This is a genomic window from Paenibacillus sp. P4_E11, assembly GCF_056401635.1.
Window position 1 is genome coordinate 57,672 of sequence record NZ_JBFUIX010000003.1, and the last position, 115,343, is coordinate 173,014.

Genomic DNA, 115,343 nt, shown 5'->3' on the forward strand with positions numbered 1-115,343 from the left:
GTTCCTTCAAGTTAACAGTCTCACACCCGAAGCTTCTAGCTTGTGCCAATCGCTCTCCATTCAGGTCGCCTACAATGACCACGGCAGCTCCTAGCAATTGAGCAGAGTGAGCGGCAGCTAGTCCGACTGGACCTGCTCCTGCCACATACACCGTAGACCCCGGCTTAACGCCCGCACTTACAGCTCCATGGTAACCAGTAGGGAATATATCGGACAGCATCGTTAGATCACGAATTTTCTCCATCGCTTGGTCTTTATCAGGGAACTTCAACAGCTGGAAGTCCGCATAAGGAACCATCACATATTCCGATTGTCCTCCGACCCATCCACCCATATCCACATAACCGTATGCCGAACCCGGACGGTCCGGATTCACATTCGAGCAAACATTCGTATTCCGTTCCTTGCAGTTACGGCAGCGGCCGCAGGCAATGTTGAATGGAACCGAGACAAGATCGCCCTTCTTGATAAATTCCACATCGCGACCTACTTCAATTACTTCGCCTGTAATCTCATGGCCTAATACGAGACCGCTTGGTGCTGTAGTACGTCCCCGAACCATGTGCTGGTCACTACCGCAAATGTTCGTGGTCACTACTTTCAAGATAACGCCGTGTTCACATTTCCGTCCGACGTTAAGCGGATTAACACCTGGCCCGTCTCGAAGAATCAGATCTGGGTAACTAATGTCTCTTACGTCTACTTCACCTGGTCCCACATACACAACCGCTCGATTTCCTGCCATCGACATGTCTCTCCTTTTAATAGAAAGAATTCTCTTGTCACCCACCAGCCAACATTACAGTAATCGCTTACACTAGTGCTCACAATAACCATAACTTTCCTCACGCCCAACGTCAAGAAAAAGAAGCATTCAAGGACTAGTAAACATACCTATACTCTCTATACCAAAAGGTTGTTACCTGCAAATGGATTGACAACTGCTGAAAGGTGATTTATTCTATAAACAATAATGAACATTTTCACGCATAATCAAACATAACTCTATTAAGACTAACGGAGGTGGCTCATTCTATGCTAGCAGTCGAACGCAAGCTCCGCATTGTAGATTTCGTCAAACAGCGGCAAGTGGCATCCGTGAGTGAGCTCGCCAAGGAGTTTCAAGTACATGAAGCTACTATTCGCCGTGACTTGGCTGAAGCGGAACAGGAAGGCCTGCTGCGCCGGACACATGGCGGGGTTATTCTCGATCAAGGCGCCAATATGGAGCCCTCGTTCTCTGAGCGGGCAAGTGATCAATTCGAGCAGAAAGTGCGCATCGGGAAACAAGCAGCATCCATGATTGAAGACGGCGACCACATTATTCTCGATTCGGGGACGACAACTGTTCATATAGCGCAACAGCTCGTTACACGCACGAATCTGACTGTCGTTACGAACGACATGAATGTGGCGGCAGAACTGCGCGACTCCCCGGGCATTGTAGTGATCGTAACGGGTGGAACACTGTACCACTCCAGCTTCATGCTGAATGGTATGTTCACCGACAAAGTACTTGAATCGTTGCATGTCCAAAAAGCGTTCATCGGCACGCCAGCCATCCATCCGGAGTATGGGCTTACTCATCCCGAGGAGAAGCTGGTGCCTACGAAGAAAGGCATGATCCGGGCTGCTCAAGAAGTGATCGTCGTCGCTGATGATACCAAGATCGGCAAGCGATCACTTCATACCGTTGCCCCTATTGGATCTGTCCATACGTTCATAACCGGTACAGAGGCATCCGCACAGCAAGTAGACGCATTCAAGGAAGCTGGCGTCCGCATCATCTGTGTATAAGGGCTTCACCTTCATGGAGAGGAGGTGATAATGAAATGAGCAACCAAGAAGTGCTAGTTCAAGCTGTCCAGTCGAACGCACTGCGCTTGATTCAGCCAGGTAATGTCCAGGAAGTGGTACTTGAGCATAAGCTCTCAGATGGATTCGTCGTCATTGAACCTTCCCTCGGAAGCATATGCCATGCCGACTTGCGCTACTATACTGGTCAGAGACGTCCTGAGGCATTGGCCCGCAAATTGCCGATGGCCCTCATTCACGAAGGCATCGGTACCGTCGTTGCAAGCGCGGATCCGAGCCTGCGTGCAGAGGACAAGGTCGTCATCGTCCCGAATATACCGGGTTACTTGTTGAGCGGTACCCACTCAGCTGACTGCTGTCCGGCTTGCCGAGGCGAGATTACGGATAATTACTGCTACCATGGTCGTTTCCTTGGCAGCGGATATGACGGAATCGCCCAGAGTCGTCTGGTCATTCCAGCGGCATGCGCCATTCCAGTCCCGTCCGAAGTTCCGGATGAGATCGCAGTACTGGCTGAACTGTGCTCGGTGTCCTGCCAAGCGTTAAGCCGAGTTAAGCACTTGCTCCAGCATGCTGAAACGGCGGTGTTCGGGGATGGACCTGTCGGTTACGTTACAGCTTCCATGCTGCATCATATGTTCGGACTCGAGTCCGATCGACTACGGGTATTCGGTGCAATGTCGGAGAAGCTCGACAAATTCACATTTGCCGAACGGGCCATGGTACAGACATACGATTTCCAAGCGAGCTCTGGCGTAGATATCGCCGTCGAATGTACAGGCGGGAAGTTCTCAGAGAGTGCAGTCAATCAGGCGATCGATCTGCTGAAGCCAGGCGGATATTTGATCCTGATGGGCGTGACGGAAGAACGGGTACCGATTAACACGCGGGACGTTCTGGAGAAAGGAATTACATTGATCGGCAGCAGCCGCAGCTCGGCAGCCGATTTCACGCAAGTGCTGCAGACGATGCGAAGTGTCGATTGCCAGAACACCTTGCGTCAATTGCTATCGGAGCAGACTTGCCATGTTGCCGGCGCAGCCGATTTCACGGAAGCTATGGACAATGCCGCGAGACATCGCGATTGGCAAAAAAAAGTACTGGCGTTTCAATGGCCTGACACCAAAGAAACGAACCCAGTACCCCAAAACAATCCCGACAAAGTGAAGTGAAGCCTTCGAAGCTTATTCCTATCACTTTGCGGGTTGCCCGTATTATAGTATACCGCATAATAGATAACCTGCACACAGACGATGAATTAGAGAGAGTGATCATAGGTGGCTAGTCAACATCGATCGAATCGAGTATTCTGGCAGGCACATCGTGGAGGGGGAGCATATGAGCGCCCCGATAATACGATGGTTGCTAACCGTTACGCTTGGGGGCTCGGAGGCATTCCGGAGGCGGATATTCGCACGACCCAGGATGGCGTCATTGTGTGCCTGCATGATGAAACCCCGGCTAGAACGACTACGGCGCCGGATGAGGTGAAGGATCGTCTTATCTCCGAACTTTCGTTCGAGGAGGCTCAGGCTTGGGATGCTGGCGTGAAATTCCGAGCGGAATTCAGCGGGGAGCGTATCCCCTCCCTCGAAGAAGCGTTCAAGGAATTGCAGGCCAACCGCAGTTACAGCATGTATCTGGATCTGAAGGAAGTCGATTTGGTTCAACTGGGGCAGCTTATTGACCGTTACGAAGTGAACAGCCAAGTCATATTCACGCATAACAAACAGGACAATTGCCGGGAGATGAAACGCATCGCCTCTGGTGTCCGCAGCATGCTGTGGGTTGGAGGCAACGCCCAGGTGATTCAAGATCGTTTTCTCGAGGCTGAACGCTCCGGGTTCGACGGGCTGGATCAAGTTCAACTGCATTTGAATTCGAAGGCCCCAAGCCCCGATTGGATGTACGATCTCGACGAAACGTTCCTAAGGTACGCTTTATCCGCTGCTGAGCATTCAGGTATCGACTTCGAGGTACTTCCCTTTCAATTCGATGAAACGTCCCTGCGGAAGCTGCTCGATCTCGGCATTCGTTGGTACGCTACAGATGAGCCCTTGCGATTCTCACAAATCGTTAAGGCTTGGTCATAGGAAATACCAAACAACCGTCCGGAAAATTACCGGACGGTTCTTGGTGTATGAGTACTGGTTCACTCCAGTTCTCCCTTCACATTCGGGCTCTTGATGCCTTGTTGCTCGCGGTATTCGGAAGGGCTGAGGCCGACATGCTTCAAAAACACTTTCGTAAAATAACGTCGCTGTGGAATGCCGACCGTCTTGCCGATGTGCGTTACACTTTTGTCCGGTTGGAGCAGTAGCGACTTCGCTCGCTCCATCCGCTGGCCTGTAACATATTCCACGAACGTCACTCCGAAATGCTGCTTAAACAGCATGCTAAAATAGCTGTAGCTGATACCGAGACGATCCGCCAATTCTTCTATGCCAAGATTGTCCTCAAGATGCCGCTCTATATAATCCCGTGCCTCCAACATAAACTGCTCGCCTGTGCGCTTGTTCGTCACGACGCGCAGCCCGTCCTCGACGGTGTCCGCAATTAAACGAAGCAGCCCTTTCATCCCAGCCGACTTCTCCAGCTTCCCCCAAACTACCAGCTCCTGCTCGGCGTTGATCATGTCGACCTCGCGCATTTCGCGCAGCAAGTGAACAACGACAAAATGCAACATCTGTTCGGCACGCACGAACGATTGTCCGGATACAAGCAGCAGATGGTCGCTTAGCTCGGCCATGCAGCGCGAGATGTCTTCACGATGGCGTCGTTTCAGTCCCGAGACAATACCCTCGACCGATCTCCATAGACGCTCGCCCGAATCCGCTGCGGCCGTAGACTGTTCCGGCATGACGACGGCGAGGTCCGTATGCGGCGACAAATAAAGGCAGCGCTGCAGCCGCTTATACCCGGCCGCCAGTTCCGACAGCATTGCGTGCTGCGGCAGCACGGCAAAACTCACGGGAAGCTTGACGAATTGCAGCACGTCCAGCTGCATTTTGGCCGCGAGCCGCATCATGCCCGGTGCGTCGCTGTTCAGTCCCACATGCGAGCCTAGGCTTGGAGCCGCTGTGCCATTCATGACACTCGTGACACTCGTGACGCTCGTGACGTTCTCAGCAGCGCCGCCGTTTTCTTCCCGCTCGATCACGATCGCCCATTCACCTTCCCGCGGCCGCAGCACCGCATAACGTAAACCCGTTTCCGCCAGTGCATCGTGCAACACGTTACCGATGGCGAAATTCCACAGCTTGCGCTCGACTTCGCTCCACAGTCGCGACTTGGCCGCATATTCATCGATGTCTGCAAGCATGAGCGAGAATGATACTCGTTCCGCCGACTGCTCACCCCCGTCTAGCAGCTCGCTCACGCCAGATGCGGGCAAATCGAGCAGCACGTCGAGCAGCATTTTTTCGTAAGCGAGGTGAACGACGCGGTTCCATTTTTTCTCATCCATCGCCCGTTTCATGTTGCGCGAACGGATTTCCATGGCCAGCCGTGCAACCGTCCGCTCCAGCTCCTCATAATCGATCGGCTTCAATATGTAGTCGCGTGCACCGTGCTTAATGACAGATCGGGCGTACTCAAAATCCTGGTAGCCGGTGATCATGATCACGTCGCTCGAGATTTCAAGCCGCCGCAGCTCTTCCAGCAGCTTGATGCCGTCCATTAGCGGCATGCGGATGTCACTTAGGATGATGTCCGGCCGATGCCTCTCCGCTTCCTCCAGCGCCTGCTTTCCGTTCCGGGCCAAGGCGACGATTTCGATGTTGTGCTGTTCCCACGGAATGACCAACTGTAAATTGTGCAGCAGATGAATTTCGTCGTCGACCAGAAGCGCCTTCAGCCTCATGTGCCCGCCTCCATCCTTCGTTTCGGAATCGTGCATTTGATAACCGTTCCCTCGCCAGGCGCGCTACAAATGAACAGGCCGTACGCGGCACCGTAACGGATACGGATGCGGTCGGCCACATTACTTACGCCGAGGCCGCCGAATTCGCTATTCACACCACCTCCGTCGCCGCTCCACACGGATTCCTCCACGCTCATAGCTTCTTCGCGGAACGCCTGCCCGTGCTCCCCCCAGGCAATTTCCGAATGATAGTGAAACGCGGCCAACCGTTCAGGTGCGATGCCGACGCCGTTGTCTTCCACGGTTAGCACAATGCCGCCATGTTCCTCGCTCACCGTTATTCGCAACATCCCCCGATAGGCTATGCTCTCGAACCCATGCTGAATCGCATTCTCCACAAGCGGCTGCAACGTGAGCTTCTGTACGGCATAGTCCAACAGCTCCTCTGGCACATCGATCACATAATCGAACAAATCCGCAAATCGGTACTTCTGAATTTCAAGGTAGCTTTTCAAATGCTCGATTTCGTGCTGGATCAGGATTTCTTCCTTCTGTTGGATGCTGATCCTCAGAATACTCCCAAGCCGTACCACCATCTGGCTGACCTTCCGTCCTTCGTTCTGCATCGCCAACGCGTTGATCGATTCCAGCGTGTTGTACAGAAAATGCGGCTTGATCTGCGCCTGAAGCAGCATGAACTCCGCTTTGTTCTTGCGCTCCTGCTCACGCTTCACATCGGTCAGAAGCCGATCCAGCTGTTGGACGAGCCGGTTGAAGCCAGTCGCCAGGAAGCTTGCCTCGTCACGCCCGTGCACATCGACGCGGACGCGAAAATCACCGCGTTCCACGCTGCGCATCGATTGGACGACACGCAGAATGATGCGGATAATGCGATTGACGAACAGCAAGTTGAACAACAAAGCGAAAACGAGGCAGCCTACCATAACGACGGCCACCCAACCCATCAGCACATTCGTCTCCCCGGATAAATAATGCCACGACGCGATCGAAACGACGCTCCACCCATTCAACCCAAGCTTGCCAAGCTCGAGCTTGTACACAGAGACTAGACTCTGCACATTATCGAAGTGCATTTTCCGGCTGACATACGGTTCCTGGCCGAGCGTTAACGGCAAGGGATCGCCGACCAACTCGTCATTCTTGTTGTCGAATACGATCGTACCGCCCGGGTCGACGAGCAGAAACCGGTTCCCCTTGCTCCCGTTCGCGTCATAGGAATGGAACAAGCTGCGCAAATCGTCCATTTGCAGCTGCAGCAGCATCGTGCCTTTCACCGTGAGCGTGTTGAAGTCGCGCACCATACGTAACTGAGTCAGAACCGTACTCCCGCCCGACAACCGTTTGTTCTCATAAGGCCCCAGCCATAGCGGAAACCCGTTCCGCTCATGCGCCTCGCGGTACAGCGGATCCTTGGACAGATCCTCGAACGAGACTCGCTGCTTCCGATCGAGGTCAACGCCGAGCATTCCTCCATCCAGTTGGTAAAAGGAAACCGACTGCAGCGAAGGATACGACAGCAAGATGCTCCGCAAATTTCGTTCCGATTCGTAGACTTCGAGCCTCGAGCTGGAATTTTGCATATCGATAACCGGGGTGCGCATCATGAAGACACTATAAAACGTGTCGGACAACGAGTTGGCTTCTTTGAACACCGACGCGACGTTGCTCCCGATCGCCCGCAGTGTCAGCTCCGTCTGCTCGCCGTACTTGTTGGCAATGACATGCTGCAGCAGCAAATACGATACCGCGCCGAGCGCGATAAGCGGCACAACGATGAACCCGAGAAATGCCGCGAACGTTTTGTTGCGCAATTTCATCGCATTCCCTCCCGGAACGTCTATGCCGAGCCACGCAATCCAGCGATCGGTACTCTAGCCGATAGTTATGATGAATACCCTTAGTATAGCATAGCGACTATTTCCTCGAATCAAAATCTACCATCTCGCCCCGAGACTTTTGCCCCCGCAAACGTGCAGCACTTGTCCGGTAATATAGCCCGCGTCGTCGGAAGCGAAGAAGGCAACTGCATTCGCAACGTCCTCCGGCCGGCCGATAACACCGGGAACAAACTGGCGGCTCAATATTTGCTCTTGCCTTTCTGGGGACATCACGTCGAATACCGTTGACGCAATCGCTCCTGGCGCAATACAGTTAACGGTGACCCCATGCTCGATCAATTCCATCGCGCAAGTCCGCGTTAAGCTGACGACTCCCCCTTTGGCTGCGGAATAGCTCGACTGTCCGATCCCTCCCATCCACATACGGGACGAAATATTGACAATTCGGCCGTACTTTTGCGCAATGAACGATTTGGCGGCAAAATGGGAGCACAGGAAGGTTGATTTCAAGCTTACATCCAGCACTCTATCCCAGTCTTCTTCCGTTGCTTCATTTATTTTGCCGTCCAGCCCGATTCCCGCATTGTTGACTAGGATATCGATGCCGCCGAAATGCGCAAGCATATAATCGAACATACGGCTTACTTCTTCCTTGCGCGACACGTCAGCTTGAAAGCCAACTGCTTCCCCTCCCGAGGATACGATGTCATGTACCGTCCGGTTCACTCTGTCGCCATCGATATCGCATACGAGCACCTTCGCCCCCCATTCGGCGAGCTTGTGCGCGGTCGCTTTGCCGATACCACTCCCCGCTGCCGTGATTAAAGCTGCTCTTCCTGCAACCTTCATAGCCGATTTGCCTCCGTTCGTTCGTTTACTTCTCCGTTCCGAGCGTAATGCCGCGAATAAAGCTTCGTTGGAACAGTAAAAAGAAGATAATGAGCGGTATGGCGGCCAGCGTACCGCCTGCCATCGCCAAACCGTAATTGACGCTCATCTCGCGGTTGACCAAGCCAGACACGCCAAGCGGCAACGTCTTCATGCTGTCGGAGGTAAGCACGATCAACTGCCACATATAATCATTCCAAACGTACATGAACGAGAAGATCGCTAACGCCCCAAGTGCCGGTGAGATTAGCGGGACGACGATTTGCGCGAAAATACGGATTTCTCCTGCACCATCCACCTTGGCCGCATGGATCAACTCGTCGGGAATGTAGCGAACGAACTGTCGAATCAAAAAAACGCCGAACGGATAGGCGATCACTGGCATAATTAGACCCGCGTACGAATCCAGCAGCCCCAGATCGGACACAAGTAAATAAAGCGGCACCAGCGTCACCTGGCGAGGCATCATCATCGTCGCGATGATGACAAAAAACAGCACATTGCGTCCTGGAAATTGTTTCTTCGCATACGCATAACCAGCGAGCGAACAAAACAGAAGTATGAAGAAGACAGATACGACGCCGACGAAAATGCTATTGAACATCCAGCGCATCGCCGGCTGACGGTCCAGCAGCACGCGAAATTGGGTGAAATCGATCGTTTTTGGAAACCAGTCCGGTGGAATTTGCCACAAGGTTATGGCCGGTTTGACCGAACCCGTAACCATCCAATACAAAGGGAATATAAATACGACGGACGCCGCAATTAATATCGCGTAGCGTATCGCAATGGAAGCTTTCATACGGTTCCTCCTATGCATAGGCTCGAAGTTGGTCTGCTCCCGCAATAGCGCATCAAGCTTTCGAACGAATCAGTCTAAGTTGTACGAGAGCAATAATCATAATAATGACGAACAGTACGACGCCTTGCGCGGAGGCTGCCCCGAACTCCGTTGCCGTGAAGGCGGTGCGATAGATCGTATACACGAGCGTTTCCGTGCTGAAGTACGGTCCACCGCGGGTCAGCAGATGAATGACGACGAAAATTTGGAACGTCGCAATCGTCGTCGTCACCGTAACGAACAGTGTTGTGTTGGCGACGAGCGGCAGCGTAATGCGGAGAAACTTGCGGAACGGTCCCGCACCATCGATTTCGGCCGCTTCATACAATTCTTTGGAGATTCCGTCCATCGACGCCAAATATAGAATAATCGGCTGGCCGACCGACCAGGTGACGACCACGATCACGATCGCCAGGAAGGCACCAGATGTGGAACCCAGCCATTCAATAGGCCCGACATGGATCAAGCTGAGCAAATAGTTTAATATCCCGAAGTTCACGTTATACATCCACGCCCATACCATCGTGACGACAACCGGTGTTGCAACGACTGGCAAATAAAAAATAATACGGAACAGCGTCTTGGAAGAGGGTCGCAAATCCTTGATCAAGCCGGCGACCGTAAACGAAATGACAACAATGATCGGGACGATAATCAGCGCGAAGTAAAACGTATGCTTCAGTGAATTCAAGAATACGGAGTCTGCAAACAAAGTCTTGAAGTTGTCCAGCCCGATAAACGTCTCCGCTTGCATATCCGCTTGGAAGAAGCTCAGGCGGAATGTGTTAAATAGCGGGTAAATAAAAAACAAAGCGATCAGAATCAAATTCGGCAAGACGAAAGCATATCCCCATGCCGGCTCCTTCCATCGATGCAGCGACGACTTTACCTTACCGATTGCGGTTACGCCATTTAACTTCGTATTCATGGCCTCACTCCGTCCGCAGCAGTATCGCTTGACGCGCTTGTTTGGCTTGCAGCGCTGCTTCAGCCGTCGCCACCGAATGGTTCGCGGCCGTCCCATCGAACAGCAGCTTCTTGTCCTCATCAATCGGACGACCGCCAATGACATCGCAGAAATACGCCATTTCCCGCTTCATTACCGTTTGCAGGAAGCGCGGCGGCCTGCTCTGCGGATCGCCATAGATGACACCGCCGTCCATCCGTTCGTACAATTGTCGGCGCTCCTCGTCATAAGGCTCACCATACAGTCCGATCGTCTGCGGCGCCTCGCCTGCACTGCGCAGCTCAATGAGGGACTGGCGGAAATCGATTTTGATCGAGCCTTCCGTTCCGTTGATTTTCATATAATGCTCACCCCAGCGGAAACCGGACCCGAACTGCAGTGTGCCGAAACCGCCGTTTTCAAAATGCACAGTAAGGAGCAGCACATCATCTTCGTCTCCGAAGCCAGGCCCACGGTGCGCCAAATTGTCTGCTGCCATATAAACCGCAGCCGCAGGGCCCATGACGGCAAGCGCAAAGTCGAGCTCATGGATGTGATGGAACAGATGACCACCCGACTGCTGCTGATTTTTCTTCCAGCTTACTTCCGCCCGCGGCTCCTCCCAGCCCGTTCGCTCCGAGTGGAGCACAATTGGACGACCGATCCTCCCGTCCTCGATCCACTGCTTGACCTGCTCGATCCCTTGCATGAAGTGCATGATGTGCCCGGCCATAAAGCGTACGCCGCTTTGGCGGCATGCTTCCACCATCTCCCGGCAGTCTTCCGCCGATAGCGCGACGGGCTTTTCGCAAAACACATGTTTCCCGTTCCGCGCCGCCTGCAGCACCGGCTCTTTGTGCAGGTGATTGGGGCTAGTGACGACAATCGCGTCAATATCGCCGCGTTCCGCCAGACTCTCCAGCCGCTCCACCACTTCGCATCCGATTTCCGCGGCGATGGCGGCCGTACTCTTGCCGCTGCCGCCATGGACGGCGATTACACTAGCACCGTCCATCTCATGCAGGATGCGGGCAAATTCGCCGCCGAAGAAACCACAGCCGACGATGCCGAACCTGATCGTTGTTCCGTTCATTGGCATATCCTCCGTAACTCGGATACGCCCTGCTCCAGGAACAGGGCGTATCCGGAACCATTAATTTTTGTTGACTTGGGTGATCATATTGTTCGCCTTTTGCGTAAAGTCGGCTACTGCCTGCTTCGGTGTCTTGCTGCCGGCGAAGGCGGCCTGCAGTTCAGGGAACCAGAGCGGACGCACGCCGGCGTAAGCTTTGGATTTGTAGCCGAGACTTGCCATCGGGATGTTGGCGATTTCCTTCATGATGGTCCGCAAATCAGCATTGTCCGAATCGTACGCGGCATCTTTATGTGCCGGCAAGTAGCCGCCCGCTTTGGACATCGCCTTGATGTTGGCCGGTGCCGACATATACTGCACGAACTTTTTGACAGCCTCCCGCTTGTCTTTGTCGGATTGCTTGAATACGGCAAGACCGATCGCTCCGACATTCGTCAGCTTCATGTCCACTCCCGCTTTATGCGGCGGCTTGATGCCGTATAGATCGATATCCGCTTTGACCGACCCGTCCTTCTTGCCTGCCGCGATAATGTTGTACATGCCGGTACCCCATGGAAACATCGCCAGCTTGCCTTGCTTGAACATTTCAAGTGCGTCGACAGCCTGAGTGGTAGCAGCTCCGGGTGCCGCCGTTCCTTCCTTCATCATATCGATCATCGTTTGGATCCATTCGACCGCTTCCGGGTATTTATCCATGACGATCTCGGTCTGTTCATCGTTCCATTGCTTACCGCCCATGTTGAAATATCGCTGCATCATCATTTCGTCGCCCTGCTCATTCAGAGCATAGAACGCCGTTCCGAACACGCCGCTGCCCGACACTTTCTTAAGTGCATCGCGCATCTCGTCCAGTGTCCATTCCCGATTTTGCGGGATTAAACTTTCCAGCCCTTTGTTTTTGAATATCGTCCGATTCAAGAATACGATTTCCGGATGGTCCCAGAGAGGAAGGCCGTGAATTTTGCCGTTGATCGTTACAGCATCGATCATGCTTTTGTTGAATTGCGACGGGTCGTAAAAATCGTTGATGTCTTCCACTTTTCCGCTGTTCACGTATTTAATCAACCGTTTGCCAAGTGCGTCCATGATAACGTCTGGCTGGTTGTTCCCGGTCAACGCGACCGTAATTGCCTGCTCAATCTCGCTCGCCCCGATCAACTTGTACTTCACCTTGATGCCCGGATTTTTCTCTTCGAACGAGGCAATCATCGCTTTTTCATAATCGCCGTATTCCGGGGATTTGATCCCTTCCACATTAAGAACCAAAGGCGCCCCCCAAAATTCTATCGTGATTTGCTTGTCCGATCCGCTGGGCTTGGCGGAGTTGCTTGGCTTGACCGTACTTGCGGCGTCATTATTCGCCCCACCGCTGCAGCCTGCTATTACAGACGCAACTAGCAAAACGAGCGCTGCCACAATCAGCATTCTCTTTTTCAAAATCGATCCCTCCCTAATGAACTGCTCATGGTTGGTTCCTTGTCCTTGCTCGCTACCTCCTCTTGAATTCCAGTATAAAAGCAAAAGTAGTCAGGTGGCAGGTTCACATTTCGCCAAGCGGGGAGAAAATTCGCTGAATTGTGGGGGAAAAACAAGAAAAGGCAGTTTCTACAGAAGCTCTCTGCAAAAACTGCCTGATCCAAACTCAATCAAAATCGTATCGCTGCTCTTTGAACGGATCGCCGTACATATGGTATCCATTGCGCTCCCAGAATCCAGGCTTATCCTTAGCCATAAACTCCAGACCGCGCAGCCACTTAGCACTCTTCCAGAAGTACAGGTGAGGCACGACCATCCGCATTGGATAGCCGTGTTCCGGCGTCAGCATCTCCCCGTTGTGCTTGATCCCGAAGAAGCTGGTCTCCCTCAGAAAGTCCGCTAGCGGCAAGTTCGTTGACCAACCGTGCTCGGCATGCAGCATGACGTATTGCGCTTCCGGCTTCAGCTTCACACGCTCCATTACGGTCGACACCTTCACGCCTTCCCACGTATTGTCGAGCTTCGACCAAGTGGTCACACAGTGGATATCGTTCTTGAACTCTTCCCGCGGCAACGCCATAAACTCCTTATAGCTGATCGCAACTTCTTCCTCCACAAGGCCGAAGATCCGGAAATCCCATATTCCCATATCCCGATAATAAGGCACATTCCCATAATGCAGCACCGGGAACCCAGGTGTCACGGTCTGTCCTGGCGGTACGCGGCTCGGGTCTACAGCGGGTTTGTCGGATTTGAACAACATAGTAGCAAGCACCTCCTTCATATTACTTTTTCCTACTTTTCACTATTATACCAAACAAGGTTCACCTACCCGAAGCATAATTTCCAATATACGTCCGCTGGGGAAACAGGTAGAATATGATTGTCTGTACATGTTATGGATATATATATGGATACAATCTCTGTTCGGGAGGGATATGTTTGGTCATAAAGGAGCTACTAAATCGCAGGCGCAGCATTTGGCTTACTTGGCTTCTATCTTACATCACGATCCTGCTGCTGCCGATCCTCCTCAGCATCTTTGTATATGTAGCCTCCAACCGGACGCTTGAGAATGAGATTCATCAGGCCAATAATTCGTTGCTCAACCAGGTCAGGGAAGCGATGGACAATCAATTTCAATCGATGGAACGGTTGAATATCGAGCTTACATGGAATGTGGAAGTCCAAGCCATGCTATACTCCAACAAATACTTGGTCAGTCCGAATGACTATGGATATGATCTGTATCAAATCTCCAAGGACATGGGACTCTACAAAACCGCCTATTCCATGGTCGATCATTTCTACATTTACTTAGTAAATTCCAATACGGTACTCATGCCTAGCATGGTTCGCGAAAGCGCTTTCGCTTACAATCTCATGCATCGCGACCCGAATTTCACTTTTGTAGATTGGACTGCCATTATGAACCGGACGGATTACAAAGGGTTCGTACCCTTAATTCGCCTCAACGACAACGGTCAAGCGAACAAAACGGTCGCCTATGTCAGTACTCACCCGGCAATCAACGGAGGACCGGTGGCCACGAATGTAGTCATGATTGATCAGTCCCGCATCCTAGGTTCCATTCAGAATGTGGAGTTGTTCAACAAAGGCCACGTCATGATTCTGAACGACCGGAATGAGCCGCTTATTTCCAACTCGGACCTCAAGCTGCCTTCTTCCTTTCCATATAACCAGATGGCGAATACATCCGGCTTCTTCTACTATGATCAGGACGGGGAACAGTTCGAAGTCTGGTACATGAAGTCGAGCCGCTCCGGATTGCAATACATTTCCATGATCCCGAGCAGCCTCTACTGGGAGAAGGCGGAATACGTCCGTAACCTTACGTTCGTCAGCATCCTGATCAGTCTCGTTGGTGGAGGATTGCTATCTACCTTTTTCCTGCGACGTAACTACAATCCGGTGCGCCGCATGGTGCAGTCCTTATCCGGCAAATCCCAACTGAAGTTCGGTAAAGGGGTCAATGAATTCCGCTTTATCCAGCAAACGATTAACAGTACACTCGTCCAGATGGAACAGCAGCACCAGCTGATGCGATCGCACTTCATTGCCCGCCTCCTGAAAGGCCGGTTGGACAGCCAGATTCCGATTACCGAGTCCCTGACTACTTTCCATATGCATTTCGATTCGGACCAGTTTGCTGTGCTCTTGTTCAATATTGAACCTAGCGGTCTCTTCGATGCGCGTATTAAGGGGATGGAGCCCGAGGAGAAGCGCAAGCTGCTCCAGTTCATCGTGACGAACGTTGTGGAGGAGGTTGCTGGACAGTATAACCGGGGATATGTGGGCGAAGTCAATGAGACCCTGGCTTGTCTGATCAATTTCGTTCAGGAGGATGAAGCGGAGCAGAAAGAGGATTTGGTTCGAATTGCACAAGCGTCCAGACAGTTTCTGTCCGACTCTTATCATCTGCAATTGACCGTCTCAATCAGTGCTGTTCATTCGACCTATGCCGGCATTGCCTATGCGTATTCCGATGCCTTGGATGCACTGGAATATAAGCTCGTGATGGGCAGCAATGAAATATTGGCCTACGAGGACATTCGTAAGCAGTCCAGCGACTCCGGCGTTGGCTACTATTACCCCCTGCAGGTCGAGCAGCAGCTAATCAACTTCGTCAAGACCGGCGATTATGAGAAGGCCAAGCAAACCCTGGATGAGATCATTGCGCACAATTTCCAGCGCCCTACTGTATCCGTCGCTTTCGCCCGCTGCCTGATGCTGAACCTGGTGAGCACTATGATTAAGACGATCAGCGAAATAGGCAACCTGCAGGAAAGCTTCCTTGTGCAAAATCCGAAACGGATCGCGCGACTTACCGCTTGCGAGACGATCCAGGACATGCAAGCTCAATTGTCGGAGCTACTTAAGCAGGTGTGCGAATACACGGCGTCCAAACGCCAGCAAAACATGCAGCATTCACGTAAGCACGCCTTAGACGAACGAATGGTCCGGATGACCGAGTTTATCGAGAATAACTATAATGACCCGAACCTGAACATCTCCACAATCGGCAACGAGTTCGACATGAAGCCGACCTACTTGTCCAAGCTGTTCAAGGATCATACCGGCGAAGGGCTGCTGGATTACATCAACAAGACGAGGATCGAGAGAGCGAAGCAATTAATTGCCGATCGCAGCAAAAATATTAGCGATATTTCCAACTGCGTTGGCTTCAATGATGTGAACGCCTTTATCCGCACGTTCAAGAAGTATGAGGGCATTACGCCGGGCAAATATAAGGATTCGATCGCGGAGTAGGGGCTTGTGTAAAGACTAGGGTAAACGTATCCGTGTCGGGATTCCAAGTAAATAGGGTTCGCCTAAGCTCAGACAACTTGTTTTAAGTTCCTTGATTGAATAAGTGATTTATCGGTATGGAACTTAAAGCCAAAACTCGCGGCGACCCCTATTTTTCCTTTCCATCCTATTCACAGATGCGTTTACCACAGTTCTTTACAAGAGCCTCAAGCCGTGATCGAGAGGGGGCAGTAAGTAGAGTTCGCCAATCCTTGGACATCTTCATCTCGGGCTGCAAGACGATTTTTTCGTCTTACAGCTTCGTTAGCGGCCTAAATTCGTGCTGCAAGACGATTTTTGAGGCTGTCGATTATCTGTGAACAAGAGGAGTGGAAATTGAAAAAGAGGACCCTGGCGAGTTTTGGCTTGAACCTCCATACCGCGAAATCCCTTATACAATCAAGGGAGGTTCAAACAAGATGTTTGAGCATAAGGGTCCTTTTTCACTTGGAACGTCGGTTTTGCTTCAACATGGAATGAATCGACGGCTGTCCGTCAAATCACTGAATTTTCTTTCCGTTCATTCCACTTCAGCAGGACGTGTCTTGTTATTTGCTCTGCTACTTCGGATGGTGGGGTGGAAGTTGTGTCGATCGTGGGCATAGGTGGATTGTATTCAGTCTCTGCGTTGTTTAGGAGCCACTGGGCGAAATCCTCATGGGTTTTAAGCATTTCATCCGTCCACATTGCTTTATCCTCTCGGTTACGAAGGCGATTATTACGAGTACTGTCATCGCAATGTAAGTTAATAAAGCAGAGTTCGCTGAAATTGTTGTAAGTATCACATTTCTTGGCATCCCACGGCATAAATGTACCGCATATAATCGTTCCTCTTCCGGATATCGCAACAGCGTTAGCAAAATGAAGTAATAAGTTATATCTATCCTGATAGTCCAACTTAGAAGCAGTTGTACCAAAATTATCAATATCCGTGCTGAATACATCAAAATCCGGTAATAGAACTCGTAGTTCCTTCATAACCGTTGTTTTTCCTACACCGCTTGCTCCGGTAACAATAAATAAAGGTAATTTTTCCTTCAAGGATTCTCCCCCTCACTGTATATTGCCAGTATGGTATACACAATCAAGTGTTGGAAGGGATAGTTTTTGTAAAGCTATTGTATCGGTCCCTCACAGAACAGCTATTTCAGCGGTTCAGCAGAGAAAATGCAGATACATTTGGCGATTTTGCATATATCCGACTCCGAACTCACGATCGATTTGGATATATTTGCGATTGAGAAAATGTAAGCGTTGTCATAGTATGGAGGCACGGGATCGCAACGACCTAAGATCTCGCTGAACTAGGAAACTATATCCGGGAGGTCATCGAATGAACAAAGGTAAAATGAAACTCTTGACTACTGTATCCGCAATTGTTGCCGTGAACAGCTTATTGGTAGCTTGTTCCTCCTCGAAGCCAGCAGCAGACAACAAGAGTGCCACGCCAATACCTTCTACCGTACCATCAGCATCTGCAGCACCTTCTGCCGCTACAACGTATCCAATGAAGACGACAACGACCGTAACGTTTTGGCAAGAAATTACGGGTAACCTGGTCGGGGTGAAATCCTCGCAGGCGGACGTACCTTTCTATCAGAACTGGTCCAAGGTGACGGGCGTACCGGTCAAGTATATTACCGCGCCTCCGAATCAAGGAAAAGAAACGCTGAACGTGATGCTGGCTTCCGGCGACCTTCCGGACATGATCGACTATAACTTCATAACCTTTCCGGGCGGACCGGAAAAAGCGATCAAAGACGGCTATATCCTGAGGCTAAATGATGTCATCGACAAATATGCGCCGAATCTGAAGAAATACCTTAAAGATAATCCCGAGATCGACAAGATGGTCAAAACCGATAATGGCAGCTACTACTCATTCCCGTTCATTCGCGGAGACGATTCCCTGAAGGTATTCCAGGGCCCAATTATTCGGAAGGACTGGTTGGATGAACTGGGTCTGCAGGTGCCGACGACCATGGACGAGTGGTACACGGTGCTTAAAACCTTCAAGGAGAAGAAAGGCGCTACCGCACCTCTGTCCCTCGTAGGTCTGCCGAGACCATTCAATGAATCCGGCAACGGCGCGTTCGTAGGCGCCTATGGCGTCACTAGGGAATACTATCTGGATGGCGGTACGATTAAGTTCGGGCCTATGCAGCCAGGGTTCAAGGAATACTTGGCCACCTTCCGCAAATGGTATTCCGAAGGGCTGATCGACAAAAACTTGGCTACAGCCGATACGAAGGTACTGGACGCTAACTTCGTGTCCGGCGCCACCGGCGCAACTGTAGGTAATGCGGGCGGCGGGATCGGTCGCTGGCAGCCCCTGATTGAAGCGAAGGATCCGAAAGCCGTATTAGTCGCCGCTCCGTATCCGGTGCTGAAGAAAGGCGATATAGCGAAGTTCGGCCAAAAAGACCATGCCTTCTCACCAGGCGGAATGGTCGCTATCACAGCGAAGTCGAAGAACGTAGAGCTGGCAGCCAAGATGCTGGACTTTGGCTATAGCACGGAAGGCGGCCTGTTCTTCAACTTCGGTACCGAAGGCGTCAGCTACAAGATGGAGAACGGCTATCCGAAATATAGCGATCTGCTGATGAAGAATCCGGATAAGCTGGTTCCGGCTCAAGCTATGGCGCTCCACATCCGCGGCAACAGCGGCGGTCCGTTCGTTCAAGACAAACGCTACATCGAGCAGTACTTGGCCCTTCCTTCACAGCGCGATGCGGTAGCCACTTGGCAGAAGACAGATGTAGCCAAGACGCAGTTGCCTCCGATCACGCCAACACCTGAAGAGAGCACAGAGTACGCCAAGATCATGACCGACATCGACACACTCGTGGATGAAATGACGCTTAAGATCATCTTGGGTACAGAACCCGTCGATTCGTTCGAGAAATACGTGGACAAAATGAAATCGCTCAAGATCGACCGTGCGCTCGAAATCAAGAAAGCCGCTTTGGACCGCTACAACAAACGCTAATCATCCGGGGGGAGGACGTTCATTCCGTCCTCCCTTATTATGATGAGGAGGGATGACATGAGAGAACCCATTACAATCACAAGCACGGCGGCCCCCAAAGTGCGCAGCAACAAATTTTCCGCCAGGCTTCTGCGAGACCTGGTCTTGAATAAATATTTATACGTTATGATGCTTCCCGTTATTGCTTATTATGTCATCTTTCATTACGCACCGATGTATGGGGTTGTCATTGCCTTCAAGGAGTATACCCCGATCAAGGGCGTTTTCGGCAGTGAATGGGTAGGCCTGGCTAATTTCAAGGACTTTTTCGAGTCCTATTACTTCTGGCGTATTCTTAAGAACACGCTAATCATCAGCTTGCTCACATTGATCTTCGAATTCCCGGCGCCCATCATCCTAGCCCTGCTCATCAATGAGGTGCGCAATCGCGTATTCAAGAAAGCCGTACAAACGATAACCTATATGCCATTCTTCATCTCACTTGTCGTCATCGCCGGGATGATCAAGACGTTCACGAATGCCGACGGCGTATTGAATGACTTCTTCGCCTTCTTCGGCTATGACGGTCTACCGATGTTGCAGAAGCCCGAATTGTTCCGTCCTATCTATGTGTTATCCGAAATTTGGCAAAAAATCGGCTGGGAGTCGATTATCTATATCGCCGCACTCATGGCTATCGACCTGGAGCAGTACGAAGCGGCCCGCATCGACGGCGCAAGCCGGTGGAAGCAGATCTGGTACATTACGCTCCCTGGCATTATGCCGACGATCACGATCATGTTCATCCTGCGGATGGGCAATATGCTGAATGTCGGGTTCGAGAAGATCATCCTGCTCTACAACTCCTCCATCTACGATACGGCGGACGTCATCTCCTCGTTCGTGTACCGCAAGGGATTACTAGAGTTCGGCTGGAGCTACAGCACCGCAGTCGGCGTATTTAATTCCATTTTTAATCTGATCTTGCTGATCAGCGCGAACTACATTAGCCGCAAGGTGAATGAGAATAGCTTGTGGTAGAACTCGGCAGGGTACGAAGAGAGGAAGTGTTCCTATGAAGATGCAAATGAGCTTCGGAGAGCGAGTATTCGATACGGTGATTCACATCCTGTTAGCGATTCTTGTTATCGTTACACTCTATCCGCTGATGTACGTGACCTTTGCTTCCGTCAGCGATGCCGGGCAATTGGTGACCCACAAGGGCTTTCTGTACAAATCTCTGGGCTTCAGCCTGGATGCGTATAAAGCCGTGTTCAAGAACCCCGGCATTATGATAGGGTACCGCAACACCTTGTTCATCCTATTCTTCGGCGTGATCGTCAATTTGATGATGACCGCGTTGGGTGCATACGTATTGTCCCGGAAAAACGTCATGCTGAATAAGTTGTTCATCTTCCTGATCGTGTTCACGATGTTCTTCAACGGTGGGCTCATTCCCTTCTACCTCGTCGTGAAGGGCGTAGGGCTAATCGACTCGCTCTGGTCGACCATCCTACCGTTCGCAATTGGTACATTCAACCTGATCATTATGCGGACCGCGTTCCAGGCCGTCCCGGACAGCCTGGAGGAATCGGCCAAGATCGACGGCGCGAATCACTTCACGATCTTGTTCAAGATCGTGATTCCGTTGTCGATGCCGGTCATCGCCGTCATGATCCTGTACTACGCCGTGGACAAGTGGAATGGTTGGTTTTACGCCTCCATCTTCCTGAAGGACAATAATCTGTACCCGCTGCAGCTCATCCTGCGTCAGATCCTGATCTCCAACTCGACGGATGGCATGGCGACCGACGCTTCTGCCGCCGATCGATTCCAGATCGGAGAGACGATCAAGTATGCGACGATCATGGTCGCCACCTTGCCCATTCTGTTCGTGTATCCGTTCGTGCAGAAGTATTTCGTAAAAGGTGTCATGGTTGGAGCATTGAAGGGCTGATGCTACGTCCAGAAAGTCCCCGGTATAGCTGGATATACGCTTTCGCCGAGGATTGCCAGCTGTAGTCCGTCTTGGCGATATTCCTGTGCAGCGCATTCCAGTGCTCGGGCTGCCGGTAGAACGAGACAGCGCGGCGGATCGTATGCAGCAAGTCATGCGCTGAATACGGCGCAAAGCTGAAGCCGATCCCTACACCCGTGTACTCGTTGTACGACTGCACCGTGTCCTTCAAGCCGCCAGTCTCACGTACGATCGGCACCGAGCGGTACCGCAGCGCGATCAACTGCCCGAGACCGCAGGGCTCGAAGCGCGACGGCATGAGGAACAGGTCGCTGCCTGCATAGATTCGTCGCGCCAAGCCGTCGTCGAACCCGATCGTCGCTGACACCTGCTGCGGATAGCGAGCCGCGAACGAGCGGAATAAGCTCTCGTACTGATCTTCACCTGTACCGAGCAGGGCGACCTGGAGGCCGTCCTTCAAGAGAGTCGGCAGCACCTCCTCGATCAGATCCAACCCCTTCTGCTGCACGAATCGGCTGACCATGCCGATAAGCGGCGTGTCCGGGCTTTCCTGCAGATTGAGCTCGCGCTGCAGGAAAGCTTTATTATGCTGTTTCTTGGCGAGCGAATCGCGGAACGGAACGGCGATATGGGCATCTCGCATCGGATCGAAAACATCTGTGTCGATGCCGTTCACGATGCCGATGAGATCGCCTTCACGCATACGAAGCACGCCCTCCAACTGCTCCCCGTATTCTGACGTGCGAATTTCCTGTGCGTACGTTTCGCTTACCGTTGTCAGCTTGTCCGCATACAGCAGCCCCGCCTTCATACAACTCGCCCCGCCGCTGAATTCAAGTCGCTCACTCGTAAACCATTCATCACCGAGACCGAGCAAATCCTTCATCGTCTCCCGTGAGAAGACACCCTGATATTTCAAGTTATGGATCGTGTACACGCTCGTCACCGCTCGTCCGACATCACCGCCGTATCCAAGCTTGAGTAACAATGGGATGAGGCCGGTTTGCCAATCGTGAGCGTGGACAAGTTGAGGGGCGAATCCTGAGCTGGCCAACATCGGCATAAGCTCTGCTACGGCTCGGCTGAAGAAGACGAACCGCTCCGCGTCATCTCCATACCCGTATAGACCGCTCCTCTTGAAGTAAAACTCGTTGTCCACGAAGTAATAGTGGATACCGTCCACCTCAAGCTGCTCCAGCCCGCAGTATTGCCTGCGCCAGCCGAGCTGGATCATGATGTAGCCGACATGCGTCATCTGGTTCCTGTAAGCTTCCGGGATGTCGCCATACTTGGGCATGATGACGCGCACGTCGACTCCATGGGTGCTGAGCGCCTTCGGCAGTGCTCCGATCACGTCAGCCAACCCGCCTGACTTGGCGAGCGGCACCGATTCCGATGCCGCGAACAAAATATTCATGGACACACTCCTTTTAAATTCGTGGCAAAGATTAAATGATTCGCTTCTTCGCAGCAATGAATGGAGCCGTCACATCGCCAAGCAGCTCGCGGCCCCGGCTAATAATCACGTCTTTATCGAGAATGGCATTCTCAATCGATACATATTCGCCGATCTCGCAGTTTTGCATAATGATGCAGTTTTTCACAGAAGCGCCTTTATGCACCTTCACTCCCCGAAACAAGATGCTGTTCTCCACTGTGCCTGTGAGTTGGCAGCCGTTAGCGATTAACGCATTGCCTACGTTCGACGATCGTAAATACTTGGTCGGGGGTTCATCCTTGATCTTCGTGTAGATGAGCCCAGGGGAGAAGAACAGCTCGCGGTACACATTCGGATCGAGCATATTCATGCTGTGCTGGTAGTAGCTCATGATCGTGTTCACGATGCCCAGATACCCCTCGTACTTGTATCCATGAATACGCAGCCGATCCACATTGCGCATGATGGCGTTGCGGACGAAATGATCGTACCCTTCGGCAAGCGAGATTTGCACAAGATCAAGCAGCAAATCTTTGCGCAGCACGAACACTTCCATCGACACGTTGTTCGTATCCAGCCGTCCGAGGTGGTCCTGCATGGCAATGACCCGCCCCTCGTCATTCATCTTCAGTCTGCGGCAGCGAGCATGCTTCTGCTCCACCGTGTCCTTGTACATCACCGTCACATCAGCACCGGTCTCCTTGTGGGCTTCCACCACTTTGACGAAGTCAATATTGCATAACATGTGGCTGCGAGCGATCACGACGTATTCATCCGGACTGCGATAGAAGTAATCCCGATGACGGTGGAAGTGGTACAAGTCACCCTTAAGCATATCCTGCATCTCATCTACGGCGGGAGGGAGCATGAATAGACCGTTCCGCTTGCGATCCAGATCCCACTCTTTACCGGAGCCGAGGTGATCCATGAGCGAACGATACTTCGTGTGGGCGAATACAGCCACGTTCGAGATGCCTGAATTAACCATACTGGATAAGATAAAGTCAATTAATCGATACCGCCCGCCAAAAGGGACAGAAGCCACGCAGCGGCCATACGTCAGCTCTTCCATTTCCTCGTACTCGTTCACCAAATTGATGACACCCATGACACCCTTCATACGCTCGCCCCCTGTTCTCCGCTCACGGTTTCAAAGCTGCCTACAAGCGTAATCTCATCGTTACCCTCAGCACCGATCACACTGCCGTCTCCGATAACACACCCTTCGCCGATAATCGCTTTGTGAATGACAGCCCCACGCCCGATCTTGACATTCGGCATGATGACCGAATCCGTAATTCGGCTGCCTACACCTACGTGCACGCCATAGAAGAGAACCGATCGGTCTACCTCGCCGAAGACGACGCAGCCTTCGTTAATGAGCGAAGTCTGAACCTTCGCCGTAGAGGCAATATAGTGAGGCGGCTGATTCGGATTCACCGAGTATATACGCCATGCGCGGTCGTTCAGATTGAGTCGGGGTTTCACCTCCAGCAAGTCCATGCTCGCTTCCCACAAGCTGTCAATGGTCCCAACATCTTTCCAGTACCCTTCGAACGGATAGGCGTACATGTCTTGCCCCGCATCCAGCATCGCAGGGATCAGGTCCTTGCCGAAGTCATTAGACGATCCATGCTTCGCTTCATCCTGGGTCAAATACCGCTTAAGCACCGGCCAGCTGAACATGTACACACCCATCGAGGCCAAGTTGCTCTTGGGCTGTTTCGGCTTCTCCGCGAATTCCGTAATGCGGCTGTCGGGGTCCGTACTCATGATGCCGAATCGGCTAGCTTCTTCCCACTTGACTTCAATGACGGCAATGGTAGCATCAGCCCCCTTGTCCTTATGGAACGTGAGCAGCTTGTCATAATCCATCTTGTAAATGTGATCTCCGGATATAATAAGGACATATTCTGGGTCGTACTGCTCGATGAAACCGATATTCTGATAGATCGCATTGGCGGTACCCTTGTACCAGTCTCCGCCGCGCTGTTTGACATAAGGAGGGAGCACCGTTACACCGCCGGACTTGCGATCCAGATCCCACGGGCTGCCGATGCCGAGATGCGAATGTAGGACAAGCGGCTGATATTGCGTCAGAACGCCAACCGTATCAATGCCGGAATTCGTACAGTTGCTGAGCGTAAAATCAATAATTCTGTATTTCCCGCCGAAATGAACAGCAGGCTTCGCCAAATCACGAGTCAACGCCCCCAGTCTTCTTCCTTCTCCGCCTGCTAATAGCATAGCGACACATTCTTTTCGCTGCATAAGAGCCCCTCCTTAGGAATTACGATTGGGTGGAAAAGATAACACAAGCCAGCCCCGGCAACGCAAATTCCATGCTGGCTGAACAGCGATGCCAAGGGATAGCTTCTGCATGAATGGCACTTGCACCTACCCTGACATGCTCCTCGTCACGGCATTCCGAATCCGTGGAGAACAGCTGCTCATATGCCGTCAGTAGCGGCACACCGATCCGGTATCGCTCATAGGCTTGCGCTGAGAAATTACACACCACAACGAGTGGTTTGGAACGATCCCTCCCGTATCGGACGAACGACACCACGCTCTGCTGGGCATTGTCCGGATCGATCCAGGCGAAGCCTTCAGGCTCACAATCCAGCTCCCAGAGTGCTGGGTGACTCGTGTACAACAGATTCAGCTGCCGGCTGAATTGGTGAAAGCCTCGGTGGGATTCATAGTCCAGCAGCAGCCAATCGAGCTGATCCGCATCTTTCCACTCGGCGAATTGCGCCAGCTCGGCGCCCATGAACAGCAGTTTTTTCCCCGGATGTGTGATCCAGTAAGCTAGGAATAGACGCAAGTTCGCGAATTTGTCCAAGTACTCCCCAGGCATCTTGTTCAGGAGCGACAGCTTGCCATGCACAACCTCGTCATGCGACAACGGTAGTACGAAATGCTCGCTGTACGCATACATCATAGAGAAGGTGAGCAAGTTGTGATAGTGACGTCTCTGCTCAGGCGGATGCTGCATGTAGCGAAGCATATCGTTCATCCAGCCCATGTTCCATTTGTAACCGAAGCCGAGCCCGCCTTCACTAATCGGCGCACAGACGAGTGGATAGTTGGAGGAATCTTCAGCCATCATAAGCGTACCTGGATAACGGTGGAATAAGGTCTCGTTGAGCTTCTTGAGAAACTGCACCGCCGGCTTGTGCTCGCTCCCCCCATTCTCATTGTATGTCCACATCGACTCCGGCTTGTCAAAATTCTGATCGAGCATACTGGCCACCGCATCCACGCGCAGCCCATCGATATGAAAGACATCGAGCCAGAACACAGCGTTGGAGATCAGGAAGCTCTGTACCTCGGTTTTGGCAAAATCGAACGCCAGCGTCCCCCACAGCGGCTTCTCCGCCAACCGGGAATCGGCAGGCTCGAAGAGTGGGGAGCCATCGAATAAGCGCAGTCCATGAGCATCTTTGCAAAAGTGCCCCGGTACCCAATCAAGAATGACGCCAATCCCAACAGCATGGGCCCGGTCTACTAACTCCATTAACTGCTCGGGCGTTCCATAACGACTCGTGGCCGAGTAGTAGCCGGTCGTCTGATACCCCCATGAAGCGTCCAACGGATGTTCAGCGAGTGGCATCAGTTCCAAGTGAGTATAGCCCATGTCCTTTGCATAGCCGATCAATTGGTCAGCTAGCTCGCTATAGGAGTAAAATTGCTCACGTCCTCTGATCTTCCATGATCCCAAGTGCACCTCATAGATCAGCATCGGACGCTGTAAGGAGGAAGTTTGTGTGTAGGCTTGAGACTCCTGCTTCTGACGTTGCCATTCATCATCTGACCATGTGAACCGATCCAATCGCGTCACGATCGAAGCCGTATTCGGACGCAGCTCGCTGTAGAAGGCGAACGGATCCGATTTCAACAGCTTAGCGCCTTGAGCCGTCTCGATCTCGTACTTGTAGACGGCCCCTTCACCAAGTCCTGGTACAAACGCGATCCATACGCCGGTCTCGTCAATTGGATGCATGGCATATGTTCCGCTACTGGTGTTGCTGTCCCAAGCGTTGAAATCGCCTACGATCCGAACTGCGACAGCATGAGGCGCCCAAACGACGAAGCGAACACCCTCGACTCCATTCCAGATCCCATGATGAGAGCCGAATATCCGGTAACTTTCGAACAACTCGCCTGTATTGAATAAAAAGAGGTCTTTAATGTCAACTAAGTTCACATTCACATACATTCCACCAGACTTTTGGCAATATTGTTCGGATTTTAATCATATTTTATCACAAAAAACCATCGTTGCGTAAGGTTATTTCACATTTACAAGAATATTATTTTTTGAATATTTGCATTTTTTATTGACGATCGATAGGTCTATTCGCATAATAGAGTTCATAGAGGAGGGGTTTAGCATGCTGTCTGAGAGCTATCGCGTACTCGATCGGTTGCGATTGCCAGGTGATGTATACTTGGCAAGTCCGTCACAGGACTACCGATTCGTCTGGATTCGGGATTGCGTCTACATGTCGCTTCCGTATCTGAATAAATCCAATGATCTTTACGAGCGGACATACTACAGGCTGTTCGACTTGTTCCTGGAATACGAGTGGAAGATCGATATATTGTGCACGCATAAGCCTACTTGGGAATGGGAGTATATCCACGCCCGATACACCCCGGATTTGCACGAGATTCATACGCAAAATTGGGGGCATGTGCAGCATGACATGATCGGTGCCTTTTTGTTCGGCGTAGGGACCGGGATCAAGTACGGCAAGCCGATGTTTCGTACAGATCGCGACCACCTCATCGTGCAGAAATTGGTGCATTATCTGGACAACGTCCAGTTCTGGTGCGATCCGGATAACGGCATGTGGGAGGAAGACCGGGAAGTACATGCCTCCTCGGTCGGCGCATGCGTTGCCGGACTGAGAGCGTTGGCGAACGTCGTCAATGTGCCGGAGAAGCTGTTGACGCTTGGTCTGGATTCGCTATTCGGGCTATTCCCGCGCGAGAGCGTAACGAAGCGGGTCGACCTCTCCCTCTTGAGCCTGATCTATCCGTATCGGCTGTTCACTGGCTTGCTGGGCGAGATGATCGTCGAGAACGTCGAACGGCATTTGCTCCGGGAGCGTGGTGTCATCCGTTATGAAGGCGACAGCTACTACAGCACGAAGGAAGCGAACGCCGGGCGCGGGGAAGCACGGGAATTCTACCATGGCACGGAAGCAGAATGGACGTTCGGACTACCATGGCTAGCCCTATGCCAGCTGGAGCTCGGATATCCCGAGAAAGCGCGTAAGCTCGTTGCGAGAACCGAGGCGATCATGCCTGAGCCTGGCGTACTGCCTGAGCTATTCTACAGCAGGACCGCGAAGCCGAACACGAATACGCCGCTCGGTTGGAGCTCCGCTATGTATATCTTGGCGAAGGAAGCTCTGGGCTGAGTATCATGAAGCTCTTGTTGGAAACCGTCCGGAAGAATCACGGACTGTCCATATGTCTACGAACTTCGTCTAGTGCGCGGAAAGGTACGGAGATGAGCGCCGACAGAAAGTTTCGCCAACCGTACAATCCGAACACACGTTGCCAAGAAGTTAGACGGGTTTTCCGTCTAATCCGGGCCCAAGTCACTCCTCTCTGCAAGGAATTAGACGGGTTTTCCGTCTAATTCGGGCCTAAGTCACTCCTCTGCACGGAGTTACGGGTTTTCCGTCTAACTCGGGCCCAAGTCACTCTTCTGCAAGGAATTAGACGGGTTTTCCGTCTAATTCGGGCCCAAGTCACTCCTCTGCAAGGAATTAGACGGATTTTCCGTCTAATTCGGGCCCAAGTCACTCCTCTGCAAAGAGTTAGACGGGTTTTCTGTTCGTCAAAAAAGGCCGCTCCTCAGGATATGCCTGTAGAGCGGCCCTTTATTACTAATGGGACGAAATACTTGTACGAGGTCTAGTGTGAGGTCTGGAAACATACCGACCGCTAGGCGAGATTCCTTGTCGTATGTTTCCCCATCGTTTTATCGATCACTATCGTCGCGTATATAAGTCATCACGATTCTCTCATGTGGACATACAAGCCAATATTCACCGACACCGCTTGTTCATATTGAATTCCAAGCTCATGCTCACTCGCCACTTTCAAGTCGCCCTCTTCCAAGCCCTACCTAGTCACCATCCACTACCTCATAGAGGTCAGCATTCGGTAGAAAGGGAGTCAACTCTCCACTGGTGAGCAGAATCAGCTGGTGCAGCGCCCGAGTACACACGGTATAGAATAGTCGGCGCTCCCGCTCCTGCGAGTAACTCTTCTCGCTGGCATCATACACGACAACCCCATCGAACTCCAAGCCCTTGGCCAGGTAGGAGGGGATGACAACAATTCCCCGTTTGAACGTCTGCGTATACTTCGTGATCAGTTCCAGTTGAACTTCCGTTGATTCCTCTTCCTCCTGCACTACCTCTGATGCCGTTGCTCCAGAAGCCGATTCTGCGATCGCTGTCGCCGCACCCAACTCCAGTCCCGATGATTTTGTCGCTTGCCGCGAGCCTTCAGGCTTGAGCTTCAGCTCCAATCCCGGCTCCAGCTCCAGCGCCTGTAGGTTGTCGTACTCGCCAGCGACACCTTCCACCGTACCGTCCGCGCGCATCGCTTGCCGGATCTGCTCGTACGCCTCCGCAGACTCGACCGCCGTCTTGCAGATGACGGCGATCGAGTTCGCGCCCTTCGCCTGCAGCCGGCGAATCGCCCTCACCGTCGCGGCGGGAAGCCCGCTCCGCGCTGGCACGCGCACTACAACCGGCCGCTCACCGCTGCGGCTGAAGGGCTCGATGTCCGTCCGGTTCACGACGGACGTAGACAGGTCGACGATCTCCCGCGTCGACCGGTAGCTCTTGGTCAACTCGATCACGAGCGTCGAGTCGGCCGGGAACATCGTCTCCAGCTCGCGGAGGCTGTTGCCGCTGGCGAACGTGTGTGCCAGGATCGCCTGCTGGAAGTCGCCCAGCAGCGTCATGCCGCCGCGCGGATAAATCTTGCGAATCATATGAAGCTGGAAGGGCGAATAATCCTGGGCCTCATCGATCATCAGATGCCGAACCGAGTGATGCTGCTCTACGCCAACGAATGCTTGCCGCAAGTACATGAGCGGAATCGCATCCTCATAAGGCGTTACATCCCGTTGCAATCCATCCAATGTCTGCTGCACAATGGCTTGCCGCTCAGCAGCCTCCGAGTCAGCAGCGCCCAAGCCTCCAGCGTTCGGCGAAGCGTCCACCATGGATACGTACCATTGACGGTATAGCTCATGGAAATCAATATACGCCAATGCCTCAGCTTCGGCCCGCATCTTCTTGAAATGCGCACCAACCTTCTTCTTCGCCATCTCCAGCAGTTCCTCATCCGTTCCTATATAGTGCGGCTGCTTGAGCAGATTCCGATAGACGATCGGAATGTAGGCTTTGTGCTTCGCCTTGAGCTCGACCTCCATCCAAATCTTGATGTTCTCTACACGCTTACGCACCGACAATCCGGCATACTCCTCGTACCAGAGCTGGTTCAGCTGTTCGACCGAGATCACCGTCTGATTACGGAATCCGATCGACTTGAATTGCATCCCCTTCGTCTCCAAGGAATGAATATAGGAATCCAGAAGCTCAACGAACTCGAGCGTTGCTTTCCAATGAATAGCCTTGATCCGAACGGCCGTAGTTATGCTGTACTCATCAGTTGCAAGCAGCGTCTCTAACTGCGTGAACGGATCTTCCGCGGCAATGCCTTTCCCCAGTGCTTCCTCTAGCAGCTGTTGAAACGTCATTTGCCGCAAATTCTCCTCGCCCAACTCAGGCAATACATTCGATACATAATCGCCGAATAGCCCGTTCGGAGACAACAGCAATATATCGTTCGCCTGCCAAGTGTCCCGATGCTTATAGAGCATGTAGGCAGCACGCTGCATAGCAGCAGACGTCTTCCCGCTGCCGGCGGAGCCCTGCACAATAACCGTCCGATGCCGGGTCTCGCGAATAATCTGGTTCTGCTCCCGTTGAATGGTCGTCACGATGCTCTTCATCTTATCGTCCGCATTTTGCCCAAGCAGATGCTGAAGAAGACTGTCCGCAATGTGCAAGCCCGTATCGAACATATGCTGCATCTGACCGCGCTGAATCAAATACTGGCGCTTGAGCTCGATAGTGCCTTTCATCGGACCGTCAGGTGTTTCATACTCCGCATCGCCCAACTGATAATCGTAGAACATGGACGAGATCGGAGCACGCCAATCGTAGATGAGCACGTTCTCTTCATTCTCATCCAGAACAGCAGCCTTACCGATATAGATCGGCTCAGCATGACCGGCCCCCTGCTCCCGGAAATCAATCCGTCCGAAATACGGGGTGTCAAGCAGCAGCAGCAGCTTGCGCCGGGCTGCAAAAGCATGCGAGTAAACAAGCTCCTGTCGATCCAACTCCCTGGAGTGATGCTCGAAATCGATGGTCGACTCCACCAGATCGAGCGGATTGAAGGCCAGTTCCCCGAAATGCTTACGAGCCTCCACAATATCGGTCTTGCGTTCGCCAAGCACACCCTCCCACACATCCAACTGCTTACGAATGAGTAGCAACGTATTGTTCAGTAGTTCAGTTTCTCTCTGCCAATCCAACGATTCCATCGAGTTGAACCTCCTTGCTTCAATCTTTTACAAGCACGCTTGACAATCCCTATGATATGTTATACAATTACTATAGGGATTCACTACACATAACGACGAAACTGTGATGCAACATTCCAATTGTAGCATATGCTTCTTTTGTTTTGCAACTTATTTATCCATTATCATATGGATTCTCACATCAGAAGGACCGACCGGATTACTCTCCAGGGTCGGTCCTTTTTTATATCATTCTCTACTTATCTCAAAGCCTCTTCTCCATACACAAGCTTTGCTCGCTATCCACATATTGCCCATATCGTTCGATTACGTGAAAACCAAATTTCTTGTACAACCCCACCGCTTCAAGCAAAAGTGCCCCTGTCTCAAGCCTTAGAACACTATATCCATCACTTTGGGCACGTTCCTCCAGGAAGCGTAAGATTGTCGACGCGATCCCCTGTTGCCTGAACGACGGGTCTACAAAAAACCGCTTCAACTCGACGGACACTGCATCAAGTGGACGTATCGCACCACAGCCTGCAGGCACTTCTCCCACATAAGCTACGGCGAACACCATATCCGCCGTCTCTTCCGTATTTTCCAGATCAACGCCGAATATATCTTCCGCCGAATACGTCTCAAGCAGCTCGCGATCGAGCTTGACGATCAGAGCTCCCAGTCTTGGATCGTCAGCGCTCACTACTTCCACCTTCACAGCAGCCATCTGGTCTTCACCCTCTCTCATTCGCAAGTCGTTCCATCCATAGGTGTGTCTCCAACACCTGATCCGCGCGAATCGTGCAAAGCTCCGGCGTGTCCAAGGTGTCCAAGAAGTGGTTCACTGCTCCGGTGAAGCCTCTTCGCACACCGATCGTGTCCCAGCTTCCGAACTTCCGGACTGTCTCGCCTCCTACCCGATCCCGCCATATGGCCGTCTCCAGATTCGTCACCTCAACCGACCTGCCGCTTCCGTGCAGCTCCAGCTTTTCCAGATCAGCTCCAGCTCGACGGTTCATGCTGAACAGGGAAGTCGCTCGGCCCTGACTCTTCCCACCCCCGCCGGCTAAGCTCCCGGAAGTGTGTAACAGCCGACCTTCCTCATCCCGCTCCAGCATACAGGCGAGCAGTTCGTGCGGCCCTACACCAAGCCATAGCAGCGTATCAATTACATGAATCAAGTCGTCGTAAAGCGTCTCTTCCGCAGACAACCGCTGCTGCCTTATCCGATGCTTCTGAGCGATGCACAAGTCGAATCCACCGGCTTGTTCCAGCCAAGCCTTCGCCTCCGTATACATCGGCGCGAATCGGCGATTGAAGCCGACCGCGAGCAGCACCTTCTGCTCGGCTGCCGCTGCAGCCATTCGCTTGCATGCTTCGATGTCATAGGCTAGCGGCTTGTCCACATAGACGGCAACACCTCTTGCCAGGCATGCCATCACAATCGACTCATGCGTCTCCGTCGGGCTGTGAACGAATACCGCATCCAGCTGACGATCTAGCAGCTCGGCCAAGTCGGTATACCGCCCGGCAATTCGGTACTGATCTCCGACAGCATCGACCGATTCCTTCCTTCGGCTCATAATGCCCTCAATCATGACACCGTCATGGTGTCCCAGCACCGGCAAGTACGCTTTATTCGCTATGTCCCCAAGACCTACAATCGCTATTTTCTTTTTCCCCGTCAATATTCCTCATTCCACCCTTCTACCTGATCAGACATATCTCCTAATGCACGCCCAGAGGTTGTTCCTTAAGCGCCGATCTCCCGAGCAGTACCGCGATCAACACGAGAACGACGCCCACACTGACTGATATGCCATATGTCTGCACCCACAACGGGAACGAAGCCAGTCCCTTGTACAACAAGCCGCCAATAACAGGACCGATGAACCCAGTCAATCCTGTCAAGCCATAGAACACGGCGGTGAACATCGGCCGCTCGCTCTTGGGGGTATCGCTGATAATGAAATTGAACATGAGTTGATTGAAGCCTCCTACACCAATCCCCAGCACCATATGGATCAGGAAGAGAACCGGAATAACGGGCAGGAAGGCTGTGAACCCCCACATGAGACTCGACATCGCCACAATTGGCAGCGTCCAGAATAGCAGAAGACGTGTGGAATGTCGCATATTCAGAGTACCCCAGACGTAATAACTGAGCATCATTGCTACATTCTGAGTCATCGTAATGATCGAGATCCAGGAGTAGCTTACTTTCAACAATTCGAGCATAACATAGTTATAGAATGGAATAGATAACCCTTGTATGAGCAGCCACAGCGCGATAAACAACGCAGCGATAAGGAATGGCTTGTGCAGGAAAGGCTGAATGATCATCTTCCGGACGTTATGCTCCTGAGACGGAACGAACGGCATATTCGGATAGCGACTGAAGGCCAGAACATTCAACACCGCACATACGGCGCAGATGATATACAAGATATGAAAGCCGTGAGGCTCAGAGGTCCGGTCCAATATTTGCCCCCCGATGACGAGAACGATACACCCAAACGCCCAGATGAACGTATTGCGAAACCCGAAGTAGCGCCCCCTTACTTGGGCCGGTACCATGTCCGCCATTAACGAAGTGAAGAATACGACCCCCATAGCATTTCCAGTGAACGCGAGCATCGTGACGAGAATGTACATTTTCACCCACCACTCATACGGGAACAAAAACGGAATAAGCCCGGTGGATACCCAGATGATGCGGTGCAGGCCGGCAAAGATCAACAACCCCAGCTTCCGGTTCTGAAACTTCTGAATGAGGAAAGCACCGAATATTTGCAACACATTGGACAAACTAGGAATCGCCAATACGATACCAATCTGTGTCGAACTCGCTCCGAGATACAGCAAGTACCCGGTTAGGAACGGACCTCCGACGAGCAGCAAAATGACGATGGCCGGAAATCCTTCGATGGTCGCTGCTACCATGCCTGGACGGAATATGGATTGACTCTTGTGTCTGACTCGCATGATCGCTCGATGCATGATGACTGATTCTCCCTTGTTACACAGGATTGTGACATTTTTCTACATCTTCAAACGAATCGCGCGGTATGGTATGATACTAATAGTGTAATTTTTTTCAGGAGGCATAGTTCATGAAAGCTAACAAGCTATTACTCGCTATAGGACTCATCTTATTCCTTGCCCTATTCGGCGCCAGCATCTGGAAGCAATCCCCCGTTCTGCTATATGTAGCAAGCGCAATCCCGATATTCATCGTTCCATTCCTGCCCGACATTCGTTCTTCCCAGAAACTTCATCCTAGCAAACAATCGGTCCAAATCGTCAAGTTGGCCGACACCGCTGGAGAAGAAGCAGAATGGCTAGTCGTATCTTTTAATCCCGGCACCGTTTATTGGAACAAGAAGTGGTTGGTGATCCCAACCCAAGGTATGAGTCGTGTAGACGAAATTTATACCGATGATTATACCGCATCTCTTACGGTATTAAAATATGATTTGCGTACCAAGAAGAACCGTTCCGGTCATATATCCATATACTTGCCGAATCTGATCGAGCGCACAGCCAACTTAAGATACACGGTTGATGAAGTGAACCGACTCGTGATTCGCATGGACGATCTTGACGATCTCATGCCACTCCCCACTGTCGCCCCAGTTGCGGCCCACTCGGTGCTGAGCTCAACCCCGCATAGTGGAGCCTAATCTTGCATCACACAAACACAACAAACGGCTGCAGCCTGCAAGAAGGCTCAGCCGTTCTTTATTATTACTGATAATAGCCCACTGCCTCTTGAATAACCCTCTGCATCGGGAGATGATACGGGCACATCTGTTGGCACAAAGGCTGTTCCTTACACGGCTCGTAGTCGGCACAGGACATAATCTTGTCCTTGTGCTTCTGATAAAATCCGTTTCCCTTGGGCAACAATCCGAATGTTTCTCTAACTTGACTGGATATCATCACATCTGGAATCGGGATGCCCAGCGGACAAGAGCAATAATTGCAACGTCTGCAGTTATGTGTGCCCAACTGATCAGCCAGCCGCTCCAGCTCCTCACGCTCGTCTGCCTCCACCTCAAGATCCATGGCGGCAATATTCATCCGTACTTCCTCCACGCTAACCATACCCGATATAATCACATGCACGTCTTGACTGTACGGATAGCGAATCGCCTTGTCCACAGGTTGAATGAATCCACCCGACAGCGGCTTCATTGCCACCTTGCCCATGTTCAGTTCCGTCATCTTCGGAATCAAATCCCGGTTCGCGAACGGCTGTGCCAAGTTCAAGTGAAACAAGACTTGATCGAACTGCCCGGATGCGATCCACTTGGTCAGCAGCTCCGGACGGTGTCCGCTAATGCCGATGTGCCGCACCTTACTGGCTTCTTTCGCTTCAAGAGCTGCCAAGTATGCCCCATCCGGCTCCATCGCCTGCTTGTATTCGTTCACATAGTTCACATAGTGGATTTGCAAGAGATCGACATAGTCGGTCTTCAACCGCGACAGACTGCGATCGATCTCTTCCTTGGCCGAGGCATAGTCCCGCTTCCCCGTCTTAGTCGCCAGGAAATACTCGCTCCTGCGATGAGAAATCGTTTCCCCTATGATCTCTTCACTGTTCCGGTAGGCAGCTGCCGTATCGATGTAATTAATACCATGATCCAGCGCATAATTCAATGCGTCTCCCGCTTGTTCCAAGGGAACCCCTGGCAAGTTCATCGCTCCGAAACCAAGGGAAGAGACCTTGTACCCTATTTTGCCGAATTCCCTATACCGCATGCCACAGTTCACCTTCCCCATCTCTCATCTCACTATTGTAGCATAGCTCTCAGCAGGAAGGCAGCGTAATATGAAACGATGTCCCTTCTCCAATCGTACTGTCGACCCTAATCGCGCCTCCATGATTTCTGATAATCCGGTAGCAAACCGATAATCCTAATCCTGTACCTTCCTGCTTGGTCGTAAAAAAAGGATCGAACAGCCGAGTTAGTGTATTATGATCCATTCCGGTTCCATTATCCTGCAGATGAATCCATACCTTGCCCCCCTGTTGACCGGCAGAGATGCGGATAAGTCCTTTGCGATTCGTATTCGCCCGATTGACAGCGTCCAACGAGTTCTTGACTAGGTTGAGCAGCACTTGCTTAATTTGTTTCACATCCACGCATATCGTTAATAAGGGATCAATCGGTTCTAGCTCGATATCACATCCCCGGAGCAGCGCTTCACTTTCGAACAACAGTCGGATTTCTTTCAACATATCGCTTATGTGAATCTCCTGCTTGTCCGGCGTGGACGGCTTGGATGAGTTCAGGAACTCATAGATGATTTCATTGGCCCGGTCGATCTCGTCCAGAATAATCTTGGCATACTCTTCCTTGCCCAGTTGCTTCAAATGCGGCCGAAGCAGCTGCATGAAGCCTCGTATGGATGTAAGGGGATTGCGAACCTCATGGGCGATCGAAGCTGCAATCTTACCGAGCAACGCCAGCTTGTCATTCTGATAGGCGGATTGCTCGATCCGCTTGAATTCCGTAATATCTTTGACGCTGATCAGAATGTCACCATCCATATCTTCTCCGTAAGTGGCCGTTACGAGATAGTGGTGCCCTGACTCATCGATCACCTCTTGGTATCTCAAGCGATATACATACATTTCACGAAACAACTTGTAGATCAATTTGCGAAAAGAACGGGATAGCGTCCGATGCCTAATCAGACCGGGAAGATCACAGCCCAGCAGCGATCTCCGGGGCACACTCAGGAACTTCGCCATCTGCACGTTCACGAACGATACAACCCCTTCACAATCGAACAGAACGATGCCGCAATCCAGATGTTGCAGCACATCTTCATATTTATTGGAAGGAGGCTGGGCCGTAGCACCCGCTTTCATGACTTCTATCAAGAACAACAAAGATTGCTTATAGTAATGCAGCGCTTCCTCTGGGTCGACCTCCGTTGACAACATATGCAGGCTGCGCTCATGTAGCTTAATAATATCTTCAGGTCTAGTTTCGGTAAGAACGGTGCTCATTAGAGAGGTAGGATTAAACGAACCATGGGTGCCTGTCTGGACATATTGCTTCAAAGCGAGTATGTACTGTTTCCTCTTATCGTACATTCCCTGCACCTTCTCCGTATTAAATTCGCACAAATACAACAGTATCATAGACGTTACCAGACGATTCCGTCAATCGCGAATAACCCTGAACTTTGTCGAATAAGAAACCCCACAAAGTGACGTGGGTCTTCGGAGCTTATTCCGATTACTTTGCGGGGACCCCGGGATTTATAAATTCTTATCTGTAGAAAAAGACCTTTCCTATAGGAGGAAAGGCCCACTTGAACAATGTCACAAACAAGGCAGGCCATCTGCTGAATTCAATCGAGACATCTACTTGTCAGCCGATTAATCCCCTCGGTTCCTGTCATCATCACGTTTCTTTTCGTCTTGACGACGCTTGTCGTCATCGCGCTTTTGATCATCCTGCTTCTTCTGCTCGTCTTGCTTTTTTTTCTGCTCTTCCAGCTTCTTGCGCTCTTCATCCTGCTTGCTTTTCTCGTCTTCTAGCTTCTTACGGTCGTCATCCTGCTTGCGCTTGTCATCTTCTTTCTTCTTATCGTCATCTTGTTTCTTCTTCTCGTCGGCTTTCTTCTTATCTTCTTCCTTCTTCCGCTCCTCGTCCTGTTTTTTTTTCTCTTCTTCCTGCTTCTTTCGCTCGACTTCCCGCCTACGGTCTTCCTCTTCCTTCGCTTTCATATCGCGATCTGCATTGGACGACCCGCCAGGTGCATAGGAGGTAGGAGTTGCCTTCTTCGGTGTAGGCGTAGGGCTAGCCGTTGGCTTATTGCTGGTCTTGGAATTGTCCTGCTTCTTATCCGGCGTTGGCGTCGCTTTGTTAGACCCATTCGACTTCTTATCGTCGTTCTTCTTATCGTCTTTGCCGTTCTTGGACTGCTGCTCATTCAGCTTCGCGTCCAGTTCGCCCTTCCGCTCTTCGTCCAGCAATCTCGATAACGTTTCTTTCTGTGGTACTTTCTTCGTGTCGATCAATTTGTCCAGACCTCCGCGATCTTGTGCAATCGAATGAATGGATTGAGTCTTGATCTCTTCGATTGTGACTGCACTACCGATGCTCTTGGCATTCAGATAGATGGCATATTTCCCTACCGAAACCCCTTCCGATTGGGCGGCTTGTCGAATATCAAGCGGAGCCACAAGTGAGGCTACGTGAATATCGGTCTGGTTCTGTGGATGCTTCTCCTGAATGTGCTTGTCGACGGACTTCTTCACGGACTCGCTGACCGCAGCATCGTCAATTTTGGCTTCTTCGTAAGCTTTGGTGCTGGTAATGATGATGTCCCCTTCGCCATTGTCCAACAATCCTTTGCGCTCCACCCGATTCATCAACTCGTTCGTCACGGAGCTCAGACTTTTGCCTTTGTAACTGAGCTGCTCGATCAATACGATACCGTCTTCGTTCAATCCCTTTACTTCCTGCACTTGCTCCTGCGAGTCGATACCCAGCTCTACGCTTGGATTAATGTCCAGCGTGACATAGGCAACGATAGGCTGAATGCCGCCCAGGCCCGGAGTAATTCCGTTGAACGCCACGACGCATAGGACGATGGCTGCAGCAACACTAGAGGAGAATGCAACAAAAGGACTTTTCCAACGAAACAGTGGGGTGGCAAATACAATCTCGTCGCCAACATCACAGACACGGCTGCTGCGCGGAATCTTCATAAACCGACCGTCTGGTGTTAATACGATGAGGTGCGCTTGTGTCATTTCCATGACGATTCCTTTGTTCAACTCGTTCACTCCTTTCCGGAATTAGAATCCGATATGCGCAAATAATCTTTGAGATACGGATAAGGCCCACTGTGTATAAGAGCGACAGCAATAAGAAACTTACGGTTTCTTTCTAATGTTTTACGTGAAACCTGTACTTGATCCAATAGTTCTTTGATAGGGAGCACCTTCTTGCTGAGCACAATTTGCATCAGCTTGTTGTCTTGTGCAAGCAACCCTGCGATCGTGAACAGCACCTCGCGGGAATCGCTATGCTTGGGAGACACATCTACAAGCTCTGAGAAGGAGATGCCGAATTCCTCCAAGCATCGGCTGAAGTCGATTATTTCGCTGCGGCGCTCCTCCCCAGTTTTGTTCTTCTCATATTGCTCAATCGCCTGGTGAATTTCCACCGGATTGACCGTGCTCTCTTCCTCGTCCTCGACTTCAAATGAACTATACGGAATTTGTTGGGAGAATCGTTGCTCCTTGCGCACATAGTCAATCAAGCGTCTGCGCATTACCGTCTCGGCAAAGCTTAGGAAGGAGCGGCCCGACTCGGGCGAGAATTGGTTGATCGCTTCGTTAAATGCACCTAGCGCGATGCTGAATTCGTCGTCACGTGAAGGGTCTATGTATCTTTTGCAGAATCGACTCGTCACTTTGGCAACAAATGGTTGATAATCGGTAATAAATTGATTGCGTAGCCTTAATTCACCCTCCTGAATGCATAGTACTTTATTTTCCGGTGTATCCGGAAGCTCAGAAGGATGGTGAGACTGGCGTTTTCCCAGGAATCTCTTGAATAATACCAGTAACAACCGTTCCACCTCACACTAAATACTTCGGGAAGGCGATGTTAGATATGGGGGTTGCCCGGACCCGATTCATGTATTATACCACAGCAGCCTATCGAACGTGACGCTTGTTCACCTACAAGGGTTATTCGTCCGATTGTACAAAAAAGCCGCTTAGAGTGGTTCCCCTACAGCATTTGACGCTCGTTTGCGACATATTGTTGCGAAACTGATTTTCTGCCAAATCTGTCCATACGTATTCTTCTGCTAGTAGGCTTCCCAAATCATCTCACCTGATATCGCCGCCAGTTAGTGCTTGCGTAAATTCCCACATGGCTTCGTACGTATCTACGCGAAAGACATGGAAGGCTTGGTAGCCTTGCAGAACGCGGGATTCGCGGATTTTTGCTCAACCGGGAAAAAGTGAATGTCGATACGTTGGAAACATCGGCGGCCAAGCTTGCCTCTATCATTGAGAGCATGAAACTATTCGTTCAAAACGAGCAGAAGGAAAACGTCGCCGCCATAAAAAGTTTAAACCAACAATTTCAACCGAATGTAAGCAAGGTAGTCGACCTGGTGCAGAAGGATCGACTGGAAGAAGCGATTCAGGTCAATAAGAGAGAAGTGAACGAATTAGGCCGGAATATACGCGTATTGGCGAATAAAATCGCTTCCGAGGAACAACAGGCGATGGAAGCCGTGAAGCAGGATGTTAACGACCGGGTGGACTTTATCACTCGTTCCATGCTTGGGATAAGCATGGCGACGATCGCTCTTTCGATCGCAATCGGATATTTCATTTCTCGTATGATTTCCAGACCGATCGTTACTTTGACGGGATTGGCGAAACGGATTGCCGCAGGAGACTTGACGGTTGAGGATATCGTTGTGAAAAGCCGGGATGAGACCGGTGAATTGGCTGCTTCCTTCCAATTGATGAAGCATAATTTGCAAAATCTGATCCGGCAAATCAACATCAGCTCTGAGCTGGTCGCTTCGTCTTCGGAGCAACTGCTAGTCGGTACAGAACAGGTAACGGAGGCAACCCATAAGGTGGCGGAAACGATTCAAGAGATGGCCGTCAATGCGACGACGGCCGCTCAGGTAGGAGAAAAGAGTGCCAGAGGCATGGAGGAAATGTCAAGCGGTTTTCAGCATATTGCCCAATCTGTCGCAATCGTATCGGAAACTTCCATCGATTTCGCGAAAGAAGCCCAGCAGGAATACAATTACCTATACGACAAATATTAAACGGATCATCCACGTTAACCGGGAAATCCATTCCGATCTTGACCATAAGAACGATCAATTAGAGCATTTGAGGTATATATACAAGCTGAAAAATATTTATCATACGCTCGATTCCGGGGAAGAGACGCAAAAGTCGTTTTATTTGATCGTCTTTCATCTGACGATGACGCCGCGATTTTATCAACATGCGGATACCATCACGATACAGGTCGAGCAGGACCAAATCCTGTCGCTCGTCTTTGACGAGGACAGCGATATCGAGCGTCTGGTCGGAACGCTGCATGAGCTGAAACAGGTATTCGATCAGGACAAAGAATATTGCTACCTGTGCATCGCCTTGCGTCCCGCATTGTGCACGCTTGCGGATTTTTCTCAGGCATACGAGGAAACGTCAGCGATGGTCGATAGGCGGAAGCCGAAGCGCGAGACACAAATTATCAGAATATCGCCGAACAAGTCAGCTACGTCAATGTCAATTCCTTCATTCGGATGTTCAAGAAGGTGACGGGCACGACGCCCGGAGAGTATAAGCGGCATCATCAGATGGGAAGATAGCGTTAATCTGATTTCGACAGCAAAATCAAAAGCTGACGTCCTGTCTTGGGACGTCAGCTTTTCGTTTACCGTGGCAAACGGCCTCCTGACGAACTGGCTTTTAGCCTCAATTGCGATTGTTTAATGGAATGACGGTACAGCCCGAAGTCCTACCGTCTTTTCTTTGTCACCTATTGTTCAAACTATAAACCTTTTGCTATAATAAATATTATATATAATATTTATTATATAATCCCTAAACGGGCCTGTACTGTTATCGATATTAAACATACGCGGAGGTAACTATGTTGTATCCCGGCTATGCAGAAAACAAAGATGTCGAACCGCTGAGTCTCCCCCATTTTCCAACCGTTCAGCAAACGGTGGTATGGCGCAATTGGGAGCTTGTTCCACTGGACAGATTGGCCAAGATTCTCAAAACGACGGAAGAAAATGTGCTTACGCTTGCGCGGGATATGGGTCTTCGCGTTCCTCCCCGAATCGACGAACAATGGCTGATCCGCGGGTATATTACGATCATACGCACCAACTGGCATATTCTGCCCTACAATCAGCTGCTGGAGCTGCTCGGTTGGAGTCCCGATATGCTTGCTTATGCGCTCAAAGAGGACGATTTTCTTTGGGTCAAATTGGGCAATTTAAAGCCTGCGGTCGAGCCGGTCGCTTACATACCGCTTACACGGGACGAGGAGCTTCGCACCCGGGAAATACGCGAGACGATCGATGCCCATTTTCCAAATAGCCGGGACGAAAGTCCGGTCAAGCCTTTTGATTTCTTGAATAACTTTACATGCAATAACAAATCCGCTGAGCCGTGGGCAGTTTCGGCAAATCCCAACGAAGTGCTGTTGAGCAATGAATGGACGATCGTCTATCCCGAAGGACGGGAAAGGGTCGAAAAATTTGCGCGCCGCTTTATTGCCGAACATGAAGCGGTATGGGGAATCCGGTTATCCGCTTCGCCCATTCTCGACTCCGGCGCCCAAGACGGTGCAAACACAGCCGTTCAACGCGGCATCGGCGAGGTCCCTCAGCGGATCCTCTCGCTTTCCATTAAGCCCGATTCCGCTTTATTGTCCGAAAGCCATCGTATCCGGGTGAGCGCAGAACGCATCGATATCCAGGCCGTCGACGAAGTCGGGCTACTAAGAGGTTTGAACTGGCTGCAAAAAAAGATGGAAGAGCGCAACGCGCCTTATCTTGAGTCTAAATCGACCGTGCGCAACACCCGCTTCGATCTGCGCTATGTGTATTCCTACTTCGCCGTATACGGAGATCCTCTTCTGGACCCCGACATCGACCCTTATCCGGAAGAGCTGCTGTCGCAGCTTTCCAAGCTGGGCATTAACGGCGTTTGGCTGCAGGCCTTACTTTATAAGCTGGTTCCTTTCGAACCCGCGCCGGAGTTATCCGTCGATTGGGAGAAGCGCATTGAAGGCTTAAAGAGACTCGTCGACCGCGCGGCGGACTACGGAATCGGCATCTACTTATACTATAACGAGCCGCGGGCGATGCCTTTGTCATTCTTCGAGAAAGTCCCGGACTGGAAGGGACATGCCGATGTAGAGGATGCATCGCTTTGCACTTCGCATCCGGAAGTTCAAGACTATCTCAGAACGGGCACGGCGCGGCTGTTCACGGAAGTTCCGAAGCTCGCCGGCCTCTTCACGATCACCATGTCAGAAAATTTGACGAATTGCTTTTCCCGGGCCGGCGGCGGAAAAACGAATTGTCCGCGCTGCGCAAGCCGATCGCCACATGAGGTCGCATCGGAGGTCAACCGGATCATTGCCGAAGCTACGCATAGCGTGGCGCCTAACGCCAGAATCTTATGCTGGACTTGGGGATGGACGCAATGGCTCGGATGGAGCCCCGAAACGATAGATGAAGCCATCGGTTTGCTGCCCGATCGCGTAAGCGTGATGAGCAACAGTGAGGAAGGCCTGATTACGAATATCGGCGGCGTCGAAGGGCATGTGGTCGACTACTCCATTTCGCAAGTGGGCCCCAGCGAGAAATCATTGCGCATTTGGAGCAAGGCAAGGCAAAGAGGTTTGTCCGCCGTAGCCAAGGTGCAGTTCAATATCACCTGGGAATGCGCATCCGTTCCTTACTTGCCTACTATGGATCTGCTGGAGCGGCATTTAAACAACCTGCAAGAGTCGGGCATAAGCGGACTGATGCTCAGCTGGACGCTCGGCGGCTACCCTTCCTTGAATTTGGAGTTCGCTTCCCAATATTACTGGGACACGGAACAATCGAGCGTCAAGGGGCCCGAACTTGTCGCCGGCAAAGTATTCGGCGCAGAAGCAGGCGCCGTCGTCAGGGAAGCTTGGAGCGCATTCAGCTGCGCATTCGGGCAGTTTCCTTTCCACATTAGCGTTGCCTACACCGCGCCGCAAAATATAGGGCCGGCCAATTTGCTGTACGACAAGCCGACAGGCTTTGCCGCCACCATGGTCGGCATTCCCTACGACGATCTGAAGAGCTGGCGATCAATCTATTCGGAGGAAATATTCGAGGAACAATTTCAAAAGGTTGCCGACGGCTGGAAACGGGGTATCGGCATTCTTCAGGAAGCGGAACCGCTCATCGACTGCTCGGACAGCAGGAAGAAGGCCGCATTCTTCGATTTGCTGCATGTGGCAAAGGCGGCTTACTGCCATTTTAAAACTTCGCATTTGCAAACGAAATTTGTAAGACTAAGGGATAAGCTGGATACCGCAGCAGACGAACCGCAATTCCAAGCCATCAAAGCTCAGCTTTACGTCATTATCGAAGAGGAGATCGAACTGGCCAAAGAGTTGTACGATATCGTCCGGAACGATTCCCGTATCGGCTTCGAGGCGAGCAATCACTACTTCTATACGACCCAGGATCTCATGGAAAAAGTAATCAACTGCATGCATGTGCGTCAAAGGCTCGAGGAACGCAAATTGCAGTTACGTTAGAAGCAAAAGCCGTTCGACGATTACCCCTTGAACAACTCCAGATATTGTTCTTGTCACCTGACACCCCCCGCCGCCACCATACCACTATTGTTGTTGTCGGTTGACAAGAACTTGATGAAGGCCCCGTCGAACTGTAGCTCCACTGTTCGATGGGGCCTTTCTGGGCGGTTAGCTGCTGTAATCCGCCGGAGGCAAAAACAAAATATAAAGGACCCACGACTCCGCAGGTTCACTTTGCTTCTCCCGGATGTCCCGCACAAGCAGCGAGCCTACAACAAACAGGGCCGTCTCGATTATCATCTAAAATAACTTGGAGACGGCCCTGTTTATGCGATTATTCCACCGGTACGACGGTTGTGCGATATATTTTGCTGAACGAAAGGTTCGTACAATCGATATCGAATATTTACAGCGGGATCGCCGCAAGATTTTTCGGCAGCCAAACCTTGCGAATCTCCTCGCACAATCGCGTAGGTTTGTTCTTTACGACGAAGAAATCAAGCAAATCTTATCGAATATAAATCCGCGTCGCGCATCCGCGCGGTCAATACTACTTCTTTGTCTGCAAATTTTGCAAGCTCATCATGATCAAAGGTTATTACCCGGTCAATGGAATCACCGAAAATCTCGCAGCTTTCAAGTGTTTCTCCCGTGGACGACCGCAAAGTGAAGTATATATAACCCCGGGCCGATGTCGAAAAGTTAATCCTCATCTCACCGCTTGTAAAGGTAAACGGCTTGGTGGTTATTACTTTTTCGGCATAACCGGCGTGCAGCGAAACGAACCCATCGCAGCGTATGGTATATCGCCACAATTGTGCCGGCACATCCATCCAATGATTATCAAAACTGTATAACGACAACTCGTGCGGTTCGCCTTCTACAAGGGGAGGCGTTTCGATAAGCCCGCGTGCCGGAAAACAGTCGCCATAAACCCAATTCGAACCGTTCTCCATACCGGGGCGCATAAAAGCCTCATCATACCGTGTAAAATTTATACCGTCGCGGGAAACCATAAATACGCAGTCTGTAACCGCAAGTCCGTATCGTTTGTGATTCTTCGAGGGCAACATGCGTTCAAGACGTTTTTCTTTTCCGCCAAGCTGCTCAAAATTGCCGTTCCATTCGGGGCGTTCTACATATCTCGACGGAAAACCTATATACATATGCGGTGCGCGGACATACGGCGAAACGCAGTTTGTATAAAGCGGATAATCCTCCGAGTCTCCAAAACAAATCGGTTCGGGGTCGCTCCATTTTTTACCGTCTTCTGACCAAATGTAACGTATATCGCGTATTCCGGCGTTCCAGTCGTCGCCTATGATATTGTGGAACCCGCGTATATATCCGCGATAGATCCCCGCAAGCTCATCCCAGAAAACAACGTTGAGAGAATCCATATATCCTTTTGTAGTAATAATATCGCCCATTGTAAAGTGAAGTCCGTCGGGGCTTGTGAACATTCGCAGTTCAATTCGCTGCCCAAACTCCGGATTATTATATTTTCCAACGCCTTTATATCTCTCGGACGCAGGAACAGCAGGGTTATCATCGCGGAAGACCATAAAGTTATCAAAATTATTCGTATTTTTGTCTAAAATAATATTGTTCTCCCGCGAGCCTTCCCATTCGCAGATTCCGAGCGCAGGTTTTGTCCATGTAATTCCGTCGCGGCTTTCGGCATAACAAACACGAATACCATTCGTCGTGTGATCCTTGTTGTCGGGGCTATACATCTGCCAGGCAAGATAGTACATCTTGTATATACCATTGTCATGTAAAATATTGTGGTAATTGCAACCGTTGCCCTCCCACGATGCATCATGGTTTATGGCGATTTCGCGGCGAGTCGGTCCATGCAAGCGGAATTCTGCTGTCGTTTTGGCATTGTCAATCAAATAGTCGTCGAAAAAGCATTCGCGTTTGGATGAAATGTTTATCATGTTATACTCCTTTATTTTCCTATATTTTCAATTTCACTAATTGGGACAGCCCCATTTATGCCCATGTAGTTCCATTCCAGTATTTTAATGCATTTGAAATCACCGCTACTTGTCCAATTCTTGATTTGAAGGATGGCGCTGTCGTCCAAACATTTCGACTGCCATTTACGGCATCATCACCAGCAGTCGCATTTGCACCTTGATAAATATAAGAAGTTCCGGCAGCTTCAATAATGTTGTCGAAAGATGAAAATTGTGCGTTATTGTCCGATACGATGTACCACTGCCATGCGCCGGACACTTTAGACTTAAATGTGTTCCCTTTAATAATGCCCCCCGTATTGGCGGCTCCTAAAATATGAAACACATAGGCACTCCCAACGACATCCCGAATAATCGTATTCCCCTTAATTACCCAATCAGATGAATTTCCGCTAACCCTAAATACGTTCCCGGAATTACCCGTCAAGCTTGTGAGCGTGTTACCCGATAAATCGGCAGCATACGAATCGATACAAGCGATAGCCCCGCCTGATGGATTAGAGCAGCCATCCAATCGATTCCCTTTTATCGTTGCATGATTGGACCTGTATAATTGTATGAAATAAGCGCTAACGTCTTGAATGGTATTCCCAATGATGTTCGCATAATTTGCCCTGTCTGTGTGAATACCTTGTGCCACTTTGTAAATATTGTTTGCTGACAGGACTACATGTTGAGCGTCATTTAAACTAATCCCTGTTGTACTATACGTGCCATTAAACAATCCGTGAATGATATTGCCGACAACTGAAATTTTACTATCAAGACTTTCAACACCTAGCGCCGGGTATGTATCAAGAGTGATCCCGCCAACTTGATTCCCGATACAAATATTTGATGATACGACACTATTTAAAGTATTTACAGAACAAACAATACCCCAGCCACCCTGATTGGCAGAATCCTTTTTGTTGCCATAACACAAATTACCAATAATGCGTGTTTTCTTAGTTGTATTGCTTATTACAATTCCGCTGCGCTGAGCATCATGTGACGTAACGCCGCTAATATAAACATCTTCGCCATTTAAGATTTGGATATTATCATACAAAGATGCATTCTTATACTCTCCACCGGTAATGGAAACTTTCGCAAGTGGTGTGATTGCATATAATCCAATCATACCGCTATCAACTTCAATGTTTTCACATATTAGTTTTTTCTTGGCCCGGGTGACAATGTTGATTGAAACAGATGGTTTAAATTTAGCGCCCTTTAAAATCAATGAATTGCCTGAATGTTTAATAGAGCAATGAGATTCTGCCGTAATGGTTCCACCTGCATTATTATCCTTGTTTTGATCAATTTCAATGTCACCATCAATAATTAAATTATAAGCAGTGTTTAAAAGAGTTGTGTTTGACCCTGCGAATAATGTAATGCCGCCGGAACCGATCAGTTTAATATCACCAATCGCGGTCAAGCTTGATGTGCTAATATTCAAGCCACATAAGTTGATAGGTAATTTTAATGTTGCAGAAACATCAAATAATGCTTGGAGTTTTGTGTATTCATTGGTACCATCACCCTTTAAACCCGCAAGGGTTGCTAATAGTTGATCATAATAACCAACAAGCACCCAGCCATTCAATGTGTAGAATCCGTCATTTACATTCGATTTATCAGAATTGTAAATATACATAGCGCCAGTGGCTTTCATTCTGATCGTTCTGGTTTGAAAATTACTATTCAGAGCTAACATTTCAGAAATAGATTCAAGGGTATAGACGGATGATTCATTAATCTCTTGCTGTGTTTTCCCGCTACTATCGAGAATAGCACTCGCTGGATGTGCTTCAGCCATATCACGGCCTGCCAGCTCGTTATGGGTTACAAGCTCAAGCTTCGCCGCTATTCCTGGGGGAATTTTGTCCTTGTCGTTAGACCCTTCGTATACGGCACCGGCAACCGATGAACCCTCTTTCCCGTAAGCCGTTGACGATCCCCCGAGTATGCTGCCCGCGGCTAGGGCCACACCGGCCATGCCGAAGGACGTTAGTAGCTTTCTGCGGCTTATTTGGCTGCCAGACTCCTCCGGCCGTTCCTGTTTCAAGCCTTTCCCCGCTTGCTGCTCCATCTTTTATTCACCTCATCTAGGTCGATTTTTCGGTCATATATTCGTCTTTACCGATTGGACGGCTCCGCCATTTCGGTGCGACCGGATCAAGGCATCGGCTGCATATACCGAACAGAGGCCGTCTTCGAGCGTACAGACCGGCACGGCGCCGTTTTGCGCGATATCGACGAGATGCTCGACCGCCAGCTGAATAAGGCTATCGCGCGCCAGCAGATTGGTCTCCTCGCGCTTCAGCGTCAGGTGTGTGCCTTGAACCGACGTATGCTTCGCAACCGTATAAAAGCGGATGTCATCGCCGGTCCGTTGCAGCTCGATTTTGCCTTTGTCGAAGTACAAGTCCATCTCGAACATAAGAAAATGGCGGTCGTCAAACGCCTCCGCGTACCCGGGGACGCCATTGTCCAGCGAAAACAAGAAAGAAAACGTCGGGTCTCCTTTGCAATCCATGTTCGTGGCGACTTGCCTGACGACTTGGACTTGAGCGATCGGACCCGCTGCAAACCGTATCAGATCAAACAGATGAGAACCGTTGTTGCCGATCCCTCGCGTATACCGCACATGGATGTTGGTCAGCTTGCCGAGCTCCCCGGACATTACCGCTTGACGAATTTGACGAACGCCTTCGCTCCATCTTCGCGAAAAATTGACGACAACCGTTCTCTTATGGCGCTCCATGAGCTCGGCGATTGCCTCCGCCTCCTGAACTGTCGTCGCAACCGGCTTTTCCAGAAAGAGGACGCGCGCTTGCGAACGGGACAATACCGTCCGCAGCAGCTCCAGACGCACATGCTCTGGCGTGCAAATGCTTATCACATCAAGCTGCTGCTCGCTGAGCATCGCCTCCAAGTCCGTGTAAAACTTAGTTTCCGGCGCGATAAGGGCGAGCTGCTCGCCCTGCTCCCGGCGTACGCCTGCGGCTGCCGCAAATTCAATATGCGGGTTTAACCGGTAAGCCAACGAATGGCTTAATGGCACATCTATTCGCGGTATATCCGCCCTCAAGCCGATATAGCCCAGCCCGATAACGGCAGCACGGTATTTACTCATCGCGATCCCTTACCTCGCCATTCCTGTAAGATGGTCCAACCATGTCGCGCCGTAAAGCTTTGAACCGTGGAATGGCGCTTTTGACCTTATTGGCTATGCGCCCTGCTCCCGGAACGCTTTGCAGCGGTTCGATTACTGGGAGCTCTTTCGGCTCGCAGATGCGGCATACTGCTTGTTGCGATCGTCGATCATTTGCGAGCCTCCCATTTCGAGCCAACGCGCCATGATGCCATCCCAGCTGTCGACGCGTATTTCGCCGTTTAGCACCCGCACCTTCTGCTCGCTAAGATAATCGTTCAAAGCACCAAGCTTCGGATACGACTGCCATTTGGTCATATCGTAATACACGCCAGAATCGATCGGTTCGAATCGCGGCAGCCGGTTTACCTGCTCCCGCTTCAAATTGTACTCTGCGGATGTCCATGCTTTAACCGGCCATACCGGTTTGCCCGGCCAGTTAATATACACCGTTTTGTATTTGGCGTAATAATGCGCTTTGGCCAAATCGGTTTTGTCCTCGGAGATAAATACGACCATCCCGTCCGGAGTCGTCGTGTAGTTGTCGCCTTCGATGCCGAACGAGGTCAGCATGTTGCCTTCGTAAGTTCCCTGGTAGTCGAAAAACTTCAAAACCGTTTCGGGACTGGCATTCTTTTTGTAAATGACCCAGACCGAGTGAGCGATCGGCGAGGCAGGCAAACGATTGAGGCCTTGTTCGCCCTCAAGCACAAACGGAACATAGTTGTAGTCTGGCACGGATTTCCTCAGCACCTCGCCGGCGTTTACTATCGTTCCCGAAAACGTGGCGGCAACCGCCCCTGCCCGGTTATCGGCAATCAGCTCCTGTTGTTTGTCTGCAGCCGACAACAGTAAATCCGACCACAAATATCCTTTCTCGTTCCAACTGGCGAGCTTGGCAAGAAACTGCTTATAGGCAGGATGAAGCTCAGGCGGCTTCAACTTTCCGTCGGCGTCCTGCCACCAGGCATAGCCTTGCGGCAGAAAGCTCGAGCCGAGAACGTTCTCCAGCATGTTAAACGCGCCGCCCGATGCAACGGTAAGCGGTACTGTGTCCATCTTGCCGTTACCGTCGGGATCTCGCTCCTTGAACGCTTTCAACACTTCCTCAAATTCGTCTATCGTTCGCGGGAGCGGTAACTGCAACTTGGCGAGCCAGTCAGCGCGGATTTGCAGCGCGCTGAGCGTATACAGACCGTTCTCGATCGGAATACCGAGAATATTTCCTTCATACGTCGCCAGCTTGAACGCTTCGGGTACGACGTTTTTCTTGAGATGGGTCCCGTACCGGTCAAGCAGATCGTTGAGCGGCAAAAGGAGCCCTTCGTTAAACGCCTGTACCGCCTCGGTTATCGATAATTCGGCGAAGTCCAGCTGCTCGCCGGAGGACAGCATGGCCGCCCGCTTCGACCGGCACGGCCCGCCTGATCCCCCATCCGAGAAGACGATGCGCACATCAGCCCCCGTTTGCTCCAATATTCGATCATGCACCCGCTCCTCCTCAGCCGTTTGCCGGTCAAAGGAGGGGCTGCAATTCAGCCCGACGATGCGAATTCCGCTCGATATCGGTTGGCCATCATTCGGACCTGATTGCTCCGGGGCAGCCGAATCGCAAGAAGCCGCTGTGAGGAGAACGATCAGGAGCATTGGGGCAAGCATCGTTTTGATCCCTCTGTATGTACGCATCGATTCAAGCCCTCCTTATGCTCCCAAGCCGTCCTGCGGCAGTTACTTCGCTTTCAGCTCCTGCAGCTTTTTCGCTGCGCTCTCTTCCGACAACCGCAATGCGGTATTCAAGTCGAGCTCGCCTATCATAACCTTATTCATATTCGCAACATACAGCGAGGAGATCGGTATTTCATTGACGCTTTTATACGGAACTTCCGCCAGTTTGTTGTAGAAGTAGGCGCCCCAATTTTTATCCTTCACCTTCGTACCCTGACCGAATTCTTTCCTGACATCCACGTTTTTCAACACCGGCATAAAGCCTTTTCTGGCAACTTCGGTCTGGAATTCGTCCGACAGGAGATACTTCAGCATATCCATTGCCGCATCCGCGGTTTTTTTGTCTTTGGCCATCCGGGTAATACCGAAATATTGCGTATACGGCTGTCCACCCACATTCGGCAAATCCTGGAATGACGGAAGCGGCACCCAGTCCCAGTTGAATTTGTTTAATTGATCTTCGCGGGTATTGACCACGAAAGCGGTCACCCCGCCAAGTATCGCAACTTCCTGATCTTTGAAAAACCCGTCGATGGCATTGTGTTTCTTCAAATACTCCTGAATGCCGGGTACTTCGGTAGGAGCGATCAGCAGCGTCTGGTAAAATTTCTTCCAGCGTTCGTCCCGGTTGATCGTAGGCGTCTGCGTCTTCTCGTCAACGAGTGGAATGGACAGCGGATTCATGGACAGCATGTAATTCGTAAACGGCAAGTATCCGGCATACGTTTTATCGCCCTCGGTCCGGGTCATCTTGCGCGACATATCGATGATTTCTCCCCAACTGACGCCGTTTTTCGGATAGGGGACGCCGAATTTATCGAAAATGTCTTTGTTGTACATGATGCCGAGCGTATCGGCAACGACGGGAAGCGCATACATGCCGTAGCTCGAATTCCGGATGCCGCTAATGTTCGACGGGTCAATCCGGTTCAGATCGAGCTGGTGCTGCTTGATCAGATCGGACATGTCCAACTGCAAATCGTAGGAGATGACCTCGTTTTCGAAATAACCGACATTGGCGAAATAAACATCGTAATGGGTATTGGAGGCGAGCATGCCGGGAACATCCATCCCCTTGCCCGTGTTCTGGATGTACTTGATCGTGTCGTTGGGAAATTTCTTTCTCAGGCTGTTGCCGAATCGATTATCGAAATCGGCCGGCGTCATTCCGTTCTGCGAGTAAAATACAACTTCGGCGGGCTCCCTCGGTTTTTCTTCCAACTTCGCTTTATCCTTGTCTTGGCCACCGTTGGTTGTTTTATCGCCGGTTGTGTCCGTACCACCCCCGCTGCAGCCTGCCAGCAACAAAGCAACGGCCAGCAACAACAACGGAATCATTGTAATATGTCTCTTCATCTTCATCGGACCATGTCCCCTTATTCCTTCATCATATCGATCCCGGCCCCGGACGCCGGAACAATTTCAGCCTACCCATCATCGGCGATCTTTTCAATCACAATATATTAAAACCGTTGCAACGAGCGGCTTCCAGTCCCAAGTTCAACGAGTTGAATATTGTGATACAAAAAAATATCCCCCGCTTCATACCCCCCCCCATTTCATTTTCACGGGAAGTTAAAAAAGCCGACAATGTTTCCTGTCGGCATGCGAATCGGACTGATCGTTCAGCTATCGGCGAGTTGCGGCTCTTTCTCCATGTTCCGCTTAAACAACAGCTCTCTGTACTCGGAAGCAGTGATGCCGGTGTACATTTTGAATACTTTGGCAAAATAACTGTTGCTGTTGAAGCCAGAGCGTGTGCCGATGTCGGCGATTTTCGTCCGGGAGTCGGCTAGCAGCCGCTTCGCTTCCTCGATACGGAATTCGTTCAAATATTCGATCGGAGTCCGGTTGTACCTTTTTTTGCATACGGTAATCAAATGCTGCTTCGATAGGCCCAAGTGTTCAGCCATCTCATCCAGCGAGAAGTTTTCCGTGTAATGCGCGGTAATATAGTCATGGATTCTGCCTGCATAATCTTTCGTTTCCTCGGCATAATCGCGGAAGCTATGAAACTTCGCAAACAGGAATTGCTTCACAGCGGTGACGTTCATAATCCCTTTGTCCGTAATAAGCTGGTTCAATTCATTTATAAACGTTGAGCTATGCTGGCCGAACATGCGAAGCAGCAGCGTAACCGTCTGATAAAAATTAAGATTATACTCCACCACAGTCAGTTGCCCGGAAAATAGAGCGTTCAGCGCCTCCGTAAAGCTCCGTTCGTTTTGCTGCCGGATCGCCAGCTCCAGTTCCTCAATAGCGGCCGTTTTCATCGGAACTTCATAGTCCATCGGCAGCTTGTTAAAACAATAGACCGGACTGTCCGCCGTATAAATGCGGCCGATGTTGTAGGCGTACAACGCTTCGATATAAGACTTATGAACGTCTTCCAATGAATGAATGCCGCCGATGCTGATGACGACCGAATCCAGCTCGGCAGGGTCTAGTGTAAGCAAAAGCTCGGTCATAAACCGGTCCATATCTTCATGCTCGAGCTGGAACAGGACGAATTCATCCCCGTTTGGTTCCTTGAACGGCTCCAATCGGAACGATGACGGCGCAGCCATGCGCTGAATCTGGGAAGCGGTAGTTTTCTCGGTTTTCTTTCCTTCTTGCGTATGCTTAAGGGTGATGATCGCTACAACGAGATAAGGCGACATCTCGGGCAATCGTTGAACGAGGTCCGGACTGACCGGAGTTTCCCCGCGAATGAAACGGCCAAGCAGCGATCTTCTTTGCTGCTCTTCGCTTTCCATCACTCTGGCGACAACGCTGAGGAAGGGCTTATACAGCTCGCGTGCCCCAAACACGATAAATACCGACATGACACCGATGACGGTGAACAATACCGCCAGCAATTTATTTTTGAGGGCGCTTACCTCTTTGTACAACAGCTGCGTATTCACTTCGCGGACTAAAGCCCAGTCAAACGCTTCAAGCTTGATCCGGTCGACTTGAATATTGGAATTTCCCGTTTGCTCCGGCAGCACTGTACCGATCAATGTTTTGTCACGGTGATACATAACTGTGCCTTTCGCATCGATCAAATAGTAGTTGTATATCTGGGTGTTAACATTCAGCTCGCTTAGAAAGGACGTATACATTTTATCCAGATCTACATTAAAGATGATATAGTTCGGATCCTTTTGCAGCCCGGGAAGCTTATGCACGATGGATGCCATCTGGGTGCCTGGCTTCGAATATCCTGCCTTAATCTCGTACTGGTACAAAGGGATTTGCGGCGTTTGCGAGGCTATCCACGGAATGGCGCTCCGCTCGGGATTACGCTCGATTCCGTAATTGGAAATAAGCAGTGACCGGTCGGCACCGTTATACAGCATATATTCGGTGACGAAAGGACTAACATACAAAAGTTTGTTCATCTCAAGCCACACCTTCCAGTGCTCCGTCGTCGTCTGCAAGTTGGTGAAGCGGGCATCGCTGGCGGTCGTGCTGGTGAAATCCATAATCTGCTGCAGCATCCGTTCCATCAGTGTCCCGGTGCGGGCCAGCTCGGTTCCGTTTTTGGCGTCGACCAGACGGATCGTTTGCTTCATAAACAGATTCGTGTTGTAAGCGTTTGACAATAAAGCCGGAATGAGCGACACAGCGATCAGCACGATTGCCACCCGGTACAAATAGGAGCGGGTATCCCGTTTCAACGCCGATTCCCCCTTCATGAACAAAAAAAGGAGCCCAAGCTAAGCCGCTCCTTCCCGTTCATCATACAATTGGTAAGACCATAGTATAGATTGTGCACTTTTAGTCTACTAGTATTATCTGGGATCGTCAATCGCAGAATACTTCGTCCTTATAGCCCTTCTCGCGAATCAACTGATCGCGAATTATTAAGGTTGCTTGCGGTCTGCGAGAGACATAATGAACCGAGAATTCAGCGTGTCTCTCTGTGGCTGTCTAAGAGGTATCTGTTGTTGCCGCCTCCTTTCCGGGAGCGCTTGACTGGCTAGATGGCTTCCGTTCTATACCCTAATTTTCTGACATGACCAGACCGCTTGGCAACAGGGTCGGGAAGCCCGCCGTCGCCGGGGTTCGTGTCGATCTGCCTGTTTTAACCCCCATCACTACGAGGTTTCTGGTCGCTCGGCGTTGCATCGACTCTTTTCGTAAGTCCATCCTAATACCGATTTCAAGTTCAATCGAAGTCGCAGAAGTTGCTACTGTGGAGCATCGATTTTTGACCGGGGTCTTACTCGCGCCTCACCCCGCTTGCGGCTACTCCCTTGACAAATAATAACTCAAGAGCAAGCAAGAGAAGCCAAGCAAGTACCCATGCTGTGGCTGAATCTATGCTTGCTCTTGCTGTTCCTGCGTTCGGCTCCGGCGGTTGTCGGGTTCCGGGAGGACTGTTGTCCCGAACGGCTCCCGGTCATGATGGTTTGCACGGTCGGACTGCTCCGGTTCCGGTGAGACTACTCCCCCGAACCTCCCCGTTCAAATTTACGTTATTTCTTCTGCGCCTGAGCTGATTTATCGACAACTCGGGACCGATATACGGCTTGACGATTTGAATCAGCCGATTGTCAATCACCAAACCGATAGGAAAACAACTGTCCGTTTTTTAGATAAAACCTGATTGCTACCGCGCTGCCTGCAAGATCAGCAAGACTTTTATGGCCAGACCAATTTACAAGATGATTGATCTGATCTCCCTGTAAAGCCCTGCACTCCTCCGCGCTAAAACCAGGAATCACGTTGCCGCGCTCGTCCAGCAATTCCACTTTTACGTATCCATCCGCTGCAATTCGGGCATTCAAGAGCAGGTTGCTGCCAGCAAACTGAATAGGCTTCGTCGTAAGCACTCCCTCCGCTTGACCAGCATCGACGGACACGAAGCGATCCCGCTTCCATTTCACCAACCCGATTTCGCCCTTGAACGCACCTGTCCCCGTCTTGTGATCGAATCGCCCGGTAGATTGTCCCGCACGCGGATGTCCCTCCGGATAGATTTCATATAGATGGGCCGGTTGGGTATGCGCATAGTTCGAACCATTGTAATACAGCCATATTTCATCCCCTACGTCGAATGCTTTGGAAGCGGTATAGATCCATCCGCAATCCCAATCGGATACTACAGCGTTGTCCTGTGCCGTAGCGTCCGGTCCTGCGGTCCTTACTTCGCCGCGCCGAATAACCGGTTCCCGGAGCTCCCTCGACCAGTTGTTGCCATCGCGCGAAAACGCCAATTGCACGTCATCGATTCCATCATCGATGGTGTAATAATACGCTTCTTCATCATTCGCATAAAAGACCCATGGGAATGCAATCAGTCCGCTCTCATGCGGGTACAACCCCGCCCCATAAATATCAGTCCGCATAAGAGAGCGATTAACCGGAGCCTCCATTATCGGCTTGATCTCCTCCAGCTTCTTGGCTACCTGATCCACAAGCTGATCTTCCGCATCCGTATTCAAGCTGCGGTAGGACGGCGTCCACGTTCGAAAGTCGCTGCTTGTCGTCGTGTAGAACAATCGGCGCACAGAATGAAAATAACCGGGGTCAGTCAAACTGCACTTATGCAAGACTACGTACTTCTCGCGATAAGGGTCCCATACCGCAGAGGCGACGTCATGGCCCGAGCCGAAGCTCCCAGTAAATGTCCAGTTGATCCCGTCCGGCGAAACCATCGTTTGGTACCGTTTATCCCAAGTAAACGTGACCATCCGGTACCGTTCATCGTGAGGTGCGAATACATCCTTCGTGACGCTGGCAGTCTCGACGGCTCCGCTAATCGCTACCGCGTTGGTAGGCATCCCGTTGTTCGTGGAGGTCCCCGTTAACGGTTTGCTCCAGTTGATCCCGTCCTCGCTAGTGGCATACAGAAGAGTCCATCTATGCGGGAAATATTCGGTACTCCCTCCCGTGTCGGTAAAGTACCACATTTTGAACAGTTGCTCCTCTTCATCGAATAGCACGTCCCCCCACATCACCTGCCGGTATCCCTCCCAAGGGCAGTCCATGGTGAGGACTGGTCGATCCTCATGCTTGACACCCGGATGCAAGGTATAGCTCAAGCCATCAATGGCCTCCACCAAATCCCTCGAGATAAACAATTCCGTTCGAGAGCCAATGGCGAATGGCTGATCTGCAGGAAGGGGCGCTGTTGAGATTCCTCCTCCCGAGCCATCAAGAGCTGGACTGAACGCCTTCACTCTGAATTGGGGGTTGTCGTAGAGCTCGAAATGCGATTCTCCATCCGTGAAGCGTGTATTCACTTTGAAATATCTGGCCTTGATCGGCTCCAGCTCGAACGAGCAGACCAATTGCAAATTGGCGATCTTCTGGGTAAAGGCCACATGCTCCACTTGCGAATAGGTCACATTATCATCGCTCCAATATAGGGCGTACTCCTCGCCTTTGCCCGTCCCCTTGGAGCTGGAGTACCGGTTAATCAGATCGATCCTCGCTACTTCTCGAACCTCTCCGAAATCGATGCCGACGCTGTTTCTCGAGACATCTATGGCAAATGTGGCCGTGCTGCCCCACTCCTCAAGAGCTCCGGTTTCGGGGGCGATGTCTCCGCTTCTAAATCCGACTAATGCGGGCAATTGCGAACCGACGCTGGCGTCGACCACATAGGCTCTAGTGTCGAGCTGCAGCAGGCGAAGGGGAAATCGTCCAGTTCCTTCCTCGGAGGGAATGTGGATTTTGATAAATTGCGCGCGCAGGCCGGAAAATTCAAAGCTATCTACAGTTCGTCCTTCTATGACCCGCGAACGGAAGTGAGAAGATTCAATCTCTGTGTACGACAAATTGTCCAGGCTGGCATACAAGCGATACGTCTTCGCTTTCCCAATTAAGGACACACCGGCGCACCATAATTCGACCTTATCGACTTGGGTCACCGCACCGAGATGAAAGCCTAAGCTTCGGCCTAGATAATCGGCTGTAAGTGAAAATGGAAAGCCCCAATTCCCGACCGGCGTAGTCTCCGGACTTTCATCCCGGTCCACGTACCCCGCGGTTGCCGACAATTGAACATAGGGAGTGATGACGTTCATAAGCTACCAACACCTCATCTTCGTTATCCTTTTACTGATCCGACAATCATGCCTTTCACAAAATAGCGCTGTAAAAACGGATACACGAGCAGGATCGGCACCGTTGTAATCATAATCATCGCGGCCCGGACGCTATCCTTGGAAAGCGCAGCAAGCAGCCCCAGCGATTCGGATACCCCGCTCATGTTCGGGTCGAAGGAGAGCAGCATGGACTTCAGCAGCAATTGCAGCGGCCATTTGCTCGGATCGGACAAGTAGATCGAAGCCGGGAACCAGCTGTTCCAAAAACCGACCGCATAGAACAAGCCGATGGTCGCAATCGCCGGCATCGACATCGGCAATGCGATTCTAGCGAATACGATCACATCATTCGCCCCGTCGATGCGTGCGGATTCTTCCACTTCCTGCGGGATTTCCATAAAGAAGTTGCGCAATAAAAAGGCATACCAAACATTGAGAAAAGACGGAATCATAACGGCCCATAATGAATTTTTAAAACCAAGAGCGGTGACAAGGAGGTAGGAAGGAATCAGCCCTCCTCCAAAAAACATGGAGGCCAGCAAAACGGCCGTCACCACGTTACGATAAGGCAAGTATTTCTTGGACAAGGCATAGGCAATCGATCCCGTAAAAAACAAACTAAAGAACGTGCCGAAAAACGTAATGAACAAGCTATTGCCGAAGGCCTGATACACTCTGGAGCTGCCTGTCAACAAGTAAACATAAGAATCAAACACGACATGCTGCGGAAAGAAAGTAACGCCATTTCGCATGATGTCCTCATTGGACATGAGCGATTGGCTGATTACGAACAAAAAAGGGGCGATGATCGAACAACATACCACGATGAGAAAAGCCGCATTCACATAATCGAACAGCTTGAGCCTTACCATATGCCCTCCCTCCCGAGGCGTTTCACAATATAGTTCGTGCCGAGCAGGAATAAGAGCCCTACGATGTTTTTGAACACGCCTACCGCTTGCGCATAAGAGTACCTTGAATTTTCTAACCCTTCCCGGTATACGTACGTATCGATAATATCTCCAACGGAGTATACATTAGGGGAGTACAAGAGCAGCACTTGTTCGAACCCGGCATTCAAGATCCCGCCGACCGCGAATATGAATAGAATGGAAATAATGTTGGCCATCCCCGGCAAGCTGATATGAATCATTTGTTGAAACCGGCTGGCACCATCGATTTTAGCGGACTCGTATTGGGCCGGATCGATTCCCGCCAGTGCGGCCAAATAAATGATGCTTCCCCAACCGAGTCCTGCCCAGATATCGCTGGAAACAAGAATGCTGCGAAAAAAATTCGGGTCGGAGACCAAATTGTTCTGAGATCCGCTGAACTCCGCAACCATCTTGCCGATCAAGCCGCTTGTAGGGGACAACAACGATAAAATCAGAGCGGAAATAATCGCCCAAGACAGAAAATGCGGCAAATAACTGATCGTTTGTACGGTTTTCTTGAACTTGGAGTTTCTTAATTCGTTCAACAGAAGCGCAAACAGGATCGGTGCCGGAAAACCGAAGATGATCTTGTAGGCGCTGATCAACAGCGTATTGGTAAGGATCCGCCCGAAATAATAGGAGTTGAAGAAATTGACGAAATTGTCCATCCCCACCCATCTGGCATCGATAAACATGGATTCGACACCGCGAAACGGGCTGAAATTCTGAAAGGCAATCACAATGCCGTACATAGGCACATAATGGAATAACAGCACATGCAGCAATCCGGGAAGCAGCAAAATATACAGAAATTTGAACTTCCACAGGTTGCGGAATAAGCCCGTTTTCTTCGTTCCCAGCGGATTTTGCGTTCGGCTGCCTTTGCTTAATGAAGACACAGAGATCGGTTTCAAAACGGCTCACACCTTTCCATAAGAGGGCTCATCTTCTGTTGACAACAGAAGATGAGCCCGTTCATCCGCTTACTTGGCAGCTGCCGCGAATTGCTCGTTTCGGTCGTCAATCATTTGTTGCCCGCCAATCTCCAGCCATTTCTTCACAATGCTATCCCAGTTCTCAACCGGAATTTCTCCGTTGAATACTTTTATCTTCTGCTCGGACCAATACGTTTTCAGATCCGTCAGCTTGGAGAATGATTTCCATTTGGAATTGTCGTAAAGCACTTTGGAGTCAATCGGATCAAAGCGAGGTAGCTTGTTCACTTGCTCCCGCTTCAAGTTGTATTCCTGGTGTGTCCATGTATTCGCGGGCCATACGGGACTTCCAGGCCAGTTGATGAACACCGTCTTGAATTTGGCGTAATATTTGGCCTTGGACAGATCCGTCTTATCTTCCGCGATAAATTCGACCAGCTTGTTCGATCCCCTAGTGAAGTTCTCGCCTTCAACACCGAAGTAGACCAGGTCGCTCCCCTCTGGCGTTGCTTGGTAATCGAAATATTTCATGACAGTTTCGGGACTGACGTTTTTCTTGAATATAACCCAAGCCGATGTGGCGGCAGGGGAGGCAGGCAATTTATTGATCCCCTTGCCTTCTAAAGCGACGGGGACATATTGGGCATCCGGCACCGTTTTCCTAAGCACCTCTACTGCGTTTATAATGGTTCCGGAGAATGTGGCTGCCACGGTTCCTGCTTTGTTCTGTGCGATCAACTCTTGCTGCTTGGGCGCCGTAGAAAGCAACATATCGGGCCAGATATACCCTTTTTTCTGCCACTCTACGAATTTGGCCATCATGTCTTTATAGCTCGGGTGAAGCTCGGGCGGTTTGATTTTGCCGTCGGTATCTTTCCACCATTCTGTAGCTGCCGGCATGAAGAATGGAGCGAAGACATATTCCAACATGTCAATCCTCCCGCCTGAACCAGTCGACAAAGCGTAGGTATCGGCCTTTCCATTTCCGTCCGGGTCGCCGGTTTTAAACGCTTCCATAATCTTTTCATAATCGTCAACGGTTTTCGGCATCGTTAACTTTAACTTGGCAAGCCAATCGGTTCGGATTTGCAAAGCGTTTGGCGTGATCACAGGGGTCTCAATCGGAATACCCAGAATTTGTTTGTTGTAAGTCACTCTTTCAAAAGCGGCAGGCAATACATTTTTCTTCAAGTTCGGTCCGTATTTATCCAGCAAGTCGTTGAGAGACAGAATGACGCCGTCATTGTAAGCTTGTATCGCATCCGCGATAGACATTTCCGCGAATTCCAATTGTTCGCCTGAGGAGAGCATCAGATTGCGCTTAGTGACGTACTGGCCGGCCTCCGAGAAGACGATGTTGACATCGGCGCCTGTTTTTTCCTGAATAATATCGTGCACATGCTTCTCTTCCGGCGTCTTCCGATCGAATGTGGCACTGCTATTCAGCCCTACGATCTTGACAGGGGTTTTGGACTTTTCGGTTGCAGCGCCTTTGGCCGGCGTTGAGTCCCCCGCAGATTTCGGATCCTTGGTACTTGACGAGCTGCATGCTGACGATGTTGCCATGACGGACACTAACAAGACTGAGAGCCATAGCCTTCCCCTTCTTTTCTGTTCCACGCTTCATTCCTCCTTATTGGTTCCCGGTCCCCCGGGATAGCTACAACCTACAACAGCTCTTGCCCGCAATTCAATCCTAATATATTAATCCGTTGAAATGACGGGCTTTTCGCCCCTGTTCAACGTGTTGAATATTGTATTACAACCCGATTCCAAAACAAAAACCGACGTCGAAGTCGGTTTCGTTCAAAGGGATTTAACTATTGCGGTTGACCCGCAGCTCTCTGTACTCGGACGGCGTGATCCCCGTATATTGCTTGAAGACTCTGGCAAAGTAGCTGTTGCTGTTGAATCCGATTTCCAAGCCGATCTCCGCAATTTTCGTGCTCGTATTCGATAATAGGTGTTTTGCCTTTTCGACTCGATACTCATTCAGGTATTCAATGGGTGTCCGGTTATAACTTTTTTTGCTAACATGAATCAAGTGCTGCTTGCTAATCCCGGTATAGTCCGCCATTTCGTCGAGGGAGAAATTATCCATGTAGCGAGCCGCGATGAAATCGTCAATCTTGCGGGTGTAATCCTTCGTATCGACCGCATATTCCCGAAAGTTATGGAACTTAGAAAATAAAAATTGCTTGACGGCCGTTACGTTCATGTTCCCCTTTTCCGCAATCAATTTATTCAATTCATCCAAGAACGCCAAGCTGTTCTGTCCGTACATCCGCAGAAAAAGCGAAATGACCGTATAAAAATTCAAATTGTACTCGACCACCGTAATTTGCTCGGAGAACAAAGCATGTAAGGCATTCGTAAAGTTCCTCTCGTTCTGCTGCTTAATTGACAATTCCATTTCTTCAACGGCCGGAGTCTCGACTGTTGTGTGATGGTAATCCATCGGAAGTTTATTATAGCAATACAGCTTCGAATCCAACGAGAAAATCCGCCCGATATTATAGGCATACATGGCTTCGAGATAAGACTTATGCAAGTCATGAAGCGGATGAATGCCGCCGATGCTTATCTCCAACCGTTCCAGCAGTCCTTCATTGAAGTTGAGCAGGAGATCGGTAGTGAAGCGATTCACGTCTTCATGCTCCAGTTGGAACAACAAGATATACGTTTCATTCGACTCTTCAAACATCTCATAACGGAATGCCCCGTCTAAACCGTCTACAATCGATTTTCTCATGCGTACGGGATCATGGCCGAATTCATCCATCGACGGCAAAGTTTTGATGATTGTCACAAGATGAGATCTCGCATATGCTTTAGTTAATCTTTCTATGTCCGGATTAATTCCGATCTGGCCCATCAAGAGACGATGCAGAAGCGTTTTTCTCAGCAGTTCTTCGTTTTCATTGACTCTTAGGACAATCCGGTGAAATGGTTTATACAGCTCGCGGAATCCGATCAGGATAAGAACCAGCATGAAGACGACTACGGCCGAGACCACGATAATCAACGTATTTTTTAATTTCGCGACATCCCCGTACAACTGCTTCGTATTGACCTCACTAATTAATCGCCAATTAAAGGCATTGAGTTTGTAGTCGTTCATTTGGATGGTCTTTGGGTCCCGCTCGATATCGGAAAGGTTCAACCCGAATTTTTGCGGCTCCCGATGAAACATGATTTTACCGCCAGCGTCTGTAAGATAATAATTATACAGCTCGGCGTTCACGTTCAATTCTTGCAAAAAGGAAGCATAAATCTTATCCAGATTAACATTATAAATGAAATAATTTTGCTCTCCTCTTGAAGAAGGAAGCCGTTGAACAATAGACGCAACATGGGTCCCTTGTTTGGACTTTCCCTCTACGATCTTGATTTCGTATAAGGACATCCCGGATGCAACGGAGGCGATCCACGGTATCGCACTGTTACTGGGATTTCGTTCAATTCCATAATTAGAGATAAGTAACGTATTCTCAATACCATTGTAATACAGGATTTCCGTGACATAGGGATTGGCATAAATTAAGTTGGTAATATCGCCGAATGCCTTCCATTGTTCGTATTCCGTTCTAATATTGGCGAAACGGCTGTCTAGCGTAATGGAATTCGTGAAATCCATAATTTGTTGAAGCGTTCTCTCCATCAATGCGCCGGTTCGAGTTAATTCGTTTTCGTTTTTCGAATCGATAAGCTCAACCGTTTTGGTTAAGAACAAATTAATATTGTAAGCGCTAACTATTAGAAAAGGAATACTGGAGACGACCGCCAAAACTATTATCACTTTGTAGATGTACGATTTAATATCTTTCGTCACAACTACTCCCCCTTAAATACCTGCTGCTGATCTCCTCAATCGGCCTACATACAATATAAATGTACTGGCATGGAAGCGTTAGGAAGCTCATCCCTAATCCACTACCGCCAAATTCTTAACGATTTGGTTTAGCATGATTTCTACATACACCATAAATGTAATATATCATATATAATCAAATAATATTATATTCAATTCGTCCGCTATGAGGCAGAAAATCATAATCATGGATCATTTGTCAAATGACTTTTGCTTAGGCTTCCGATGGTAGTCATGTTTTGATTATGGTACATCCTCGATATTTAGTCTTGTAGCCTTTTTTGAGTCAATAAGCCACGCTTGTCGTACGTTTAGCTGGTGGTTAACCCACTTGCATCCGTTACACCTGTCATCCGATCCAACAGGTCATACTGGTATGTGACCGCCGTTCGGTCCGGGTACACAACTTTGCTGGGCTGCCCGGTAGGCGTCCACTCATAACCGATAGATTGGTTGGCTCCATTGGTCACCTGGGTAAGGCGATTCTAAGCATCGTAGCCATACGATGTGGTTCGGGATAGCCGATTTCCTTTAGTCGGTTCATCGGATCGTATTTGTAGGCAGTTTGCTTGTTATCTGGATATTGAATATGAACCCATTGCCATTGCTATCGTAGCTTAGCCGTGTAAGTTGATCGAGTGGATTCTTCTCTTTAACCAGTTGATTTCGGTTGTTGTACTCATATCCCGTTACCCGCAAAAGAGCATCAGTTTTATTAGTAATATTACCTACAGCATCATAGTGTAGCCCGTTGTTGCTTGTGCAACAAAAAAAACGCCCCACAAAGGGACGTTTCAGTGTTTATCTTATTTCAAACCGTTGGAATAAGACTTGCTCCTCAGCTTGTCACGGCGCTGGCTTAGAATGGACAACCGCTTCTTGAGCACCTCAACCCACTCCTCGTCCTGCAGAACCTTGGCGGCCATCAGCAGATCCAGCGAGTTGTCGATCTGATTACGCACCAGCTCCAATGGATCTTCCAGTTCACTGCTGACGCAATTCTCATACAAGGCATCGCCGTACCGGTCCTCGACATATTCATCGAAATCGACCTCGGAAGCGCCATCTCCTACGGCGTATTCTGCAAGGATTTCATACTCCATCTCGACCAAATAATGAACATCCACCTGATGACATACCGGACAAAACAACAACGGCACATTGTGAATGTGCGTTTGCATATGTTTCAAAGTACCTTTCGTACCGATCATACTGGCTCCGCAACAAAAACTCATGGCCACTGGCCTCCTCCCGCTGGGCAATAGGCAAATCCGTTGGATTCACTATCCCTATTCGATGAAACATGACCTAATACCTTCTCTTGATCGTATGGCATTGAGTTTTTTATGAATGATCTTCTATAATGAAACCATACCACATTCGACCGAAAGGATACTACTCCCATGTTAATCAAAATTGCTCGCGAACAAAAGCTACAAATGATGGCAACCGTACAATCCACATTCGAAGAACAATTCGGACAGCCCATTGGTCAATTAGCCGCAGAGCAGTGGCTGGACCTGATCATCAAGGAACTGCACCCTATCATCTACAATCAGGCGATCGCCGACGCCAAGACCGTGTTGTTCGACCGAATGGCTAGTCTGGAAGACGAGCTATATGCACTGCAGAAGCCGGTCCGGACAGGTCGATCCACATAGCTCGACGCATCATAAAGAAAAGGCCAGGACTTGGATCGTCCCGGCCTTCTCTTTGCGCGTCCAGATCTTATTCTTGACCGTAGGTTTCGATATATTTGTCTGCGCTCCACAGCTTATCCAGCTCGGCCACGTCCGACAGCTCCACGACAACCATCCAACCATCTCCATAAGGAGCTGAGTTGACCTTCTCTGGAGCATCTTCCAAGGAACCGTTCACTTCCAATACTTTGCCGCTAACCGGAGCATACAGCTCGGATACGGTCTTCACGGATTCTACGCTGCCGAACGGTTCGCCGAATTGAAGCGTGTCTCCTACCTGTGGCAGCTCCACGAATACGATGTCGCCAAGCTCATGCTGTGCGAAATCGGTAATGCCGATTACTACCTTATTGCCTTCCAAGCGAGTCCACTCATGCTCTTCGCTGTACTTCAGTTCTGCTGGTACGTTCACTCGACTATTCCTCCTTGGGACCTAAAATTTTGTGAATGCGCTGTTCCACCATGCCGAGAGCTTTCTCACCGGCTCCGTAGAAACGCATCTGGCCTTGACCGTCAAACAAATAATAAGCAGGCACATATTCGTTCTGGAACGAGTCCGTCACCTTATGATCATTATCGATCGCAATCGGGTGCTTGAGTTCGTATTGCTCGATCGTCTTCTTCACTTCATCCAGATCGGTGTCTTTCTCAGAACGCGGCATGTGAATCCCGATAATGTTGAGGTTATACTGCTCTCCAAGTCGATCCCGCCATTCGTTCAACGTCGGCAATCCATCCTTACACATGTAGCAGCTTACCGCCCAAAAATGAATGAGAATCGGCTTCCCTTGCAGCTTCTCCCGGTCCAGTTGACCGTTCACCCACTCGGTGACGCCTTCGAACGAAGGCAGTTCTGCGCGAAGTTTCAATGGCATGGTGATTCGCTCCTTCCTCAAACCGTTGTTAAGCTAAGTAACGTGAAAACCCTCCCATCTGCGAACGCAGGCAGGAGGGCGAGACCTTCTGAACTTCAATCCGAGCCGGAATTACTTCGCAGTCAAAGTCTTCTGACCTGGTTTCCAGTTAGCTGGGCACAATCCGCCGGATTGCAAAGCTTGCAACACGCGAACAGTCTCGTCCACGCTACGGCCTACGTCCAGATGGTTGACTACTTGATATTTCAATTCGCCGTCCGGATCGATAATGAACAATCCGCGAAGAGCGATTCCTTCTTCTTCGATCAATACTCCATAGTCGCGAGCAACCGTCTTGTTAATGTCGGATGCAAGCGGGTAGTTCAACAAGCCCAAGCCATTCGAATCGCGAGGTGTGTTGATCCAAGCACGGTGGGAATGCTTGCTGTCTGTGCTGATACCCAGAACTTCTGCATCGAGGTCTTGGAACAACTCGACTGCTTCACTCATGGCAATAATTTCAGTCGGGCACACGAATGTAAAGTCAAGCGGATAAAAGAAAAGGACTAACCATTTCCCGCTGTAATCCGACAACGAAACTTTACCGAATTCTTGTCCATTTCCTAATGCTGTTTCCATCGTGAAATTAGGTGCTTTCTTACCTACCAAACGCTCTGCCATGCAGCATTCCTCCTCTAAGTAAATGACAATCCTTGTTATTGCCCACGTGTAAAATCGTATCATTCCACTATGTGAAAGTCAACACTATAATGAATATAATCTAATATTTATTATAATGTAACAACTCCCTTAACTAGATGGGCAGTTAAGGGAGTTGTTTGGTTACTCTTACTTCGTCATAGCAGCGACAATGAGATCGCCCATCGCTGTAGTACCAATCGCTTTGCTCTTGTCCACTGCGATATCGCCCGTCCGGTGACCTGCATCCAACACTTGTTTTACAGCGCGTTCAATGCTGTCGCCTGCTTCCTGATAATTGAAGGAAAGCTTGAACATAAGCGCAACCGACAAGATCGTAGCGATCGGATTCGCGATGCCTTGTCCAGCAATATCAGGTGCGGAACCATGAACCGGCTCATACAGCCCGAAGCTGCCTTCGCCAAGCGAGGCGGAAGCCAGCATCCCGATGGAACCGGTCAGCATAGCCGCTTCGTCGCTTAGAATATCTCCGAACATATTCTCGGTGACGATAACGTCGAAGCTCGAAGGACGGCGCAGCAACTGCATCGCACAGTTGTCGACGAGGATATGCTCCAGCTCGACATCCGGGTATTGAGGAGCGATACGATTCACTGTTTCTCTCCAGAGGCGGGACGTTTCCATCACGTTCGCTTTATCGACTGATGCGAGCTTCTTGCGGCGCTTCTGTGCGATCTCAAAGCCTTGATGAGCGATGCGCTCGATTTCCTTCACGTTGTAGACGCAAGTATCGACGGCTTCTTGACCGTTCTCCGTCTCGCGACGGAACTTCTCACCGAAGTAGCTTCCCCCGGTCAATTCACGAACTACGATCAGATCTGTACCTTCGAGCACTTCAGGCTTCAATGTAGAAGCTTCCTTCAAGCAATCGAATATAACGGCTGGACGAATGTTGGAGAACAAGCCGAGCTCTTTGCGGATGCCGAGCAAGCCGGTTTCCGGACGAGTTTCCTTCGGGTTGTTATCCCACTTCGGTCCGCCTACAGCGCCAAGCAATACCGCGTCAGCGTCTTTGCAGATCGCAAGCGTATCTTGCGGAAGTGGAGTGCCATATTGATCGATAGCTATTCCACCGAATACACCGCGAGCGGTTTCGAATTTGTGGCCGAACAGCTCCTCGACCTTCTTCAATACTTTTTCTGCCTCGGCAATGACTTCTGGTCCAATTCCGTCACCTGGCAATATAGCGAGTTTTTTGACATCTGACATTATGGTTCACTCCTTGAATAGTTGATTTATATTCTCAGTTGTATCATACGACCCGCCATTTGACCAAGATATAATAACTATGATCTTTATAGCTTTTATCTATAACAGTTATAGGTAGAAAAAAATAGAAACATGCTAACAAATGCGATAGACTATACCTTAATAATTTGACTATTTGAATTATTTAATCTGAGAGGAGCTATCATGCAATGAACTATTCATTCTCCAAGTATACAGAAGGACTTCGCTCTTCAGCGGTTCGCGAAATCTTGAAGCTGACACAGGGCAACTCGATAATTTCATTCGCAGGCGGGCTGCCTGCTGAGGATTTCTTCCCGTTAGAGGCGGTCCAGAATTCATTCGAACGCGTATTCAAGAACGGCAAGGGCGCCCTGCAATACGGACTGACAGAAGGCTTCACACCGCTTCGCGAAGCAATCTGCCGACGGATGGCTGCCAAGAACATGCATGTGATACCAGACCATATGCTGATCACGACCGGCTCCCAACAAGCCATTGATCTATTGGCCCGTATCTATCTGAGCAGCGGCGACGTCGTTCTGGTGGAGAACCCTACTTACTTAGCCGCCCTGCAAATCTTCCAGGCTATTGGCGTGAAAGTAATCGGTGTAGACGCTGATGCGGATGGCATGAAGCTGGATGATCTTGAGAAGAAGCTGAAGCAGTATCAGCCGAAGCTGCTCTACGTCATTCCAACGTTCGCCAACCCTACCGGTAAAGTATGGAGTCTGGAGCGCAGGAAAGGCCTGCTCGCCCTGTGCAAGCCGCACAACGTGCTTATTCTGGAAGATGACCCTTACGGAGAGATCAAGTTCGATCCCGGCACCAACTATCCTACTCTCTTCTCTCTGGATACGCATCCGGACAATTGCGCCGTCATGTATACGAGCACCTTCTCGAAAACAGTCGTACCGGCGCTCAGGACCGGCTGGGTCATTGGCGACAGCCGTGTTATTCAGCAGCTAACCCGCGCCAAGCAGGCGGCTGATCTGCACTCCAGTACGCTGGACCAGCAAGCGCTACACCAACTGCTGACGCACTTCGATCTGGACGCGCACATCGGAACGATTCGTGTGGAGTACCATAAGCGGATGCTTCGAATGAAGGAGCTGTTGAGCGATACGCGGTTTGCGGACTTGCGATGGGAAGAGCCGAAGGGCGGGATGTTCTTCTGGGTCGAGCTGCCGGAATCGATTGATTCCTCCACCCTGTTGAAGCGTGCGGTGCAAGAAGGTGTTGCGTTCGTACCTGGCACCGATTTCTACGCAGAGCACGCACGCCTCAACATGCTGCGGCTGAATTTCACCCACACATCGCCTGACAACATGGTCGTCGGGATGGATCGTCTGGCAGCGGCATTAGCCGCATATCGTCAGCAAGCTTGAGTATAGCAGGCTCCACAGCCAAATACCCCCTATCAGTTGCAATTCCAACTGATAGGGGGTTATTCGTCTGGCCCGCTGAACGCTTAGATCAGCGACATGTTGTCGCGGCGGCTGGCGCCTGGCGACTTGCGCTTGTCGATCAGACGGTTGATCGCATCGATATAAGCTTTGGCACTCGCCTCAAGGATGTCGGTGCTAATGCCACGACCCTGTACGGAGATGTCACCTTGCTTCATCACAACATGCACTTCACCTAGAGCGTCCTTGCCTTGGGTAACAGACTTGATCGAATAATCGTCCAACTCGACGTCTTCCTGTGTCGCGCGATCGATCGCTTTGTAGATCGCATCGACGGACCCGTTACCGAGCGCCGCTTCTTCGATCGTATTGCCTTCCGCTGTCCGGACGCGGATCGTAGCTGTCGGTGTCGATTGGTTGCCGTACGACACTTGAATCGTTTCCAGCACGAACAATTCCGGCGTCTGGACGAGCTTCTCTTCGATCAGCGCACGAATGTCTTCGCCGCTTACCGTCTTCTTGCGGTCAGCCAAGTCCTTGAACTTGGCGAACGCTTCGTTCAATTGCTCGTCGGACAAGTCGTAGCCTAGATCGATCAGTCTCTCGCGGAACGCATGGCGTCCTGAGTGCTTGCCCAGAACGAGCTTGCTCTCTTTCAAGCCGATCGTCTCCGGCGACATGATCTCGTACGTCGTCTTCTCCTTCAGCATGCCGTCCTGGTGAATACCGGACTCATGCGCGAAGGCGTTGGCGCCGACGATCGCCTTGTTGCCCGGAACCGGCATACCGGTCAGCTTGCTGACCAGTCGGCTTGTACGGGCAATCTCATGCAGCACAAGCGACGTCTTCGCTTGGAAGAACTCCTGGCGCGTCTCAAGCGCCATCGCCACTTCCTCGAGCGACGTGTTGCCTGCGCGCTCGCCGATCCCGTTGATGGTGCCCTCGATTTGGTCGGCACCATTCAAGATCGCGGCGAGCGCATTGGCCGTCGCCATCCCCAGATCGTCATGGCAGTGCGCGCTCAACTGGATGGTCTCGATGCCGCGGACGTTCTCCTTCAGATGCTTGAAGATGTTGCCGTATTCAGCAGGCGTCATGTATCCCACCGTATCGGGGATGTTCACGACCGTAGCACCAGCGCGAATCGCCATCTCCGTTACTTCAACCAAGAAATCAAGCTCCGTACGAGCCGCATCCTCCGGAGAGAACTCGATCTTGCTGAAATACTTTTTGGCATGCTTAATCGCAGCTTCGGCTGTTTCCAACACCTGGTGCTTCTCCATCCGCAGCTTATGCTTGCGATGAATCGGAGAGGTAGCAAGGAACAAATGAATACAAGGATCCTGGGCGGCCTTCAACGCTTCCCGGACCGCTTCGATATCTTGCTCACGCGCTCGAGAAAGGCCGATGACACTAGCGTTCTTAACAGCGCGAGCCACCGCATCGACAGCAGCCAAATCGCCGGGTGAAGCAGCAGGGAAGCCGGCTTCCATCCGATCGACGGCTAATTTCTCGAGTTGGAGGGCAATCTCCACCTTCTCTTGAGTATTCAAGTTGACGCCGGGAGACTGTTCGCCGTCGCGTAATGTCGTGTCGAAGATATAGATCTTTCTCATCCTACACCTACCTCCTATTCCTGTTCTTTTTTCTTCTTCCCTCTTTTTGACGATTTTAAAAACAGTTAAAAAAATAAGTTCAATCCAAACGTTTAAGGAGTTGAGGTAATGTCCTAAGAGCGACTTTTGTGACCGAGTTTCCACCATCCGAAGGCCTATTCAATCAAGGAAACCCGGTCACAACGGAGCCGTGGACATTACCCAACGGATTAAACGTTATTTTGGATTGAACTTATTTTTCAAGCACTTGTTTTTATAAATTCGTCAAATTACTTCTTAATCCAATGCATCATATCGCGCAGTTGGCGTCCAACCACTTCAAGCTGGTGCTCGGATTCATTGCGGCGAGTAGCTGTCAAGAAGGCACGGTTCGATTGGTTCTCCAAGATGAAGTCGCGAGCGAATTTACCTTGTTGGATGTCGGACAGAACTTTCTTCATTTCTTTCTTCGTTTCGTCTGTGACGATGCGAGGACCCGTTACATAGTCGCCGTATTCAGCTGTGTTGGAGATCGAATGTCTCATTGTAGCCAAACCGCCTTCATACATCAGGTCAACGATCAGCTTCAGTTCGTGCAAGCACTCGAAGTAGGCGATCTCAGGCTGGTATCCAGCTTCAACCAATGTTTCGAACCCAGCTTTAACCAAAGCGGAAGTACCTCCGCAAAGAACCGCTTGCTCACCGAACAAGTCCGTTTCGGTTTCTTCCTTGAACGTAGTTTCGATAACGCCGGCACGCGTACAACCGATCCCTTTGGCATACGCCAAACCGATCGCATGGGCTTGACCGGAAGCATTTTGCTCAACAGCAATCAGCCCTGGTACGCCAAAACCTTCTACGTATACGCGACGAACAAGGTGTCCCGGCGACTTAGGTGCAACCATCAGAACGTCCATATCTGGGTTCGGTACGATTTGACCGAAGTGAATGTTGAAGCCGTGGGAGAACACAAGAGCTGCGCCTTTTTTGATGAAAGGCTTGATTTCTTCATTGTATACTTTCGCTTGTGTTTCGTCTGGCATCAAGATTTGGATCACATCAGCAAGTTTAGCTGCATCGGATACCGCATACACATCGAAGCCATCGTTCTTAGCTTGTTCCCAAGAACGACCTTCGCGAAGACCGATAATAACTTTCACACCGCTGTCGCGCAGGTTTTGCGCTTGAGCGTGACCTTGGCTGCCGTAGCCGATTACCGCAACGGTCTTGCCGGAGAGAACGGAGAGATCTGCATCTTTTTCATAGTACATTGTAACTGCCATGAGTATAATTGCCTCCTTTAATTTTAAACCCTATGAGTGGGCGTCCCGAGAAAGAACCGGAGTTTCTTCTCCGGACCCCCACTCATAGAGTAAGGTGTTAGATGATTAGAACGATTAGGCCAGCCCGCGAATCATAGCCGTTACGCCAGTGCGGGAAAATTCGCGAATACCGTAAGGCTTGAGCAATTCAGCCATCGCGTCAATCTTGTCAGTGTCGCCTACAACCTGGACAATCAGAGATGCCGGACCGATATCAACAACTGCCGCCCGGAACGTCTCAACGATACCGAGAATTTCAGGTCTTGCACTAGGTTCTGCATTGATCTTAATCAGGGCGATCTCTCTCGCTACCATCGGGTTCGAGCTCAGATCCACGACTTTGATGACATCAATCAGCTTGTAGAGCTGCTTCATCACTTGATCGAGCGTGCTATCATCGCCTGTAGTGACGATGACCATGCGGGAAAGCCCTTGTTCTTCGGATTCGCCGACCGTGATGCTCTCAATGTTGAAGCCACGGCGTCCGAATAAGCCGGATACCCGTTGCAGCACACCGGGCTGGTTGTTCACTAGTACAGAAATGGTAAGTTTTTTGGCACTCATTCCGAATCCCCCATTATCATCTCGCTAATAGTCGTACCTGCCTGGACCATTGGGAACACGTTCTCTTCCTTGCGAACGACGAAATCAATTACGACAGGACCTGGAGTATCCATAGCTTCCTGCCAAGCACGGCGGGCTTCTTCCTTGTTCGTGGCTCGCAAGCCCTTGACCCCATAAGCTTCAGCCAGCTTCACGAAATCTGGGCTACCGGCAAGGTCGATGTGACTGTAGCGGTTGCCGTGGATGATCTCTTGCCACTGGCGAACCATACCCAGCACCTGGTTGTTAATAATGACGACCTTGACTGGAATATTGTTGATCGCACACACAGCAAGCTCTTGCGCACACATCTGCATCCCGCCATCCCCGTTGATGGAGACGACCAGCTTGTCAGGATTGCCCATCTGCGCTCCGATGGCGGATGGGAATCCGAAGCCCATCGTGCCCAGGCCGCCGGAAGTAACCAAGGAACGCGGATTTTTGAACTTGTAGTATTGGGCTGACCACATTTGATGTTGACCTACGTCTGTTGTGACGATGGCCTCGCCACGAGTCGTCTCGCTGATCATCTCGATGACGTATTGCGGTTTCAGCTCCTCGTCCGAATCGATATACTTCAACGGGTACGTGGCTTTCAGATCGGATATCTGCGCGACCCAGGCTTTGGACTGCGCTGGCTTAGCCTTCGCATTCGCAGCCTTCAGCACAACCTTCACATCTCCGACAACCGGATAATCCACCTTCACGTTTTTACCGATTTCAGCCGGATCTACATCAATGTGAGCAATAGCCTTCGCCTTAGGAGCGAAGCCATCCAGTTTCATCGTTACACGGTCATCAAACCGGGAGCCGATTGAGATGATCAAGTCGGCGTTCTGCAGCGCATGGTTGGCTGTGTATGTGCCATGCATCCCTGGCATTCCCATCCACAACTCGTGTGCGCTAGGGAAACCACCCAAGCCGAGCAATGTGGTCGTGATCGGAATCTGCGTCTTGTTGACGAATTCGATCAATTCTTCGGATGCATTCGCGTACACGACGCCCCCACCTGCCAGAATAACCGGCCGCTCCGCTTGTTCGATCGCTTGCAGCAATTGATCCACTTGCTGCAAGTCAACTTCCATCGACGGCTTATATCCGCGGATATTCACCGTGTCTGGATAATAGAACGCCGTTGTATGGTTCGATACATCCTTCGGAATATCAATCAATACAGGGCCTTTACGTCCAGTATTGGCGATATGGAATGCTTCGTGAATGATTCGCGGCAAATCCTTGACGTCGCGGACCAAGTAGCTGTGTTTCGTGATCGGCATCGTAATGCCGGTGATGTCCGCTTCCTGGAACGCATCCGTACCAATGAACGGCCGTGCTACGTTACCGGTTATGACAACGAGTGGCACTGAGTCCATATAAGCCGTTGCGATACCCGTTACTAAGTTCGTAGCTCCTGGACCGGAAGTGGCTATACAGACACCAACCTTCCCAGTGGATCTCGCATAGCCGTCAGCCGCGTGAATAGCGCCCTGCTCATGACGAGTGAGTAAGTGATTGAAATCTTCGTTGCCGTGCATGGCATCATAAATATATAAAACCGCTCCACCAGGATACCCGAATACGCAATCAACGCCCTCCAACAGCAAGGAACGGAGCAAGATCTCCGAACCGGAAATCACATCGGGCTGCAGCAGTTTGTTACGCAACTCATCCTTGGACTTTTTCGCTTCCATTGATAATTGAACACTCATGAGTAATCCTCCTCTCAATCTGTGTCCCCTTGAAGCGATGCCAAGCGCTTGACATCTTCACCGGGGGACCGATTCCTCGTTAGCATGGACGGCACGCACAGTGCGCACATGCATCAAAAAACCCCTCTCATCCCTGCGCAAATAGTGCGCAAAGGGACGAAAGGGGTTAACTCTTCCGCGGTACCACCCGAGTTTGCCGTGCACCTCACGATGCTCGGCCTTAGCAAGTTGTCCTCCATAGGCTATAGCCCTGTCGGAGACCTGCGGCACAATAACGAGTGCCAATCCGATTTCCCCTACTGATCCGGAAGAATAAACGCAACCGTTGTTCAGGAAAACAGCTCCGAGGTGAGCTCGTTAATAAAGGATTATGGCGTAGGTTCCAGCAGTTCCTATCGCTCTCTGTACATAAGGGCCTTTATCACTTCGTCCTCATCATAGCCGATAACAAGTAGTGTAATGTTGAAATTAATTATAGCATCCCCAGATTATTAGTCAAGTCATTTTGCGAAAAGAACAGAAGCAAGCTATTTAGGAACAAATGGGGCCACTTTCCTATGCGGATAGATAAAGAAAAATCAAGTCTTTTGTGGATGAGTTCAGTTAGCGCGCGGGGACGGGCAGGTAGAGATGTGGCCTCTTCGAATTCCGAAATGCTGCAATAGTGCAGTTTTTTTCGTGCATAGTACCAACTTCCCCAATCACGACTGAACCGAGCTTTACTGCATCCTTCAAGGCAAGCAACTAAGGGGCAGTCTCCAGTCACCCCCAGAACCCCAAACACAGAAAAAGCTGCCCCTCGCGGGACAGCATTATCTACACCTGTATATTAAGCGTTGCCTTGAGCTTTCGCTGTGTTGGCCAAGCTCGTGAATGCATTCGCATCATTAACAGCCAAGTCAGCCAGCATCTTGCGGTTCACTTCAACACCAGCCAGCTTCAGACCGTGCATCAGCTTGCTGTAGGACAATCCGTTGATGCGGGCAGCCGCATTGATCCGCACGATCCACAGACGGCGGAAATCACGTTTCTTCTGACGGCGATCCCGGTATGCGTACATGAGGGACTTCATTACTTGCTCGTTAGCTGTTTTAAATAAACGGTGTTTGGAACCGAAATAACCTTTTGCAAGCTTCAATACTTTTTTATGACGACGACGAGTGACGAACCCGCCCTTAACTCTTGCCATAGTGTTCTACCTCCTAGAATTAGTCAAGCATTCGTGTATGATTACGTACTAACCTTTGATCAGGGACAATTGTTGCTTCAGGCGTTTTACGTCTCCTGTAGCCATAATAGGCTGACCGCTGAGCGTACGCTTTTGGCTTGGGGATTTACCATACATCAGATGGTTTTTGTAAGCCTTGTATCTCATGACCTTACCGGTCCCCGTAATCTTGACACGATCTTTCAAGCTGCTGTGCGATTTCATCTTCGGCATCTTAATTTCCTCCTTAGTTGACTTGCTTCGGTGTCAAGATCATGATCATACTGCGTCCTTCAAGCTTCGGTCTGCGTTCAACCACAGACAACTCTTCGACTTGGGCAGCCATACGTTCAAGAACTTTCTGACCGATACTAGCGTGGGTGATCTCACGTCCCCGGAATCGGACGGACAACTTTACCTTGTCCCCGTCACTCAGGAACTTGGCTACATTGCGCAGTTTAGTCTGGAAGTCGTGCTCATCGATCGTGGCGGACAAGCGAATTTCCTTAATCTCGACCACTTTCTGATTTTTGCGAGCTTCCTTCTCTTTCTTCTGCATTTCGTAACGATACTTGCCGTAATCCATAATCCGGCATACAGGTGGCTTAGCGGTTGGAGCTACGTTCACCAGATCGAGGCTCGCGTCGATAGCGATTTGAAGTGCTTCACGGATGGGCTTAATCCCTAATTGCTCACCCTCAGCACCGATCAAACGAACTTCCTTGACGCGAATTTCGTCGTTTACCATATGATCTTTACTAATAACGTTCCACCTCCAAAGTTGTGGTGCATGAATGAATTTCCCAAACAAAAAAAGATGCGAGCAGGTTTACACCGCCCACATCTCATCTCATTCCGCAAATCAACTAATCCGTTAGGATGAACGTTATGCGTGAACCAGCCAACATCGTTGGTCAGGTGAGAAGCGGGCGCCTCTGCTTGTTGCATATCTTGTTAAGACACTCTTGCTACTATACCATCATTCATGCGGCCTGTCAAACCATGTACTTCCATCGCATCGAACCCTACTTGCTCTGGATTTCCTCCATCCGGATCACCCGAGTATGCTGCGTATGGCTCCACGTTTTGTTGTTCTGCGTGAAGAACGCATATACCGTAATCGGCCACCAGGACGCCAGGAAGATCGGGTACGTAATAAGCGACAAGTAAATTTTCCACGACTTCACTCGTTCAAGCATGAGAGCAACCGGGAATTGCAAGTAAATGAAAGCTGTCAATCCGGTAACCAGGAGGCCCGGCACATGATCATACAGCGATGCGAGATGCGGTTCACCCGGCAACAGCTTGTCGCCATACAGAAAGGCACTGAACAGAAATCCTAGCATCACGTTGTACACGTTGATCGTGTAAATTGCGGTATCGATCTTGGATAAATTCCACTCTTTCAGCCCCTGCCACATCAGCGGGAAGAAGTAACGTCTTGCTACCGCGAAGTGTCCCTGCATCCAGCGTAACCGCTGACGGGCTGAAGCCTTGAATGTCAACGGCTTCTCGTCGAACACCTTGGCATCGTAGTTCATAACCGGGTTAATCCCGCGCTGTACACAACGAACGGTGAACTCCAGATCCTCCACAAGGCTCGTAGCGCCCCAGCCCATTTCCTTGAGCAAGGTCGATTCGAAACACATTCCAGTTCCGCCCAAGTAGTTGGCCAGCCCCAGGTTCGTACGAGGCAGCTGCCACAAGCGGTTGCAATACCAATACGTAATACCATAAGCTGCCGTAATCCATGAATCATGCGGGTTCTTCGTATCTAGATACGCTTGGATAACGCGCTCCCCGGAGCAGAGATCGTTGTTCATATGCTGCAGGAAGTCCAAGCTGACTAGATTGTCCGCATCCAGAACGACGACACCGTCGTACGATCTTGGCATCTTCCACAGCTCCTTGAGCATCCACTCAAGTGCATAGCCTTTGCCACGCAGATGCGGGTTTTGCCGAACACAGGCATGAACGCCCAAGCTTCTGGCGATATCCGCAGTTTGGTCAGTACAGTTATCACAAATGACGAATACGTCATACAGTTCTTTCGGATAGTCCATCTTCTTCAAATTCTCGATCAGCGCGCCGACGACCTTCTCCTCGTTATGTGCAGCGATCAGTACCGCGAACGATTTTTGTGCCGGGTGGCTCACAGTACGTTTCCGTCTGTAGTAACCGAAGAAAGTAAAGAACAACTGGTACCCGCCCATGAAAGCCAACAACACTTGCATGGTGAGTACGAAATAATCCAACATGGATGACCCCCCTTTTTTTTATAAATGACCCAAGTTTCTCTCTAAGACTCATTTTGTTTTTGTTGTATAAATATGGATTCGCAATTATAGACGTGACCGAATATGATTTTCCTCTCTTTACTCCAATTTGTCAAAATCCCATTTTCGCTGCTATTAGTCAGAAATGATGGTTTAAAGGGATTTTATCGACTTTTGCAGCGATTGCCTTAGGGAATACAGCCGATTCCTTCGCATTAACGCTCATTTGCTTTAAAATTAACATTTTGGTGAAAGGTATGAGTTCCATTATACTGGACAGACAGGTCCGAAACAACCTTATCGAAGTCCTATTTTGGACCTGGAAGCCGGGAGCGGATTCGACTTTTTTCGAGCCCTTCACTATGTAATCCACTGCTCAGTATATCCATTTAGCGGTTGCTTGAATATCATCTTCGATATTAAAATTTTTCTAATTTCAATTATTACTCGGTTAACACTCCACTAACAAATCCATTCTATACTAGAACTATCACGAAATTTATGGAGGGATCCTCATGAGCCGTGTCGTAAGCTGGTTGCAGCAACATGAAAATGAATTGTTTTTCTGGGTGAACCGCCGCATGCGTCATGCCGTTCTGGATCGTGTCTTTACTGTCATCACCCATATGGGCGGGGCTTCTGCGACTATTGTAGCTTGTCTTAGCATAGCATTAGTCATGAAGGGAGAATGGCGATTGGCCGCATGGCAGGCTCTCATCGCTCTGGCCGCAAGTCACATTCCGGTAGCCTGGGTGAAGAAGAAATACCCTCGTCAGCGCCCTTATATCGTACATCCCGGTGTGAATTTGTGCAAAAATCCGTTGAAAGATCATTCGTTTCCTTCCGGTCATTCAACTGCTATATTCTCGGTCGTCATCCCGTTCGTGTCCATGGCTCCCATAACCGGACTCTGGCTGCTGCCACTAGCTGGCATGGTTAGTCTGTCGCGAATCTACTTAGGCCTGCATTACCCATCCGACTGTATCGCGGGAAGTTTGCTTGGCATTGGCGTTGCTGTCGTCTCAGTTGCATTCGTCGGTTGAATTGGTTATTGTTAATATTAACCAGTTATTATTAAAAAAGGTTAGGTGACGACCGTGAAAAAGAAACGGATCTTGCTGTTATCCGAAGGTTTCGGATCGGGCCATACACAAGCCGCCCACGCCTTATCTGTGGGACTGCGTCAGCTCTCGCCGGATTTGCGGACACGCGTAGTTGAGCTCGGCGCCTTCTTGCATCCGACATTGGCACCTTGGATCTTCACTGCATACCGGAAGACGATCACCTCTCAACCGAAGCTTTATGGCCTTGTCTATCGTTCCCAATATAAGAAATCGCTTAACCGCATTTCCCAATTGGCCCTGCATCGAATTTTTTATAGTCAAACCGCTGAGCTTATTCGACACCTTAGACCGGATACGATCGTTTGTACACATCCTTTTCCGAATATTGTCGTATCGCGACTCAAGCGTGCCGGGCTCTCCATTCCGCTCTGCACGGTCATCACTGACTACGATGCTCATGGCATGTGGCTGAACCCAGAAGTTAACAAGTACTTAGTATCTACGTATGAGGTCAAGGAAAAGTTGCAACAGCACGGTGTTCCTGAAGGCCATATCGAAGTGACCGGCATTCCTGTTCACCCTAACTTCTGGCAGCCGCATAACCGGGATGAGGTAAGACAGCGATTCGGACTGCAGGACATTCCCACCGTTCTCGTCATGGGCGGCGGGTGGGGAATGGTCGACAAAGAAAACTTGATGTCTTACATGACAAGCTGGCGGGAGCACATTCAGTTTATTTTTTGCCTGGGGAGCAATGAGAAGGTTCGCACTCAGTTAGCGGAAGAGCCGTTATTCCAACATCGTAACATCCACCTGCTGGGGTTCACCCGCGAAGTGGATAAGCTGATGGACGTGTCCGATCTACTGATCACGAAACCCGGCGGGATGACCTGTACGGAAGGGTTAGCCAAGGGGATTCCGATGTTGTTCTACAGACCGATTCCGGGTCAGGAAGAAGAGAACTGCCAGTATTTCACCGAGCACGGTCTCGGTGAGCAGATCAAGTCGCTCGATACACTCGATCGCTGGTTCGACAAGTTAATTCGACATTATCCGACGCTTCAACATAGCCGGACAAGCATGACTCCCGACTGGCAGTCTTATACCCCGCATCAGTGCTCACAGGCCGTTATGGAAATGTTGTGGGCGTAGGGATTCAAGCAAAAAAACACCTTCCGAACTTGGAACTTGGAGGTGTTTTTTGCTATGCGAAAGCAAGCCGCAATAAGGCTGCGCTGTTCCGCGATTCCTATTCAATCCTTGTCTGCATCATCAGTAGCGGTATCATCGTGTTCCTGCTGAGGAGCGGCCTTCAGCTGTTCGAGATGCTTCTGAAGCGCAGATCCGCCAATGACGACTTCCATCCGATGAATCGGAAAGCCTCGCCCGGAGAACTTGCTCTCATATTCGGTCATCACATTGTTCGGCGCCGGTCCGTCCGCATGCAAGTCAAGCGAGATGTTCCGCATCCGCAGCCCGAGATCCGCGAATGTATTCAACGAAAATTCGAACAATGTGCGGGAATCGGTCTTGAAATGAATTTCTCCACGCTCATTCAACAGCTGTTCATACTTGTGCACAAATCCGCTGTGCGTCAGCCGGCGACGGGCATGCTTCTTCTTGGGCCATGGGTCGCTGAAGTTCAGGTAGATTCGCTCGATCTCTCCTTCTGCGAACGCTTCCTCGATTCGTTCAATGTTCATCCGCGCAAGCGCTAAATTGTGAGGAGCTCCTCCATCTTCGCGATCCGCAGCGATCCGAGCCTTCTCGCTCGCTCTGCGAACAAGCTCGTCATACATATCGACGCCAATGAAGTTAATATCTGGATGAAGGACGCTCATCTCTGCTATAAATTTGCCCTTCCCCATCCCGAGTTCGACATGAATGGGCTTGTCATTGCCGAAAAACTCCGCCCACCGGCCTTTATAATCGCTAGGGGTCAAGATCACCAGCTCCTGCTGGCGTTCGATCGCTTCCCGAATTCCTTTTCTGCCTCTCAACCGCATGATTCGCTTATCCTCCAATAACACACTAATGTAGTCCCATCATACAGCAAAAAGAAAGCCTCCTCAACCGATCCTACGGATCCGATGAAGAGGCTTCCTGTACAATTAAACGTCCAACGTGTAGTAGTGAACCTTCTCGCTCTCGGGGAGCAGCCTGTGCTCCAACTCGCGACGCAGCTTGCGCTTGGCACTTAACGCCACTTGGCTCTTCGGAAGAAACCGTTGCCCGCCGCTTAGCGCCAATGCTTCCTTCACTGTCAGTTGAATCATGATCGTTTCATCGCCGTTCGGAATTTGAAATTCAGAATTCATTGTTCTCACCTCTCGGATTTTTTTCCAGTTTGCCCAATGCTGAACAAGTCTATGAATCCAAGTACGATTAAGTGGCGAAATGCCTGCTGCAACTTGCTAATTCTTGATTTTAATATAACACATCATGTTAGGTTTAGCAAGAAAAAAAGCTAACATGAAAGGCCTCTTTTTTCCAGCAAATATTGCTATTTTTCCCCATTCCGCCTACACTTCTTATATGACATTTTTCTCAATGGAGCGTGGATATTATGCCTTGGTATTGGGTAGCGGCGGGATTATACCCTCGTACGTAACGCTTCATCTAAATATTACATCCGAACCGAGGATTTATTGGTACAACCCAGGCGATTTTGATACAATAGTGTGGTAAAGAACCCCTATTCAAGAAAAGGAGCTTCAACAACCTATGAACGGCATGATCCAACATCGAGCTCCTCTTCTCTGGGGAGATAAGCGATTTCATACATGGAATTACGAGATGCGTGAACAGTTCGGCTGCAAGGTGTTCAAGGTTATGCTGGACGCCGGATTCACATGTCCGAACCGGGACGGCAGCATCGCCGCAGGTGGCTGCACGTTCTGCAGTGCGCGCGGGTCTGGAGATTTCGCTGGCAGCCGTCGGCATGATCTGGTCACCCAATTCAATACGATCCGCGATTTGCAGCACCAGAAATGGCCGGAAGCTTCTTATATCGGTTATTTTCAAGCGTATACGAATACGTATGCACCAGTGGATGAGCTGCGGGAGTATTATGAAGCGATTTTGCAACAGCCTGGAGTAGTAGGGCTATCCATTGCAACGCGGCCGGATTGCTTACCTGATGATGTCATCGAATACTTGGCCGAGCTGAACGAGCGGACTTACTTATGGCTTGAGATGGGCCTTCAGACGGTTCACGAGGAAACCTCTACTCTCATCAACCGGGCTCACGACACCCAGTGCTACCTGGACGCCGTTGCTAAGCTGCGTAAGCATAACATCCGCACTTGTGCGCATATCATCTATGGACTGCCTGGCGAGACGCATGAGATGATGCTGGACACAGGTAAAGCTGTTGCCAACATGGACGTGCAGGGGATCAAGATCCATCTGCTGCATCTAATGCGCAAGACACCGATGGTTAAGCAGTATGAAGCCGGGTTGCTGCGGTTTCTTGAGAAGGACGAGTATGTGAAGCTCATTGTCGATACGCTTGAACTTCTGCCCCCCGAGATGATTGTCCATCGTCTGACCGGAGACGCGCCGCGGGACTTGCTGATCGGCCCCATGTGGAGCCTGAAGAAGTGGGAAGTGCTTAATGCGATCGACGATGAATTGAAGTCAAGGGAAACGTGGCAAGGGAAGTATTGGACGTAGAATGTAGAGTCAACAGAATAGGAAGAGCAGATCAACAATTCCTGGGGAGGAATGAAAATTGGCGAAGAGTTGCAAGGCAAGTAAGACCAATAAAAGGAAGAGCATACGAGGAACCGCTTTACTGGCTTCGCTAGCGATCATGCTGACCGTATCAGCCTGCGGAGAGGCTAAGCCTTACAAGCCCCAAGCTACAGATACCGGCTCCAGCAAAAATATTACCGATCCAGCCACAGCCAACGCATCACCAGCCAAATCTGAGCCGGTCAAGACAACACAGCCTTCTCCTACACCGGCAGCTCAAGGGCAAGGAGCCAATTCATCCAGTTCGCCTAGCTCGGCTCCAGCTACAACAGCACCAACGCCTACACCGACCAAGCCTGTAGCTGACGTCTCGAAACCGGTGACAACCACACCAGTTCCAGCGTCAACAGCTACAATTGTGGCATCAGCTACACCAACGTCTGCTCCGATTACAGCACCTTCGGCTACACCGGAGCCTAAGCCGACTCCGAGCGCGTCACCTACTCCAGCCCCAAGCGAACCAGCGAAGACTGCTGGCGCGTCGGCTGACGCGGAGGCTCTATTCAAGGCAAGTTGTATTGCTTGCCACGGCGATCAGTTGCAAGGCAAGAGCGGTCCGAATCTGCAGAAGGTAGGCGCACGCAAAACGAAGGAACAAATCATCACGCAGATCAATAAAGGCAGTACCAAGATGCCTGGCTTCGAGAAGTCGCTAGATGAAGCTTCCGTCGAAGTGTTGGCCGCATGGCTCGCAGAAAAGAAATAAGGAACTGGGAAGTTTGGAGGACGGGGAAGTCTCGATGACTTCTCCGTTTCTTATGTGTTAAGGCATGATTGACCATCCGGTGGAGCATGTGGTATCTTTGGCATCGATAAAGCCATATTGGATAAGGGTAAGGTGGGAACGACGTGGGATTTCGATCGGTATTGAGCTGTGCCCAGCAATGGGCAGCGGAACGAATCAGGCCCGGCGATACCGTGGTCGATGCAACGGTAGGGAACGGTGTGGATACACTGTTTCTATGTCAAGCAGTTGGACCGACAGGAGCCGTGTTCGGCTTCGATATTCAAGAACGGGCGCTAACGCAAGCCCGCAACCGTATCAACGCGCATGGCGGAGACCGTAGCGCACAGCCCGAGCTGTTCCTGCGAAGCCATTCTGATATGTTGGCGACACTGCCGTCCGCTTCCATAGGACTAGTCTCAGCCGTTATGTTCAATCTCGGCTACTTACCGGGCGCTGCTAGCGACAGCAGCGGAGAGAGCGGCTCTGCGGCTCCCCCTGTGATTACGCGACCTGAGACAACACTGCCTGCACTCGATGCTGCGCTTCGTTTGCTGAAGATTGGCGGCATCGTGACGATCGTCCTGTACAGTGGACATGATGGCGGCGGTACGGAGGCTGAAGTGGTCCGTTCTTGGGCGGAGCTGTTGCCGCAGGAGCAATACCAGGTCGTATGCTACCGATTCATCAACGTCAAGGCAGAAACACCTTACTTAATAGCCGTTCTCAAGAAACCGCCTGTCAATTCGAATAAGGAGTGAATGAAGTAATGACGATACAACCTTATCCCTTGCAATTTCAACCCGAAATGAAAGAACGCGTCTGGGGAGGCCGCGCATTGGAGCAATTCGGACTAAAGCTGCCGGACGGCCCCATTGGTGAAGGCTGGATGATCGGAGATCATCCGAACGGAACGACGAAGGTGATGAATGGAGCGTTAGCCGGCCTCGGATTGGATGAAGTGAGAGAGCAATATGGCGAGTCGTTCTTCGGAAGCAAAGGTTATTCTGCAGATGGCGGACGCTTCCCACTCCTGATCAAGCTGCTGGACTGCAACGACGATCTGTCTATTCAAGTACACCCCGACAACGATTACGATCAGCTACCTTTGGGCGAGCTGGGTAAGACCGAAATGTGGTACATCCTAGATGCGAAGCCTGGCGCCAAAATCATATATGGCATGAAACCCGGCGTTACCCGTGAAAGCTTCGCCCAAGCGATCAAGGAAGGTCGCATTCTGGAGCACCTGCAAGAAGTTGATGTGAAGGCTGGTGATTCGTTCTACATTCCAGCCGGAACCGTGCATGCGCTCTGTGCTGGTGTTCTAGCCGCAGAAATTCAGCAGAACTCGGACACGACGTACCGCCTGTACGATTACAACCGTCCCGGACTGGATGGGAAACCAAGAGAATTACATATCGAGGACTCGTTGAACGTTATCGCCTACGAAGGCAGCGGAGCCAGCCGCATGACGACGGAGCTCGATCATACGAACGAGTGGCTGACATTGGCACAGTCGCCCTACTTCAAGGTCGAGAAAGGAACTGTCGGCGGCAACTGGCAGTTGCAGACGACCACGGACAGCTTCGTCATTCTAGTCGTCTGTGATGGAACAGGAACCGTGAACTGGCCGGGCTCCAATGAAGGCATTCCGGTGAAACCAGGCGATTGCTTCCTGTTGCCTGCATCCCTTGGTCTGTACTCCCTACAAGGCAGCTTTACCGTTCTCCGCAGCTACTTACCTTGATGACTTCCAGGAGACGATGAAATGGAACACCCCACATTAGAAATGTTGCTCTTCCTTATTACCGCCGGATTTCTGGCGTCGTTCATTGATTCCGTTGTTGGCGGCGGGGGCTTAATCTCAGTCCCCGCCTTGCTGTTGACTGGACTTCCGCCCGGCATGGTGCTCGGCACGAACAAGCTCGGCGGCACAGCTTCGTCGCTCACAAGCTCCGCTTCGTTCCTGCGCTCCGGCAAGATCAACATGCGCCTCGTCCGTCCATTGTTCCCCCTTGCACTAGCCGGTTCCGTAGCCGGGGCGGTAACCGTGAAGTTCGTTCCGGCCCCGTTCCTGAAACCGATTGTCGTCGTGCTGCTCGTACTCGTTACCTTGTATACGCTATTCAAGAAAAACTGGGGAAGCCATTCCACATACAAAGGATTAGGCAAGCGAACTGCCCTGTTGAGCGGTGTTGTAGCGCTTGTGATTGGCTTCTACGACGGATTCTTCGGTCCAGGTACAGGCTCATTCCTAATCTTCGCGTTTCTACTGCTTGGCTTCGACTTCGTCGGTGCCGCGGGCAACGCCAAGGTATTGAACTTGGCCAGCAATTTCGGCAGCTTGATCACCTTTTCCATTATGGGATACGTTAATATTTATTATGGGCTGCCCATGGCCATCTCCATGGTGTTCGGCGCCTTGGTCGGCTCCCGACTTGCTATCCGCAAGGGCGTTGGTTATGTTAAGCCATTGTTCGTGATCATGTCGACGTTGCTGATCGGTAAGCAAATATGGGATTTCTTTCACACATAATAAGCAGATTGGTCTACAACCGATTCGCAGACACAAGGAGTTGTATCGTATGACAAACGCATCATCCGGGAGTATGAACGCCGTCTGGCTCTATCTTGGCAAAGAAGTACGCAATGAGCAGGAAGTCCAACAATTCGTGGAATGGTGCAGCCAGAATCGGATCGGGAAGGTGCTCGTTCATCTTACTTGGCAGGGTGACCACAACGATGCTCTGAGGGAACAAGTTGCAGCTTTAACATCCGCTTGCGCTGTCGCGAGAATCGAAGTCCATGGGATGGTCGGGGCGCTTGTTGAGCGTACGTCCGATCGCAGCAAGCTGCTGTTCGATGATCCTTCCTGCTATTGCGTCGATATACATGGTATTAACAGCTGGGACGAGCCAGTAGCAGGAACCGCCTATGTACTTGACCCCAGCAACCCGCGTGTTGTGAAGGCAATCAGTGAAGGCAGCCAGAGGCTGCTGGATACGTTCCCAGGACTGGCAGGCATTCATCTGGATTTTGTCCGGTATTACTACTTCGATAGCGTATTGACGGTTGACACGAAGAGTGCAGGCCATTGGCTGGGCTGCATCCCCAAACCTGGAGAGCCGATCCGAATGGAGACAGGCAATGGCGTTCGCACGACCTTCTTCGTGGAACAAGCGACGAACGTATTCAACGACCCTCCGATCGGAGACAAGCTCGTGCTAAGACACGAGTACCGCTTCTGCTTCTGTGACACCTGCGTCAGCGGGTTCTCTGCTCATAGCGGCATCCAACTGCCGGCGGAGCTGGAGATTGGTACGGGCAGTGAAGGTGACGAAGACCGTGTTAGCCGCGACGGCAGCAGTATCAGCGGCCAAGTGAGCGATAATCGCGTGAATGAGCGCGCCGTCTGGATGATGCAGCAGCATCCGCAGGAGTGGGCCGACTATCGGGCTGGCCTGATCACCGCGCTGATCCGTTCCATCGGCAGGGCCGTCAAGACAGCACATCCAGCAGCACAGCTGTCTGCGACGATCTGGTACAATGCACCATACGGCAACGAACTACGGCATGAGCCGCTAAGCCCCGGCAGCGAGTACGATTGTTTCGGGCAGAAGTGGCAGGATTGGGCCTCACAGGGACTAGTGGACTTTCTCTGCCCGATGGACTACTGGCTCGGACCAGACAGCTTCACCCAGGTGGTGGAAGCTCAGGTACGGGGAGCGGGGTCCGTACCAATCTATCCCGGACTTCTGAACTCATCCGAATATGGGATGACAAGCGAGGATTGGCTGCAGTATGAGCAACAGGCCCTTTCTCTGGGCGCCAGCGGAATGTGCTTCTTCCACTACGGTTCCTGGAAGAGCGTCATCTAGCTGCTTTGACTCCCTCTAGCAAATCGTGATTTAATAGAAGTAGAGTGGAAAGGAGCGTAATAAGCATGCAGCGTATGAAGTCCATCTTGAAAGAATGGATTACTCCACTGGCCATTGCTGTCATTCTCAGCTTGCTGGTTCAGACTTATGTCGCCCAAGCCGTCAAAGTACCGACAGGCTCCATGGAGCCGAACATCGAGATCAACGATCGTCTGATTATGGAGAAGATGCTCAAGTTTACAACTTGGTCACATGGAGACATTGTTGTATTCAACCACGACGCTGGAGGCTCAGGAAGTACAGGAACGGTACGTTACGTGAAGCGGCTCATCGGTCTTCCTGGTGACACAATCGAGATTCGAGGCGGCGAGCTGTTCCGCAACGGCGAGAAAGTGGACGAGCCTTACTTGACTGTCAAAATGAATTATTCGTTCGGGCCGATCCAGGTACCTGATAACCAATATTTCTTCATGGGTGACAACCGCAACAACAGCTATGACGGCCATCTATGGCCCAACCGCTTCGTGAATGAGAGCGAACTCGTAGGTAAAATCATTTTCCGCTTCTACCCCTTCACTAATGTAGGAACAATGTAAGTTGATCCGACAACAAATAACCCGTGTGTAAGTGAATCGACATTCACTTTGCACATGGGTTATTTTAATAGGTCGCTTCTAAGGCATTTCAAATAAATATAATAACAGGTACGATACAATTAAAGACATAATAAAGAAATGTTATTGCTTGAGGAATCGTTTACAATGGGGAGGAATCATTCCTATCTAACATGAAATGAGGTTGTACGATGAAAAAACTGGCTATCGAAGGCGGTACTCCCGCCCGCAGCAATCCATTGCCGCCCAATTACCCTGGTGCGGCGGTTATGGGTCAAGAGGAGGCCGATTTCGCATCCAAGGTCATTCTGGCACAGTCTCCTTTTCGATACTATTCACCTAATCCGCAGACCGCCGCTGAAAAGCTGGAAGACGCCATGTCCGCTGAGATGAACATTCCGTATGTGCTGGGCGTGACATCTGGAACAGCCTCCTTGATCGTATCCATGAAAGCGCTTGGCATCGGCTATGGCGATAAAGTGATCGTGCCGGCCAATACGTTCCTCGCTACGCCTGGTGCCGTCGTCTGCTGCAATGCCGTACCGGTATTCTGCGACATCGACGAGAGCCTCAACCTCGACCCGGCCGCCTTGGAACAAGTGTACGACGAAGATGTGAAAGCGATCATCGTCGTGCCTATACTCGGCAACCCGGTCGATATGGATCCTGTCATGGCTTTTGCTCGGAGCAAAAACATCGCCGTCATCGAGGATGTGGCGCAATCGTGCGGTGTCAAGTACAAAGGCCAATACGGCGGCACCATTGGCACCATTGGTGCATTCAGCTTCCAGATGAACAAGATCATAACCGCGGGCGAAGGCGGCGCTGTCGTTACACGCGACTTGAAGCTGTTCGAGCGCGCGCTGCGCTACCACGATCAAGGACTCGTCCGTCACCGTACCCGCTACGGAATCGATTCCTCGGACGACGAATTCGCTATCGTGGGCCAGAACTACCGGATGAGCGATATTACCGGAGCGGTCATATTCGAGCAGTGGAAGAAGCTTCCTAGCATTGTCGCTTCCATGAAGAAGAGCCATGAAGCGATCAGGTCGGCGCTCGCAGCCCAATTCCCAGAGCTTCAATTCCGTCATTGCCCCGACCCGGAAGACGGACAAATCGGCTCCAACTTGGGCATTATTCTACCCTCAGCCGAAGCCGCAACCAAGTTCAATCAAGCCATGGCCGCCGAGAACATCGGCACGCACATCCTGTATGCCGGCAAGGCAGCTTACCGCACACCGGCGATCTTCAACCAACGAACGTCGGATAAAGACAATTTCCCGTTCAACTATCCATTCAAGAATCCGGTCGTTTATACAGAAGATATGTGTCCGCGTGCCATTGACCTCCTTCCTAGAACGACATTCCTCCCGATTGCTCCGACATTGAAGGAGCAGGATGTGGAAGAAATTATTGAAGGGGCGACCAAGGTGCTTCACTCCCTTAGGGAGCAGTCGCTCGTAGGGAAATCTTAATAAGCGGAAGAAGCTGCTCCAGGCCGACACCCATCGGCAGTGTGGGCAGCTTTTTCTTCATCACAGGAGACCATCGTTATGTCCAAACCGCCCCTACCGAATCGCTGGGTCATCATGCAAGTTATTAATCTCGGTACGTTCATGAACACGCTCGATGTCGGCATCGTCAATCTGGCCTTGCCTACGATGGCCCATGAATTTACGACTACGCTCGCCTACGTCCAGTGGGTCGTCACCTCGTACTTGCTTACGATGGTTGCCCTGCTGCCGATTCTGGGCAAAATCTCCGACCGGTTGGACCGGCGGCGTATCTACAGCTGGGGGTTCTTCATCTTTGGCATCGGGTCGTTGTTCGCCGCCGTGTCGTTCAGCCTGGGGACGATTATCGCCTCCAGATGCGTACAGGGCATCGGCGCGGCGATGATCATGGCGAACAGCCAAGCCATGGTACGGGCCATCTTCCCCGACCATGAACGTGGCAAAGCGCTCGGTGTTAACACCATCGTCATGTCGATCGGCACGCTGTCCGGTCCGGCGGTAGGCGGCTTCCTGATGGAAATTGCCGGGTGGCCGCTGCTGTTCTGGATCAATGTGCCAATCGGCGTGCTAGCGCTTATTCTCGGGCTGCGCTGGTTCCCCGATACTGAGCGCGCTTACCACCCGCTCGACATCTTCGGTTCGATCCTGCTAGCGGTGGCGACTACGCTCTTGCTCTATGCCTCGGTTGTCGTCGAACAGAACGGCTTCACTAGTCTCGTGCTTGGCATCGGAGGCGTCGGCATCGTCCTGCTGGTCGTGCTTCTCCTGTATGAGCGGAAGCTCGAGCATGGCATACTCGACAAGGTGCTGTATACGAACAAGTATATCGGCATCGGCAACTTGTCGGCTTTCCTGTTCTACGCCGCTCAGATGGCGTCGCTCATTCCTATCACGTTCTACATGCAGAACGTGCTGCAGTTGTCGACGCGGTCGACCGGCCTGCTCCTGGCCATTCAGCCCATCTTCATGGGGCTGATGGGCCCGGTGGCCGGCTGGTACCGCGACCGCTATGGCGCGCGCATCCCGACGACGGCAGGAGCCGTCTGCTGCGCGCTCGCGATGCTGCCGATCATAATCGGCAGCGAAGTGTCGGCCTGGGACACTGCCGCCTACTGCACGTTGTTCGGCATGGGCAGCGGGCTGTTCCTTGCCTCGAACAACGCCGACATCATGGGCAACGCCCCCGCGAACAAGGCGAGCCTCGTCGGCAGCATGCTGGCGCTCATCCGCTACCTGGGGATGATCGTCGGCATCGCCCTGGCTGTGTTGCTCGTCGGCAATCTCGGCGGTATCGCCGTGGACGCGGCTGAGCTAACGCCGAAGGTGCGCTTACTATTCACGCTATGCTGCGCGTTCGCGCTTGGCTTGACCGTCTTCAGCTGGATGCGGCCGAAGAGCCGAGGGATCTGATTCTTTTGGATTTTTCTAACAAGGCTCAATGTATACTAAAGTGGCGGTAGTCAACTATTGCTGATATACTAGGATCAGACGAAGAACGTCCTTTATTGCCGCATGGCAAGGGGGGCGTTCTTTTTTTATTTACTAGAGGGGAGACGAGAATTGCATGGATTTTGATCAAGCGTATTCCGCATTTATTGAACGTCACATAGCGAGCAGGACAGGTGAACGACGAGGTCGCTTGCTACGTGGACACAACTTTGCCGAGAAATTGCTTCTGCAACACTTATGGTGGCCCCTATTCGGAAACTTCGACCATCTGCACCCGGAATATGAGGTGTTCGACTGGAATCGAAAGTCACAGTTTATTGACTTGGCTTTCCTTCCATCGTCCGGTCAATTTGGCCTTGAGTGCGATGGTTTTCAAAGCCATGTTAAGGACATGGATCGAGAGAAGTTCAGCTATTTGCTGAATCGCGAAACCTTTCTGACCGGTATGGGGTGGACCATGATTCATTTTTCATTTGACGATGTGCAGCACCGTCCAGAGCTCTGTCGTATGCTGCTGCAGCACGTCATCGGGCCACATTTGATACGCACCACATCTCCACCCCTTCCTCCCATGGAGAAGGAGCTCCTTCGCTTTGCTTGGAATTTGGGCAGGCCAACTCGGCCCCGAGATGTGATGCAGAGGTTCGAGGTGCACTTCCGTACTGCGCGCAAGATGCTCCAAGGCTTAGTAGATAAACAGCTTATTCGCCCGGTTGTGAAAGGTACATATATCATCAGCTACGAACCGATCGAGGGGTCGTTGTACAAGATGCTATAGTTATGAATTGGGGCTGTCGTGCGAAGGGAAGCGGAAGTAGACGAATGGCTGGGAGAGAATCGGTGATGCAAGAACCAGTAGGCGGGGTAAATTAAGCATTATATCGATGAAGACGGCGGCGTGAAGCTTCCCTTGGAAAAGTGTTGCACAAAGTGCCATATCCCCAACATGAAATAAGCTAAAGCTCAATAATGTGGCACTAAATGTAACATTTTTTCGAATATACCTAGAAAAACAACAAAAATGTTGCATTCTATGCCATATTTCGTTTGGATACTGCCTTTCAGAGGAAAAATGTTGCAAAATGTGCCATATTATCGGAATAGGCTCGTGGATAGAGCAATTGCAGTCCACACCCATCCAATGCGGCTGCTGAGAGTTACACAAAAAAACTGCGTCCTCTGTCGCACAAGGCAACGGGACGCAGGATAAGGGAACCAAACTATCATTATGGCAAGTCGATCAACATGAAGAAACTATCGTGTTCCGCCTGCAAGACGAGTGCAGACTCTTCCGTTATACGCGCTGAATCGCGTTCTCCCAACCGGTTGCCATTAAGCGTCAGCGAGCCTTCGATCACGAACACGTAAGTGCGACGTGAGGAGCTTTGCTCGAAAGTAATCTTCTCCTCAGTGTCTAAGCGGGACAAGTACAAGGTCATATCCTGATGAATATGAGCGACACGATGCTCCGAGTGTGGCTGACTGGACACGACGGGAAGCAACGCATTATGCATGGCGTTCTGATCATATGCAAACTGTTCATAAGACGGCTCTAGCCGATTGAGCTGAGGGAGGAACCAGAGCTGGAGCAGTTCCAGTGCCTCTTCCTTGGATGGATTGATCTCCGAATGGGTGATGCCCGTTCCGGCTGTCATCCGCTGCACCTCGCCAGGGCGAAGGATTTCTTTGTTGCCCATACTATCTTGATGCTCCACTTGGCCTTTCAGCACGACCGTAACAATCTCCATCTCCCGGTGAGGGTGCATACCGAATCCATTGTCCGCCTGGATAATGTCATCGTTAAACACGCGCAACGGTCCAAAGCTCATGTTCTCAGGGTCGTAATAATCAGCAAAGGAAAATCCGAAACGACTGTGCAGCCAACCGTGATTGGCTGTATAACGATTGCTTGCCGGATATACTTGAATCATAACAACATCTCCTTTAAGATGAATTAGAACAACAAATGATCCAATGAGTAGGCACCTGCTCCTGAGAGCGCAATACCGAGCGAGATGGCGATTAGGACAACATTATATTCAATGCCTCCTGCTGTAACCCAAAATCCGTTCTTGCCGTGAACTTTCACAATGCTGACCAACATCGTTGCGATGATCATAACTGCTGCAAGCGGAGTAAGCAACCCGGCTGCGAATAATAGGCCTCCGACCGCTTCCATCAATCCGGCGATAACAGCCATTAGAATACCCGGGCGAATCCCTATCGATTCCATCCAACCGCCCGTTCCTTTGGGACCGTAACCACCGAACCAACCGAACAATTTTTGAGTGCCGTGACCGACGAATATCAACCCAATAACGACACGAACAATGAGTAAACCTACACTTAACATAAAGCAACCACTCCTTATTTTCATTATTTTTTGTTTGTTGCTTACTTTATGTTAGTATATTACCGTAGACACTTACTTTTGTCAAGTAACTATGATATAATAATTTCAGGAGATGATAAACATGGAATCCATGGACTCGATGCACTTATGTCCCAAATTCGAGAACGCCTTTGAAATATTGGGCAAACGATGGACCGGACTCATCATTCGCGTTCTGATGAACGGGCCGATGCGTTTCAAAGATATATCAGCCAAGATCCCAGGAATGAGCGATCGGATGTTAACCGAGCGATTCAAGGAACTGGAGCAGCAAGGCATCATCAACCGTCACGTTTACCCCGAAATGCCGATTCGCATTGAGTATGATTTAACTGATAAAGGCCTCGCGCTGCGCCTCGTCATGGACGAGGTCCAGAAGTGGAGTGATCAGTGGCTTACTTAAGCTGATGAAGATAGGACAGGCTGGGAACACAGAGAGACACTTTACCATTCTTTATAGGGATGGCGAAGTGTCTCTTATTGTTTGTGAACGTATGAAAGGCACACTGCCATCGCATACTATAGCCAACCCTGGAAACTCTTAGCCAGATCACATCGGGAGGCTGCCATGAAGAAAAAAGCGACACTCGTCTTCACCCTGTTCGGTATCGCGTTATGTTTGTTCAACTACACCGGTATTGACCCTGACAACATATTCCTCTTTATGTTCAGCGTGCCGGTATGGCTTATCGAGATATTTTCCGACATCCATTACTACAACATTTACTTCGTATACTTGCTAACGATTGCATCCTACGCGGTGTTCGGACTGATCGGCGACTACTTCTTGAACCAACGAAAAGCCCGGACCTAAACCCTGGGCTTTTCTCATTCGCACCTTTAATTGCTTCTAACCGGATACACAGCGATAATAGCAGCGACAATTTCTTTGGCCATCTGCACGACATGGTGTAGCGACGTATTTTGCAAGATCCAATATTTCTTCGGACCATCCACATTCACGATCGCAGCCACTGAATAATCACCCACAGGCGGAAGACGTTTCCCGACGGACTTACCGGGTTCAATCGGCATGTTGGCCACTTGGAATTGACCTACAGACAAGGGCTTACCTAGGCAAGCATCTATGGCAATCACGACCCCACTCTCCGGCAACTCCGCCATTCTGGCCTCCATATTGCTCCCGTCGCAAGGCTGACTCAGAGTCCCTACCACACAGCGGTATCCCGCTTCTTCCAGAAACGTGCCTACTAATGGCCCCAACGCATCCCCCGTCGACCGATCTGTGCCAATACACAGGAAGGACAGTGCTTCAAGCCGTACACCCTCCTCATACATTGTTTGAAAAAAACCGACCAGTTGGTTGTTCTTCAGCTTCAATCGGAACGGAGCCGTGGTTTTCCTGCTCGGGAATTCGGCTGACACCCGTTCGGGTTCAGGCAGAGACGGAATCATGCAACACGCTCCTTTCGAGACATACTCTGGCATTTAGTACGATTACCGGCTCCCATTGGCAGCCTCATCTGGAACCATGTACAATGGAAGGGAGTAAGTAAAGATCTCAGTCGATCCGAGGAGGACGCCTCATGTCGGTTATCGAAGCCGCCGCCATTATTACATTGCTATACTGGTTATTCATGCTTGTGCAGATGACGGCAGGTCTGAAGCTATTGAAGCCTCTGCCCGCCGCCTCTGGCGTTCTGGACAAAACACCGCTCGTCTCCATTATATTAGCGGCGAAGGAAGAAGAGTCGACCATCCGGGAAACCGTTCAACATTTACTCCAGCAAGATTACGCCAGATTCGAGATTATCGCTGTGAATGATCGTTCCCGGGATACGACTGGACGAAAGCTGGATGAATTGCGCAAATGGTCGGAGAGCCGCCCTGATATCCGAGTCCCGCTGACCATCATCCATATTACATCACTGCCGGATGGCTGGCTTGGTAAGAACCATGCGCTCTACCAAGGCTACCTGCAGGCGAAGGGCAACTACCTGCTGTTCACGGACGCCGATATTCAGTTCCAACCAAGCACCATTCGCGATGCTATACAGTATGCAGAGAAGCAGGACGCGGACCATGTCACCATGAGCCCTTATATGAAGTCCAACTCGTTCTGGCTGCGTGCTTTCGTGCATTATTTCCTATTCTCGCTATGCCTGTTCATTCGACCATGGCGAGCCAATCTGGATCATCAGCATCGTCACGGCATGGGGGTCGGCGCATTCAATCTGATCCGGCGTAAAGCCTATGAAGGGATCGGCACGCACAAAGCGTTCGCCCTGCGCCCCGATGACGATCTGCAGCTTGGCTTGCGTGTGAAGAAAGCGATGTACAAGCAAAGATTCGTAACCGGCAACGACCACCTGGAGGTAGAATGGTATCCGGACTTGAAGAGCGCCGTGCTGGGGCTGGAGAAAAACCTGTTCTCCGGCTTCCGCTACCGATTCACTTATGCACTCGCTGGAGTAATCGGCCAGTTGCTGTTCTTCTTCTTCCCCTTTATCGGCCTGTGGTTCATACCCGGTTGGCCTAGAATCGCCTACATCCTCAGCGCTGCCATTGCCATAGGCTTGTACATCATAAGCACGCGCCGCATGACACGCGACTCAGGCCGCGAAGCCATCGTCTTCCCGATCACAGTCTGCCTGCTCGTCTACGTGCTGAGCCGTTCGGTGTACTTGACCCTGCGCCGGGGTGGGATCTACTGGCGTGGCACGTTCTACTCGCTGCGTGAACTGAAGCGGAGACGGCCTTGAATGTCATTCGTTTATGCAAGGATAAACGTCTAATGGCGTCCTTTGACGACGTACGTTTACCGAGACGATGAACAATCAGCGAAGATATACTTTCTGAATCGTGAAAAAGGAGGCCCAGGCCTCCTCGTTACGTCTGCTCATGTAATTGTTCCTGCTAAACGGGCTGTTTCAGATGCTTAAGTTCCGCACATAACGCTTCGATCTCGCTAATGCTGAAGTTTTGTTTGCTCATGATAAGGTCGTAGATGTCCTTAATGTCCTCGTAGCGAGAAATACCGAAATGCTCAGGTTTGATGGATGCCGCAGTAACGACCTTGAGCTTGTTCTTAATCTGTTCCACCATGTAAGCGATATTCGTCTCGCTAGGCTGAATCAAATCCATGTGGGGTCTCCTTTCGCAAGCCATTCTTGGTCAATCCATTTGTACCGCCATTGTACCACGCTTAGGGATACACGCCTAGCCCACATGCGTTCCCATTATGTATAGGAAAATCCAGGTGGTGGAACATTATGTGAAGCGGCTTGCTCCACGCAAGCACTACATTTAATCGTATTCAAAGGAGAAGCCATGGAGAACAAAACACATGAAGGTAATTACAAAGGAACGGCACATATGAAAGCCGAGAATCAAGATATGGCTTTCGTGAACGATGTGATCGAAAAGGAAGCGTCCGAGCAGACAATTCGCGGCACCGAGCAGAACGATCAGAACGATCAGCAGGATGAGGACTAGTTCGAACATAATTGGATAGGACTACCAGGCAGCCCAGGACTTCGTGTTCGGGGCTGTCTGATTTTTACCACCCTAGGTCCTGCTGATTCGCACCCATTCGGCATTCTCCGATCCGTACAGATTGTACCACTGCGCCCCATCCGGAGCTATCCACTTCGCGACAGCTTTGACTTTACGCGGGCTGAAATACCCCTTGGCATGGAACAGTCCTCCGTCTATCGGAAAATAATACGATTCCGTATTTGCATCCAGCTCGATCTCTTCCTCGGTAAGTGCAATATCGCTGGGATGCTCCAACAACATTTGCAAATCCACCCACTTCAAGCCTTCAGCCGTCTGCAGGCGTACCCATTTACCGGAACCTTCCACGGCCTTATACGTTCCAGCGACAATTGTACACCCTTCTTCGTAACCCTTCAGTCTGATAGAGCATCGGGTATCCGTCTTGATCGTGATCGAGCTATCCATCAAACGGTAATAGGGCAGCGCCTCTTGCTTGAGCGTTATCCAGCGGGTCTGCCCTTTCCAATCAATAGCGTACCATTGCGGGGTCCAAGGCAAGCCTTCCCACCCGAATGCAGTCACATGCACAACTCCGGCGGGAATCGGTTCCCCCTGTCCTTCCGTTTCGTAAGGCTGGCTATAGGCCGTCTCATTCCCTGTCAGCTTCATATCATAATCTTGCGCCACTTGCCTCATGTTCTCCAGGAGTACCGGGTTCATGATCCATTTCTCCCCGAGCCAAGTTTGCACCCGATACATCTTCCCGCTATTTTGCAGAAAAGATCGCGCTGTACCTGTAAATTTGGGGTTATAGGCGATCACACCGGTAACATGGAGCGTCTGCGCACCTATCATCGCTCCGTTCTGCGAGGTTCCTTCCGGCCGATCGTACAGAGGAACCGTGTTCAACAATGTAATTTGCCGCTGCTCCTCCGAGAACGTCCCATACCTAACATCGTTGTTGTCCTCGATCCATCGGGGTCCCAGCCACGTCTGTACCCGAATCCAACTTCCGGTCTGCGCCGGATTATCGAATGTCCGGCTCTCCATGTCCCGATCTACAGCGACTTGTTGTACGGCACCAATGGTCCCAATCGATGGACCTGTCTGGTCCGGGGAGTCATACAGATCGGCCGCTTCGACGATGACAACCGATTGCTGTGGAATGACGCCACCCGCTTCAGCAACATCTACGCTCCAAATGGCTGAGAGCAACGTTGCCGTCGATAGCATTATAGTACATAATGACTTCAATGGTCCCACATCCTTAACTGTTTTTCCATATATGTTAGACGCCAATATCGTCCCATTTGTTTCTCCGTTCAACTTCCACAGATGGTAATATAGGAACAACTATCCAATTGTACACCGCCTGCCGAGGAGGACAAAGTACGACTAACGACGCTAATGTGGATGAGCACTTAGATCACAAAACTGTTGACTTCGTTCCGAAGTTAGCTACATGATAACTTTGATGGTACCGCGTTTCCAACGCCCCAGTTCGGGGGCGTTTCTTTGTATAAGTACGAACTAGAGCTGGACATGCATGACTTCGCATCAACTTGTTTTAGGCAGAGGGGGAACAGATCAGCTATGGCTGAACTTATATTATTCCGTGGACGACCTGGCGTAGGCAAAACGACTATATCTGATTTATTAAGCGCGAAGCTCAACATTCCTATAATTCGCAAAGACGACTTCTACGACATAATAGCCGAGTATAATCCGGACCACGAGCAGAGGAACCGGATGTCCTATGGCATTTTATATCAACTATTGGAAACTAATTCGAGGGTGGATCAGTCTCTAGTTCTGGATTTCCCCTTCAACAAGCAAGAGGATATGGATAGGTTCAAGAACTGGTTGCAAGAGCGAGGATACATGTTGAAGTCCATTCTATGCGTTTGCAGTAATGAAGCGATTTGGGCGGAACGGTTCAATCAACGACAGCTGAATCCGCTGCCCAATCAGCTGATCACCGATTTTCAGAAGCTGAAACAGCACTATGGCGACTTGCGTATCGAGCCTATGCCGGATGAGCTGGTCGTGGACACGGTGGAACCGTTAGAAACGATTCTGGAGCGGATCACTAGTTACATTGAGGGGCCAACATTGGCTTATTTCACATGTCACAATTCTTCCAACATCCCCCAATAGTTTCTGTAAACCGGGCTGTGGGCTTCATCTCAGCGATAAGTGATGGGGTTCTGTAATTGGAAAACAATTGGTAAAGCTCATGCTAGAGGAACTTCATGACATCTATATGGTTGATCTACTGTGTGATGAGAACTTGCAGAGTTATTATGAAAAGTGCGGTTTGTTAAGAACGAACGGGATGATGATACGGAACTTTACCTATCAATCTGGCAGATCATGAAACGAGGATACCTGGGTGGAAATTAGAGGCGAACCAATCATACTCAGAGATTATACAGAACAAGACTTTGCTGAATATGCTGAGTTAGAACAAAATGAGCTTACATACAAATACGAGAACCATGCTCCCGATGCCAATCAAATAAAAGATACGTTTCTGAAAATCTTGTCTAATTCAACAAGCAACCCGCGTGTACGGTATGAGCTGGCAATATGTTTACAAGCAGACAAGAAACCGATAGGTATATCGAGCTTAAGGTTGAATTGGGCGGAAATCCGAGAGTGGGAAATCGGCTGGGCTTTACACCCCGCGTACTGGAAACAGGGCTATGCAACTGAGGCGGTCAAGGTACTGCTAGGTTACGCCTTCAACCATCTTCAGGCACACCGAATCTTGGCTTACGCTAATGCCGAGAATGCTTTATCGGAACAGGTGATGATTCGAGCTGGGATGACTAAGGAAGGCGTACTTAGGGAGACGAGATTGTGTAATCACAAATGGTGCGATGAGCTTATCTACTCCATGCTCGACAAAGAAGCTGCTCCCTTTCGTATCACGTGATGCCAGCCATAGCTTCAACGTTGCTTGTTCCGCCACTGTGTTGGCGGGGTACCGATGAATCGTTTGAAGACAGTAGCGAAATGCTGACTAGAAGGATAACCAAGTTCGAAGGCTAGTTCGGTAATCGAGACCGAACTACCGGACAACCGACGGCATGCTTCCCTGATTCTCATCCGTTCGATGTAGGTCATGGGCGATAATCCCGTATGGGCTTGAAACGCCCGATAGAAGTGAGACTCGCTCATCTCGACGGAGTCAGCGAGTTCTCTGACTGCTGGCCGCCATTCTGGATCTCGCTCGATGCGCGTCAGCATTTCCCTGAAACGTCCCTCGACACCCACCAACGGAGGAACTGTACTTCCTTCCACTTGAACAAACAGCAGCAGCAGCTCGACGATCGCTTGACGAACGCCGGCGCTATGAAGCTGCCCTCCTCCTGCGCGAATATGACGCTGCAGTCGGCGGAACGGCTCTAACGGAGCCATGCCTATAACTGCTGTACGCGGCAGTGGTTGCAGAATTTGTTCGAAGCTTAATCGCTCCCCGGAAGTGAGCCGCAGCCAATCGTTCCTCAGTTCAGGAGCTTCCACGATCAGCCACCAAAACTTGCTTGGCTCAATTACCTCATGTGATCCACGGTGCTTTTCACCCGGCTTCGTGTGGAACATCTCGCCCGCCGTTGTCGTATAGACCGTCTCATCCAATTCCCAGCCCGCTTGTCCGCGCTCGATCCAGACGAATTCATAACATCCGGGATGGGCATGATCGCTAAGCGGCAGCGCCTTGCGGATCTCATCCGAACCGAACATAACGAGTTCCGGCACGTCTTCTATGTATCCTTCTCGATTACTGTAAGTCCACCTAGACATGATGCAGATCTCCTTTGATCAGAAGTTGGAGAATAGGCTTTGTTCCTGATTATACCACTAATGTTTCTCATCCTACTGCGGAATAGCACGAACGTCAACCTTCTGGACTCCAGTTACAATGAAGGAAAATCCCACTTGATCATAGGAGGACAACCGCCATGCAGCAGCAAGCGCAGCGAAATTACAAGATCACCACAGAAGACAAGTTAAGGTTTACCCAGGACGGCTATTGGATTAGCCCTAAACTGCTCGATGACGATCAGATCGCCCGATTGCGTCAGGCACATGAGCGTATATGGGCCGGGGAAAAAGACGGTGACGGCTATCCCATGCACCCTTATCGTCTACCCAACAATCCTGCCCAACTGCGCAAACTGGACAACAGCTGGTGGATTAATGATGAGATCAAGAACATCGTAACAGATCCTCTCATCGGCGAGTTGACCGCTGACTTGCTCAACGTGGATGAAATCCGGCTTTGGCACGATCAGGCGATCTACAAACCAGGCGTTGGGGACGTGGAGACGACGGTTGGGAATGTGGGCTGGCATCAGGATTTCGGGTATTGGCAATGCTCCAGCACGACCGAGATGGTGACCGTATGGATTGCTTTACAGGATACGGATTTGACGAACGGCGGGATGTCGACGATTGTGGGTTCGAACAAGTGGGGACTCATTCCCGACAGCGACGCTTTCTTTGATCAGAATATGGAACAACTGAAGGAGAAGTTTAGCTCAGCAGGTCGGGAATGGATCGAAGAGCCATGTATTCTGAAGGCCGGGCAAGCCAGCTTTCATCATGCGCTGACCTTCCACGGCTCCGGACCGAACCGTACGTCTGAGCCTCGGCTATCGATTGTTGCACATCTGATGCCAGGTGGTACGCATTATAAAGCGCACGTGCAGCGGCACGAAAACGTCCGGCTGCTCGGTCCACGGCCTTATAACGGCCAATCCTTCGAAGGGGAGTACTTTCCGACTCTGTTCCGAAGAGCCTGATAAGACTACACAGGACTTACAACCTTTTGCCTAGCAGCAATTCTGGTGTGTGAGTAGGATTTTCCATAGTCGATCACGAAATCTAGTAGTGGGAAGCATACTTGAGTTAACGTCATCGTTTTGACGCAGCAGCCCTGTAGCTATTCCACTAGATTGAACGTGATATAATAGATGGAATCCCTACTGAGAACAAGCTGGACATGCAGTTGGGCGAAAGGAGCACTACCTGTGGACATTATCGAAATTCCGACGAATTTGATTGATGAAGATACCGATCAACCTCGCTATCAATTCGATGAAGAGTCGTTGCAAGAACTTATGAATAGTATCGCCGAGCTCGGTTTGTTGTCTCCGATCAAGGTAAGGACGACGAAGAACGGCCGCTATAAAATCATTTACGGAAACCGCCGATACAAAGCTTGCCAAACATTGGCTCGTCCGACAATACCTTGCATCGTATCTACGGCCACTGATGAAATGGAAATCTATCTGGAGCAAATCGCGGAAAATCTGACGAGGGAAGGGTTCTCTCCGATTGAGGAAGCGGAAGCGTTCCATAAGCTGTTGAACGATCCCAAATTCAGCAGTTCGACCAAGTATCTCTCCAGCAAGTTAGGCAAGCCCGAGACTTATATCAAGAACAAAATCGATCTGCTCAAATTCGGATCATCTGTGCGCAAGCTGATCGTGGGCGGGACACAGATCCGCAAGGATAAGCTGACGGAAGATCAACTGATGCCGCTCAAGGATTTGCCGATCGAGCACCGCGATCCGCTCGCAATCCTAGTCGCTAAGGACGAGATGCCGGTAAGCGATGTGAAGAAGATTGCTGGCTTGTTCAAGGATAAGGACATCTCGGACAACACGAAGGGCAAGCTGCTACTCAAATCCGGGCGAGATCTGCTCGAAACCTGGTCCGTCTACAAGCAGAACAAGACGGAGCGGGAGAAGCCTATCCCACCGAAGGCAGCTGCGAAAGCGTCTAAGTCAGCGGCAGGGGAAATCGCGGGCGTGCCTGCCTCGGGGGTGGCGACGGGAACAGCGGCGCAAGCATCTGTGGATGCGACACCAGGAACGGCAGTACAAGCGACCGAAGCTGTAGGAACGGCGGCAATTGATGCAGCGGGAGCGGGCTCAATAGATGCGACTGGAATCACTGTAACCCAAGTGACTCCTGCTCAGACATCGGCTGGTGCTAACGCAATAACAGCGGATACGCCTGCAACGATTGCGGGTTCGCTTCAGCGTCTACTTGCTTCCCTCTCCAATCATGAGCCTTTGACGCCGGAGATCGTGCATTCGTATGAACAATTGGATTCCTCCGACAGAGAGACGTTTGCAATTGGAGTCGACAATCTGATCGAGAACCTGGAGAAGCATCTCACAGATTGGCGATCGATCCAGCAGATGACTCACGTAAAGTCCGACCACTAGTATTGGAATACAAGTAGAGGCTGTTCGGCAAGTCAATGGACTTGTGGAACAGCCTCTTGTGGTTATTCTAATTAAGTGATTTCATCACTCTAATCTGCCGATGTTCACCGGAATTAGGATCATAGTACTTAAATAAAGTGATCATACAGCGCTATTCGATCCATATGAATCCATTTCCGCACAATAAGGTGATGAAACAACACTATGGATCTCTTAAGAATAAACCATAAATCCGTTCCCATCCGGGTCATAGAACATGAAGAAGGAGACACCCAGCCTAGACTCGATTCCCTTGTCCGAGATCGCTCCCTTGGCCCGCACATGGTCCAGCGCAGCGGACAGATCGGTCGATTCGATAATCGCGATCGGATTGGCGCGCAGCTCCAGCTTCAACTGGTCGTAGAACACTGGGGACGACTGGCTGAGACTATTGTCGTCAATAAGCAGACGCGGGCCTCTGTCCATCCGAATGCTAGACAACTCCCCGAATGGCACGTCTGGCCCAACGCTTCTCGCGAGCAACTTCTCATACCAGCCGACCGTATCCTGCAGATTGTCGGTATGCACAACGAAATGGCTAATCTTGCCCAAGAGCGCATGTGCCGACTTCGACTGCGCCGATTCTGGATCGCGATGAGCCTGGCAAATCATCAGATTATTCATATTGAACACGGATATATATTCATCCCGGAAAATATCTGTCATGGTCTCGTACTCTAACCCCTCACATATGGCGCGAGAAGCGTCGATATCATTCGTATCGAACATGATCGTGGGTGGTGAGCCCCAAGTGTTACCATCCAGAATGATCTGCGTTCCTTCGAAGTCGAAGATGTAAATGCCGTGAGAATCCTGATCGGATTGGGGCACAAGTTGTCTCCCCAGCAAGTCCGCATACCATTCCGTGGAACGCTTCAGGTCTCGTACTGGGACAAACACCGCTGGCATAAAAGGCAAAATCGGATGTGACATTCGTTATAATCCTCCTCTAGAAACTATGATTCATCTTATAGACACCATGAAACTGAAATTCCTATCATGCCTTGTCCAATATCGATTCGATGGTGGATATCCCTTCCGATTCAGCTTCCCTCGCAGCTTGCAATCCTTCACGAATGAGTGCAATTCGGTTCCCTGCACTGCCACCATATCCGAATGGAAAGCTAGGATACAATCGCTTGAAGGATTCACTAACCTTTTGGTAGCACTCAGCTGCCGCCGCCAATCGCTGCCGCCGGTCAACAACGTTGCTCTTGGTCGATAGCTCTTGCAGATAGTTCGCCGCTTCATGCCGCGCATCGGCCAGAATGGCGACTTGATAGGCATGTCCGTTCAGATTAAGCGACCCGTCCTCTACGGCTTCTAGCCAGAGACGATAACCATCCAGGCCGAATGCGTATCCTTCCAGCGGAGGTTCCTTACCTCTGGCATGGTCGACAATAGAGCGGAGAACCACGTCCTCGGATTGAGGGGATGCCACTCTTCCGCGTATCCCTAGAACGAAGAGAGACGAATCTTCGCCGGCACGTCCCAACTGGTCGTAGCGGAAGGTGCGCTCGACACCGTTATATCCCTGATACCGGATTACCTGCCTATCATCGTCATACCCGTATACGAATCCGAATTCATTGATTTGTATATTCCGGATAATGGCCGGAACCCCGCGGTCCAACGCTCCTTGTATGATAGATAACAGATGCACTTGCTGCTCCGGTGTAATCGTCGTGCGTTGGGGTCGACCAAAGCAAGTACCGCCGAGACCCAATCGCTCGAGAGTCCGATATGCCGTGAAGCTCCAGTCGAACGTCGAAATCCCCTTCCAGTGACATTCCTTAGGTACATTAAGCCGAAATGCATCACCCGATATGCCCATGAGATCCGTATGCGAATAGTTGATCTCACCTGTCGAGCGAAGCGCTTCGCCAATCATGACCGAGATGAAAGCGTATGGGCGGGAATAGACCGGTGGAGTGAGCAATCGTTCAGTTGGCAGCCCGCTTCTGCGCCGTTCCTGCACATATGTACCGATTTCTTGGCGGAACCTCTCATCATTCGCCTTGACCCGTGCCCGGGATAGTATATTGTATACATTGCTTTTGTTCATACCGAATCGCGCAGCCATCTCCTCTGGAGTCGCTTCATCGTAAGCACTTGCGCTTAATACTTCGCGAGCCTGACTGGACAGGGGGAGAAGCGAACGACGAACCAACTCTTCCCCATCCACCCGCTCCTGCCAAGCATCGGATTCTGACTTATCCGTCTCCTCTTGTCCCACCCAGTCCGTCTCTGGAATTTCATCTGTGACTAGCTCGCTCGTTCGAGAAGCCCCTCGGATATAGTTCATGGACATCCTGCGCACCATCAATCGGAACCATGCGGTGAATTTCCCATCATCCTGCAAATCATGGATCTTCTCCTTCACCTTGATGAAAGCATCCTGCACTACATCCTCGGCCAAAAAAGCATCTCGAACAATGGCTCGCGCCCACGACAAAGCCGCCATGCGGTATCGGTATACTAGCACTTCATAGGCACCCTGATCCCCTTGCTTGACGCGCCATACAAGATTAGCCGTCTCGCTTGTGCTCCCCATTAGTAACCTCCCTGTAACAATTTGAAACTAATACCCACCTGCTTACGTCAACTATATACTGGAAAGATACTTTAATAAATGGTTTAGCGATAAAGGGGAGGGACAGCGTGAAAAGACACTGGCTATGGCTGCTACTGATTGCACTATTAGGGGCATGGACGTGGAACTTGTGGTACTACGACTCACAAAAATTGGAGAAGCCTTTATTCTTGAAGCATTATTATGAGCTCCCGGCCTCGATGCTCAGTCATATAAGCCTGTACTACATCACGAATACAGACTCCAGCCGGAAACCTTTTCGTCTCGAGCTACCGAATGGAATTTCGCTGAATGTAGCGCACGTTCAAGTTCGAGATCAACGGGGACGGCTGCAGCTGAATGAAGCAGTCGTTATTGCGCCTGAGAAGCGTATACTGGATCAGTCAGACACGTCGGGGCATTTCGATCGGCTCCAAGTGTACTATAATGACGGCCTAGTCGACACGGTGTCCATCGGTAACATTATCGTGCAACCTGGCCGCGATAGTGGCGATCCGCTGAGCATGAGTAGCTCAAGCGGATCATCGAACGGTACAGGGGGCGCCACATATAGAGCCACCCGTGACGTGACGATCTCCGCCGTACGAAGCAGCTTCCCAGAACTGCTCTCGGATGCTGTGCATGTCGAGTTCAATGGGAAGAAATCCGACGAAGCAGGCGCATTTCCGATGATCCTGCGTGCTGAACAATTCGCGGAGATGAAGTACCGGTTTCAACTACCAGATGGTGACGTTCGCCGTTATCATGCTTATCAACTGTTCATTGGTTATGAGGAGGCTGGAAGCGATACGATCGCAGGCAGACAGTATGTCAATAAACAGCCCGATCTGTACGGCGATGATCTCGCGAAATACGTTCGCCTGAGAAAAGGAGAGAAGCCATGAAGATGAAAACCGCTTTTCTCCGTTTCTCTTGGGGAATCGTTTGGGTTCTGCTCGACTTCCGGTTCAATAACTTCGACATGCTTCCGGATATCATCGGCTACGCTCTCATCTGGAATGCGATCAGCAAGCTGGGAGAATACCGTCGGGGGTATTTAGCAGGAAGGCCTTTTGCAATTATGCTGCTGCTGTTGTCTTTGCAAGAAATCTTCCCCGTGCTGGGACATCCCAGTGCGAAGCTGGGCAGTTCCATCCCCATGCTCGCTTATGGCAGTCTGATGATGTTGCTCATGCTGATCATGGTCAGTACCTTCTTATTGGAAATGTCTCGTCATGCTGTCGAAGCAAACGCGAACGAATGGGCCCGCATCTTGAAAGGTCGTCGCTGGTTGTACATCGTGATAGGCGCAAGTACACTGTTGTATGTGCCTTTTACGATTAATGGGTTGGCCTCATTCACAACTCCAGCGACAATCCTAACAAGTATACTTGGCATACTCGCCCAGCTCATCCTACTCTTCACGTGCCGACGCGCCGCCCAAGAGCTTCTCGAGCCATCAACGTAAATCAATATACGTCTTTTCTTGTGAACGAAACAAACGATACGACTAATGCCGCAACTCCCCATACCAACAGGACGAGCAGCGAGAATCCGAGTGTCATCCCCTGAATAGGCGGCGCGGCGTCGGTCAAATATTTGATCAAGTCCAGATTGACCATGAACAAATATTGTGCCGATTCCCAAGACTCGACCATTCCTCTTAGTATCATCCCGGCGATGAGACATGCGAGCATAATACCCATGCCTGCCGCCGTACTGCGGACCAGGACCGAGAGCATGAACGATATGGTAGCCACGACCAGTGACACGAACCAGGCTAGTCCGAATTCCATCACGATATATTGCCATTGTGGGACGAAGTGAACGCCGGAGAGGTCCATCTGTTCCCCGGACATGGAGAATCCGGTCAACACTGGGGCCTCCCAGCCCTGGAAACCGAACACCATCCCGGATATAAGTGTCGAGAACAGGCCGAACATTGTAATCACGAACGAAACCGCTAGCACAAGGGTCAAGTATTTGCTGAGCAGGATGCGCCATCGCCTCGCCGGACGAGTGAGCAGTGCCTTGACTGTGCCAGCGCTATGCTCCGAGGAGACCAGATCCGAGGCTATGACCATCATCATAAGCGGAAGGAGGAGAGTGGTACCATTCTCCACGAAGTTCCGGACGAATGTCGGAGCTCCAGGCTCGGAAGGGTTCACGTTGGCGTCGAGATAATATCGCTGCTGAGCAATGCGAATAGTTAGTTCCTTGCGCTGATCGTCTGGCGTGCGAATATTGTTCGCCCGACTCTCCCAACCTTTGATACGCTGCTCCAGTACGACACGCCAGTCTGCATTACCGAACCGTTTCTGATTCTCCTTCGCCTGTTGGTATTGAGCATATGTGAACACGGCGATCAAGACGCCGATAATGAGCGTGACGACAATCAATTTTCTTCGCCCAGTCAGCTTGACCATCTCATTATAGATCAGATTAATCAATGCCTTGCCCTCCAGTCAGCTCGAGGAATAAGTCTTCCAGGGATGGAAGCTTGCGGGACATTTCCAGCACAGCAACGCCGGCCAGCACAAGCTCCCGGTTCCATTCCCCGATCTGCTGCTCCATGTATGGGGTGAGAATGGCATCTTCGACAATCTCGGCTTGTCCGGTCAGTTGCTGCAATACTTGGGCTCCCTCTTCGAACGGAGTTACCCGCCATCTGAGCCGCTCCTGCTGGGCCAATAAGTCATCCACTGCCCCGACCCGAACGACTATCCCACTGGAAATGATCGCCACCCGATCGCACATCTGTTGAATTTCGCCCAATAGATGACTGGAGACGAAGACACTAAGACCCTCGTGTTCCGCCAGGAATCGGATAAACTCTCGCATCTCACGAATCCCGGACGGATCGAGCCCGTTGGTCGGTTCGTCCAGAATGAGCACCTTCGGCCTGCCGAGCAGCGCTTGTGCAATGCCGAGCCGTTGGCGCATGCCGAGTGAATACGTCTTCACCTTATCGTGAATTCGGGCACTCAAGCCCACGAGCTGCACCACCTCACGAATCCGGGTCTCGTCGACCCCATCCAGCATTCTGGCAAAATACATCAGATTGTTCCACCCGCTCAGGTATGCGTAGAGCTCGGGATTCTCGACGATACAGCCCAAGTTCTTCATCGCTTCGGGAAACTGCTTGTCTACGTCGTATCCGCACACCCGCACAGTGCCGGCTGTTGGCCTAATCAAGCCCACGAGCATACGGATAGTCGTCGTTTTGCCCGCGCCATTCGGACCGAGAAAGCCGAACACCTCACCCTGTTTCAGCTCAAAATCCAGGCCTTTAATGATTTCCCGCTTTCCGATCGTCTTCCGCAGTCCTTGCACCGATAATGTGATCTCGCTCATCCGCTCGCCCCCTGTTGCTTGATTAAGGCCGCTATTCGTTCCGCCATGAGCCGATATCCTTCGGCATTCGGATGAAACTGATCGATGTACAGTAAGTTCCGAGCTTGAAGCTGGAACAAGTCGAACGTCGGGACGAGCACGGTTCTCGGAAAAGCCGATAGCGTCTCAGCTGCGGCATAGTTCCAGTCCCGAACAATCTTGCTTGTCGTCGCGGAATCCTTCAGATCGATGAAAGGATTATACAGTCCGATCAGGAAGAGTGTGGCGTTCGGGTTCAGCTCCCGAAGCTGGGTTACGATCTTAAGCAACTCCTTGTTATAGTCGGCCTGTATCGTGGCGATCTTCTTCAAATCCAAGTTGAGCAGCGTCTCTCCACCCCGGAACAGATCGTTGGCGCCTATGCTGACGAGCAGTGTATCCGATGCCTTCGCTTTCTCTTGCACATCCTTTTGCTGAAGCAAAGTGATTAGTTGGCTGGACGTCTGTCCGTTCACACCCAGGTTGTCCAGCACGAGCTCCTGCTTGTTATTTGCGAGGAGCAGATCGACGAACTTACCGGCATACCCTTTTCCTTCGGAATCTCCGAACCCTCGTGTTAGCGAATCGCCTAGCGCCAGGATGTGAGATGTTCCCGGCTTGGCTACAGCAGGCGTTGCTTGTACACCCGCTTGAGCAGGCAGCGACTGAGGCGCAGTAGGCGAAGTCGACTGTGGATTAACCTGAAGCACAACGGGATCCCCGCCACCGAAATAATCCTTCAACGTCCATGCCAATCCCGCCATCCATACGAGACCTGAGATCGCCGAGAACACCATCAACCACTGCAATTTCTTCCCTCTCATCGTTATCCCCTTTATTCGGATCGCTATTGTAGTATGTCTCTTCACGATAGCACAGGAAGCTGAATATTACATTAAGACTTTGGAGGTGGGTGCACATGTATGATATTCCATTCAAATTAACTATTGCCAATTTTCTGAATATTGGATAATATATACTCAACGAACCAAACTGTGTGTAACTGGCGGAACATGGGCAACCATGGGGGAGCACACGGAATATGTGCCGTACGCCTGGGCGAGTGCACGATCGAGAGATCGGGGCGCTCTTTTTTGTGTTTCGTCAATTACTGTAGCAGGAGTGATCACATTGGAGAACATGACGGAATTTTTGAACAAGCAGGATGAGGAAGTGGGAAGTCTTATCCAAGCTGAGAGCCGCCGCCAACGCCGTACACTGAGTCTAATCCCCTCGGAGAATTACAGCTCTAGGGCTGTGCAATTGGCGCTAGCGACCTCTTTCACGAACAAGTACGCGGAGGGTTACCCTTATCTCTGGGCGGATGGGGAACGTGGGGAGCAAAAGAACGGTCGGTATTACCGAGGGCAGGACAATACGAACGAATTGGAGCGGTTGGCGATTCGACGCGCTCTCCAGCTGTTCACGCCGAATCCGGAAAAATACCACGCGAATGTTCAGCCTTTAAGCGGTTCGCCGGCTAATCTGGCTGTATTGAGCGCGTTTTTGAAACCGGGTGACACGTTCCTCGGATTGTCTCTGGACTATGGCGGGCACTTGACGCATGGTCATAACGTCAATATTACTGGAGCCGTATATAACGCTGTCCAGTATGGGTTGAATGCCAAGTATGAGCTGGATTACGAGGAAATTCGGAAGTTAGCTCACCAGCATTCGCCTAAGCTGATCATTTGCGGAGCGACGGCCTATCCACTTCATATCGACTTCAAGCAACTGGGGGAAATCGCTCGCGAAACCGGGGCGTTGCTCGTCGCAGACATCGCTCATATATGCGGATTGTGTGTGACTGGCTATCATGAGCATCCATTCCCATATGCCGACATCGTCACCACGACCACACACAAAATTTTGCGCGGCCCACGCGCTGGCCTTATCTTATGCCGCAAAGAGCTGGGCCCAGCGATTGATAAGGCCTTATTCCCCGGCTTGCAAGGCGGGCCGCATATGAACACGATCGCCGCGATGGCGATTGCTTTCAAGGAAGTTATGAGCGTGGAATATAAGGAATACGCCGGGCAGGTCGTACGTAATGCCAAGGCGCTATCCGAGGTGCTGCGAGACGCTGGGTTCACGCTTATGGGTGGCCGCACAGAGAACCATCTTATCTTGATGGATGTGGTGAACAGCACCCGCGGCTTGAACGTCAAGGACGGCCACTGGCTGGCCATTCGCCTGGAGAGAGCCGGAATCGTCGTGAACAAGAATGCCATTCCCGGCGACACCAAACCTTGGTATCCGTCCGGGGTGAGACTGGGTACACCCGCGGTCACGACACTCGGGATGCGTGAGCAGGAAATGGTCCTTGTTGGGGATTGGATCGTACGGGCGACTCGTGCTGCTGAGGATGAGCAGGAGTTGCTACGGATTCGCGGTGAGGTGGAACAATTTATGTTGCAGTTCCGGCCCAGTCATTTGTTTGTGGATTAAGCCGGAGCTTGCGGAGCGGCGGGCGAGCAGCGGGATGGGACGAATGCCCCAGCTTACGAGTTGCTCACGCCATACTGCGGCGAAGTCGTACATGCGAGAATCGTTAGAGATGGGAACGTGATCACTGGCGGAGGTGTAGCTACTTCTATCGATCTTGGGCTGTATATGGTAGAGTCTCTATGCGGTGTTGAAGCTGTACATTTGGTGCAGACGGCGATGGACTATCCCTTTTATGTGACGGGGCAAACTGAAGGAGATTATATAATCTACCGGGTTGAAAAATAGGTTCAAATAAGAGAACTGAGTTCTCCTATTCGTCTGCCGCGGTAATTTCCGGAGAGAATAAGAGAACTCAGTTCTTCTATTTGTCATTCGGATTTGGAAAATGGTGTTTTTTATTGAAATAGGAGAACTGAGTTCTTCTATTTCTCTCTAATTGGCTTTATACAGGCAAATAAGAGAACAGAGTTCTTTTATTTGTTATTACGGACAGGGATGGGAGGTGCCTTGTGTGGGACCGATCACCCGAGTCATGTTTGTGGATTAAGTTTCTTGCCAGAGTAATAAGTCCGGAAGATCAAAATACTTGAGCATACCTGGCATAACGGTGCCAAGTACATCATGCTTATCATAGAACGGATCGCGAAGCCAATCCGCTATGCTTGTCAGTCCATGGTGGACAGTAAGCCCGCGCACTAGTCCCTTATGATCAAGTACTTTGGCAAGCTGTGCATACAAGCTGAATTTGCCTTCACCGTAGAGCTGGATCGCATCGGCATCGATATCATCCATTTGGGCGACCAGCTCAATCGAGCGCAGTACATCGTAGGTACGAAGCGCTGCCAAGCTGTCGTCCAGCCAGAACAAATCTGTTGTCAGCTTATGAATCGTGCCGAATCGGTCATACAGTCCACTTGGACTAATTGCGTTAGGGGTGACAGCGCCTTCCCCGACAACATCAAGCACCACGACTACTTTCCCAGCGGCCGCTGTCTCGCTAATCCAGTTCCAATGCGCGGACAGTTCGCGCGTTCCACGCTTCCATACCGCAATAACTACAGGGAGCTTCTGCCCGATGAAGTTACTTCTTCGGAACATATAGGCATGATTGAACAATCCTGCTTGGCTCCACCACAACCAACTGCTGACCTCCAGTTCGTGAACGGAAGCCACAGACAGTTGACGTGGATTCAAATCGCAGCTAGTCCTTGCCGCGATTACTTTCCGTCGGAGCCAAGCAAGGGCTTGTTCCTTCTGATCCGGTCCAGATCGCACAGCACGACTGTCTTCCCATTGACAGAGCTGGTCCATATTCTCTTCGAAAGGTCCGCGCGCATCGGCATATTCACCCCGCACCTGCCCCCCAGTGGTGCATAGAAGCCGCTCGACGTCTACCTGTACAATCGCCGCTGCGCGTTCCGGGACACCTATCCGACCTAGCAAATGCTCAGCGAAAAAAGCGGCCGCCGCGTTCGCCATTGCTTCCGAATAACAGTGTTGGCTCTTATCCTCGAATAAGGCCAAACGCTCCGTCTGATCGTACATCGTCCAAAATCGTCTCGTCCGCTCAACGGTCCGCCTAGTCCCTTCTATCGGGAAGAAGTCGTATTGTGCGGCAAGCACCAACACGGGTTTGGGTGCCATCGCCAGTACAAGGTCCTCATGGTCGAAACCGAGAGCCGTCATACCAGGCCAGATTTGCTCAGCATCCTGCGCGTGTCCCACGTATAGATACGACTCTCTACTCATGATAAACGTGGCCGGCGCTGCTGCTGCGATTCGTGGCTCGACCAGCATTGCCATACTTGTCTGTAAGCCGCCTCCCGAGTTGCCCGTTATACCGATTCGTGCCGGATCGATCTCAGGACGTGTGCACATATAATCGACCGCGCGGATAATATCATGAATAAAATAACGCGCCAAACCGTCACCGAGCGGCCAACACTGCGCTCCAGCCTGCTCGTGATCAGCGGTGGTGCGAAGTACAGGCATCTGTTGAGTAGCCGGATCATAATAACTGGAGCGTTCACCTTGCCCGATCGGATCGATGGCGAGAACGATTAGACCGGCACGGGCAATCGTTTGACAGACAGACTGATATTCGGCTGCCAATCGGCCTTCGGCAAAGTGCCCACATACGAACAATACCGCGGCAGAAGGCTCAACAAGGCCGTCTGGGATATACATGTTGGACGTCACATATGTCTGCGGTCGCGATTGGAATACGATATTTTCAATTCGTATGCCTTCGATTTGTGTGACTCCGCTAACTCTCGCACTCAGGGGCTCATCCGTATGTGGCAGTCCTCCGATCCCATCAAGGAACGCCTCGCGCGCCGCTGCCCTTCTCTGATCCAATTGCTTCAACGTCTGGATAGCGTCTCTTGCACGATCTCCAGCAGCAAAAGCCTCAGCCGAACGTTGATATACATGCTGCTTCAACTGGTCCTTCACATCATAGATGCCGAGCACCAAACTTTCCAAATCGTGTATACGTAGCTCCATCGCCCTCAATCCCCACCTTCACTGTGTTCGTCACTGTGCATATATGGTTCATCGTTATTCCTTCTTTATAGTAATCGATTTCTATAATGATGTAAAACCTTTCCTTCCAGCCTTTCACGGTATTTTCCTGACGTTATTGCCGACAGTGAAGCGATATCCTTGTCAAGCGTATCCGTGCTCTCAAACCATTAGCTCTGAACCATACAAAAGCGTAGCCTTCTCCTATACAGGAAAAGGCTACGCTTGGATTTGGGTTCTTTTCAGTTGGCGCGCGCTGGTACAAGCGCCACCGCATACAGCCGCGCGATGTTCTCCGCGGCCTGCTCAAGCAGTGCGGCGCCGTCGCGCATCGCGTCCTCAAGCACCAGCGGGCGGTTCGCGATGCTGAACAGCGCGGTAATGCCGTGCGCGTACAGTTCGTCCACGCCGTCGCCGAGGCCGCCCGACAAGCAGACGACCGGCACGCCGTGCTGGAGCCCGAGGGCGGCTACGCCCGAGGGCACCTTGCCGAACGCCGTCTGCGCGTCCGTGCGGCCCTCGCCGGTGACGACGAGGCTCGCGCCGCGGATCGCGTCCTCGAGGCGCGTGAGCGCGGTC

The 115,343-nt window shown here is 50.8% G+C and carries 99 protein-coding genes, 1 pseudogene and 1 riboswitch (2 of these 101 cut by a window edge); of the genes and pseudogenes, 38 read left to right on the forward strand and 62 right to left on the reverse strand.

Features of this window, described 5'->3' with window-relative positions; translation table 11 throughout:
• Positions 1 to 745, reverse strand: the 5' portion of a protein-coding gene (gene fdhA, locus AC1DWB_RS02095) for a formaldehyde dehydrogenase, glutathione-independent (RefSeq protein WP_477539366.1). The gene continues 470 nt to the left of window position 1, outside the view; only the first 745 of its 1,215 coding nucleotides appear in the window; its start codon is at positions 743 to 745; its stop codon lies beyond the left edge, outside the window.
• 290 nt (positions 746 to 1,035) lie between these two features.
• Here fdhA and AC1DWB_RS02100 point away from each other — a divergent pair, with 290 nt between their 5' ends.
• From AC1DWB_RS02100 to AC1DWB_RS02110, 3 genes are all read left to right on the forward strand, one after another.
• A complete protein-coding gene (locus tag AC1DWB_RS02100; RefSeq protein WP_477539367.1) occupies positions 1,036 to 1,797 on the forward strand; it encodes a DeoR/GlpR family DNA-binding transcription regulator in 762 nt (253 codons plus the stop codon).
• A gap of 35 nt (positions 1,798 to 1,832) precedes the next feature.
• Complete coding sequence (locus AC1DWB_RS02105; protein WP_477539368.1) at positions 1,833 to 2,987, forward strand: zinc-binding dehydrogenase; 1,155 nt, start codon at positions 1,833 to 1,835, stop codon at positions 2,985 to 2,987.
• A gap of 105 nt (positions 2,988 to 3,092) precedes the next feature.
• Complete coding sequence (locus AC1DWB_RS02110) at positions 3,093 to 3,908, forward strand: glycerophosphodiester phosphodiesterase (protein WP_477539369.1); 816 nt, start codon at positions 3,093 to 3,095, stop codon at positions 3,906 to 3,908.
• Positions 3,909 to 3,967: 59 nt separating this feature from the next.
• Here AC1DWB_RS02110 and AC1DWB_RS02115 read toward each other — a convergent pair whose 3' ends face one another.
• The 8 genes from AC1DWB_RS02115 to AC1DWB_RS02150 form a co-directional block, all read right to left on the reverse strand.
• Positions 3,968 to 5,713 carry a response regulator gene (locus AC1DWB_RS02115; protein WP_477539370.1) on the reverse strand — a complete coding sequence of 582 codons (1,746 nt, stop codon included), beginning with the start codon at positions 5,711 to 5,713 and terminating at the stop codon, positions 3,968 to 3,970.
• Positions 5,674 to 7,515: a cache domain-containing sensor histidine kinase gene (locus AC1DWB_RS02120; protein WP_477539371.1), complete on the reverse strand. Its 1,842-nt coding sequence runs from the start codon at positions 7,513 to 7,515 to the stop codon at positions 5,674 to 5,676. Before AC1DWB_RS02120 ends, AC1DWB_RS02115 begins: the two co-directional genes overlap by 40 nt.
• 117 nt (positions 7,516 to 7,632) lie before the next feature.
• The gene (locus tag AC1DWB_RS02125) at positions 7,633 to 8,385 is read right to left on the reverse strand and encodes an SDR family oxidoreductase (RefSeq protein ID WP_477539372.1); all 753 of its coding nucleotides are present in this window, start codon (positions 8,383 to 8,385) and stop codon (positions 7,633 to 7,635) included.
• A gap of 25 nt (positions 8,386 to 8,410) precedes the next feature.
• Positions 8,411 to 9,226, reverse strand: a complete 816-nt coding sequence (locus tag AC1DWB_RS02130; RefSeq protein ID WP_477539373.1) for a carbohydrate ABC transporter permease — start codon at positions 9,224 to 9,226, stop codon at positions 8,411 to 8,413.
• Positions 9,227 to 9,278: 52 nt separating this feature from the next.
• On the reverse strand, positions 9,279 to 10,193 hold the full coding sequence (locus AC1DWB_RS02135; RefSeq protein WP_477539374.1) for a carbohydrate ABC transporter permease: 915 nt from the start codon (positions 10,191 to 10,193) through the stop codon (positions 9,279 to 9,281).
• Between the two features lie 4 nt (positions 10,194 to 10,197).
• Positions 10,198 to 11,304 carry a Gfo/Idh/MocA family protein gene (locus AC1DWB_RS02140; protein WP_477539375.1) on the reverse strand — a complete coding sequence of 369 codons (1,107 nt, stop codon included), beginning with the start codon at positions 11,302 to 11,304 and terminating at the stop codon, positions 10,198 to 10,200.
• Between the two features lie 60 nt (positions 11,305 to 11,364).
• Positions 11,365 to 12,741: an ABC transporter substrate-binding protein gene (locus tag AC1DWB_RS02145; RefSeq protein ID WP_477539376.1), complete on the reverse strand. Its 1,377-nt coding sequence runs from the start codon at positions 12,739 to 12,741 to the stop codon at positions 11,365 to 11,367.
• Between the two features lie 205 nt (positions 12,742 to 12,946).
• On the reverse strand, positions 12,947 to 13,543 hold the full coding sequence (locus tag AC1DWB_RS02150; RefSeq protein WP_477539377.1) for a sulfite oxidase-like oxidoreductase: 597 nt from the start codon (positions 13,541 to 13,543) through the stop codon (positions 12,947 to 12,949).
• Positions 13,544 to 13,722: 179 nt separating this feature from the next.
• Between AC1DWB_RS02150 and AC1DWB_RS02155 the strand changes: the two genes are divergently transcribed.
• Complete coding sequence (locus AC1DWB_RS02155) at positions 13,723 to 16,071, forward strand: helix-turn-helix domain-containing protein (RefSeq protein WP_477539378.1); 2,349 nt, start codon at positions 13,723 to 13,725, stop codon at positions 16,069 to 16,071.
• 534 nt (positions 16,072 to 16,605) lie between these two features.
• Here the strand turns inward: AC1DWB_RS02155 and AC1DWB_RS02160 are convergent.
• The gene (locus tag AC1DWB_RS02160; RefSeq protein ID WP_477539379.1) at positions 16,606 to 17,151 is read right to left on the reverse strand and encodes a P-loop nucleotide/nucleoside kinase family protein; all 546 of its coding nucleotides are present in this window, start codon (positions 17,149 to 17,151) and stop codon (positions 16,606 to 16,608) included.
• Positions 17,152 to 17,443: 292 nt separating this feature from the next.
• Between AC1DWB_RS02160 and AC1DWB_RS02165 the strand changes: the two genes are divergently transcribed.
• The 3 genes from AC1DWB_RS02165 to AC1DWB_RS02175 are packed head-to-tail and all read left to right on the forward strand — an operon-like array spanning position 17,444 to position 21,035.
• Positions 17,444 to 19,099, forward strand: coding sequence for a type 2 periplasmic-binding domain-containing protein (locus AC1DWB_RS02165; protein WP_477539380.1), 1,656 nt, complete (start codon positions 17,444 to 17,446; stop codon positions 19,097 to 19,099).
• A 57-nt stretch (positions 19,100 to 19,156) separates the two neighbouring features.
• A complete protein-coding gene (locus AC1DWB_RS02170) occupies positions 19,157 to 20,119 on the forward strand; it encodes an ABC transporter permease (RefSeq protein WP_477539381.1) in 963 nt (320 codons plus the stop codon).
• A 34-nt stretch (positions 20,120 to 20,153) separates the two neighbouring features.
• Complete coding sequence (locus AC1DWB_RS02175; protein WP_477539382.1) at positions 20,154 to 21,035, forward strand: carbohydrate ABC transporter permease; 882 nt, start codon at positions 20,154 to 20,156, stop codon at positions 21,033 to 21,035.
• On the opposite strand, the gene glgA is transcribed toward AC1DWB_RS02175, so the two are convergent.
• The 4 genes from glgA to glgB are packed head-to-tail and all read right to left on the reverse strand — an operon-like array spanning position 21,010 to position 26,710.
• Complete coding sequence (gene glgA / locus AC1DWB_RS02180) at positions 21,010 to 22,473, reverse strand: glycogen synthase GlgA (protein WP_477539383.1); 1,464 nt, start codon at positions 22,471 to 22,473, stop codon at positions 21,010 to 21,012. The two genes, AC1DWB_RS02175 and glgA, sit on opposite strands and share 26 nt — an antisense overlap.
• Positions 22,474 to 22,504: 31 nt before the next feature.
• Positions 22,505 to 23,614: a glucose-1-phosphate adenylyltransferase subunit GlgD gene (glgD, locus tag AC1DWB_RS02185; RefSeq protein WP_477539384.1), complete on the reverse strand. Its 1,110-nt coding sequence runs from the start codon at positions 23,612 to 23,614 to the stop codon at positions 22,505 to 22,507.
• Positions 23,611 to 24,765 carry a glucose-1-phosphate adenylyltransferase gene (locus AC1DWB_RS02190; RefSeq protein WP_477539385.1) on the reverse strand — a complete coding sequence of 385 codons (1,155 nt, stop codon included), beginning with the start codon at positions 24,763 to 24,765 and terminating at the stop codon, positions 23,611 to 23,613. The genes glgD and AC1DWB_RS02190 overlap by 4 nt, the downstream gene beginning before the upstream one ends.
• A gap of 19 nt (positions 24,766 to 24,784) precedes the next feature.
• Entirely contained in the window at positions 24,785 to 26,710 is a 1,926-nt protein-coding gene (gene glgB, locus AC1DWB_RS02195; RefSeq protein WP_477539386.1) for a 1,4-alpha-glucan branching protein GlgB, read from the reverse strand.
• 181 nt (positions 26,711 to 26,891) lie between these two features.
• On the opposite strand from glgB, the gene AC1DWB_RS02200 reads away from it, so the two are divergent.
• Entirely contained in the window at positions 26,892 to 27,926 is a 1,035-nt protein-coding gene (locus AC1DWB_RS02200) for a glycoside hydrolase family 15 protein (RefSeq protein WP_477539387.1), read from the forward strand.
• 716 nt (positions 27,927 to 28,642) lie between these two features.
• On the opposite strand, the gene helD is transcribed toward AC1DWB_RS02200, so the two are convergent.
• The 4 genes from helD to AC1DWB_RS02220 form a co-directional block, all read right to left on the reverse strand.
• Entirely contained in the window at positions 28,643 to 31,144 is a 2,502-nt protein-coding gene (gene helD, locus AC1DWB_RS02205; protein WP_477539388.1) for an RNA polymerase recycling motor HelD, read from the reverse strand.
• A gap of 244 nt (positions 31,145 to 31,388) precedes the next feature.
• On the reverse strand, positions 31,389 to 31,871 hold the full coding sequence (locus AC1DWB_RS02210) for a GNAT family N-acetyltransferase (RefSeq protein WP_477539486.1): 483 nt from the start codon (positions 31,869 to 31,871) through the stop codon (positions 31,389 to 31,391).
• Entirely contained in the window at positions 31,858 to 32,814 is a 957-nt protein-coding gene (locus AC1DWB_RS02215) for a Gfo/Idh/MocA family protein (protein WP_477539487.1), read from the reverse strand. Before AC1DWB_RS02215 ends, AC1DWB_RS02210 begins: the two co-directional genes overlap by 14 nt.
• A gap of 37 nt (positions 32,815 to 32,851) precedes the next feature.
• On the reverse strand, positions 32,852 to 34,123 hold the full coding sequence (locus tag AC1DWB_RS02220) for an MFS transporter (RefSeq protein WP_477539389.1): 1,272 nt from the start codon (positions 34,121 to 34,123) through the stop codon (positions 32,852 to 32,854).
• 113 nt (positions 34,124 to 34,236) lie between these two features.
• Here AC1DWB_RS02220 and AC1DWB_RS02225 point away from each other — a divergent pair, with 113 nt between their 5' ends.
• Positions 34,237 to 34,806: a hypothetical protein gene (locus tag AC1DWB_RS02225; RefSeq protein WP_477539390.1), complete on the forward strand. Its 570-nt coding sequence runs from the start codon at positions 34,237 to 34,239 to the stop codon at positions 34,804 to 34,806.
• A gap of 64 nt (positions 34,807 to 34,870) precedes the next feature.
• Here AC1DWB_RS02225 and AC1DWB_RS02230 read toward each other — a convergent pair whose 3' ends face one another.
• The 4 genes from AC1DWB_RS02230 to sigI all read right to left on the reverse strand — a co-directional run bounded on the left by AC1DWB_RS02230 (position 34,871) and on the right by sigI (position 39,727).
• Positions 34,871 to 35,887, reverse strand: a complete 1,017-nt coding sequence (locus AC1DWB_RS02230) for an aldo/keto reductase (protein ID WP_477539391.1) — start codon at positions 35,885 to 35,887, stop codon at positions 34,871 to 34,873.
• Positions 35,888 to 35,936: 49 nt separating this feature from the next.
• Positions 35,937 to 37,232: an ATP-binding protein gene (locus AC1DWB_RS02235; RefSeq protein ID WP_477539392.1), complete on the reverse strand. Its 1,296-nt coding sequence runs from the start codon at positions 37,230 to 37,232 to the stop codon at positions 35,937 to 35,939.
• A gap of 288 nt (positions 37,233 to 37,520) precedes the next feature.
• Complete coding sequence (locus AC1DWB_RS02240; RefSeq protein ID WP_477539393.1) at positions 37,521 to 38,927, reverse strand: anti-sigma factor domain-containing protein; 1,407 nt, start codon at positions 38,925 to 38,927, stop codon at positions 37,521 to 37,523.
• A gap of 5 nt (positions 38,928 to 38,932) precedes the next feature.
• Positions 38,933 to 39,727 carry an RNA polymerase sigma factor SigI gene (gene sigI / locus AC1DWB_RS02245; protein ID WP_477539394.1) on the reverse strand — a complete coding sequence of 265 codons (795 nt, stop codon included), beginning with the start codon at positions 39,725 to 39,727 and terminating at the stop codon, positions 38,933 to 38,935.
• 381 nt (positions 39,728 to 40,108) lie between these two features.
• Between sigI and AC1DWB_RS02250 the strand changes: the two genes are divergently transcribed.
• From AC1DWB_RS02250 to AC1DWB_RS02260, 3 genes are all read left to right on the forward strand, one after another.
• Positions 40,109 to 40,957: a HAMP domain-containing protein gene (locus AC1DWB_RS02250; RefSeq protein ID WP_477539395.1), complete on the forward strand. Its 849-nt coding sequence runs from the start codon at positions 40,109 to 40,111 to the stop codon at positions 40,955 to 40,957.
• A gap of 444 nt (positions 40,958 to 41,401) precedes the next feature.
• Positions 41,402 to 41,512, forward strand: a complete 111-nt coding sequence (locus AC1DWB_RS02255) for a hypothetical protein (RefSeq protein ID WP_477539488.1) — start codon at positions 41,402 to 41,404, stop codon at positions 41,510 to 41,512.
• 284 nt (positions 41,513 to 41,796) lie between these two features.
• The gene (locus tag AC1DWB_RS02260) at positions 41,797 to 44,463 is read left to right on the forward strand and encodes a hypothetical protein (protein ID WP_477539396.1); all 2,667 of its coding nucleotides are present in this window, start codon (positions 41,797 to 41,799) and stop codon (positions 44,461 to 44,463) included.
• Between the two features lie 497 nt (positions 44,464 to 44,960).
• Here AC1DWB_RS02260 and AC1DWB_RS02265 read toward each other — a convergent pair whose 3' ends face one another.
• The 13 genes and pseudogenes from AC1DWB_RS02265 to AC1DWB_RS02325 all read right to left on the reverse strand — a co-directional run bounded on the left by AC1DWB_RS02265 (position 44,961) and on the right by AC1DWB_RS02325 (position 65,331).
• Positions 44,961 to 46,406 carry a glycoside hydrolase family protein gene (locus AC1DWB_RS02265; protein WP_477539397.1) on the reverse strand — a complete coding sequence of 482 codons (1,446 nt, stop codon included), beginning with the start codon at positions 46,404 to 46,406 and terminating at the stop codon, positions 44,961 to 44,963.
• Between the two features lie 55 nt (positions 46,407 to 46,461).
• A complete protein-coding gene (locus AC1DWB_RS02270; RefSeq protein WP_477539398.1) occupies positions 46,462 to 48,525 on the reverse strand; it encodes a right-handed parallel beta-helix repeat-containing protein in 2,064 nt (687 codons plus the stop codon).
• A gap of 33 nt (positions 48,526 to 48,558) precedes the next feature.
• Positions 48,559 to 49,572: a Gfo/Idh/MocA family protein gene (locus AC1DWB_RS02275; RefSeq protein WP_477539399.1), complete on the reverse strand. Its 1,014-nt coding sequence runs from the start codon at positions 49,570 to 49,572 to the stop codon at positions 48,559 to 48,561.
• A gap of 132 nt (positions 49,573 to 49,704) precedes the next feature.
• Positions 49,705 to 51,276, reverse strand: a complete 1,572-nt coding sequence (locus tag AC1DWB_RS02280; protein ID WP_477539400.1) for an extracellular solute-binding protein — start codon at positions 51,274 to 51,276, stop codon at positions 49,705 to 49,707.
• Positions 51,277 to 51,318: 42 nt separating this feature from the next.
• Complete coding sequence (locus AC1DWB_RS02285) at positions 51,319 to 52,677, reverse strand: ABC transporter substrate-binding protein (RefSeq protein WP_477539401.1); 1,359 nt, start codon at positions 52,675 to 52,677, stop codon at positions 51,319 to 51,321.
• A 263-nt stretch (positions 52,678 to 52,940) separates the two neighbouring features.
• Positions 52,941 to 54,977: a helix-turn-helix domain-containing protein gene (locus tag AC1DWB_RS02290; RefSeq protein WP_477539402.1), complete on the reverse strand. Its 2,037-nt coding sequence runs from the start codon at positions 54,975 to 54,977 to the stop codon at positions 52,941 to 52,943.
• An 879-nt stretch (positions 54,978 to 55,856) separates the two neighbouring features.
• Positions 55,857 to 58,334, reverse strand: a complete 2,478-nt coding sequence (locus tag AC1DWB_RS02295; RefSeq protein ID WP_477539403.1) for a discoidin domain-containing protein — start codon at positions 58,332 to 58,334, stop codon at positions 55,857 to 55,859.
• A gap of 23 nt (positions 58,335 to 58,357) precedes the next feature.
• Positions 58,358 to 59,227: a carbohydrate ABC transporter permease gene (locus tag AC1DWB_RS02300; RefSeq protein WP_477539404.1), complete on the reverse strand. Its 870-nt coding sequence runs from the start codon at positions 59,225 to 59,227 to the stop codon at positions 58,358 to 58,360.
• The gene (locus tag AC1DWB_RS02305) at positions 59,221 to 60,204 is read right to left on the reverse strand and encodes an ABC transporter permease (protein WP_477539405.1); all 984 of its coding nucleotides are present in this window, start codon (positions 60,202 to 60,204) and stop codon (positions 59,221 to 59,223) included. The genes AC1DWB_RS02300 and AC1DWB_RS02305 overlap by 7 nt, the downstream gene beginning before the upstream one ends.
• 69 nt (positions 60,205 to 60,273) lie before the next feature.
• Complete coding sequence (locus AC1DWB_RS02310) at positions 60,274 to 61,845, reverse strand: extracellular solute-binding protein (protein WP_477539406.1); 1,572 nt, start codon at positions 61,843 to 61,845, stop codon at positions 60,274 to 60,276.
• Between the two features lie 196 nt (positions 61,846 to 62,041).
• Positions 62,042 to 64,057 carry a helix-turn-helix transcriptional regulator gene (locus tag AC1DWB_RS02315; RefSeq protein ID WP_477539407.1) on the reverse strand — a complete coding sequence of 672 codons (2,016 nt, stop codon included), beginning with the start codon at positions 64,055 to 64,057 and terminating at the stop codon, positions 62,042 to 62,044.
• Positions 64,058 to 64,407: 350 nt separating this feature from the next.
• Positions 64,408 to 64,569: pseudogene (locus tag AC1DWB_RS02320) on the reverse strand (RHS repeat domain-containing protein); the annotation flags it as partial.
• Positions 64,570 to 64,902: 333 nt separating this feature from the next.
• Positions 64,903 to 65,331: a hypothetical protein gene (locus AC1DWB_RS02325; protein WP_477539408.1), complete on the reverse strand. Its 429-nt coding sequence runs from the start codon at positions 65,329 to 65,331 to the stop codon at positions 64,903 to 64,905.
• Between the two features lie 168 nt (positions 65,332 to 65,499).
• On the opposite strand from AC1DWB_RS02325, the gene AC1DWB_RS02330 reads away from it, so the two are divergent.
• Positions 65,500 to 65,757 carry a DUF2164 domain-containing protein gene (locus AC1DWB_RS02330; protein ID WP_477539409.1) on the forward strand — a complete coding sequence of 86 codons (258 nt, stop codon included), beginning with the start codon at positions 65,500 to 65,502 and terminating at the stop codon, positions 65,755 to 65,757.
• Between the two features lie 67 nt (positions 65,758 to 65,824).
• Here the strand turns inward: AC1DWB_RS02330 and gcvH are convergent, their stop codons facing one another.
• From gcvH to leuB, 4 genes are all read right to left on the reverse strand, one after another.
• On the reverse strand, positions 65,825 to 66,208 hold the full coding sequence (gene gcvH, locus AC1DWB_RS02335; protein ID WP_477539410.1) for a glycine cleavage system protein GcvH: 384 nt from the start codon (positions 66,206 to 66,208) through the stop codon (positions 65,825 to 65,827).
• Positions 66,209 to 66,212: 4 nt separating this feature from the next.
• Positions 66,213 to 66,665 (reverse strand): redoxin domain-containing protein, encoded by a 453-nt coding sequence (locus AC1DWB_RS02340; RefSeq protein WP_477539489.1) that lies wholly within the window; start codon positions 66,663 to 66,665, stop codon positions 66,213 to 66,215.
• A gap of 117 nt (positions 66,666 to 66,782) precedes the next feature.
• The gene (locus AC1DWB_RS02345; RefSeq protein ID WP_477539411.1) at positions 66,783 to 67,331 is read right to left on the reverse strand and encodes a peroxiredoxin; all 549 of its coding nucleotides are present in this window, start codon (positions 67,329 to 67,331) and stop codon (positions 66,783 to 66,785) included.
• Positions 67,332 to 67,499: 168 nt separating this feature from the next.
• Complete coding sequence (leuB, locus tag AC1DWB_RS02350) at positions 67,500 to 68,579, reverse strand: 3-isopropylmalate dehydrogenase (protein ID WP_477539412.1); 1,080 nt, start codon at positions 68,577 to 68,579, stop codon at positions 67,500 to 67,502.
• A gap of 209 nt (positions 68,580 to 68,788) precedes the next feature.
• Between leuB and AC1DWB_RS02355 the strand changes: the two genes are divergently transcribed.
• Positions 68,789 to 69,985, forward strand: a complete 1,197-nt coding sequence (locus AC1DWB_RS02355; RefSeq protein WP_477539413.1) for an aminotransferase-like domain-containing protein — start codon at positions 68,789 to 68,791, stop codon at positions 69,983 to 69,985.
• Positions 69,986 to 70,068: 83 nt separating this feature from the next.
• Here the strand turns inward: AC1DWB_RS02355 and AC1DWB_RS02360 are convergent, their stop codons facing one another.
• The 8 genes from AC1DWB_RS02360 to AC1DWB_RS02395 all read right to left on the reverse strand — a co-directional run bounded on the left by AC1DWB_RS02360 (position 70,069) and on the right by AC1DWB_RS02395 (position 78,697).
• The gene (locus AC1DWB_RS02360; protein WP_477539414.1) at positions 70,069 to 71,619 is read right to left on the reverse strand and encodes a 2-isopropylmalate synthase; all 1,551 of its coding nucleotides are present in this window, start codon (positions 71,617 to 71,619) and stop codon (positions 70,069 to 70,071) included.
• A gap of 269 nt (positions 71,620 to 71,888) precedes the next feature.
• Entirely contained in the window at positions 71,889 to 72,881 is a 993-nt protein-coding gene (gene ilvC / locus AC1DWB_RS02365; RefSeq protein WP_477539415.1) for a ketol-acid reductoisomerase, read from the reverse strand.
• A 114-nt stretch (positions 72,882 to 72,995) separates the two neighbouring features.
• Positions 72,996 to 73,484 carry an acetolactate synthase small subunit gene (gene ilvN / locus AC1DWB_RS02370; protein ID WP_477539416.1) on the reverse strand — a complete coding sequence of 163 codons (489 nt, stop codon included), beginning with the start codon at positions 73,482 to 73,484 and terminating at the stop codon, positions 72,996 to 72,998.
• Complete coding sequence (gene ilvB, locus AC1DWB_RS02375) at positions 73,481 to 75,232, reverse strand: biosynthetic-type acetolactate synthase large subunit (RefSeq protein ID WP_477539417.1); 1,752 nt, start codon at positions 75,230 to 75,232, stop codon at positions 73,481 to 73,483. The genes ilvN and ilvB overlap by 4 nt, the downstream gene beginning before the upstream one ends.
• 829 nt (positions 75,233 to 76,061) lie before the next feature.
• Positions 76,062 to 76,421 carry a 50S ribosomal protein L20 gene (gene rplT, locus AC1DWB_RS02380; protein ID WP_477539418.1) on the reverse strand — a complete coding sequence of 120 codons (360 nt, stop codon included), beginning with the start codon at positions 76,419 to 76,421 and terminating at the stop codon, positions 76,062 to 76,064.
• 48 nt (positions 76,422 to 76,469) lie between these two features.
• Positions 76,470 to 76,673 (reverse strand): 50S ribosomal protein L35, encoded by a 204-nt coding sequence (gene rpmI, locus AC1DWB_RS02385; protein WP_127586465.1) that lies wholly within the window; start codon positions 76,671 to 76,673, stop codon positions 76,470 to 76,472.
• Positions 76,674 to 76,686: 13 nt separating this feature from the next.
• Complete coding sequence (infC, locus tag AC1DWB_RS02390) at positions 76,687 to 77,187, reverse strand: translation initiation factor IF-3 (RefSeq protein ID WP_477539419.1); 501 nt, start codon at positions 77,185 to 77,187, stop codon at positions 76,687 to 76,689.
• Positions 77,188 to 77,464: 277 nt separating this feature from the next.
• On the reverse strand, positions 77,465 to 78,697 hold the full coding sequence (locus tag AC1DWB_RS02395) for a glycosyltransferase family 2 protein (protein WP_477539420.1): 1,233 nt from the start codon (positions 78,695 to 78,697) through the stop codon (positions 77,465 to 77,467).
• 533 nt (positions 78,698 to 79,230) lie between these two features.
• Here AC1DWB_RS02395 and AC1DWB_RS02400 point away from each other — a divergent pair.
• Both AC1DWB_RS02400 and AC1DWB_RS02405 read left to right on the forward strand, forming a co-directional pair.
• Positions 79,231 to 79,758 (forward strand): phosphatase PAP2 family protein, encoded by a 528-nt coding sequence (locus tag AC1DWB_RS02400; RefSeq protein ID WP_477539421.1) that lies wholly within the window; start codon positions 79,231 to 79,233, stop codon positions 79,756 to 79,758.
• Positions 79,759 to 79,812: 54 nt separating this feature from the next.
• Positions 79,813 to 80,931: an MGDG synthase family glycosyltransferase gene (locus AC1DWB_RS02405; protein ID WP_477539422.1), complete on the forward strand. Its 1,119-nt coding sequence runs from the start codon at positions 79,813 to 79,815 to the stop codon at positions 80,929 to 80,931.
• Between the two features lie 101 nt (positions 80,932 to 81,032).
• Here AC1DWB_RS02405 and trmB read toward each other — a convergent pair whose 3' ends face one another.
• Both trmB and AC1DWB_RS02415 read right to left on the reverse strand, forming a co-directional pair.
• Positions 81,033 to 81,785: a tRNA (guanosine(46)-N7)-methyltransferase TrmB gene (gene trmB, locus AC1DWB_RS02410; RefSeq protein WP_477539423.1), complete on the reverse strand. Its 753-nt coding sequence runs from the start codon at positions 81,783 to 81,785 to the stop codon at positions 81,033 to 81,035.
• A gap of 105 nt (positions 81,786 to 81,890) precedes the next feature.
• A complete protein-coding gene (locus AC1DWB_RS02415; protein ID WP_477539424.1) occupies positions 81,891 to 82,097 on the reverse strand; it encodes a hypothetical protein in 207 nt (68 codons plus the stop codon).
• A 415-nt stretch (positions 82,098 to 82,512) separates the two neighbouring features.
• Between AC1DWB_RS02415 and mnmL the strand changes: the two genes are divergently transcribed.
• The 10 genes from mnmL to AC1DWB_RS02465 all read left to right on the forward strand — a co-directional run bounded on the left by mnmL (position 82,513) and on the right by AC1DWB_RS02465 (position 92,495).
• The gene (gene mnmL / locus AC1DWB_RS02420; protein WP_477539490.1) at positions 82,513 to 83,454 is read left to right on the forward strand and encodes a tRNA modification radical SAM protein MnmL/YtqA; all 942 of its coding nucleotides are present in this window, start codon (positions 82,513 to 82,515) and stop codon (positions 83,452 to 83,454) included.
• A 58-nt stretch (positions 83,455 to 83,512) separates the two neighbouring features.
• Positions 83,513 to 84,241: a c-type cytochrome gene (locus AC1DWB_RS02425; RefSeq protein WP_477539425.1), complete on the forward strand. Its 729-nt coding sequence runs from the start codon at positions 83,513 to 83,515 to the stop codon at positions 84,239 to 84,241.
• A 143-nt stretch (positions 84,242 to 84,384) separates the two neighbouring features.
• On the forward strand, positions 84,385 to 85,020 hold the full coding sequence (gene mnmM / locus AC1DWB_RS02430; RefSeq protein WP_477539426.1) for a tRNA 5-(aminomethyl)-2-thiouridylate-methyltransferase MnmM: 636 nt from the start codon (positions 84,385 to 84,387) through the stop codon (positions 85,018 to 85,020).
• 8 nt (positions 85,021 to 85,028) lie between these two features.
• Entirely contained in the window at positions 85,029 to 86,006 is a 978-nt protein-coding gene (locus tag AC1DWB_RS02435) for a type I phosphomannose isomerase catalytic subunit (RefSeq protein WP_477539427.1), read from the forward strand.
• Between the two features lie 21 nt (positions 86,007 to 86,027).
• Positions 86,028 to 86,795, forward strand: a complete 768-nt coding sequence (locus tag AC1DWB_RS02440; RefSeq protein WP_477539428.1) for a sulfite exporter TauE/SafE family protein — start codon at positions 86,028 to 86,030, stop codon at positions 86,793 to 86,795.
• A gap of 49 nt (positions 86,796 to 86,844) precedes the next feature.
• Positions 86,845 to 88,137, forward strand: coding sequence for a family 10 glycosylhydrolase (locus AC1DWB_RS02445; protein ID WP_477539429.1), 1,293 nt, complete (start codon positions 86,845 to 86,847; stop codon positions 88,135 to 88,137).
• Positions 88,138 to 88,202: 65 nt separating this feature from the next.
• Complete coding sequence (lepB, locus tag AC1DWB_RS02450; RefSeq protein ID WP_477539430.1) at positions 88,203 to 88,733, forward strand: signal peptidase I; 531 nt, start codon at positions 88,203 to 88,205, stop codon at positions 88,731 to 88,733.
• 209 nt (positions 88,734 to 88,942) lie between these two features.
• Complete coding sequence (locus AC1DWB_RS02455; protein ID WP_477539431.1) at positions 88,943 to 90,229, forward strand: DegT/DnrJ/EryC1/StrS family aminotransferase; 1,287 nt, start codon at positions 88,943 to 88,945, stop codon at positions 90,227 to 90,229.
• A gap of 78 nt (positions 90,230 to 90,307) precedes the next feature.
• Positions 90,308 to 91,678, forward strand: a complete 1,371-nt coding sequence (locus AC1DWB_RS02460; protein ID WP_477539432.1) for an MFS transporter — start codon at positions 90,308 to 90,310, stop codon at positions 91,676 to 91,678.
• Positions 91,679 to 91,832: 154 nt separating this feature from the next.
• Positions 91,833 to 92,495 (forward strand): PDDEXK family nuclease, encoded by a 663-nt coding sequence (locus AC1DWB_RS02465; protein WP_477539433.1) that lies wholly within the window; start codon positions 91,833 to 91,835, stop codon positions 92,493 to 92,495.
• Positions 92,496 to 92,943: 448 nt separating this feature from the next.
• On the opposite strand, the gene AC1DWB_RS02470 is transcribed toward AC1DWB_RS02465, so the two are convergent.
• Positions 92,944 to 93,648 (reverse strand): pirin family protein, encoded by a 705-nt coding sequence (locus tag AC1DWB_RS02470; protein ID WP_477539434.1) that lies wholly within the window; start codon positions 93,646 to 93,648, stop codon positions 92,944 to 92,946.
• A 23-nt stretch (positions 93,649 to 93,671) separates the two neighbouring features.
• Positions 93,672 to 94,070 carry a DoxX family protein gene (locus tag AC1DWB_RS02475; protein ID WP_477539435.1) on the reverse strand — a complete coding sequence of 133 codons (399 nt, stop codon included), beginning with the start codon at positions 94,068 to 94,070 and terminating at the stop codon, positions 93,672 to 93,674.
• Positions 94,071 to 94,200: 130 nt separating this feature from the next.
• On the opposite strand from AC1DWB_RS02475, the gene AC1DWB_RS02480 reads away from it, so the two are divergent.
• Both AC1DWB_RS02480 and AC1DWB_RS02485 read left to right on the forward strand, forming a co-directional pair.
• Entirely contained in the window at positions 94,201 to 94,512 is a 312-nt protein-coding gene (locus AC1DWB_RS02480) for a winged helix-turn-helix transcriptional regulator (protein ID WP_477539491.1), read from the forward strand.
• Positions 94,513 to 94,677: 165 nt separating this feature from the next.
• A complete protein-coding gene (locus tag AC1DWB_RS02485) occupies positions 94,678 to 94,923 on the forward strand; it encodes a hypothetical protein (protein ID WP_477539436.1) in 246 nt (81 codons plus the stop codon).
• 26 nt (positions 94,924 to 94,949) lie between these two features.
• On the opposite strand, the gene yyaC is transcribed toward AC1DWB_RS02485, so the two are convergent.
• Positions 94,950 to 95,525, reverse strand: a complete 576-nt coding sequence (gene yyaC, locus AC1DWB_RS02490) for a spore protease YyaC (RefSeq protein WP_477539437.1) — start codon at positions 95,523 to 95,525, stop codon at positions 94,950 to 94,952.
• A gap of 131 nt (positions 95,526 to 95,656) precedes the next feature.
• Here yyaC and AC1DWB_RS02495 point away from each other — a divergent pair, with 131 nt between their 5' ends.
• On the forward strand, positions 95,657 to 96,832 hold the full coding sequence (locus AC1DWB_RS02495; RefSeq protein ID WP_477539438.1) for a glycosyltransferase family 2 protein: 1,176 nt from the start codon (positions 95,657 to 95,659) through the stop codon (positions 96,830 to 96,832).
• 154 nt (positions 96,833 to 96,986) lie between these two features.
• Here AC1DWB_RS02495 and AC1DWB_RS02500 read toward each other — a convergent pair whose 3' ends face one another.
• Positions 96,987 to 97,214 (reverse strand): DUF1128 domain-containing protein, encoded by a 228-nt coding sequence (locus tag AC1DWB_RS02500; protein WP_477539439.1) that lies wholly within the window; start codon positions 97,212 to 97,214, stop codon positions 96,987 to 96,989.
• Between the two features lie 186 nt (positions 97,215 to 97,400).
• Between AC1DWB_RS02500 and AC1DWB_RS02505 the strand changes: the two genes are divergently transcribed.
• Positions 97,401 to 97,565, forward strand: a complete 165-nt coding sequence (locus AC1DWB_RS02505) for a hypothetical protein (RefSeq protein ID WP_477539440.1) — start codon at positions 97,401 to 97,403, stop codon at positions 97,563 to 97,565.
• Positions 97,566 to 97,637: 72 nt separating this feature from the next.
• On the opposite strand, the gene AC1DWB_RS02510 is transcribed toward AC1DWB_RS02505, so the two are convergent.
• The gene (locus AC1DWB_RS02510; RefSeq protein ID WP_477539441.1) at positions 97,638 to 98,822 is read right to left on the reverse strand and encodes a hypothetical protein; all 1,185 of its coding nucleotides are present in this window, start codon (positions 98,820 to 98,822) and stop codon (positions 97,638 to 97,640) included.
• A gap of 339 nt (positions 98,823 to 99,161) precedes the next feature.
• On the opposite strand from AC1DWB_RS02510, the gene AC1DWB_RS02515 reads away from it, so the two are divergent.
• Positions 99,162 to 99,725, forward strand: a complete 564-nt coding sequence (locus AC1DWB_RS02515) for a P-loop nucleotide/nucleoside kinase family protein (protein WP_477539442.1) — start codon at positions 99,162 to 99,164, stop codon at positions 99,723 to 99,725.
• 235 nt (positions 99,726 to 99,960) lie between these two features.
• Complete coding sequence (locus tag AC1DWB_RS02520) at positions 99,961 to 100,506, forward strand: GNAT family N-acetyltransferase (RefSeq protein ID WP_477539443.1); 546 nt, start codon at positions 99,961 to 99,963, stop codon at positions 100,504 to 100,506.
• Between the two features lie 14 nt (positions 100,507 to 100,520).
• Here AC1DWB_RS02520 and AC1DWB_RS02525 read toward each other — a convergent pair whose 3' ends face one another.
• Positions 100,521 to 101,375 carry a helix-turn-helix domain-containing protein gene (locus AC1DWB_RS02525; protein ID WP_477539444.1) on the reverse strand — a complete coding sequence of 285 codons (855 nt, stop codon included), beginning with the start codon at positions 101,373 to 101,375 and terminating at the stop codon, positions 100,521 to 100,523.
• A gap of 158 nt (positions 101,376 to 101,533) precedes the next feature.
• On the opposite strand from AC1DWB_RS02525, the gene AC1DWB_RS02530 reads away from it, so the two are divergent.
• Both AC1DWB_RS02530 and AC1DWB_RS02535 read left to right on the forward strand, forming a co-directional pair.
• Positions 101,534 to 102,376 (forward strand): phytanoyl-CoA dioxygenase family protein, encoded by an 843-nt coding sequence (locus AC1DWB_RS02530; RefSeq protein WP_477539445.1) that lies wholly within the window; start codon positions 101,534 to 101,536, stop codon positions 102,374 to 102,376.
• 228 nt (positions 102,377 to 102,604) lie between these two features.
• Positions 102,605 to 103,810 (forward strand): ParB/RepB/Spo0J family partition protein, encoded by a 1,206-nt coding sequence (locus tag AC1DWB_RS02535; protein ID WP_477539446.1) that lies wholly within the window; start codon positions 102,605 to 102,607, stop codon positions 103,808 to 103,810.
• Between the two features lie 213 nt (positions 103,811 to 104,023).
• Here AC1DWB_RS02535 and AC1DWB_RS02540 read toward each other — a convergent pair whose 3' ends face one another.
• Positions 104,024 to 104,782, reverse strand: coding sequence for a VOC family protein (locus AC1DWB_RS02540; protein WP_477539447.1), 759 nt, complete (start codon positions 104,780 to 104,782; stop codon positions 104,024 to 104,026).
• A 64-nt stretch (positions 104,783 to 104,846) separates the two neighbouring features.
• Positions 104,847 to 106,403 (reverse strand): RNA polymerase sigma factor, encoded by a 1,557-nt coding sequence (locus AC1DWB_RS02545; RefSeq protein WP_477539448.1) that lies wholly within the window; start codon positions 106,401 to 106,403, stop codon positions 104,847 to 104,849.
• 107 nt (positions 106,404 to 106,510) lie between these two features.
• On the opposite strand from AC1DWB_RS02545, the gene AC1DWB_RS02550 reads away from it, so the two are divergent.
• Positions 106,511 to 107,326 (forward strand): hypothetical protein, encoded by an 816-nt coding sequence (locus AC1DWB_RS02550; RefSeq protein ID WP_477539449.1) that lies wholly within the window; start codon positions 106,511 to 106,513, stop codon positions 107,324 to 107,326.
• Positions 107,323 to 107,889 carry a hypothetical protein gene (locus AC1DWB_RS02555; RefSeq protein WP_477539450.1) on the forward strand — a complete coding sequence of 189 codons (567 nt, stop codon included), beginning with the start codon at positions 107,323 to 107,325 and terminating at the stop codon, positions 107,887 to 107,889. The genes AC1DWB_RS02550 and AC1DWB_RS02555 overlap by 4 nt, the downstream gene beginning before the upstream one ends.
• Before the next feature lies 1 nt (position 107,890).
• Here the strand turns inward: AC1DWB_RS02555 and AC1DWB_RS02560 are convergent, their stop codons facing one another.
• The 3 genes from AC1DWB_RS02560 to AC1DWB_RS02570 are packed head-to-tail and all read right to left on the reverse strand — an operon-like array spanning position 107,891 to position 110,617.
• Complete coding sequence (locus AC1DWB_RS02560; RefSeq protein WP_477539451.1) at positions 107,891 to 108,871, reverse strand: ABC transporter permease subunit; 981 nt, start codon at positions 108,869 to 108,871, stop codon at positions 107,891 to 107,893.
• On the reverse strand, positions 108,864 to 109,775 hold the full coding sequence (locus AC1DWB_RS02565; protein ID WP_477539452.1) for an ABC transporter ATP-binding protein: 912 nt from the start codon (positions 109,773 to 109,775) through the stop codon (positions 108,864 to 108,866). Before AC1DWB_RS02565 ends, AC1DWB_RS02560 begins: the two co-directional genes overlap by 8 nt.
• Positions 109,772 to 110,617 carry a GDSL-type esterase/lipase family protein gene (locus AC1DWB_RS02570; protein WP_477539453.1) on the reverse strand — a complete coding sequence of 282 codons (846 nt, stop codon included), beginning with the start codon at positions 110,615 to 110,617 and terminating at the stop codon, positions 109,772 to 109,774. The genes AC1DWB_RS02565 and AC1DWB_RS02570 overlap by 4 nt, the downstream gene beginning before the upstream one ends.
• A gap of 165 nt (positions 110,618 to 110,782) precedes the next feature.
• Positions 110,783 to 110,861: riboswitch (ZMP/ZTP riboswitch) on the forward strand.
• A gap of 72 nt (positions 110,862 to 110,933) precedes the next feature.
• On the opposite strand from AC1DWB_RS02570, the gene AC1DWB_RS02575 reads away from it, so the two are divergent.
• Both AC1DWB_RS02575 and AC1DWB_RS02580 read left to right on the forward strand, forming a co-directional pair.
• Positions 110,934 to 112,241, forward strand: a complete 1,308-nt coding sequence (locus AC1DWB_RS02575; protein ID WP_477539492.1) for a serine hydroxymethyltransferase — start codon at positions 110,934 to 110,936, stop codon at positions 112,239 to 112,241.
• Positions 112,242 to 112,358: 117 nt separating this feature from the next.
• On the forward strand, positions 112,359 to 112,526 hold the full coding sequence (locus AC1DWB_RS02580) for a hypothetical protein (RefSeq protein WP_477539454.1): 168 nt from the start codon (positions 112,359 to 112,361) through the stop codon (positions 112,524 to 112,526).
• 258 nt (positions 112,527 to 112,784) lie between these two features.
• On the opposite strand, the gene AC1DWB_RS02585 is transcribed toward AC1DWB_RS02580, so the two are convergent.
• Together AC1DWB_RS02585 and AC1DWB_RS02590 are read right to left on the reverse strand one after the other, a co-directional pair.
• On the reverse strand, positions 112,785 to 114,746 hold the full coding sequence (locus AC1DWB_RS02585; protein ID WP_477539455.1) for an alpha/beta hydrolase family protein: 1,962 nt from the start codon (positions 114,744 to 114,746) through the stop codon (positions 112,785 to 112,787).
• Between the two features lie 260 nt (positions 114,747 to 115,006).
• Positions 115,007 to 115,343, reverse strand: partial view of a glycerate kinase gene (locus AC1DWB_RS02590; protein ID WP_477539456.1) — the 3' end only. It continues 866 nt past the right edge of the window; only the last 337 of its 1,203 coding nucleotides appear in the window; its start codon lies off the right edge, out of view; its stop codon occupies positions 115,007 to 115,009.

Coding starts and splice junctions, on each gene's coding strand:
- infC (WP_477539419.1), bottom strand. CDS start 77,187: ATGGTAAACGACGAAATTCGCGTCAAGGAAGTTCGTTTGATCGGTGCT.
- AC1DWB_RS02465 (WP_477539433.1), top strand. CDS start 91,833: ATGGATTTTGATCAAGCGTATTCCGCATTTATTGAACGTCACATAGCG.
- AC1DWB_RS02330 (WP_477539409.1), top strand. CDS start 65,500: ATGTTAATCAAAATTGCTCGCGAACAAAAGCTACAAATGATGGCAACC.
- AC1DWB_RS02555 (WP_477539450.1), top strand. CDS start 107,323: ATGAAGATGAAAACCGCTTTTCTCCGTTTCTCTTGGGGAATCGTTTGG.
- AC1DWB_RS02345 (WP_477539411.1), bottom strand. CDS start 67,331: ATGGCAGAGCGTTTGGTAGGTAAGAAAGCACCTAATTTCACGATGGAA.
- AC1DWB_RS02135 (WP_477539374.1), bottom strand. CDS start 10,193: ATGAATACGAAGTTAAATGGCGTAACCGCAATCGGTAAGGTAAAGTCG.
- AC1DWB_RS02175 (WP_477539382.1), top strand. CDS start 20,154: ATGAAGATGCAAATGAGCTTCGGAGAGCGAGTATTCGATACGGTGATT.
- AC1DWB_RS02235 (WP_477539392.1), bottom strand. CDS start 37,232: ATGTACGATAAGAGGAAACAGTACATACTCGCTTTGAAGCAATATGTC.
- AC1DWB_RS02200 (WP_477539387.1), top strand. CDS start 26,892: ATGCTGTCTGAGAGCTATCGCGTACTCGATCGGTTGCGATTGCCAGGT.
- AC1DWB_RS02150 (WP_477539377.1), bottom strand. CDS start 13,543: ATGTTGTTCAAATCCGACAAACCCGCTGTAGACCCGAGCCGCGTACCG.
- AC1DWB_RS02170 (WP_477539381.1), top strand. CDS start 19,157: ATGAGAGAACCCATTACAATCACAAGCACGGCGGCCCCCAAAGTGCGC.
- AC1DWB_RS02495 (WP_477539438.1), top strand. CDS start 95,657: ATGTCGGTTATCGAAGCCGCCGCCATTATTACATTGCTATACTGGTTA.
- AC1DWB_RS02140 (WP_477539375.1), bottom strand. CDS start 11,304: ATGAACGGAACAACGATCAGGTTCGGCATCGTCGGCTGTGGTTTCTTC.
- helD (WP_477539388.1), bottom strand. CDS start 31,144: ATGGAATCGTTGGATTGGCAGAGAGAAACTGAACTACTGAACAATACG.
- glgD (WP_477539384.1), bottom strand. CDS start 23,614: ATGAAGGGTGTCATGGGTGTCATCAATTTGGTGAACGAGTACGAGGAA.
- AC1DWB_RS02270 (WP_477539398.1), bottom strand. CDS start 48,525: ATGGAGCAGCAAGCGGGGAAAGGCTTGAAACAGGAACGGCCGGAGGAG.
- ilvN (WP_477539416.1), bottom strand. CDS start 73,484: ATGAGTGCCAAAAAACTTACCATTTCTGTACTAGTGAACAACCAGCCC.
- ilvC (WP_477539415.1), bottom strand. CDS start 72,881: ATGGCAGTTACAATGTACTATGAAAAAGATGCAGATCTCTCCGTTCTC.
- AC1DWB_RS02540 (WP_477539447.1), bottom strand. CDS start 104,782: ATGTCACATCCGATTTTGCCTTTTATGCCAGCGGTGTTTGTCCCAGTA.
- AC1DWB_RS02295 (WP_477539403.1), bottom strand. CDS start 58,334: ATGAACGTCATCACTCCCTATGTTCAATTGTCGGCAACCGCGGGGTAC.
- AC1DWB_RS02225 (WP_477539390.1), top strand. CDS start 34,237: ATGAAAGCTAACAAGCTATTACTCGCTATAGGACTCATCTTATTCCTT.
- AC1DWB_RS02130 (WP_477539373.1), bottom strand. CDS start 9,226: ATGAAAGCTTCCATTGCGATACGCTACGCGATATTAATTGCGGCGTCC.
- AC1DWB_RS02105 (WP_477539368.1), top strand. CDS start 1,833: ATGAGCAACCAAGAAGTGCTAGTTCAAGCTGTCCAGTCGAACGCACTG.
- AC1DWB_RS02360 (WP_477539414.1), bottom strand. CDS start 71,619: ATGAGAAAGATCTATATCTTCGACACGACATTACGCGACGGCGAACAG.
- AC1DWB_RS02415 (WP_477539424.1), bottom strand. CDS start 82,097: ATGAATTCTGAATTTCAAATTCCGAACGGCGATGAAACGATCATGATT.
- AC1DWB_RS02220 (WP_477539389.1), bottom strand. CDS start 34,123: ATGCATCGAGCGATCATGCGAGTCAGACACAAGAGTCAATCCATATTC.
- AC1DWB_RS02280 (WP_477539400.1), bottom strand. CDS start 51,276: ATGCGTACATACAGAGGGATCAAAACGATGCTTGCCCCAATGCTCCTG.
- AC1DWB_RS02325 (WP_477539408.1), bottom strand. CDS start 65,331: ATGAGTTTTTGTTGCGGAGCCAGTATGATCGGTACGAAAGGTACTTTG.
- AC1DWB_RS02120 (WP_477539371.1), bottom strand. CDS start 7,515: ATGAAATTGCGCAACAAAACGTTCGCGGCATTTCTCGGGTTCATCGTT.
- rplT (WP_477539418.1), bottom strand. CDS start 76,421: ATGGCAAGAGTTAAGGGCGGGTTCGTCACTCGTCGTCGTCATAAAAAA.
- AC1DWB_RS02260 (WP_477539396.1), top strand. CDS start 41,797: ATGTTGTATCCCGGCTATGCAGAAAACAAAGATGTCGAACCGCTGAGT.
- AC1DWB_RS02355 (WP_477539413.1), top strand. CDS start 68,789: ATGAACTATTCATTCTCCAAGTATACAGAAGGACTTCGCTCTTCAGCG.
- AC1DWB_RS02570 (WP_477539453.1), bottom strand. CDS start 110,617: ATGAGAGGGAAGAAATTGCAGTGGTTGATGGTGTTCTCGGCGATCTCA.
- AC1DWB_RS02125 (WP_477539372.1), bottom strand. CDS start 8,385: ATGAAGGTTGCAGGAAGAGCAGCTTTAATCACGGCAGCGGGGAGTGGT.
- trmB (WP_477539423.1), bottom strand. CDS start 81,785: ATGCGGTTGAGAGGCAGAAAAGGAATTCGGGAAGCGATCGAACGCCAG.
- leuB (WP_477539412.1), bottom strand. CDS start 68,579: ATGTCAGATGTCAAAAAACTCGCTATATTGCCAGGTGACGGAATTGGA.
- AC1DWB_RS02210 (WP_477539486.1), bottom strand. CDS start 31,871: ATGAGAGAGGGTGAAGACCAGATGGCTGCTGTGAAGGTGGAAGTAGTG.
- AC1DWB_RS02470 (WP_477539434.1), bottom strand. CDS start 93,648: ATGATTCAAGTATATCCGGCAAGCAATCGTTATACAGCCAATCACGGT.
- AC1DWB_RS02265 (WP_477539397.1), bottom strand. CDS start 46,406: ATGATAAACATTTCATCCAAACGCGAATGCTTTTTCGACGACTATTTG.
- AC1DWB_RS02575 (WP_477539492.1), top strand. CDS start 110,934: ATGACGGAATTTTTGAACAAGCAGGATGAGGAAGTGGGAAGTCTTATC.
- AC1DWB_RS02545 (WP_477539448.1), bottom strand. CDS start 106,403: ATGGGGAGCACAAGCGAGACGGCTAATCTTGTATGGCGCGTCAAGCAA.
- rpmI (WP_127586465.1), bottom strand. CDS start 76,673: ATGCCGAAGATGAAATCGCACAGCAGCTTGAAAGATCGTGTCAAGATT.
- AC1DWB_RS02530 (WP_477539445.1), top strand. CDS start 101,534: ATGCAGCAGCAAGCGCAGCGAAATTACAAGATCACCACAGAAGACAAG.
- AC1DWB_RS02435 (WP_477539427.1), top strand. CDS start 85,029: ATGACGATACAACCTTATCCCTTGCAATTTCAACCCGAAATGAAAGAA.
- AC1DWB_RS02285 (WP_477539401.1), bottom strand. CDS start 52,677: ATGAAGATGAAGAGACATATTACAATGATTCCGTTGTTGTTGCTGGCC.
- AC1DWB_RS02100 (WP_477539367.1), top strand. CDS start 1,036: ATGCTAGCAGTCGAACGCAAGCTCCGCATTGTAGATTTCGTCAAACAG.
- AC1DWB_RS02515 (WP_477539442.1), top strand. CDS start 99,162: ATGGCTGAACTTATATTATTCCGTGGACGACCTGGCGTAGGCAAAACG.
- yyaC (WP_477539437.1), bottom strand. CDS start 95,525: ATGATTCCGTCTCTGCCTGAACCCGAACGGGTGTCAGCCGAATTCCCG.
- ilvB (WP_477539417.1), bottom strand. CDS start 75,232: ATGAGTGTTCAATTATCAATGGAAGCGAAAAAGTCCAAGGATGAGTTG.
- AC1DWB_RS02165 (WP_477539380.1), top strand. CDS start 17,444: ATGAACAAAGGTAAAATGAAACTCTTGACTACTGTATCCGCAATTGTT.
- AC1DWB_RS02230 (WP_477539391.1), bottom strand. CDS start 35,887: ATGCGGTATAGGGAATTCGGCAAAATAGGGTACAAGGTCTCTTCCCTT.
- AC1DWB_RS02440 (WP_477539428.1), top strand. CDS start 86,028: ATGGAACACCCCACATTAGAAATGTTGCTCTTCCTTATTACCGCCGGA.
- AC1DWB_RS02505 (WP_477539440.1), top strand. CDS start 97,401: ATGGAGAACAAAACACATGAAGGTAATTACAAAGGAACGGCACATATG.
- AC1DWB_RS02190 (WP_477539385.1), bottom strand. CDS start 24,765: ATGCAGCGAAAAGAATGTGTCGCTATGCTATTAGCAGGCGGAGAAGGA.
- AC1DWB_RS02475 (WP_477539435.1), bottom strand. CDS start 94,070: ATGTTAAGTGTAGGTTTACTCATTGTTCGTGTCGTTATTGGGTTGATA.
- glgA (WP_477539383.1), bottom strand. CDS start 22,473: ATGAATATTTTGTTCGCGGCATCGGAATCGGTGCCGCTCGCCAAGTCA.
- AC1DWB_RS02300 (WP_477539404.1), bottom strand. CDS start 59,227: ATGGTAAGGCTCAAGCTGTTCGATTATGTGAATGCGGCTTTTCTCATC.
- AC1DWB_RS02565 (WP_477539452.1), bottom strand. CDS start 109,775: ATGAGCGAGATCACATTATCGGTGCAAGGACTGCGGAAGACGATCGGA.
- AC1DWB_RS02500 (WP_477539439.1), bottom strand. CDS start 97,214: ATGGATTTGATTCAGCCTAGCGAGACGAATATCGCTTACATGGTGGAA.
- AC1DWB_RS02445 (WP_477539429.1), top strand. CDS start 86,845: ATGACAAACGCATCATCCGGGAGTATGAACGCCGTCTGGCTCTATCTT.
- AC1DWB_RS02480 (WP_477539491.1), top strand. CDS start 94,201: ATGGACTCGATGCACTTATGTCCCAAATTCGAGAACGCCTTTGAAATA.
- AC1DWB_RS02115 (WP_477539370.1), bottom strand. CDS start 5,713: ATGCACGATTCCGAAACGAAGGATGGAGGCGGGCACATGAGGCTGAAG.
- AC1DWB_RS02395 (WP_477539420.1), bottom strand. CDS start 78,697: ATGTTGGATTATTTCGTACTCACCATGCAAGTGTTGTTGGCTTTCATG.
- AC1DWB_RS02400 (WP_477539421.1), top strand. CDS start 79,231: ATGAGCCGTGTCGTAAGCTGGTTGCAGCAACATGAAAATGAATTGTTT.
- AC1DWB_RS02525 (WP_477539444.1), bottom strand. CDS start 101,375: ATGTCTAGGTGGACTTACAGTAATCGAGAAGGATACATAGAAGACGTG.
- AC1DWB_RS02460 (WP_477539432.1), top strand. CDS start 90,308: ATGTCCAAACCGCCCCTACCGAATCGCTGGGTCATCATGCAAGTTATT.
- AC1DWB_RS02275 (WP_477539399.1), bottom strand. CDS start 49,572: ATGAGTAAATACCGTGCTGCCGTTATCGGGCTGGGCTATATCGGCTTG.
- AC1DWB_RS02455 (WP_477539431.1), top strand. CDS start 88,943: ATGAAAAAACTGGCTATCGAAGGCGGTACTCCCGCCCGCAGCAATCCA.
- AC1DWB_RS02485 (WP_477539436.1), top strand. CDS start 94,678: ATGAAGAAAAAAGCGACACTCGTCTTCACCCTGTTCGGTATCGCGTTA.
- mnmL (WP_477539490.1), top strand. CDS start 82,513: ATGATCCAACATCGAGCTCCTCTTCTCTGGGGAGATAAGCGATTTCAT.
- AC1DWB_RS02585 (WP_477539455.1), bottom strand. CDS start 114,746: ATGGAGCTACGTATACACGATTTGGAAAGTTTGGTGCTCGGCATCTAT.
- lepB (WP_477539430.1), top strand. CDS start 88,203: ATGCAGCGTATGAAGTCCATCTTGAAAGAATGGATTACTCCACTGGCC.